Genomic DNA, 113,816 nt, shown 5'->3' on the forward strand with positions numbered 1-113,816 from the left:
GCCTTCACCAAGGACGCGAAAACTGCGACCAAGGTGTCCGACGGACTCGACCACGGAATGGTATCGATCAATCACTTTGGTATCGCTCTTCCGGAAACGCCATTCGGCGGCGTAAAAGATTCAGGTTACGGGCACGAGGGAGGTGTTGAGGGACTTAATGCTTACTTGAGAACAAAATTCGTGAGCCATCTCGGCTGAATTTGACAACTCGATTCTCACGACATCGTGGCCGCGAGTCGTCGTTCTGGATGCAGGTGTCGGGGGAAGTGTCGACGCGTCGACAGTTCCCTTTGTAGATTGCTTGTGACCACTCCTGACGCAAAGCGGGCACTGGATACCTAAAATGCTTACCGCAGATGCCCGAAGAGTGGGTCGTTGCCGACCTGAGCTTTTCGACGAGATGTCGCGCAGGTGCCGCGCGCACTAGCCCCTCGCAGCGGGTGCCGGCGGTACGGGCAGAATAATCTCAGAAGCGACCTTCCAGTCCTTCCCGACGCGAAGCCAATTAATGATCATCAGAAATGGCCTGGCTGTTCCATCCTGTCCCGCATATGAGACCGTGATGTTCATCGGCACATAGGACTCTGCTACGTCGCGCGTTAGGCCGACAATCTTGAGCTTCGAATAATCGGGCTCCAGCACGACCGGACCGGAGCTACCGATGTCATGCAGCTTTTGATCAATAGCTTCGTTGCCCCAAAAGCCGGCCCAGTTTCCCTCGGACGGGATCGCGCTCTTTGCCACCAACAAGGTCGAGGGCGATTGCCAGAACATCTCATGCAAAGCCTTGAAATCGTGCTTGTTCGCCAATTCCATGAGTCTGCCGAACTGCGATTTGATTGTGTTAAGGGTCGTGGCATCCAGCGGCTCAGCACTGACGGCGGGAGCAGCCGTGACAGCCAATGAAAAAGCCGTCGCGGTGAGGGCGGCAAGAAGTTTCTTGTACATGTTCGGAATTCTCTTCCTGGTTTAATGGCCATTCGTCTCGCTCGCGTCGTTCTCGCGCTGCGCGATTGCTGCTTTTGCGACGCTCACTTCCACCGACCGAAACATCACAGGACGTTTTAGCTTGCACATTCGCGCAGCAAGGTCGTGATTTTCGCATCGAGGTTGCGGGCGACGGCGAGTGCTTCTGCGCTGCCATATGGCAAGAGATAGCTCTCCATTCTGTCATAGGAGAGATGCACGCCATCGGAACGTTCATCAATGAGGATTGTAACTGGGGCGTAAGATCCAGCATCGGGTACGTGTTTGACCATTTCTTTCATGATGAGTGGATTTCCCACCAAAAACCGCATGCTGTTAGGCATTTTGGAACCGGTCTCACGACGCAGAACCGCGCCTAAGTCGAATTCAGCGAAAAGCATAAAACCCGTGCGGCCAAGCCCGCTATGCACAATGCGCTCCAATTCCAGGAAGGAATTTGCCGCCCTCGACGACTTAAAAAATTCGACTATGTCGGGCTGGCCGACAGCCGACTTGAGCGCGGCCACGACAGCATCGAATGGCTTTGAGCTCGTAAGGCTGAAACGTTCGACCTCGATTCTCATTTTGTCCTCCGAAATAACTCTCATGGATAAAGTGCGTATGATCGCATCGACCTCTCGCCGGGGATCATGCGGCTGCCGGTTACGCGTTCAGGAAAGTCCGGACGTGACTGACGAAGATCTCGTGGTGCTGAAACAGGGCGCCGTGGCCTGAATCGGGATAGAGGACCAGCTGCGCGTTGCTGAGTTCCTTGAACATTGCGTAGGCATTGTTCGCGGGAAGCATGGTGTCGTGGCTACCGCTGACCACAAGAGTGGGCTGGCGGATAGCGTGCAGAATGGCGTGCTCGGGATCAGGTGTGGCGCACCAAGTGATCAGCGCCTTAGCCTGCGGATCGGTGACCGCGCTGCCGTTATCGGTGTCCCTATCGTCCTTACGCACCTGCGTCCGCTTCAGGAACGCCAGGCCGGACGATTGGCTGGCGGGCGACGTCGTGAAGAACAGCGGCAGGCGGGGGTCGGGTGCATCGGTTTGGGAAAACGCCTCTTGGAGAACCGCTAACAGGTGTTCCTCTCCGCCTTTGGGCGCGGTGCCGACGAGGATGAGCTTGCGGACGAGCCGTCCGTGCTCGGCAGCGATCTGCTGGGCGACGCATCCGCCGAGAGAAAAGCCCAGCAGGTCGACTTCAGAGATGCCAAGCGCGTTGATGAAGGCGACCGCGTCGCGTGCCATCGCCGCGACATTGTCGGGCGTTTGGCCGGTCGAGCGACCGACCCCGGCGTTGTCGAAGGCGATCACAGGGCGATCGGCGGCGAGAGCGTTGACGACGGCGGGATCCCACGCATCGATGTTGCCCGAGAAATGCTGCAGAAGCACCAGCGGCGTTCCGGTCGATGGGCCGAGGCGGCGATAGGCGAAGCGGATTCCGCGGCCTTCGATGTAGCGGGTGGGTGCCGCTTCAAGCGTGGCGTCCTCGCTCGTGATGTCGAGTGCAGTCATGTCATCCTCCGGATGCTGGGCACGAAGTAATCAAGTGAGGGACCAGTGCAGCGCTCCCGGCACGCGTGTGCCGGGAGCGGTCTTGTCACTTCACCAGCGCGGCCTTTTCAATCGCCGCCGCGACTTCCTTCGCATGAACAACGAGCGAAGCATGGCTGCCGGCGACTTCCGTCGTCTGAGCCTTCATCCTGCCGGCGAAAAACTTCTGGGCCTCGGGTGCGATCACCTTGTCCTTCGTGCTGATGACATAGAATGTCGGCTTGTCGCGCCAGGCTGCAATGTCGACGGGCGCCTCGAATGCAACGTGATTCAATGGAAGCTGCGAGTTAGCCAGGTGCGCGGCGATCTCCGGAGGAAGGTCGGCCGCAACGGCCGACGGAAATACCTTGGGATCGATGTAGAGGTTGCCCTTGTCGTCCGGATGAATCGCCGCACCACCTTCGGTCGCGGGACCGCTCTTGGCGAGGTCCGCCAGAGATTGTCCCACGTCAGGCGCGAAAGCGGAGATGTAGACGAGCGCCGAGATCTTGGGGTCGTTGCCGGCTTCCGTGATGACCACGCCGCCCCAGGAATGGCCAACGAGAACGGTCTTGCCGTTCTGCTTCGCCAAGGCCTGTTTGGTGGCATCGACGTCAGCGGCAAGGGAGGTGAGCGGATTTTCGACGAGCGTGACGTTGTAGCCCTTCTTGGTGAGGATGTCGGCAACAGGCTGCCAACTCGTCTGGTCGACGAAAGCGCCATGGACGAGCACGATGTTGTGAGCGGCCCCCTTGGGCAGTTCGGCCGACTGGGCGGAGGCGGCAAATGCCGCTCCGGCCAGGAGGACGGCGGCGGTTGAAAGCAGAAGATTTCGCATGAATGGCTCCTGTTGGATGACGAACGACGCGAGGTCGGGGATGGCAGGCGATTCAGCAAAGTCGCGGATCATCCATCTGCCCTTCGGCAGATGGATGACTGCACGATGCGTCCGCGCGCTTCGGCAGGACCTAATATGAAGATGTTTCGGACGGTAGAGCCCAATCGTCCAAGTATTGCGTCGGATCGTCCGCGAGATTAGCATCGCCGCCATGGACATCCTCGCCGAAGTACTCGACCGCGTGCGCCTCGGGGGGACTTTGCTGTTCCACTTCGAGCTCGGCCATCCCTGGAATCTGGCGTTGCCACAACGCCCGTACGCCATGTTTCATTATATCAGTCGTGGCTCAGCGACCCTCGCGCTCGAACAGGGATCAGAACTCCGCATGAACGCGGGCGACTGTGTTGTCATCTCGCGGGGCGAGCCCCATGTGATTTATTCGGATCGCCGAACGACGCCATTTTCGGTTCTCGACTTCGATCGATCGGCCGCGGATCGTGGCGTCGTTCGTCACGGCGGCAACGCGCAGCCGCATGCGACGATGATCTGCGGCAAGTTCACCGTGGCGCGGCCCTCACGCGGCAGCGTGCTGGACTTACTCCCGCCCGTGCTTCTCCTGAAGCCCACGGAGGATGGCGCGTGGCTCGAGGCGATTCTGCGACGCATGGTGAGCGAGTCGGCATGTGAGCGTCCCGGCCAGGGCGTCGCGTTGTCACGACTAACAGAAGTGCTCTTCGTCGAGGTTCTGCGAAACTGGATCAAGTCGCTTGGTCCCGGAGAAGGCGGGTGGCTGGGCGCGATGGCGGACCCGCACATCGGACCGGCACTTCGGTTGATCCACGAACGACCGGATCGGCCCTGGACTCTTGATGACCTCGGGCAGCGGGTTGGGCTAGGTCGCTCGGCGTTTTCAGCTCGCTTCACCAAGCTCGTCGGCCAGTCCATGTACAGTTACCTGATCGCGCGCCGGATGTCGGAGGCCGCGTTTTTACTCGAAGCAAGCGACGAGGCGATTGCACGGATTGCGACCTCTGTCGGCTATGAGACCACTGCCGCGTTTTCGAAGCTCTTCCATCGACATCACGGCCTATCGCCTGGTCGTTACCGAGCAACTCGACGCTCTGACGGCGGCCGAAGGCAAGGGGACGTCTTGGAAGCAGAAGTCGCTGATTGATCCGCGAGCTCGACAACAAGGTTCGCGCCCTGTTTGGCCGGCTTACAATGGGCACAAATTGGTCCATTGTTTCATCAGAATAAGACGTTGCTTCCAACCGGCTTTCAGTATCGACGAAAATGCTGCTTGCTTGAACTCAGGATAATTCGGCATTGAGCAGTGGACTGGCCTGGGTCAGACAAGGTCCGGTCCTGGCGCAAAGCGGACATTGATACGAGCCTGGGATGGATAGCTTGCTTACGGCGCATTATGAACGGACGGTTGAAGTCATTCTTCTCAAGATGAGCGGACATTCTCAGAGCTCACGGGAGTGGGCCAACGCAATCTTTGATAGTATCCGTTTGTAAAGGCGGATTGCAGGCGATGCGTGATCGCGAGGTAAAATCTTACGTCTTTTTCGCGATCATGAAGTCGAAATCGCAGCCTTCGTCGGCTTGGGTCACTGTCTGCTGAAACAGGCGAGCGTAGCCACGTTCAGGCAGGTTTGGATGAACCTTTGACTGTGCTGCGCGGCGCCCGTCGAGTTCGGATTCATCGACCAGAAGGCTGATGGACCGCGCATCAACGTCAAGCTTGATCTGATCACCGTTGCGAACTAGCCCGAGCGGACCGCCCACCGCGGATTCGGGCGTAATATGCAGCACGATGGTGCCAAATGCAGTGCCGCTCATGCGGGCATCTGAAATGCGCACCATGTCCTTCACACCTTGTCGGCCGAGCTTTTTTGGGATCGGCAAATAGCCCGCTTCCGGCATGCCCGGTGCGCCTTTGGGGCCGGTGTTCAGTAGCACCAGAACGTCTTCGGCCGTTACGTCCAGATCGGGATCGTCGATCCGTAGTGCCATGTCCTCGACAGAGGTAAACACCACGGCGCGGCCGGTGTGCTGCAGCAGTCGGGGCGTCGCAGCCGAGCGCTTGATGATCGCGCCGCCGGGCGCGAGGTTGCCGTACAGCACGGCCATGGAGCCTTCGGCCTTGATCGGATTGCTGCGCGGCCGGATGACGTCCTGACCGGGGACGATCTCAGCTTCGGCCGCAATCTCGCCCAGCGTCTTGCCTGCGATGGTGGGCGCACTACCATCGATAAGGTCGCCAAGTTCTGCAAGCAACTTGGGCACGCCGCCAGCGTGATGGAAATGCTCCATGTAGTGCGCACCTGACGGTTTCAGATCGATCAGCACGGGCGCAATGCGGCCGATCTCGTCGAGCATGTCGAGGTCGTAGCCATGCGGTGTCCGGTTGGCGATGGCGGTGAGATGGATGATGCCGTTGGTAGAGCCGCCGATCGCCTGCATGACAACGGTGGCGTTACGGAAAGCCGCAGGCGTCAGCAATTCCGAGGGACGTGGTCCGCCGCTTACCGCCATTTCGGCGGCGCGCTTGCCGCTTGCTTCGGCGAGACGGAAACGTTCGGCGTGCGGGGCAGGGATGGTCGCGCTCATCGGCAGCGACAGGCCCAGCACTTCCGTGACGCAGGCCATTGTGCTGGCGGTGCCCATCACCATGCAGGTGCCGACGGAGGGCGCGAGGCGCTCGTTGACTATCTCGATTTCCTCGGGGTCGATCTCGCCGGCGCGGTGCGCGCTCCAGAGGCGGCGACAATCCGTACAGGCGCCGAGCACCTCACCCTTGTGATGACCGACGACCATGGGTCCGACGGGGATCACAACCGTTGGCAGATTGACGGATGCCGCGGCCATGATCTGGGCCGGCAGCGTCTTGTCACAGCCGCCGATGACCACGATGGCGTCCATCGGCTGCGCGCGGATCATCTCCTCGGTGTCCATGGCCATCAGGTTGCGCAGGAACATCGAGGTGGGGTGCGCAAAACTTTCGTGGATCGAGATGGTCGGAAATACCATCGGCATCGCGCCGGCCAGCATCACGCCGCGCTTCACCGCCTCGATGATGGCAGGGACGTTACCGTGGCACGGATTGTAGTCGCTGTAGGTGTTGGTGATTCCAACGATCGGGCGCTCCAGCGCATCGTCGGAATAGCCCATCGCCTTGATGAACGCCTTACGCAGAAATAGCGCAAATCCCGCGTCGCCATAGTTTGTCAGCCCTTTGCGAAGCCCTTTGGACATGTCGTTTCCCCTGCGGCCACCAAAGCCGATTTTCTTCGTTACATCGCCGGCGTCGTTTGAATTGTCAATAATCTGATTGGGTACGGCGGATATAATCGCTAATACCACTCAATTGGATATTTATTATTGACAATATGACTGGACCTGTTCCAGGGTCCGGCCCAATAAAAAACAGACATCCGGAGGAGATCACCATGACGGCACGGAGAATTGGACTGGCTGCGGTTGTCGCGGCGGCTACCATCGCGAGCGCTGCTCCCGCTTTTGCGCAGGCCACGCAGATCACGATGTGGAGCAACTGGCCCGACGAGCCCGCCAAGAAGGATTGGGTGACGACGCGGGTGAAGGACTTCGAGGCTGCGAACAAGCAGTGCTCGGTCAAGCTCAGCTTTATCCCGAAGGCGGATCTCTACACCCAGGCCAAATCAGCGGTGCGGACCGGGCAGGCGCCCGACATTTTCTACATGGAACCGGATCAGCCGGAATTTCTCGCCGGAGGCTTCCTCGAACCGCTGGATAGCTATGTCGATCTGGCGCAGTACGAGGACTGGTCGAAACCGGCCTGGACATCGAAGGGCAAGGTCTACGGCCTGCCGGTCGAGGCCTATACGGTCGAGCTTTACTACAACAAGGACGCGGTCAAGAAGGTCGGCGTGGATGTGCCGGCGTCGTTCCAGCTAACGCAGGAGCAGTTCACCGATCTGGTGAAGAAGGGCGTTGCCGCCGGCATCACCCCGGTGTCGCAGGGCGTCGGCGATCGTCCGTTCCCGGGTGGCTTGCTTCTGTTCGAGTCGCTGCTGCGTAAGCTCGGTATCGAGGACTATGGCAAGCTGCTCAATGGTGGGCTGTCGTTCAAGGATCCGCGCGTCGTTGAAGTCATGACCTGGATGAAGGGGCTGGTCGATGCCGGTGCCTATCCGAAGAGTTTTTCCACGCTGAAGCTCGGTGAGTCCCACTTCTATTTCTACAACACGCCGGGCGCGCTGACCTTCCCGGATCCGAGCTGGTTCACGGGTCGCGCCTTTGCGCCACCGGAAGGTGGTGGCATGCCGGCCAATTTCCCGCTCGGCATCATGCAATTTCCGGCAATGGACAAGGGCGCTTGTCCGGACTGCAAGACGCTCGCCGTCGCCGGCAGCTTCGTGATGTATTCAAAGAGCAAGAACAAGGATTGCGCCGGTCCGCTGATGAAATCCATGGCCACCGTCGAGAATGGCACCAAGTGGATGGAGCAGGTCTCGCTGCAGACCGGTCTGAAATCCGACCCGGCCAAGATCAACAGCCCGCGCAAGGACTACTTTGCGGAGCTCAACGCACGCAACAAGAACGTCAAATACTTCTTCGGCACGCCTCTGCTGTATTACCGCGCCAAGTGTGCGGAGACCTACACCCAGGTCATGAACAACGCTTTTCCGGCTGGCCTTCTGAGCGTTCAGGAAGCCGCGGAGAAGATGGACAGCGCCTGCTTCAAGAGCTGAGTACTAACAATGACATCGATCAGCATTCCATCCGCTGCCGAGGAGGGGGCTCAGCACGCAGCCCCCTCGCTGGCCGATCCGCGCCGGGCGAGCTGGTGGGTGCTGGCCGTCTTTCTGGCGCCGGCTTTGGCGGTGTATATCGGACTGACCGCCTATCCGGCGTTTCGAACCTTCTATGACAGCTTCTTCACCATTGAAGGTCTCGATGCGACCTTCGTCGGCCTGGATAACTATCGCGCGCTGATGTCCGACGAGACGTTCTGGGTGTCGGTGCGGAACACATTCATCTGGTCGTTCATCGCGCCCGTGCTCGATGTTGTGACAGGCCTGCTGCTCGCACTGGCGCTATATGCGGGCGTTCCTGCCGCGCGCTTCCTGCGGGTCGCGTGGTTCACTCCGGTCCTTCTATCCTACGTCGTCGTCGCGATCCTCTGGATGTGGATATTCAACTACGACTGGGGAATCCTCAACGCCATGCTGCGCGCCGTCGGGCTTGGGGCACTGGCGTCGTCCTGGCTCGGTGATCCAAATTTAGCGCTCGGCGCACTCATCGTGACCCATGCCTGGAAATGGGCAGGCTTCAACATGGTGGTCTGTCTCGCGGCGATTCATTCGTTGCCGCGCGAGGTACTAGAAGCCTCCGAACTCGACAATTGCGGCTGGGGCGCCAAGCTGCGCTACGTCATTGTGCCGATGCTGCGGTCGACCTTGCTGAACCTTTATATTCTTGCCTTCATCGGCAAGATGAAGATCTTCGATCTGGTCTGGATCATGACCCAGGGCGGCCCGCTATGGGCGACCGAAACCGTATCCACCTACGTCTACAAGCGTGCTTTCAACTGGAACACCTTTGATCTCGGATATCCTTCCGCCATCGCGTCGGTGTGGTTCGTGGTGGTCTGCGCCGCTGTCATCATCCTCAATCGCCTTCTGGCGACCCGCGAACGTCTGGAGTACTGATCGTGGCTGCCATGCTTGCGGAACGCGCACCTTTGCCGCGTTTCTTCAGCCGCGGAGCGCTCGCTCTCGTGCTGGGCCTCTACACTATCTACACGCTGGGACCGTTCCTGTGGCTCGCCACGATGTCGGTGCGCACCACCGCCGAAATCAGCGCCGACCACTATGCGTGGCCCAAAGTGTTCCACTGGGAGCAGTTCCGGATCGCCTGGGTCGATTCCGATTTTGCGACCTATTTCTGGAATTCCACGATTGTCGTGGTGGGCGCCGTCGCCGTCGTGACGCTGCTTGGCGCCGCAGCAGCGCATGCGTTGGCGCGCTATCGTTTCCGCGGCAATCGGCTGGTCTACGGCATCCTGTTCTCGTCGATCATTTTCCCGCCGCAGATTACGTTGATCTCGCTGTATCAGATCCTGGTCGACTACAATCTTTACAACAGCCTGCTCGGGCTGACGCTGGTCTATGTGTCGCTGCAGCTGCCGCTGACAATCTATCTGCTGGAAGGGTTCTTTGCGCGCATTCCGCAGGATCTGTTCGACGCCGCCAAGATCGATGGCTACGGCGATCTCGAAATTTTCCGGCGCATCGTGCTGCCCATCGGCATGCCGGCGATTGCCACTACGCTGATCCTGAACTTTATCCAGCTCTGGAACGAATTTCTGTTTGCCGTCGTGCTGATCACCGATCCTGACAAGCGCACGCTGCCGGTCGGCATTCGCGCCTTCATGGGCGATCATTTCCAGGACATCGGCATGATCGCCACCGGCGTCATGATCTCCGTCATTCCGGTGATCATCGTCTACGTTTTCTTCTCAGAGAAACTCATTCGCGGCATGACTGCCGGCGCAATCAAATAAGAGGCAGCCATGGCCGTTGTCACCCTCGACAAACTCTCCAAACAATATGGGCCGACAGGTCCGGTGGTCGTTGACAAGGTCGATCTTCATATCGGCGACGGCGAATTCATGGTTCTGCTCGGGCCCTCAGGCTGCGGCAAGTCGACGACACTGCGCATGATCGCGGGCCTGGAAGAGATCAGCTCCGGCAAGCTCTCGATTGGCGATCGCGTAGTCAATCAGGTGCCGGCCAAGGATCGCGACATCGCGATGGTGTTTCAGTCCTATGCGCTCTATCCGCATATGAGCGTTGCGGACAATCTCGCCTTCGGCCTGCGCCGGCGCAATTTCGCCGCTGCCGAGATCGAACGCCGGGTGCAGGATGCGGCGAATATTCTTGGTCTGACGCCGCTGCTGACGCGCAAGCCCAGCGCGCTGTCCGGCGGCCAGCGCCAGCGTGTCGCACTCGGGCGCGCCATGGTGCGCGAGCCGATGGTGTTCCTATTCGACGAACCGCTGTCCAACCTCGACGCCGCGCTACGCGTCAACACCCGCAGCGAGATCATCAAGCAGCACAAGCGGCTGGGATCGACGATGATCTATGTGACCCACGACCAGGTCGAGGCCATGACCATGGGAACGCGGATCTGCGTCATGAATGCCGGTCGCGTTGCTCAGATCGGCGCGCCGCTCGACGTCTATTGGGAGCCGGCGGACACGTTCGTCGCCCGATTCCTGGGATCGCCACCGATGAATCTGGCGACGGCGGTTGTCGCTTCGGCCAATGAAAGCTCTGTGGCACGAAGCCAGAGCCTTGAGACGGCGCTGACGCGCTGGTCGCCTCAGTTATTGGGAAAGCTGGTAGACCAAAAAGTGACAATCGGCGTGCGCGCCGAGGATTTGCATATCAACAAGGCGGCGTTAGGCAGCGAGCCTGCGGGCCATGTGCGGGGGCGTACGATCGCGGTGGAGCCGTTGGGCGCGGAAACCTTGCTGTTGGTCGAAATCGAACCCGGCGTGGAGTGGACGGCGCGATTGCCGCGTCATGTGCCTGTCGCCATCGACGAGACCGTCGATCTGTATTTCCCGGTCAATGCGGTCTTCGTGTTTGACGCAACGACGGGCCGGGCCGTCATCGGCGAGAAGCGTCGGGATATCGGGCAATGAGCAAGCCGTTGCGGATCGGATTGATTGGTGCGGGGTGGGTCACGCAATATCATCTGCTGGCATGGCAGAAGCTCGCGGGGCGTGCCGTGGTCGTCGCGATCGCCGATCCCTCGTCGGAGAATGCTGCTGCGCGCGCCCGGCAGTTCGGTATCGCGCAATGCTTTTCGCGCGCGGAAGACATGCTGGCGGCATGTGAACTCGATGCGGTCGATATTGCTGCGCCGCGTGCCTTCCATGCGCCTTTGGTACGCCTCGTCGCCGATCGTGGTCTGCCGGTGCTTTGCCAGAAGCCGCTCGCCCCGACACTCGCAGAAGCCGAGGCGTTGGCTCGTGATGTCGAGGGTCGCATCCGGTTGATGGTGCATGAGAACTGGCGCTTTCGTGCATACTATCGCGATGCCGCATCCTGGATCAGGGACGGTCGTATCGGGGCGGTGACAGCTGCCCGTCTGACGCTGCTGACATCGGGCACGATTCCCGATGCAAACGGCCAATATCCTGCGATCGAGCGCCAGCCGTTCATGCGCGGCGAGTCCCGCATGCTGGTGGCTGAAGTGCTAATTCACCATCTCGATACTTTGCGCATGCTGCTAGGCCCGCTGGATGTGATCGCGGCGGCGCTGACCCAAACATGTCCGGATATTGCGGGTGAAGACGGTGCCGTGATCCAGATGCGATCCCGCGGCGGCGCCGGTGTGTCGTTGTTCGCGAGCTTTGCAGCTCATGGCGCGCCGATATCGCAGGCCGATCAACTCGAAATCCTTGGCACGATTGGCTCAATTCGGCTCGAAGGTACGCAGCTGAAGCTGACGGGCGCGCAAAGCGAGATCCGCGCCTACGATCTAGCTGCGACCTATCAGGGTTCCTACGATGCGACCATCGCGCATTTCATCGATGCGCTGCAAAGCAGAGCGCCTTTCGAGACCTCTCCCGCGGACAATCTGCAAACCCTACGCCTTGTCGAGGATTGCTACCGGTTGTCAGGGCGCGAAGCATCTCGAGGCAATGCCAGATGACCGTCACCAAAATTGCGTCGCGCGCCGATGAACAGGCCGAGATCATCCGACGTGTCGAAGAGGATATCATCTTTGGCCGATTACCGCCCGGCGCGCGGCTGATCGAAGACAACCTGATGGAACGCTATGGCGCCTCGCGGCACTTCGTGCGCCAGGCGCTGGTGCATCTCGAGCATACCGGCATCGTCCAGAGGGAGAAGAATGTGGGCGCGACGGTGCGTTCCTATTCGACGGCCGAGGTGAAGCAGATCTATGAAGTGCGCGAGATGCTCACGCGCCAGGCCGCACTGATGATCCCGTTGCCAGCCAAGGCGTCGCTGATCATGGAGCTCGAAGCCATTCAAGCAGAATATGTGCGGTATGCCGAGCGCGGCGATTTGCGCGGCATTCACGACACCAATGACGCGTTCCACATCGCTCTGTTTGCGGCGTGCGGAAACCCGTATCTGGTGCGATCGCTGCAGGATTACATGGGCCTGACACTGCCCATGCGTGCCAAGAACCTTGCCGATCACAACGGGCTGCAGGTGTCGATCCAGCAGCACGATATGATGATTTCACTGCTGCGTGGCAACGACAATTGGGCGCTATCGCAGCTCTGCGTCGAGCACATGCACTCCAGCAAGGCCGATTACCTGCAACGCGTGGCCGTGCCCGGCCCAAATCTAGGGCCGGACTGACAGGCCAACACGCATATCGATTCAGCATTTCGACAAAGGACAGGACATGGATCTCGGACTTCAGGGCAAGGTCGCGCTGGTGCTTGGCGCCGGTGGCGGCCTTGGAAGCGCTATCGCGAAGACGCTGGCGAGTGAAGGCGCGCGTGTCGCGCTTGCGGACATCGACGCGGCCGCGCTCGATCGTGTCGTCGCGGAGATCAAGCAGGATGGAGGCGACGCGATGGCCGCCGCTTTCGATCTGGCCGATCGTGCCGCGATGGATGCGCGCGTCAGTGCCATCGAGGCAGCGTTCGGCCCCATCGACATCCTTGTCCACAATACCGGTGGGCCGCCGCCGACGCCTGCTGCCGGGCAGGACCCGGAACTGTGGAGCAGGAGCTTCGAGCAGATGGTGCTGTCGGTCATCACGCTGACCGATCGCGTATTGCCCGGCATGCGCGCCCGCAAATGGGGACGTATCGTGACATCGACATCGTCTGGCGTGGTGTCGCCGATTCCCAATCTCGGCATTTCGAATGCACTGCGATTGTCACTCGTGGGCTGGTCGAAGACGCTGGCCCGCGAAGTTGGACGTGACGGCATCACAGCCAATATCGTGCTTCCAGGCCGGGTTGCCACCAGTCGCATCCGTTTCCTGGACGAGCAGAAGGCAAAGCGTGAAAGCCGCTCCGTCGAGGACGTGTCTGCGGAGAGCACCGCCAGTATTCCTGCCGGCCGTTATGGTGAGCCACAAGAATATGCTGATGTGGTCGCCTTTCTCGCCAGCACCCGCGCATCTTACGTCAACGGCTCGGTCATCCGCGTCGATGGTGGTCTCATTACTAGCATCTGAAGGATCAAATCATGGCTCTCGACGCAACCGCCTCTGGCGTCTTCCCAATCGCCCCCACCCCGTTTCATCCCGATGGTCGTCTTGATGAGGCCTCGCTCGGCACATTGATCGACGGATACCTCAAGGCTGGCTCAACCGGCGTCACGGTGCTTGGCATCATGGGTGAGGCGCCGAAGCTCGAGCCCGAGGAATCGATCGCGATTGCTAAGCATTTCGTGAAGGGCTTCGGAAAACTGCCGGTGATCGTCGGCGTTTCGGCACCCGGATTCGCCGCGATGCGTGCGCTGTCGCGGACTGTGATGGAGAACGGTGCGGCGGGTGTGATGATTGCTCCGGTGCCGAGCCTGCGCACGGACGATCAGATCATAGGCTATTATCGTCAGGCTATTGAGGCAATCGGCGCCGACATTCCGTTCGTGATCCAGGACTATCCTTTGACACTGTCGGTGCAGATGACGCCGAAAGTCATCCGCCAGATCGTCCAGGAGAACCCGTCCTGCGTCATGCTCAAGCATGAAGATTGGCCGGGTCTTGAAAAGATATCGACGCTGCGTGCGTTCCAGGCTGAAGGGTCGTTGCGGCCGATCTCGATTCTGACCGGGAATGGCGGACTGTTCCTCGATTTTGAAATGGAGCGCGGCGCAGACGGCGCGATGACCGGCTACGCGTTCCCTGACATGCTCGTCGAGCTGGTCAAGCTGCAGAAGGCCGGCAAGCGCGACGAGGCGCATGATCTGTTCGATGCGCACTTGCCGCTCTTGCGATACGAGCAGCAGCAGGGCGTTGGCCTTGCCGTGCGGAAGTATGTGATGATGAAGCGCGGGTTTCTGGCGTCGGACGCCCAACGCAAGCCCGGTTCCGCACTGTCAGCGAAGGCGCGCGAGGAGATCGATTACATGCTGCATCGCCTACAGCGCGCGGTAGCGTAAGCGCCCACGAGCGAACGTCAGCTCCCGGCGCAAAGCGGACATCGTTGACCCACGAAATCTCCCTCGTGGCATCGTTGCCGCTCGGATGGCCGCACAGCATCAACACGTTGGTTTCAACTAGCGATAGCCTGCCGTGCGATTAATTCTTGGCGATTGTAAGCTGGACCCATACTTCATTGCTCGCGACGTCGGTCGCGGCTCTGGTGTAGGTCTACATCGTCGCACATCCTCGGTATCAGCGTCGAACTCGCGGTGGTGTACAGTTAGATGTGGAAGAGCGGTGAACAGGTGAACGAAAAGTGGTCGGCGTCAAATGACGTAGTGCACGCCGTGCCAGTTATGAGCGTCGTCGAGTTTTGCGGTCTCGACGTGAATATACGTGCAGATCTTGCATAGGTAGACTCTCACCTCGACCCCGTCGTCGTATTTGCAGTGTCGATCTAAAGACATCTGGTAACGGCATCTCAGGCAACGCGTATTGTCTGCCATCTGCGCTCACCGAAACACCGCTGGACGCTTCTCGACGAACGCTCTGACGGCTTCGCGATGCTCCTCGGTCTGCGCGGAGCGGACCAGCCGCTCGGCCTCCTTGTCTAGCGATGCGGCAAAGCCGACGTTTTGCACCTCGTCCAGGTTGTCTTTCATGGCGCTGTAGGCCTTTGTGGGTCCATTCGCCAATTTCAACGCGATCATGAACGCCTCCTCGGCAAGCCTGTCGGCGGCCACGATCCGATTGAATAATCCCATAGTTTCGCAGCGTTGTGCATCGACTCTGTCGGGCAACAACATCAGTTCTCTTGCGCGGGCGGCTCCCACCGTTCGCGTGAGTAGCCAGGCGATGCCGTAGTCGCCGCTCAGCCCGAGTCTGGCATAGGCCGTACTGACGAATGCTTGCTCAGCTGCGATGCGGATATCGCAGGCCAATGCGAGCGAGAGGCCTGCGCCTGCAGCCGCACCGGGAAGGGCCGCGACCGTCGGCTTCCGCATCTCGAACAGCGCGCCGGTCAAAGTGCGTTGACGTTCGATCAGGCGCGTTACTTTCTGACCAAAGGTTAGTTCGTCTGTGCTGCTGCGGTCGCCCATGCCTTTCACATCGCCACCCGCGCAGAAAGCCTCGCCGGCGCCGGTGATCAGCACCGCGCGTATGCCATTGTCGGTCGAGCAGTATGCGATCATCCGGCGCAGGGCGGGTGTGAGTTTGTCCGACAGCGCATTGCGGGCCGCCGGGCGATTGAGCGTGATCACGGCGACCCGACGGTCGATATGACAAAGCAATTCGTCCGTTCCCGTTTCGACCGAAACCGGCGTCAAGATCGTCATGAAGAGTCCCCCCGTCGTGCACTGTTCGAAAATTGACAGTTCTAAAATAGAACTATAATCTTCGGGCAAGAGGCTGCAAGGCAGGATCGTCTCCGCTTGAGCCGATTGTCAAAGACGGTCAGCTGAATGACCGTCGGGAGGAAATAGATGCGCGGTCTGTCCGCGAAGTCCGATGGACTTCCGACGGAGCGATGTTGTGCCCGGTCGCGTGGAAACAGCATCCTCATCTCGAGCCATCCAGGCGTTGCGGTTGCCGAGCGAGTTGTGCATCGACGCGCAGGGGAGACAGTCGCATGAGCAATGTATCCGAGAATGGAGAATTCATCAGGATCGTCGGCGGTCGCGTGCTGTCTAACACCGTCGTCCGCACGCCCGTAATCCGGATTGAAAGCTTCCGCAGGGACGTGTCGAAGCAGGTTCAATGGCATTTCAAGCAGCCAGAACTAGCGCTCTTCTTCTATAGGAGGGGTGCGCGGAAGCTGCGCGGCAAGATGGATGGTCAGTCGTTCGACCAGCAACTTGCCGGCAACTTGGCCGTCTATCCGGCTGGCTTGGAGATCGACGGCGAATTCACCGTCACATCGGCAAAGTCGGATTATACAGTCGTGTTCTTCGACCAGACGTTCATATCGGAACGACTTCCAAGCTTTGCGGCAGCGCCGAGACTGGGGTTCGATAACCCCGCAATCGCCTTCGGACTGGAAGAACTGTGCAGCGAGCCGCATCATGACGACGATGTCTATGCGATGATGGCAGAGGGGTGGGCAATCCAGACACTCGCTGTTCTAAAGCGGTTGAGCGGCACCAAGACGCCGCTTGGCAACCGAGGTGGTCTCACCCAGTGCAATCTTAAAAGGATCTCCGAGTTCGTCGAGGAAAACCTCGGTCGGTCGATCGGATTGATGGAGATGGCTTCGCTGGTCGGATTGAGCACTCGACATTTCATTAGGGCATTTTCCGAAAGTACCGGCGATACCCCGCATCAGTATGTCATCGGTCGGCGCATTGAGCGCGCCAAATACCTTCTTATTAGTGAGAAGTGTTCGCTGACGGAAATTGGCCTTGCAGTTGGCTTCAGCCATTCGCAACATTTCACGACGAAATTCAAACAGCACACTGGTCTTTGTCCGTCGGGCTTTCGCGCCGCGGTGCGGCATTAGCAAAGTCGGAAAGCAATGTCGCTTTCACGTAGATCCGGCACTATCTGGCAAGCCTGGTCGCCCGCGTTCTTCTAACAGATCCACTCAACGGTGCGTCGTGCGCCGAATGCAGTGGGAATGGAACGCATGCCAGGGCCTCTTTTGGGAGTTCGCGTACTTGATCTGACCAGCGTCGTGTCGGGTCCATTTGCAACCATGTTCTTGGCGGACCAGGGCGCTGAGGTCATCAAGATCGAGCCGCTGGGCGGTGACATCACGCGCCGCAGCCGGGCCGCCATCGACAAGGCCGGGCAGTTCTCGGCGCTGTTCATCTCGTCGAACCGAGGCAAGCGCTCGATCTCGCTCGATATCAAAAGCGAAGCCGGTGCGCGGATTGTCAAGAAGCTCATCGCCCAGTCCGATGTCCTCGTGCAGAACTTTCGCCCGGGTACGATGGAGCGTCTCGGGTTGGGAGCCAACGAACTCCGGGCGCAATATCCGCGCCTCATCTACGTTTCGATCAGCGGGGTTGGTGAAACCGGGCCGTACGCCAAGAAACGCGTCTACGATCCGATCGTTCAGGGGCTATCGGGTTTCGCCGACATCCAGTCGCAGGCCGGCACCAACCGACCTCAGATGATACGGACCATCGTCGCGGACAAGACGACGGCAGTGCTGACGGCACAGGCCGTGTCCTCGGCGCTCTATGCGCGCGAGAAGACTGGACGCGGCGATCACATTCGGGTCGCGATGCTGGACGCCATGCTGTCGTTCCTGTGGCCTGAAGGCATGATGCAACACACCGTCGTCGGCGCGGAGGCCTCGTCGCCGGATCCTAATGATCGCCCCGATCTGATCTTCAAGACCGCGGACGGCTATATCACCGCAGGCACGATCTCGGATTCCGAGTGGCAGGGCTTCTGCCGCGCCACCGACGACCCTGAGCTCGTCAAGGACGAGAGGTTCGCGACGCCTGCGGGGCGCTCGGTCAATGCCACCGCGCGCATCAACAAGATGCAGGAATACATCGCCACCCGGACCACGGCCGAATGGCTTGCCAGGCTGGACGCCGCGGACGTGCCATGTGCACCGGTGCTGCGCCGTAGCGAGATCGTCGCCAACGAGCAGGTGGTGGCGCGCGGCATCATCCAAGAGTTGGAGCAGCCGTCCGTCGGCCGCGTCCGTCAGCCGAAACCGGCGGCCCGGTTCGAAGAGCGCCCGGCGGCCATCGGCGGGCCGGCACCACGCATTGGCGAGCATAGTCGGGAGATCCTGCGAGATCTTGGCTTCGACGATGCGGCAATCACCGAGATGACCCTGTCGAAGGTCGTCCGAATTGAAGGCGAGGGACGTTGACATGACTGACAAGAAGCAGGTGGCGCTCCTGGTGGGAGCGGGGGATGCAATTGGTGCGGCCGTCGCACGGCGATTTGCACAGGGGGGATACGCGATCTGTATCGCGCGGCGCGATGCTGAAAAGTCTGCGGGCCTGGTCGAGGAGCTGCGCGCGCAGGGCCACGATGTCCACGCCAGATCGATCGACGCCCGAAACGAGGAGGAGGTGCAGCGGCTGTTCCAGACGGTGGAAGATGAGATGGGCCCCATCGCGGTGTGCCTGTTCAATGCCGGATCCAATGTGCAGAAGCCACTGCTCGAAACGACCGGGAAGCTGTTCTTCAAGGCCTGGGAACTAGCCTGCTATGCCGGCTTCCTGGTGGGACGTGAGGCAGCGAAGCATATGGTGCCGCGCGGCGCCGGCACGATGCTGTTCACCGGCGCGACGGCCAGCATGCGCGGCGGCAGCGGCTTTGCCGCTTTCTCGGCAGCGAAATTCGGTCTGCGGGCCGTTGCGCAGGCCATGGCGCGAGAGCTCGGACCGAAGAACATCCACGTCGTGCACCTGCTGATCGATGCCGGCGTCGACAGTGAGGCGATCCATGAGCGGATGAGGAGCCGTGGCCTGGATCCTGCCGCCCGTCAGCCCGACAGCCTCACCACGACGGCGTCGATTGCGGAAGCCTATTGGTTCGCCCATGCGCAGAAGCGAGACGGATGGACGCATGAGCTCGATCTTCGGCCGGCTGCGGAGAAATGGTGATGAACCCGGAACTCGTGTTGTGGGGCGTTGGCACCAGCCGGACCATCCGACCTCACTGGGCGCTTCATGAATTGAAGCTTCCCTATACCCGAAAGCCGATCCTGCCGCGGACGGGGGAGACCGAAACGCCGGAATATACGGCCCTCAATCCCCGGCAAAAGGTGCCGCTGTTGCAGGACCACACGCTCGTCATCGGCGAGAGCGCTGCGATCATCGCCTATCTAGCCAAGACCTATCCCGACCAGGCCGCCTCCCTCATTCCGAAAGACTCCGAGACTTACGCGAAGTGGCTCGAATGGTGTTTCTTCATCGTCACCGAGCTGGATTCCACGAGCCTGTACGTCATGAGGCGGCATGGGCAGATCAAGGGACTGTCTCACATCTATGGTGATGCACCGGGCGTTGTCGCCCAGGCTGCGGAGTATTTCAGGAAGCAGTTGAAGCACGTCGATGCGGCGCTGTCCGACGGGCGGGAATATCTCCTGGGTGAACAGTTCACCACCGCAGACATCCTGCTGACCACGTGTCTGACCTGGGCCATCGATTATCAGGTAGCGATCTGCGACAGCGCGACGCCCTATCTCGACCGTGTGCTGAATCGCTCCGCCTATCGGGATGCCTCGGCGGCCAACAAGCCGGGCTGATCGCTCCAACAAGACCGGGCGGCGTTGCAGCCGTAACACCGGCGACGCTGGCCGCGCGTAAGCGAAATTGCGCCGGTCTCAAGACGACGATCCGCAGCCGAACAGGCCTCAATGACGCGGACGGAAAAATGACGACGCCTATCAGAGGGAGGATGAAGAATGAAAATAACGCGCCGGTCTTTCTTGGCCGCAACGGCGTCCACCGTTGCAGTCCCGTCGATCGCACGATCGGCGGCGGACACCTGGCCGCAGCGACCGATCAGGATCGTCGTCGGCTTCGCCCCGGGCGGACAGACCGACGTCTATGCGCGGATGTATGCCGAGTTCATCGGAAGCCAGACCGGCGTGCCAGTGATCGTCGAGAACAAGACCGGCGCGCTCGGTTCGATTGCCGGGGCCGAGGTCAAGCGGGCAGTGCCGGACGGCTATACCATCCTGTTCAATACGTCTGGCGCGATGACCGTGAACCGCGTGCTGGTCAAAGATCTTGCCTACGACACGGATAAGGATTTTCAGCTGGTTTCGGCGATGCCGACGGGTGGACTGCCGCTCATCATGCGCAAGCAGCTGGGCATCACCGACCTCGACGGCGTCGTTCGTCATGCACGCGCGACGGGGCGCATGACGCTCGGAACGTTCGGGGTCGGCTCACCTCCGCACCTCACGATCCTCGCGCTCAACAAGCAATATGGCCTGAACATCGAGCCGATCCACTACCGTGGTGAGGCACCGATGTTCACCGATATGCTGGCACAGACGGTCGACGGCGGTGTCGGTACGATCGTCGGCGCGCAGCCGGTCCTGCAGAGCGGGTCGGGTGCAGTCGTCGCTGTGCCGCGCAAGCGGCTCACGACCTTTCCGGAAGTCAGGACGTTTGCCGAGCAGGGGGCGGATTCGCCGCTGTTCGGTCTGCTGACCTATCAATGCTGCGCGGTGCCCACCGGTACGCCAACGGCCATTGTCGAACGCCTGTCGGATCTCATCATGCGGGCGGCGCAGACCGAAAAGGTCAGGACGATGTTCCAGACGTTTGGAATCGATGAAGGACCGATGTCGATGCAGGCGACGCGCGAGCTCTATGCGCGGGAAGCGCCAGTCTGGATCGAGCTTGCAAGGCAAGCGATTGCAGATCGAAAAACCTAGCGGCGACGTCGCGTCAGCTCGCCACTTGCGCGGCGGTCATTTTGCGATTGACAAGTTCTTTAAAAGAACTGACCTTGATCACCAAGGTCGCTGACCAATAATTGCGATCAAATGATTGCATGCCGCCGCGATCATTGCGGCGAGCCAGGGGAGGATATGATGCGCCGGATCACGACAGCGTTGATGGTTTGCGATCCCAACGGCGGTGCATGCCGCGCGCGGCACCACGTGGCGCGGTGATCGGTGCCGGTGGAATCGCGCGTCATCGGCCCATCGATCGATAGCCAAACTCATTTCGAGGGCTGCCGGGTTTGAACGACGCAGCAGCGCCGGGCTTGGCCGGTCTCTGCCCTGACGAGCCACGGCACCTCGGGGATGGCCGATCCGGGCGCTTGTCGCTGTCACCGATGGGCATGTGCAGGGCTGTTTCGCTCGGCGACGTTGGCGAGAGCTCTTCATTCGAGAATTTTAAATGGCAGGCAGTCAAGCTTGCGGCACTGGAGGGAGCGGACAATGATGAGAAGAATGTTTGTTGGCGTTGCAATGGCAGCGACACTGTTCGGACTGCAGGCGCGAGCCGAGACAGTCGGCGTCACGGATACCGAAATCAAAATCGGTGCGACCTTTCCGTTCAGCGGACCTGCGTCGCCCTTGAGCAATACCGGCAAGGGGCTCATTGCCTATGTCAACTCGATCAACGATCGCGGCGGCATCGGCGGCAAAAAGATCAATCTCATTACCTATGACGACGCCTATAGCCCGCCGAAAACGGTCGAACAAACGCGCAAGCTGGTTGAGAGCGACGAGGTTGCGTTCCTGTTCGGCCCGCAGGGCACGCCTGGAATTGGAGCGACGATCAAATACGTCAACGCGAAGAAGGTCCCGCACCTGTTCGTGGTGAGCGGCGTCAACAAGTTCACGAACTTCAAAGAATTCCCGATGACGACGACGGGCCTGCCCAGCTACGACACCGAGGGAAAGATCTACGCCAAATATATCTCGAAGGTGCTGCCGGATGCGAAGATCGCGCTATTGTATCAGAACGACGATCTCGGCAAGGACTTCCTCGCGGCGTTTAAGGCGTATTTCAAGGACGCTTTCGACAAGAAGGTCGTGGCATCCGCATATGAACTGAGTGAGCCCACCATCGACTCCCATGTGGTGAATCTGAAAGCCTCGGGCGCGGCAGCGTTCCTGGTTGCCGGCACGCCGAAATTCGCCGCGCAGGCGATCAAGAAAGCGTCCGAAATAGGCTGGAAGCCGCTGTTCCTGATCAACTACGTCTCAAGCTCGGTCTCGTCGACAATCGTGCCTGCAGGACCCGACAAGGCGATCGGTATCGTCGCGGCGACCATCGCAAAGGATCCGAGCGACAGCAAATGGGCGGATGATCCCGGGGTCCAGTGGTACAAAGCCCACTTCGCGAAATATCTGCCCGGTGCCGACATTGGCGATGCGAACTATGTGTATGGCACGGAGCAGGGCCAGATACTGGAGCAGGTTCTGAAACAATGCGCTGGCGATTATTCCCGCGAGAATATCGTGAAGCAGGCACGCAATATTCGGGGCCTGTCCCTGCCGACGTTGATGCCGGGAATTACTATCAATACCGGACCGCAGAACAGCATGGCCTATACCCAGCTTCAGCTGCAGCGCTGGAACGGGAATTCCTGGGACCAGTTCGGCGGTCTTCTGGACGCGAGCTCGGAGTAACGCAGTCGTCGCCAAGTCCGGCTTGTTCTTCGTCCGGACTTGGCCTCAGGCGCGTTTTGCCCTGGAAGCGGTGGCTTTCGGCGCCTGCACTTTAACCTGTGTCTTGGCAATCTGCGTCCTCGGCATTGCCGTTTCGCGAGCGCCAGGCCCCGGATGGACGTGGACTTCCTTCGCAAGCACCGGCTCGCCGCATTCCGAGCAGATCATGAGCGGATCGAAGTGCTTGCCGCATGACTTGTGCTCGTGAAGCATCGGTCGCCCCCGCGAGTCGACCATGTGGATGTTACCCCAATGAACGACCGACATGATGATCGGGTAAAGGTCCAGTCCCTTCTGGGTCAAAATATACTCGTATCGCTTGGGTGCATCCATATAGGGAATGCGCCGGAGCACACCGAATCGAACCAGCTTCTTGAGGCGGTCGGCGAGCAGGTGCCGTGTAATTCCCAGCGATGTCTGGAAGGCGTCGAAGCGACGCTTGCGCAGGAAGCATTCGCGCAAAATCATAAGCGTCCAGCGGTCGCCAATCACCGCGACGGTGCGGGCCAGCGAACACGGCTCTTCCTCAAGCGAATCCCATTTCATCCCACGTCTCCGGCATTCCCCATTCCGCGCATTCTATTTTGGCATGGACCTCAAAACAATACCGTTGTCGCCGTTCCAGTTTCAAAGCAGGTTTCGCCGTTGACAGTTCTAAAATAGAACTCTAGCGTTCGGTCGGGGCGGACATTTGATCGTGCCCATCAAGATAAAAGGGGAGGCGCCGTTGACCGATCGATCACAGCCGGAATTCCATTTCGATTTCGGCAGCCCGAACGCCTATCTCGCCGAAGCCGCACTCCCGGGTATCGAGCAACGCACCAAGGTCAAATTTCAATATATTCCGGTCCTGCTGGGCGGGATTTACAAAGCTACCGGTAATATGTCGCCTGCGGAGTCGTTGCGCGGCATCAAGAACAAGCCTGAATATCAGAGGCTGGAGTCCGAGCGCTTCATCCGGCGCCACGGTATCACCAAGTTCAACAGCAATCCGTTCTTTCCGGTCAACACGCTTATGCTCATGCGCGGCGCTGTCGCGGCTAAGTTCGAAGGTGTGTTCGATCCGTATTTTAGGGCGGCCTATCACCATATGTGGGAAGAGCCGAAGAAGATGGACGACCCCGAAGTCTTCGCCGCGGCCTTCAAATCCTCCGGCATCGACATCGACAGGTTGATCGCGCGAGCGCAGCAGGACGACGTCAAGCAGAAACTCATCAAGGACACGAATGACGCGGTTGCTCGCGGGTCGTTCGGGTCGCCGACGTTCTTCGTCGGCAACGAGATATTCTTCGGCAAGGACAGTCTCAGGGATGTGGAAGAGGCGATCGTTCAGCAGGCTTCTGTCCTGAAAACGAGGACGGCCTAGGTTACCTGACCATACAATCCAGAAGCTGCGACCAAGCGGCTCTTTTCCCGGGAGGACGAAGATGTTGAAGACGGTCGACACCGATCAGGCGGCGCGCATACTCTCCGCGTTGCCGCGCCGCATCGATCACGTCATAGACCGACATGCCGCCGAGACGCCCGATCGCATAGCGCTGATCGAGGACAGTGGCAGCCTGTCCTATGGTGAGTTGCGCGAGGCCGTCGGCACCGTTGCTCGGGATCTCACCAAGCTCGGCATGAGGCCGGGCGACCGCCTGATGATCGTCAGCGAAAACAGCATTCCACTCGCTGTACTTCTGCTCGCGGCAAGTCGCCTCGATGTCTGGGCGATCGTCGTCAATCCGCGGCTGTCCGCTCGGGAATTGGATCAGATCAGGGATCACAGCGGGGCGCGCCGCGTTCTTCTGACAACCGGCGTGTCCAAGGAAGCGGCGAGTCATGCCGCGCGGTATGAAGCCCAAGCGCATCTGATCGGCCCGCTATCCGAGGTGGCCGTGACCGCCCTCAATGAGGGTACGTCACCTGAGCCCGTCGAGGACAGTCCGAAGGATCAGATCGCCGTTCTCATCTATACGTCCGGTACGACCGGCACGCCGAAGGGCGTGATGCTGACGCACGAAAACCTGCTCTTCAGCGCCAAGACCACAGCGGACATCCGCCGCATGACTCCTGCCGACAAGCAGTACATCGTGCTGCCGATTTCGCATATCGTTGGCATTTCGTTGTTGGTGATGACGTTGATGACGGGCGCGTCCGTCCGATTGGCAAGCAAGTATGATCCGGCTGCGTTGGCCAAGGCGATCTCTGACGAAGGCATCACGATTCTGAACGGCGTGCCGGCGACCTATCAGCGATTGCTGGAATACAAATCGATCGCCGGCTTGAGCAAGCTCGATCCGGGCTCTTTGCGCCTCATTGCGGTCGCAGGTGCGCCGCTCGATCTGGATTTGAAGTCGCGCGTGGAGCGGGAACTCGGGCTCTCACTATTGAATGGCTATGGCATCACTGAATGTTCGCCCGGGCTATCTGGCGTACGCATTGATGCGCCGCGCGATGATCAGGCGGTTGGCCCTCTGCTCCCAGGTATCGAGGCGAAGATTCTGAGTCTCGACGGGGCGTTCAAGCCTCCCGGCGAGGTCGGTGAGCTTCATGTCCGAGGCCGGAATGTGATGCGCGGCTATTACCGGGCGCCGGATCTCACCGCGAAAGCGATTGATCCGGACGGCTGGTTCAATACCGGAGATCTGGCACGCTTCGAGGGCGATTGTCTCTTCATTGTCGGCCGTACCAAGGAAATGATCATCCGGTCGGGATTCAACGTTTACCCCGCCGAGATCGAAGCGGTGTTGAGTACGCATGCCTCGGTTGTGCAGTGCGCGGTGGTGGGGCGCCCGGTGGACGGTAACGAAGAGGTCGTCGCCTTTGTGCAGCTTCTTCAGGGGACCGAGACAACGGCCTCCGATCTGATGGCGCATGTCGGGCCTCAGCTCACATCCTACAAGCGCCCATCGGAAATCATCGTTCTGCCGGCGCTGCCGGCCACATCCACGGGCAAGATTCTCAAGCACAAGCTGGCGGAATCGCTGCGCAGCCAGGCAGATTGAGGCGACATTCGTCGCGACGTACTCGTATCCAGGAGAATCTAGGTGAAAAAGCGCAATGCAACGGTCGCCGTCGTCGGCGCAGGTGACTTCATCGGCGGCGAGATCGCTAAGAAATTCGCTGCCGAAGGCTTCACGGTGTTCGTGGGCCGGCGCCAGGGTGAGAAGCTGGGGCCGCTGATCAAGGAGATTGAGGCTGCCGGTGGGACCGTGTTCGGACGGGCTCTCGATGCGCGCAAGGAAGACGAGATGGTGAAATTCATCTCCGATGCCGACGCTCATGCCCCTTTGGAGGTGTGCGTTTTCAATATCGGCGCAAACGTCAATTTTCCGATCGTCGAGACCACGGAGCGCGTGTTTCGCAAAGTCTGGGAGATGGCGTGCTATTCGGGATTCCTCGCTGGACGCGAGGCAGCGCGGGCAATGCTGGCACGCGGCAAGGGGAACATCTTCTTCACCGGAGCGACGGCAAGCCTGCGCGGCGGCAACGGTTTCGCAGCCTTCGCGAGCGCCAAATTCGGTCTCCGAGCCGTCGCGCAATCAATGGCCCGGGAACTCGGGCCAAAGAACATTCATGTCGCGCACCTGATCATCGACTCCAGCGTGGACACGGAATGGGTGCGGCAGCTGATCACCAGCCGCGAAGGGCCGCAGGCAATGGAAAACCTCGATCCGAACCGGCTCATGCGGCCGGCGGCGGTCGCCGAGGCATACTGGTCCCTCTACCAGCAACCGCGCGACGCATGGACCTTCGAGCATGAGATTCGTCCATTCGGCGAGAAGTGGTAGCTCGCCATGGAGCTCAACCTTTCGGCCGAAGATGCGGCATTCCGTAACGAGGCTCGGTCCTTCATAGCGGAAAACTACCCGAAGGAAATGCGTGTCGCGAATCCCGAGACGGATCTCACAAAAGAGCAATCGCTCCTTTGGCACAGGATCCTCCATCAGAAGGGCTGGATCGCGCCGCTTTGGCCGAAGGAATATGGCGGCCCCGGTTGGTCGCTGACCCAGCGCTTCATCTGGGAGCAGGAGACCTCGCGTGCGGGAACGCTTCCGCCGCTCGCCTTCAGCGTGACCATGGTCGGCCCGGTCATCTACACCTTCGGGACGGAGGCGCAGAAGGCGAGGTTCCTGCCGCGCATATTGTCGGGCGAGGACTGGTGGTGCCAGGGTTACTCGGAGCCGGGGTCGGGGTCGGATCTAGCTTCCGTCAGGACCAAGGCGGTTCGCGACGGCGATCACTACGTCGTCAACGGGCACAAGACATGGACTACTCTCGCGCAGCACGCGGACTGGATCTTCTGTCTCGTCCGCACCGATCCGTCCGCAAAGCCCCAGGCGGGCATCTCCTTCCTGTTGATCGACATGAAGACGCCCGGCGTCACCGTGCGCCCGATCATCACCATCGACGGCTCGCACGAGGTCAACGACGTCTTCCTTGAGGACGTGCGGGTGCCGATCGAGAATCTGATCGGCGAGGAGAACAAGGGCTGGACCTACGCAAAATTCCTCCTCGGCAACGAACGCACCAGTATGGCTGGTATCGGTCGTTCGACCCGGTACCTGCGGCGACTCAAGGACATCGTCAGGGCTGAAATTCCCGAGGACGATCCGAGTTTCGCGGAGTTCATCCGTGAGATCGCCCGTGTCGAATTGGATGTGCTGGCCCTCGAAGCGACGGAATTGAGGGTCGTCGCGCAGATGTCGCGCGGTATCGATCCCGGCCCGGCCGCATCGCTCTTCAAGATCAGAGGCACCGAGATATTCCAGCGCATTACCGACCTCACGCACCGCGCGACGGGCAACTATGGCGTCGCTCTTCGGGAGCATCCCGTCAGCGGTAACCGTTTCATGCCCGGGCCTGACTATGGGCATACGTCGGCGGAAAAATACCTCAACTCGCGCAAGCTCAGCATCTACGGCGGATCCAACGAGATTCAACGCAACATCATCGCGAAAGCCGTGCTCGGTCTTTGACCCGCACCAGGAGAGGCGCCCATGGACATCGAACTGACCGAAGACCAGGAATTGCTCCGCAACAGCATGCAACGTTTCCTGAAGGATGAATACGGCTTCGATGACCGAGCGAAGATCGTCGCGGGCGAAGATGGTTGGAGTCGCGCGGTGTGGGCAAAGTTCGCCGACCTCGGTCTTCTGGCGGCACCGTTCGCGGAGGAATATGGCGGCCTCGGGAACGGCCCGCTGACGACCATGATCGTTATGCAGGAGTTCGGCCGCAGCCTCGTCGTCGAGCCATATTTCGAGACGGTCGTGCTGGCGGGAGGGCTAATCGAGGCATTGGGGACCGACGACCAACGCGGGGAATTGCTCGCCGAGATCGCAGCGGGCGAGGCGACGTGGGCGTTGGCCTGGGCCGAACCGGGATCTCGATACAACCTCAACAAGGTATCGGTGTCTGCGGACCGAAGTGGTGATGACTACGTCCTGTCGGGAACGAAAGCCGCCGTGATCGGAGCCCCGTGGGCAGACCGATTGATCGTCTCCGCAAGGACGTCCGGCCGGGACGGCGATCGCGATGGCGTGTCCCTCTTCATCGTCGACAGTCGAGCGGCCGGTCTGCACATGCAAGGCTACCGGACGATCGACGGCAGGCGGGCCGCCGAGATCATGCTGAAGGATGTCCGAGTCCCGGCGAGCAACCTGCTCGGACGCGAAGGCCTGGGTGTTGCTGCACTCGAAAACTGCCGCGACCGGGCCATAGGCGGATTGTGTGCCGAGGCCATAGGCGCGATGACCGAATTGAACGGGGCGACACTCGACTACAGCAAGACCCGCAAGCAGTTCGGGGTGACGCTCGGATCATTTCAGGTGCTGCAGCACCGGATGGTCGATATGTTCATCGCACTGCAGGAAGCCGTCTCACTCATGCAGCATCTGACCCTGACGCTGGCGTCCAACGACGCCCATGTCACGAAGCTCGCCTCCGGTGCGAAGACAAAGGTCGGATATGCTGCGCGCTTCATCGGCGAACAGGCGATCCAGCTGCACGGTGGCATGGGCATGAGCGACGAGCTCAAGGTCGGTCACTATTTCAAGCGTATCGGCGCCATCGACATCCAGTTCGGCGACCCCGCTTTCCATCTGATGCGATTCGCCCGCGCCGCATGACGCGCGGTCACGCCCGTCCCATCCAGCCAAGGAAATAATAAATGACCGAAGCCGTAATCGTATCGACCGCCCGCACCCCGATCGGAAAGGCCTACAAGGGCGCGCTCAACAATACCGAAGGTGCGACCATGATGGGACACGCCATTTCGGCGGCGCTCACCCGCGCGAACATCATAGGCGGAGAGGTCGAGGACGTGGTGATGGGGTGCGCCATGCAGCAGGGCACGACGGGATCGAACATCGCCCGCAAGGCTCTGCTTCGCGCCGGTCTTCCTGTCACGGTCGCCGGCACCACCATCGACAGACAGTGTGCGTCGGGGCTTCAGGCGATCGCGCTTGCCGCCCGGTCGGTGATCTTCGACGGCGTAGAGGTCGCGGTCGGCGGAGGCGGTGAATCCATTAGCCTCGTCCAGAACGAACATATGAACCAGTGGCACGCGGTTGACCCAGAGCTGCTGGCGATCAAAGGCGACGCTTACATCGCAATGCTGGATACGGCCGAAAACGTCGCAAAACGCTACAACATCTCTCGGGACGCGCAGGACGAATACAGTCTCGAAAGTCAGCGCCGCACCGCAGCCGCGCAGCAGGCCGGCCGCTTCAATGACGAACTGGCGCCGATCAAGACGACGATGGTCGTGACTAACAAGGAGACCGGCGCCATCTCCTACAACGAGATCACGCTCTCGGCGGACGAGGGCCCGCGTCCTGACACGACCGCCGAGGGACTGGCCAAAGTCAAGCCGGCGAAAGGGCCGGGCTACTCCATCACTGGCGGCAACGCGAGCCAGCTATCGGACGGTGCCAGCGCCACCGTTATCATGAGCGACAAGCTCGCCGCCCAAAAGGGCCTAAAGCCGCTTGGCATCTTCCGCGGCTTTGTGTCGGCGGGCTGCGAGCCCGACGAGATGGGAATCGGCCCGATCTTCGCAGTGCCTCGCCTTCTCAAGCGCCATGGTCTCACGATCGACGACATCGACCTTTGGGAATTGAACGAGGCATTCGCGGTCCAGGTTATCTACTGCCGCGACAAGCTCGGCATTGATCCCGAGAAGCTCAACGTCAACGGCGGCTCCATCGCGGTCGGTCACCCCTATGGCATGACCGGCGCGCGACTGACGGGGCATGCGTTGATCGAGGGGCGTCGTCGCAAGGCGAAGTACGCGGTGGTCACGATGTGCGTCGGTGGCGGGATGGGCGCAGCGGGTTTGCTCGAAATCGTTCACTGATAATAAGAAACCTAAACAGCGAGAGTCGGAGACGATCATGAGAACTGCGATCACAGACCTGTTCGGGATCGAACATCCCATCATTCAGGGCGGCATGCACTATGTAGGCTTTGCCGAACTCGCCGCGGCCGTCTCGAATGCCGGTGGCCTGGGCATCATCACCGGATTGACGCAGAGAACGCCCGAGAACCTCGCGAAGGAAATCGCGCGCTGTCACGACATGACCGACAAACCGTTCGGCGTGAACCTGACATTTCTTCCGACGTTCGACGCGCCGCCCTATCCAGAATACATCGCCGCCATTAAGGAAGGCGGCATCAAGGCGGTGGAGACCGCAGGTCGAAGCCCTGAGCAATATATGCCAGCCCTGAAAGAGGCGGGGATCAAGGTCATCCACAAGTGCACTTCCGTTCGCCATTCGTTGAAGGCGGAGAAGATCGGTTGCGATGCCGTCAGCGTCGACGGCTTCGAATGCGGCGGCCATCCCGGCGAAGACGACATGCCAAACATGATTCTGCTGCCGCGCGCTGCCGAAGAGCTGAAGATCCCGTTCGTTGCATCGGGAGGGATGGCCGACGCGCGTAGTCTGGTTGCGGTGCTCGCGATGGGCGCTGCGGGCATGAACATGGGCACCCGGTTCGTGGCGACCAAAGAGGCGCCCGTTCATCAGAACGTCAAGGATGCGATTGTGAAGGCGTCAGAACTCGACACCCGTCTGGTGATGCGCTCGCTCAGGAATACCGAGCGCGTTCTCAATAACGCCGGAGTCGAGCGGCTGCTCGCAACCGAACGAGCTAAGGGTGACTCATTGGTCATCGGCGACATCATCAATGAAGTGGCGGGCGTGTATCCGAAAGTCATGGTCGACGGTGACATGGACGCCGGCGCCTGGAGCTGCGGCATGGTTGCGGGCCTCATCAACGACATCCCGACCGTCAAGGAACTGATCGATCGCATCATGGCGGACGCCGAAAGCATCATCCGCCAGCGCTTGACCGGTTTTCTCGACGCCTCTGCCCGCGAACCCCTGCGCGCCGCAAGCTGAGGACGATGGCATGACGGATCATTTGAAGACGGATGTCGTCGATGGCGTGATGACGCTCACGATCTCGCGTCCCGAAAAGAAGAACGCGCTGACTGGCGCGATGTACGACGCGATGTCGGAAGGCCTCGAACGCGCCGAAAGGGATCCTGCCGTCAAGGTCGTTCTGTTTCAGGGCGACGGCGACAGCTTCACCTCCGGCAACGACTTGGCGGACTTTGCCGCCCCGTCCACGGCAAACGAAACCACTGACAGTCCCGCGTTTCGCTTTATCGGCAATTTAGCAAGGGCGACCAAGCCGCTCGTCGCGGCCGTCCAGGGAAACGCCGTTGGTGTCGGAACCACGATGCTCCTGCATTGCGATCTGGTCTACCTGGCGGAGAATGCGCGCCTGATCACGCCTTTCGTCAACCTGGCGCTGGTGCCCGAAGCCGCGTCGAGTTGGTTGCTCCCTTCGCGGATCGGGCACGTGAGGGCGTATGCCATGTTCGCGTTGGGAGAGCCGATGGATGCGGTAACCGCACTTCAATGCGGACTTGCCAATGCCGTTGTCCCTATCGGCGATGTTCGTGCGAGGGCGGCGACCGCCGCCCTGACTTTGACGCAGCGTCCGACAGGCGCACTTCGCCATACAAAGCTTTTGATGCGGGAGCAGCAGGAAATGGTTGAAAGGATCGCTGAAGAGAGCGCTCTTTTCAAAGAGCGGCTTCAGAGCGCGGAAGCTCGCGAGGCCTTCTCTGCCTTTGCAGAGAAGCGAAAGCCCGATTTCACGAAAGTCTAACTTGGCGGCTAGAGAGCTGCGCCGGCCAATCCATGACGATGATCAAGCGCCGAAACGAGTGTGCCCCTGCTGTGCCCCAGCTTTTCCGGGGCACACTTCGAGGGAATAAGGCCGCTAAGTACTTGAATATACTGGAATAATGGTGGGCGCACAAGGGATCGAACCTTGGACCTCTCCCGTGTGAAGGGAACGCTCTCCCGCTGAGCTATGCGCCCGGGATGCCGTACAGACCAAAAGGCCGGGCGGTAATGGCCCGGCGGGGACTGACGTCAGTGGCGCGATTTAGGGAATAGGGGGCGGGGGTGTCAAGCGAACCCTGCCGCAAGTCAGCACAATAAGTCTCCCCATCCGGCCATGCGGGCGATCCGGGTTCCTGGCCCGCGATTTAGCCCGGCTGCGGAGCGCGGGAGGCGTGGGACTGCAGCGCCCGGATCCGGTCGGCGAGGGTGCTGTTGGGGGCGAAACCGGCGTCATTAGCCGGGCGCGGCTGGGCCGCGGGCGCTGGTTCGGCAGCCAAAATTGCCTCGATGGGCGAATTCGGCCCTTCCAGTGTCATGGCCATCTTGGCCACTTCGGCGGCGATGTCGTTGATGCGCTCGCGCAGCAGCGCGTTTTCCATGCGCTCGGTGGCCCATGCGCTCTCGGCCTGCTGATGGACGCCGTTGAGGTCGCGCTGCAGCTTGGCGCGCTCCTCGCGGGCGGCGGCGAGCTCGGTCTCCACGGCGGCCTTCTCGGCGCGCAGCTTCTCGAGAACAGGCGATCCCTTGGCGCCGTTCATGGCGGCGAGCTCGACGCGCAGGTCGCGCGCGATCTGTTCGGCGGCTTCATTGGCTTGGCGCAACTGGCTGTTCTCGAAATCGCGCTCGGCGAGGATCTTGGTCTGGGTCGAGAGCTGGCTCTCGAGATCAGTGACGCGGGCGCCGAGCTGTTCGGCTTCGCGCACCTGGATGGTGAGCTGCTGATCGAGATCAGTCACGCGCTGGCTGAGATTCTCGACGCGCGCGCGCGCCTCAGTGAGTTCGCGTGTTGCGGTGTCGGATTCGCCGCGCTGCAGCTCCAGCCGGTGCTGCGTATTGGCGAATTCCTTTTCGGCATCGCCGACACGGCCCTTCAATTCCTCGACCTGCGCACGCACGGCGATGAGCTCGACCTGGCGGGTGTCGGCCACCATGGAGCGGTCCGAGAGGTCGTGGTTCAGCCTGGCGAGTTCGGCCTGCTTGTTGCTCAATGCCTGTTCGGCGGCGCGCAACGCTTCCGTCTTGCTGGTGAAGTCGGCCTCGGTGAGGCCGAGCTTTTCCTTCACGGCGGCTTCACGGGCTTCCAGCGCGAAGATCGTGGCGTTCTTCTCGCCGAGCTCAAGCTTCATGCGGTTGATGGCGTCGGACTTCTTGCCGAGTTCGGCGAGCTGGCTGGTGGTCTTGTTCTTGAGCTGGTCGACGCTCATTTCCAGCCGGCGTGCTGCCATCGCGAATTCTGCGCGCAGCTGGTCCTTGTCAGCCTGGATTTCTGCCATCGACAGCGGCGTCGCGGCTTCGAGCCGGCGGGTGGTGAGGCGGACGGCGCGGTTATGCACCAGCGGCATGATCATCAGGCCGCAGAGCATCGAGATCAGAAAACCGATCGCCAGATACATGATCGGTTCAACCATGACGAATGCTCCCACGCTCTCAAAATGCAGCGGTTACCATGCCATGGCACCGCCGGCAAAGACAGCGTAACGCCTCGTTAACCTTTATTCAGCCGTTCAGAAGCGCTTGATCGCAGGACCGCGCGATCGAGGGCTTAGAACGGGTTCCAGGTCGCGCTGGGGGTATATTTGAGATAGCCGATATTGGCGCCGAGCCGCAGGCCGAGACCCGAACGGATCGGCACCAGGACGACGTTGTTGGCAGTCAGTGCCGTCATGCCGAAGCCGCCGATGATGTAGGCGGAGCCGTCGATACCGGCGAAGCGCTGATAGATCGCCTGGGTGGCCGGCAGGTTATAGACCAGCGTCATGGTGCGGGCGCCGTCGCCGCCCCAGTCGAAGCCGACCGAGGGACCCTGCCAGTAGACGCGCAGATCGCCGGCATTCTTCGTATAGAGCGTACCTTCGCCGTAACGCAGGCCCGCCACGATCGCGCCGCTGCCTTCCTCGCCCAGAATATAACCGTTCGGCAGCCCCCACTGGCTGACAGCCTTCTCGATCACCGAGGCGAGGCCGCGCGAGACATTGCCGAAAAACCGGTGTCCGGCCGTCATGAGTTCTTCGGACCGGTAGGTGTCCGGTGCGGCCTGGCCGCGCGGTGGTTGCTGCGCAGAAGCCGGCGAGAAGGCGAGCGTGAACGTGGCTAGCGCGACCGCTGCCAGGCGTGATGCGAAGGTCATGAAAAGAACCCCTGGTATTTCAAATTTGCGACCGCGGCTTTAACCGGATGCTGAGAAGCACGGTTTAACTCTGCAGTCATTGTCCCCGACTCCCTATACTATCGGTATCAACTATGACGGCACAACGGCGGGAATTGTCAGGCTGGAGCCGTGGAATTGCCTTGATTCTGCTGCTGGCGGCCGCTCTCGTCCCGGCGGGCGCGCAGGCTGCGACCAGCGAGCGCGTGGTCACTGACCGATATACGGGTCTCGCAATCAGCGGTTTCGATCCGGTGGCCTATTTCACCGAAGGCCGCCCGACGCTGGGGCAGCCGGACTTCGAAATGTCGGAGGAGGGCACGGTCTGGCGCTTCCGCAATGAGGGCAACCGCGCCTCTTTCGCCGCGCATCCGGACATCTACGGTCCGCAATTCGGTGGCTATGATCCCGTCGATGTCGCCCGCGGGGTCGCCTTCGCCGGCAATCCGCGTTTGTGGCTCATTACGGGCGAACGCCTTTACCTGTTCGGCCGGGAGGAAACCCGCGACGCCTTTGCTGCGGCACCGGCCAAATATCTGCCCGGCGCGCGCAAGCGCTGGCCGGGCGTGCAGGATATCCTGGCGAAATAATGCGGGTTCAGCCGCGCGCGCTCGCGGTGCTGTCACCCCAGGCGATGAATTCCGGCACGATGAAGTCTTCCCGGTTACCGCCGAAGCGAACCGCCTTGCCAAAGGTGTCGGTCACCTTGCCGCCTGCAGCCACCACCACGGCATGGCCGGCGGCCACATCCCACTCACAAGTCGGCGCCAGCCGTGGATAGATGTCGGCCTGGCCCTCGGCCACGCGACAGAATTTCAGCGCCGAGCCGAACTCCTGTCTGACAGCACCGGGGCGGCTGGCGATGAAAGCTTCGGTTCGCTGGTCGCCATGGGAGCGGCTGACCGCTGCGGTCCATGCCGCGCCCGGAGCAGGCGCAGCGCGGGTCTGGATCGGTGTGACCTTGCGGATGGACAGGTCTGGTGCGAGTTCGACACGCTCGGCGCCGCGTCCAACCAGCCCGCGCCAGATCAGCCCGAGGGCAGGGGCACCGACAATACCCAGCAGCGGAGTGCCATCGACGATCAATGCAATATTGACGGTGAACTCCTGACGGCCGGCGACGAATTCCTTGGTGCCGTCGAGCGGGTCGATCAGGAACAGTGTGCCGGCATAGGGGGGTGTGGCGAGGTGGAGGCGCTCTTCGGACAGCGACGGGATGCCCGGAAACAGCCGCGCCAGTCCTTCGCCGATGACATGGTCGGCCGCGAGATCGGCTTCGGTCACAGGCGAGCCGTCGGCCTTGCCATCCACGGTCATGACATTGCGGTTGACCTTGAGGATGGCGGCGCCGGCCTGTGCGGCGAGCTCGGTCAGCGGCTCCATCAGGGTGGCAGCCCGCGCGGCATCCATGCGAGGTCGCGAATCATCCGTCATCGACTAGCCTTCATCCCCTGCATGTCATCCCCGTTCATTTCTACACGCGCCTGTTGCACCGGTGGACTGTGCCAGCCTTGTTGTGGTCGCGCCACCATCTGCGGTGTATCTAACCGTAAAGCAAATGCTTGATTCGCCGTTCATTCTGTGTGGCCCCAGGAGCGCATTTCATGTCCGACACTCCCACGCCAGGTCCGGCCCCCGATGCCCTTGAACTCGCGGCATTGCTCTGCTCGCGGGTCTGCCACGACCTGATCAGCCCCGTGGGCGCCATCGTTAACGGGCTCGAAGTGCTCGATGACAATCCCAAGCCGGAAGACAAGGAATTCGCGCTCGATCTGATCCGGAAGAGCGCCAAGACCGCATCGGCCCGCTTGCAGTTCTGCCGGCTCGCCTTCGGAGCCGCCGGCTCGGCGGGCGCGCAGATCGATCTCGGCGACGCGCAGACCATGTCGCGCGGTCATCTTGAAGACGCCAAGACCAAGATCGAATGGAATCTGCCGCGGCTTCTGCTGCCGAAGAACAAGGTCAAGCTGCTGCTCAACATGCTGGTAATCGCGCAGCAGACGATTCCGCGCGGCGGCGTGCTCAAGATCGATGGCATCGGCGAAGGTGAGCCGCAGGGTTTCAAGATCACGGCCGCAGGCCTCAACGCGCGCCTGCCGCAGGCCATCGTCGATATGCTGGCCTCGGAACAAGTTGGCAGCATCGATGCCCATGCCGTGCAGCCTTACTACACGCGGCTCCTGGCGCAGGCTTGCGGCCTCAAGGTGACCTTAGTGCCCGAAGGCGACGCCATCGTCGTCACCGCGATCTGATCGCAAACTCATTCAACTCTTAATGAACTCTTTACGAGTCCGCCGTTTGGCGGGCTCGTACGTGTGCGAGCATATAGCTAAATGTCGCATTCATTGTTTTTGGGAATGCTCAACTAATATTAAACGCTTTGCGGGGAAAGTAGCCAGACTTCGAAAGGCGTAGCGAAAGTCGCGAGCCTGGAGTGTGAAGGCCTATTTTCATGGATGATCTTCTCCGCGAGTTTTTGACGGAAACCAACGAGAGCCTGGATACGGTTGACAATCAGCTGGTCCGCTTCGAACAGGACCCGAATAACGCGAAAATTCTCGATAATATTTTTCGCCTGGTTCACACCATCAAGGGCACGTGCGGATTTCTCGGACTGCCCCGTCTCGAAGCCCTGGCCCACGCCGCCGAGACATTGATGGGCAAATTCCGCGATGGGATGCCGGTTACCGGAGAGGCGGTTACGCTCATCCTGACCACGATCGATCGCATCAAGGAAATTCTCAGTCAGCTCGAAGCCACGGAAGTGGAGCCGGAAGGCGTCGACGAAGATCTGATTGGCGAACTGCATCACATGGTCGAAAAAGGCATGGAATCGATGACTGAGTCCGCACCTCCGATCGCACCGGAAGCGCCTGTCGCGGCCGAGTCGGCCCCGTTGGTCGTTCCGACCTTGGAGCGTGAATTGCGCCCAGGCGAAGTCTCGCTCGAAGAGCTTGAGCGCGCCTTCCAGGAAACCGCCATCGAAGTGGCACCGCCCGTAGCAGCTGCTGCGCCAGCGCCTGCAGCGCCTGTCGCGCCGCCGACTCCGGTTGCTGAAAAGCCCGCCGCGCCGAAGGCTGCTACTCCGAAGCCTGCCGCCAAGAAGACCGCTGTCGAGGTCGACCAGCCAGAAGCCGACAAGGTCGCGAACCAGTCAATCCGCGTGAATGTCGACACGCTCGAACATCTGATGACCATGGTCTCGGAGCTGGTGCTGACCCGCAACCAGCTGCTGGAAATCAGCCGTCGTCATGAAGACACCGAATTCAAGGTGCCGCTGCAGCGCCTGTCCACCGTGACCGCCGAACTGCAGGACGGTGTCATGAAGACGCGCATGCAGCCGATCGGCAATGCCTGGCAGAAGCTGCCGCGTATCGTGCGCGATCTGGCCGGCGAACTCGGCAAGCAGATCGAACTCGAGATGCACGGCGCCGATACCGAACTCGATCGCCAGGTGCTCGATCTTATCAAGGATCCGCTCACCCACATGGTGCGCAACTCGGCGGATCACGGCCTCGAAACGCCGGCTGAGCGCGCTGCCGAAGGCAAGCCGGAGCAGGGCACCATCCGTCTGTCCGCCTATCACGAGGGCGGCCACATCCTGATCTGCATCGCCGACAACGGCCGCGGTCTCAACACCGAGCGGATCAAGGCGAAGGCGATCTCGAACGGTCTGGCCACCGAAGCCGATATCGAGAAGATGTCGGAAGCCCAGATTCACAAGTTCATCTTCGCACCGGGCTTCTCCACTGCGGCTGCCGTCACCAGCGTCTCCGGCCGCGGCGTCGGCATGGACGTGGTGCGCACCAATATCGATCAGATCGGCGGCACCATCGACATCAAGTCGGTCGCCGGCGAGGGCTCCAGCGTCACCATCAAGATCCCGCTCACGCTGGCCATCGTGTCCGCGCTGATCGTCGAAGCCGGTGGTGATCGCTTCGCGATCCCGCAGCTCGCGGTCGTCGAACTGGTGCGTGCGCGCGCCAACTCCGAACATCGCATCGAGCGCATCAAGGACACCCCGGTGCTGCGCCTGCGCAACAAGTTGCTGCCGCTGATGCATCTGAAGAAGCTGCTGCAGATCGATGACGGCTCGTCGGCCGATCCGGAGAACGGCTTCATCGTCGTGACCCAGGTGGGCAACCAGACCTTCGGCATCGTCGTCGATGGCGTCTTCCACACCGAAGAAATCGTCGTCAAGCCGATGTCCACCAAGCTCCGTCACATTGGCATGTTCTCCGGCAACACCATCCTGGGCGATGGCGCGGTGATCATGATTGTCGATCCGAACGGCATCGCGCAGGAGCTTGGTGCTCTGGCATCCAACGCTCACGAGATTGCCGACGAGAACGCCGCAATGCGCGCGATGAATGCAGAACAGCTGACGTCGCTGCTGGTGTTCCGCGCCGGCTCCGCACAGCCCAAGGCAGTGCCGCTCGGTCTCGTCACGCGCCTCGAAGAAGTGGGCGTTGACAAGGTCGAGCTGTCGAACGGCCGCTACATGGTCCAGTACCGCGATCAGCTGATGCCGCTGGTGCAGATGGAAGGCGTGACCGTCCGTACGTCGGGCACCCAGCCAATCCTCGTCTTCGCAGACGACGGTCGCTCGATGGGTCTCGTCGTCGACGAAATCGTCGATATCGTCGAAGAGCGCCTGCATATCGAAGTGGCCAGCGGTCGCGAGGGGATCTTGGGCTCCGCTGTCATCAAGGGTCTCGCGACCGAAGTGATCGACGTCGGTCACTTCCTGCCGATGGCTTTTGCCGATTGGTTCTCGCGTAAGGAAATGCGTGTCTCGGCAACCGCTCAATCGGTGCTGCTGGTCGACGACTCCGCGTTCTTCCGCAACATGCTCTCGCCCGTGCTCAAGGCTGCCGGCTACAAGGTACGCGTCGCCACCAACGCCCAGGAAGGTTTGTCATTCCTGCGCTCGGGTCAGGAGGTCGACGTAATCCTCACCGACATCGAAATGCCGGATATGAACGGCTTCGAATTCGCCGAGACCATCCGTGCGGATCAGAAACTCAGCCACACGCCGATCATTGCTCTCTCGGCGATGATCTCCCCGGCTGCCATCGAGCGCGGTCGCCTCGCAGGTTTCCATGACTACGTCGCCAAGTTCGATCGCCCCGGCCTGATTGCGGCGCTCAAAGAACAGACCACTGAAGTTCGCCAGGCTGCGTGAGGGAAATCGCAATGACCACCACCACTACGACCACCACCACCACCAAGGCTCCGAGCGCTGACGGCGCGATCACCGAATACGTGACCACCATGATCGGTGGACAGCTGTTCGGCATGCCGATCTCGCGCGTGCAGGACGTGTTCATGCCCGAGCGTCTGACCCGCGTGCCGCTGTCCTCCAGCGACGTCGCCGGCGTGCTCAATTTGCGCGGTCGAATTGTGACCGCGATCGACATGCGTTCGCGCCTTGGCCTGCCGAAGAACGATGACGGCAAGCCGCCGATGGCTGTGGGCGTCGATCTCCGCGGTGAATCTTATGGCCTGCTGATCGATTCGATCGGTGAAGTCCTGAAGCTCGCCGATGAGAGCCGTGAGGTGAATCCGGTCAATCTGGATCCGCGCATGGCCAAGATGGCCGATGGCGTCCATCGTCTCGATGGGCAACTGATGGTCGTACTCGACGTTGATCGCATCCTTGAAATCTCGCCTGACAAGCTGGCCGCCTAAGACCAGCACTTGGACAATTTTGTCCGCGGTGAAAATGAGGCTCACATGAAGACATGTCTGGTTGTCGATGACTCCAGTGTCATCCGTAAGGTCGCCCGTCGGATTCTCGAAGGTCTCGATTTCGAGATTACCGAAGCTGAAGACGGCGAGAAAGCGCTCGAAATCTGCAAGCAGAACCTGCCGGACGCTGTTCTGCTTGATTGGAACATGCCGGTGATGGATGGCTACGAGTTCCTCCGTAACCTGCGCCGCATGCCTGGCGGTGACGTTCCAAAGGTCGTGTTCTGCACGACCGAAAACGATGTGGCCCACATCGCGCGCGCTCTGCATGCCGGCGCGAACGAATACATCATGAAACCGTTCGACAAGGAAATCGTGTCGGCGAAGTTTCAGGAAGTCGGCCTGATCTAAGTTCTACGCCGGAATTGCGTATTCCACTTCCGGCGCCCGCCTTTTTGTTTGTGCATTTGTTTTGTCAGTGCATTTGTCGCGTTGTGTTGCGTCCGGTGAGTTCATGAGTGTTGATGTGATAAGTCCTGCTGTTGTCGATTCGCGGTATGAGCCACTGCGAGTCATGGTGGTGGACGACTCCGTCGTCATTCGCGGCCTGATCTCGCGCTGGATCGAGGCCGAGCCTGACATGGCCGTCGCGGCGTCGCTTCGCACTGGTCTCGATGCCGTCAACCAGATCGAGCGCATCAATCCCGACGTTGCGATTCTCGATATTGAAATGCCGGAGCTCGATGGCATTTCGGCGCTGCCGCAGCTGCTGGCGAAGAAGCGGAATCTCATTATCATCATGGCGTCGACGCTGACCCGCCGCAACGCGGAGATCAGCTTCAGGGCGATGTCGCTCGGCGCCGCCGACTACATTCCGAAACCGGAGAGCACCCGGGAGATTTCCGCAGCCGACATCTTCAAGCACGACCTGTTGCAGAAGATCCGTCATCTTGGCGCGAAGGTTCGCCGCCTGAAGTCGGCGACGACGCCGTCGATCGTGCCGGCTCCCGCGGCGCGTGAGACTGCACCGTCTTTCAAGTCCGTGACATCAGTCGCCGCGCAGGCGCAGCTCGTGAAGCGTCCTTTCAGCGCCACGATGCCACGCGCGCTGCTGATCGGTTCGTCCACTGGTGGTCCGCAGGCCCTGATGACGCTGGTTGCCGAAATCGGCGCCGTGATCGACAAGGTGCCTGTTCTGATCACGCAGCATATGCCGCCGACCTTTACGACCATTCTTGCCGAACATCTCGCCCGGGCCAGCAAGCGTCCGGCTCGCGAAGGTGTCGATGGCGAAATCGTCAAGGCCGGTCAGATCTATCTCGCGCCGGGCGGCAAGCATATGCGCGCCGTCAAGCAGGGTGCCAACATCGCCATCGCGCTCGATGACGGTCCGCCGGTGAATTTCTGCAAGCCTGCTGTCGATCCGCTGTTCACGTCTGCCATCGACGTCTGGCACGGCGCCATTCTCGCCGTCGTGTTGACAGGCATGGGTTCGGACGGCATGCGCGGCGGCAAGGATATCGTCGCGGCTGGCGGCAATGTCATCGCGCAGGACGAAGCATCGAGCGTGGTGTGGGGTATGCCCGGCGCTGCCGCCAATGCGGGCATCTGCTCGGCTATCCTGCCGCTCAATCAAATCGGTTCGAAAGTGGTTCGTCTTTTTTCGGGAGATCGGTCATGACACCGGCAGACTACGATTTCCTGCGCAAGTTCCTGAAGGAACGTTCGGGTCTCGATCTGTCTGCTGACAAGCAGTATCTGGTCGAAAGCCGGCTGATGCCGCTCGCGCGCAAGGCCAACCTGTCGGGCATTGAAGAGCTGGTCCAGAAGATCAAGAACGGCTCGTCCACGGTTGCGTCCGACGTGGTCGAGGCGATGACCACCAACGAAACCTTCTTCTTCCGCGACAAGCTTCCATTCGACCATCTGCGCGACGTCGTGCTGCCGGAGATGATCCAGGCACGTGCCGCCCGCAAGAGCCTGCGGATCTGGTGTGCGGCTGCGTCTACCGGTCAGGAGCCGTATTCGATCGCGATGACCATCAAGGAAATGAGCGCCCAGCTTGCCGGATGGCGGATCGAGATCATCGGCACAGATATCTCGCAGCAGGTGCTCGAGAAGTCGAAGTCGGGCATCTACACCCAGTTCGAAGTGCAGCGCGGATTGCCGATCCAGCTGCTGGTCAAATACTTCAAGCAGACCGGCGAGATGTGGCAGATCAATCCGGAGATCCGGTCGATGATCCAGTACAAGCCGCTCAATCTGCTGCAGGACTTCTCCAGCATGGGCAAGTTCGACATCATCTTCTGCCGCAATGTGCTGATCTATTTCGATCAGGACATGAAGACGCAGATCTTTGGCCGCCTTGCCAAGTGCACGGAGCCCGATGGCTTCCTGGCGCTGGGCGCCGCAGAGACCGTTGTCGGTCTGACCGACGCGTTCAAGCCGCATGCCGACAAGCGTGGCCTGTACCGTCCGAACGTCGTCCGTGCCGCACCGTCGATCGTGCCGAGCATGACGCCTGTGGGTCTCAAGGCCGCTGCTTCGCCGGCACGCTGAGCGCCGTCACAGGATCGCGTGCGGAATGAAGCGTGACATGTTGCCGGTGATCGGATTCTCATCCTCGCGGATCGAGAGCCCGCATGGCGCCTCATCGACCAGCCAGCTGCCCAGCACCGGATACTGATCCGCAAAGTTCGGCAGCGGCATCAGCATCTGCCGAATGAAACCTTCTTCGCCATAGGGACCGGGCTGCGCATCGATGGCGCTGCCGCCGCTCACCAGCGTGACATTGGCGCCTTCGCGCGAATAGAGCGGCTTGCGCACATAGGATGTGCCGAGCTCAGCGGCTGCAGCATCATCGTCGAAATAGGCCGGCAGCAGGTTCGGGTGGTTCGGAAACATCGCCCATAGCAGCGGCAGGATGCCCTTGTTGGACAGAATGGCTTTCCACGGTGGCTCGATCCAGCGCGTCGATGCGCCTTTCAGACGGCCACCGAATGCCTCGCGGAACATCCACTCCCATGGATAAAGCTTGAACATCAGGTCGATCGGCTGGTCCTTGAGATCGACGAAGTGCCCGCTGTCGGCATAACCGATGTCCTTGATGTCGATCAGCGCCGGTGTGAGCCCGCCTTGCTGCGCGACATCGGCGAGATATTGAACTGTGCCGCGGTCCTCGGCATTGTCCATGGCGGCTGCGAGATGAATGGCTTTGTCGGTGCCGATCTTGCGCCAGGCCTCGATGAGCCGCTCATGCAGCGAGTTGTATTGATCGGCCCGCTTCGGGATGATCTGGCGCTCGATCGCCTGTTCGAGCCAGGTCCATTGAAACACCGCGGCCTCGAACAGTGAGGTTGGCGTGTCCGCATTGTATTCGAGCAGCTTTGCCGGACCTTTGCCGTCGAACTGGAAATCGAAGCGGCCGTAGAGGCTGGGATCGCTCCGTTGCCAGCTTGCGGCGATGAAGGTCCAGTAGGCCTGCGGGATCTTCAGCAGCCGCAGATAGCGCTCATCCTTGACCGCACGGCTCACCAGCTCGCGGCACATCGCGTTGAGTTCGGCAGTCGGAGCCTCGATCTGACGCTCGATCTCATCCAGCGTGAAGGCGTAGTAGGCGCGCTCGTCCCAATAGCGGTCGCCTGCCTCGGTATGAAATACGAAGCCCGTCGCGGCCGCGGTGGCCTGCCAATCGTCACGCTCGGAACATGCGATGCGCTGCATGAGAGACTAGCCGCCGCCGGAGAAATGCGAGGCGAAGGAGCCGAAGCCACCATGGGTGACGTGGCTGCTGCTGGATGACGAGCTGTCATATCCGCCGCTGGATGATGATCCGGTGCTGGCGAAGTTGCTGCGTCCCGAAGAACTGCTGCTGCCCCCTGAATAGCCATGGCCGCCGGAGGATGACGATGAACTGCGCTGCTGACACTCCTGCTGCTGGCCGGCGATGGCCGCGCGGTTCGGGTCGCAATGTTCGCTCGGCATCAGCGCATAAGCGCCGCCGCCCAAGGCCATGGTGCCCATGAGCAAGAGCGCCACGTGGTTGGAGCGTTTGCGCGACGGGGCTTCCTCATGCATTGGCTGCACGGGTTGGCGCTTGCCGAAGTTCTTCGCGGGCTCGCCGGTCATGGCGAATACACCATGGAGGCCGCGTTCAGCACGCCGGCGGCAAGAGAGGCGAGGCCGAGCCAGAGGGCCGGGGCCATCTCGCCATTGGCTATGCGATCCGGCAATTGCGGCACCGGAATGCGGAGAATGAAATAGACGGCGATCTGCACGATCAGTGCGATGATCGCCCAGATCAGACAATCGATGACATTGGCGGAGTGGACGATCGCGCTGGCCACCGGCAGCACGAAGCCGAGCAGGCTGAGCCCGAGTGCGATCGCAGCCGGCGCGCAATCCTTGCGGATCAGTGCGAACTCGTCATGTGCGGTTACGCGCAGATAGACGAACAGGTAGAGCATCACGGCGACAATGCCGGTGCAGAAATAGACCAGAAAGGCCGGCAGCCCGACCAGAGATTGCAGAACCATTCCGCCCCCGAAATGTGCGCCAAACATGATCGCTTGGTATTCGCCTATGGCATTCGTCGCTGTAAGCAAAGGGTGGGTTCATCCACGCAAACAAAAACCCCGCCTTTCGGCGGGGTTTCGTGAGAACTTTCGGGGAGTGACGCTTAAGCCGGCTTGAAACTCAGGCCGGGATGCGGATCTCTTCTTCGTGCGGCTCGCGGAGCACATAGCCACGGCCCCAGACGGTTTCGATGAAGTTGCGGCCTTCGGAAGCATTCGCCAGCTTCTTGCGCAGCTTGCAGATGAAAACGTCGATGATCTTCAGTTCGGGCTCGTCCATGCCACCATAGAGGTGGTTGAGGAACATTTCCTTGGTGAGGGTCGTGCCCTTGCGGAGCGAGAGCAGCTCCAGCATCTGGTATTCCTTGCCCGTCAGATGGACGCGCTGACCGCCGACTTCCACCGTCTTGGTATCGAGATTGACCACCAAGTCGCCGGTCTGGATGACCGACTGGGCGTGGCCCTTGGAGCGGCGCACGATCGCATGAATGCGGGCAACCAGCTCGTCCTTGTGGAAGGGCTTGGTCATGTAGTCGTCGGCGCCGACGCCGAGACCCTTGACCTTGTCCTCGATGCCGGCGAGGCCCGAGAGAATGAGGATCGGGGTCTTGATCTTGGACACCCGCAGCTGCTTGAGCACATCGTAACCGGACATGTCCGGCAGATTGAGATCGAGCAGGATAATATCGTAGTCGTAGAGCTTGCCGAGATCGACGCCCTCTTCTCCGAGATCCGTCGTATAGACGTTGAAACTCTCGGATTTGAGCATCAGCTCAATCGACTGCGCAACGGCGCTATCATCTTCAATTAGCAAAACGCGCATGCCAGTCCCCTTTAGTCGCCGCTCCGGGCGTCAGGTCGGCCGCCATACTTGCGGCACCAAAAAACGCCTACGAACAACTGATTCGGATCCTGACTGGATATGGTTAACAAAACCTGATTCTTCAGCGCAAGCTCTAATCGTGCAATTTTTGTCGAATCGCCATAAGATGTTGCAGCAAAGACTCTTTTTGTACCCGTACCCGCTCAAGCTCCACATTAAGAGCCGGACCTAACCGACTCCATCGACTCGCCCCTTCATTCTGATGGCGCGAATGCTCTCAGTCATTCAAGACAGTGACGTAATGATTAACGATGCGGGTAAACACGGGGTTAAGGCCGAGCCGGCAATGAAGCGAAACTTAAGGGTTTTGCAATGAAAGCCCTTGCGGAACAGATTACTGACCTCGATGGCGTCAATATTTACGGCCGGGTGGTCGGTGTTCGCGGGTTAATGGTTGAGGTGGCCGGGCCGATCCACGCGATGTCGGTCGGTGCCCGCATTACCATCGAGACCGGCACAAGCCGTTCCATCCCCGCCGAGGTGATCGGTTTCAGTGGCGACAACGCCGTGGTGATGCCCTTCGCCGGACTGGAAGGTGTACGCCGCGGCTGCCGGGCGGTGATCGCCAATGCTGCCAGCCAGGTGCGGCCCTCGATCGCCTGGCTCGGCCGCGTCGTGAACGCCATGGGCGAGCCGATCGACGGCAAGGGGCCGTTGCTGCAGGGCCCGGCACCGATGCCATATCGCGCGTCTCCGCCGCCGGCGCATTCTCGCAAACGCGTCGGCGCGCCGCTCGATCTCGGGGTGCGCTCGCTCAATACCTTCCTGACCTGCTGCCGCGGCCAGCGTATGGGCATCTTTGCGGGCTCCGGCGTCGGCAAGTCGGTCTTGCTGTCGATGCTGGCACGCAATGTCGATGCCGACGTGTCGGTCATCGGCCTGATCGGCGAACGTGGCCGTGAAGTGCAGGAGTTCTTGCAGGAGGACTTGGGCGAAGAAGGTCTCGCACGCGCTGTCGTGGTCGTGGCGACTTCGGACGAGCCGGCACTGATGCGGCGCCAGGCGGCCTATCTGACGCTGTCGATCTCGGAATTCTTCCGCGACGAGGGCAAGGACGTCATGTGCATGATGGACTCGGTCACGCGTTTCGCCATGGCGCAGCGTGAGATCGGTCTGTCCGTCGGCGAGCCGCCGACCGCGAAAGGCTATACGCCGACGGTGTTCACCGAACTGCCGAAACTGCTGGAGCGGGCAGGGCCGGGCACCGATGAAGGCTCGATCACCGGTATCTTCACGGTGCTGGTCGACGGCGACGATCACAACGAACCCGTTGCGGACGCCGTGCGCGGCATTCTCGATGGCCATATCGTGATGCAACGCGGTATCGCCGAGCGCGGTCGCTATCCTGCTATCAATATCCTGAAGTCGGTGTCGCGAACCATGCCGCGGTCCTGCGATCCAGCCTATTTGCCGACGATCACGCGAGCCCGGCAGATCATGGCGACCTATTCGGATATGGAGGAACTGATCAGGCTGGGCGCCTATCGCGCCGGTTCCAGTCCGGAAGTGGACGAGGCGATCCGGCTCCATGAGCCGCTTGAGGCATTCCTGCGGCAACGGAAGGACGAAGTCTGCGGACTGGCCCAAGGCTATCAGCAACTGCAACAAATCGTTGGTGGTTTGGAAACGGAACGCTAACTTTGTCAGGCCATCATGACCCTCAGAGAAGAATTTCGGCCGGTCAGCCCCTTGCGGTTGTCCGGTTGTGTCCCGCGTTGAGACTGGGACTTCTGGGGAGTATGAGTCGATGAAGTCACGTGACACCCTGATCCGCCTGAAGAAGTTCCAGGTCGATGAGAAGCGCCGCCGGGTCAATCAGATCGAAGGCATGATCGCGGATTTCCAGCGCATGTCGGTCGATCTCGAGCGCGAGATCCAGACCGAACAGGATCGCGCCGGTATTCAGGATCCCACTCACTTTGCCTATCCCACCTATGCGAAGGCTGCGATTCAACGTCGCGAGAACCTGACACGTTCGGCCGATGAGCTGCGCGTGCAGCTCGAAGACGCGAAGGCATTGCTGAGTGAAGCTTTCGAAGAACTCAAGAAGGTCGAACTGCTCGATGAGCGCGACCAGGCCCGTGCACGCGACGAAGAGAACGCACGCGAACAGGCCGACCTCGACAGCATTGGCCTGATGCGTGCCCGCATCGGCGCAGTGGCCTGATCCGCAGAAGCGGCGAGCCAACGAGCCTCAAAGATTGAAGTCATCAAGCCCGGGCCGTGAGGTCCGGGTTTGCTGTTTGTGGTCTATCCACAGCATAAACAGCGACATGGCCCGCTTGCTATAATCTATGTTACGACAGGTAATACCGCCGGGCGGCACCTCCGTAAGGCGAAAGGTATATTGAGGTTGGGGAGACGTAATGCTGACGCCGGCTGAACTGGTCTGGCTTCTTGCCGCAGTTGCCAAAGGGGATGAAGCCGCCTTCGAGCGACTCTATGCAGCGACGCGCGCGAAACTCTTTGGCGTCGTGATCCGTATCTTGCGCAGACAGGATCTCGCCGAGGAAGTCATCCAGGAGGCTTATGTCAAGATCTGGAACAGCGCCGGGCAATTCAATCCCGGTGTTGCCTCGCCGATCACGTGGATGGCGTCGATCGCTCGTAACCGGGCTATTGATGTCGTTCGCAAGAGAAGCGAAACGTCTATCGAGGAAGAGCCGGCTGCAATGGAAGTGGCAGCCGATACACCTGACCCGCTCGCGCGACAGGAAATGACCGAAGAATTGAAGCGCTTGTTGGAGTGCGTGGGCCGGCTTGAGCCGGACCGGCAGAAACTGGTGCTGCTTGCTTACTACAATGGTTGGAGCCGCGAACAACTCGCGACGAAGTTCGAAGCGCCGGTCAATACAGTGAAGACGTGGCTGCGCCGCAGTATGATGGACATCCGGGAGTGTCTGGGACTGACATGATGGCCTATAGCGAAGACCATATCGCGCTTGCCGCGGAATATGCGCTTGGCACGCTCAGTGCCGAAGAGCGCGTGCAGGTCGAGACCATGATGTCCGTTGACAAGGATTTTGCCGCTGTGGTCGAGGCGTGGGAGCGCAAGCTCGGCGTTTTGAATCAGATGGTCGGCCTTGTCGAGCCGCGTCCTGAAGTCTGGGAGAAAATCCGCGTTGCGATCGGTCTGGCCGGTACGCAAGAAGCGATCGTGCATCCGGAAGCGCCGCAGCCGGTCACTGCAGCGGCGGTCGTTGCTGAGCAGCCTGCGATCGATCGCCCGACGCTCGATCGTTCGAACGTGATTGATTTCTCGGTCCAGGCAAAACGCTGGCGCGGTGTGGCCACCGGCATGACCGCGATTGCCGCCATGCTTGTTGCGCTGATTGCCGTACAGGCCTATCGCCCCGAATTGCTGCCGGCGGGTTTACGCCCGAAGGCAGCGCAACAGGTGGTGCAGGCGCCAGCGCCGGTCGCGCCGCCCGCAGCAGCTCAGTCGCAATACGTCGCCTTGCTGCAGACCGACGCTGCGTCACCCGCATTCATCCTCACTGTCGATGCGGCGACCAAAAACTTTACAGTGCGCAAGGTTGGCGCCGAACCGCAGGCCGGCAAAAGCTACGAGCTCTGGATTGTGTCCGACAAGCTGCAGCGTCCGCGTTCGCTCGGCGTGATCGGCAGCAACGACTTCACATCGCGCGCTGCACTCGCTGCCTATGATCCCGATGTCGTCAATCAGGCCACCTATGCCGTGACCGTCGAGCCGGAAGGCGGTTCGCCGACCGGTGCTGCCACGGGCCCGATCGTTTTCACCGGCAAGCTGATCGAAACGGTGCCGCCGGCACGGTGATCGTTAGGCTCTCTCGTCATCCGGCATTGGTCCCACAGTCGTCATTCCGGGGCGCATGAAAGCGGCGCAGTCGCTGTAATGCAAACCTCTCAATTGTCATTCCGGGACGCGCTCTTGCGCGGGCCCGGAATCCATAAACTCCACGTCAGCCGGAAAGCACCGGGTACAAATCCATCCAGTTTGGATTTTGCTCTTCGATCAATCGGATCTTCCAGTCGCGGCGCCATTTCTTGAGTTCTTTCTCACGCGCAATGGCCGACAGGACGTCATCGTAGACCTCAAACCAAACGAGCTTGTCGACGTCATAACGTCGCGTGAAGCCGTCAACCACCTTGCTACGATGCTCGTAGACTCGCCGTATAAGGTCGTTCGTCACGCCAATGTATAGCGTGCCGTATTTTCGGCTGGCCAGCAGATAGACGTAATACGTCATTGCGATCACCGTGATTATCGGTGTTGGACTTCGGTGAGGAAAGTGTAGTTCGCGCAAAGCTAGGTGCAACGCGATTTTGAGCTCACTGGCTGTCATTCCGGGACGCGCCCGACAGGCGTAGCCGGCTGGGGGTAGGTCCGGAATCCATACGCGCGATCGTGGTTATGGATTCCGGGCTCGCGCAAGAGCGCGCCCCGGAATGACAATCGATAGAATAGGGCTTAAACATTTTTTCCTATTGTTCTTGACAATATCCCCAACAGGATTATTCTCCTCTCATCCGGTTCGCGAGGGGCGCTTCATGAGGCGTCTTGAAGTGGAACAGGGATGCGGCGCCTGCGGGTGTGGGGTGACGTACCCCGCGCACTCGGGAGGCCCTGGGTCACCGTCCGGCCCCACTACGGGGGTCTGCCACTCATGCTGGCTGGACGTGGCATTGGTGAACGGCGGGAAACCGTCGGGATCAGCGGAGTGCGGAGCTCTGCGCCTTTGCCCGGAAGAACGGTCCCGGGGACAGAAATCGCCGCGGTGGCGCGCCGTGAGGCGTTGCGCGGTTGCAGCTTGCCGGCGTTCCGGTGGAGCGGACCGCGATAAAAAACCACCCTTTGCGCCTCACGGCGCGCTGCCACCCCTCATCTATCTGAGGGGGACTGCTCACACCTCGGACGCGCAAGCGCCGCGAGACTGCGAGAGCGTGGCTGTTTGAAATTTGAATCTGTGATGTGGCGCGCTGGCGCGCAGAGTATCCCTCCCACCGCGCAGCTGCGCTGCTTGAGGGAGGGAGAAGCAAGAAAGCACCCCACAAAAGAAAAACGCCCGTGGGGAGCGGGCGTTTTCCATTCAGAAGTCCACTCGGGGGGAAGTGGAGCTTCTATGTATTCACCTGACGACCTTGGGGGACATCGCCACGCGAATTCCTGAATTTCTTAGCGGACCATGCTGGCGTTCGAAGTGGTGACAGCAACCGGCTGGCCTGCTTTGATCACACGAGCGCTGGCGGTCTGGCTGTAGCCTTCGTCAGCATTCATGCGGGCCGAGATTCCGAAGCCTGCCACGAAGATACCGGCGACCAGAGCAACGATCACCACCTTGAGGTGGGTCTTGCGATCCGCGCTGTAAATCGAGTGGTTCATTGGAAACGCTCCCTGCCGTCTTACTCTGCCTACGACCGTTTGTGTCGTGTCCGCGTCGGCAGGTTCAACTCATCACGCATAGGAAACGTGGTGTTGGGTCGTTCCGTTCCAAATAGTCGATCACAAGGCAGTGATAAGACGTGATCCGGCGCGATTGAAGCACCCGGCTTGGCCCTGAAATTCATAAATTATTATTTATTATCAGAGCGTTGAGAGTGATTCGTGCCGTCGCCCCGAAATGGCCTCGGGATGCGACATTCTGGCAAATCTCTTGTCTGTGACGAATTTACATCGGTTTCGGGCAAGGTTGCTAGCCTCTTGCCGCCGAATCAGACGCTTCCGACGGTCTTCAGGCGCGCACGGGGGTGGATTTCCGCCTGGGACAGCACGGTGGTTTGTGCGCGGAACCGTTCCACCAGCGAGCGCACGAACGGCCGGATCGAGGCCGAGGTGACCAGCACCGGCGCTTCGCCTTCGCGCGCAGCCTGTTCGAAACGATCGCGCACGGTGGTCATGAACTCCGACAGCTTCGACGGCTGCATCGCGAGACTGCGTTCTTCGCCGGTGCCGATGATCGATTCCGCGAAGGCCTGCTCCCACTGCGCCGACAGTGCGATGAGCGGCAGGTAGCCGTTGTAGGACGTGTTCTGCGCGCAGATCTGTCGCGCGAGGCGCGCACGTACATGCTCGACGATGGTCGACGGGTTGCGCGAGAAGGCGAGGGCGTCGGCAATGCCTTCGAGGATGGTCGAGAGATCGCGCACCGAAATACGTTCGGTGAGCAGCAATTGCAGCACGCGCTGGATGCCCGACACGGTGATGAGCGACGGGACGATATCCTTGACCAGTTCGCCTTGTTCCTTCGGCAGGTCCTTCAGTAGCTTCTGCACTTCGCCGTAGGACAAGAGGTCCGACATATTGCCCTTCAGCAGCTCTGTCAGATGCGTCGACAAGACCGTGGCGGCGTCGACCACGGTGTAGCCCTTGAGCGAAGCTTCTTCCTTCAGGCCGGCATCGACCCAGGTCGCGGGCAGGCCGAAGGTCGGCTCGGTGGTGTGAATGCCCGGGACATTGACCTGATTGCCGCCGGGATCCATGACCATGAACTGGTTCGGCCAGATGCGGCCGGTGCCGGCGTCCACTTCCTTGATCTTGATGATGTAGGTGTTGGCTTCGAGCTGCACGTTGTCCAGGATTCTGACCGACGGCATCACGAAACCCATTTCGACAGCGAGCGACTTGCGCAGCGCCTTGATCTGTTCGGTGAGGCGATCGGTGCCGTCCGGCCCGTTGACCAGTGGCAGCAGCGCGTAGCCGAGTTCGATCTTGAGATCGTCGATCTTCAGCGATGCGGAGATCGGCTCGTCCGCGGCGGCAGCTTGTGCTGCTGCTGCGGCGGCGGGCGCTGCAGCCTGATGCGCGACTTCGGCACGCGCAACCTTGTTGCGCTTGTTGGCGGTGACGGCGAGATAGGCTGCGCCGCCGCCGAGCGCGAGGAACGGCAGCATCGGAATGCCCGGCAGCAGCGCCAGCGTCAGCATGACGCCGGCCGACATGCCCAGCGCCTGCGGATAGCCGGAGAATTGCTTGATCAGCGTCTTGTCGGCGGCGCCGGTAATGCCCGCCTTCGAGACGAGCAGGCCCGCGGCGGTCGAGACAATCAGCGCCGGAACCTGGGTGACCAGGCCGTCACCGACGGTCAGCAGCGTATAGGTGCGGCCGGCTTCCGAGAACGACAGGCCCTGCTGCGCGACGCCGATGATGATCCCGCCGATGACGTTGATGGCGGTGATGAGCAGGCCGGCAATGGCATCGCCGCGGACGAACTTGGAAGCACCGTCCATGGCGCCGAAGAAGCCGCTTTCGTCTTCAAGGTCCTTGCGGCGCGCCTTGGCGGTGGCCTCGTCGATCAGGCCAGCCGACAGATCGGCGTCGATCGCCATCTGCTTGCCGGGCATCGAGTCGAGTTGGAAGCGCGCTGCGACTTCGGCGATACGGCCCGAACCCTTGGTGATGACGATGAAGTTCACGATCACCAGGATCGCGAACACGACGATGCCGATGACGAAATTGCCACCCATCACGAAATTGCCGAACGCCTCGATGACGTGGCCGGCCGCGGCGGTGCCTTCGTGGCCATGCGACAGGATCAGGCGGGTCGAGGCCAGGTTCAGCGACAGCCGCAACATGGTCGAGATCAGCAGCACGGTCGGGAACGACGAGAATTCCAGCGGCGTCTGGGTAAACAGCGCCGTCATCAGGATCAACACCGACATGGTGATCGAGATCGCGAGGAACAGATCCATCACGATGGCTGGCAGCGGCATGATCAGGACGACAAGGATGATCAGAACGCCAAAGGCCAGGCCGATATCGCCGCGCAAGACGTTCGTCCTGATGCTGGCGAAGTCGAAACCGCCGCTCTTGGGTGCGCCCAGACCCTGACCCGCGATCAAATCCGTCATCGATGCCGCTTCCCCGCGCGAATGTCGTTCGCGACTGCCGAACGTCTGCGCGGCGGCCGAAGGGCCGCCGATCCGCAAGTGAGGCACCGCACTGGCATCCACGGGCATTCCCCCGGTCAGCTGACGAGACGCGACTCCACTCGGCAATTTTTGCCGTGTGTATGGTTAGCAAAGGGTTAACGAGGCGTTACTGAGCGGCTTTGCCACAAGCCCGGAGCCAGTTTTGGCCGAAACGGTCTGTTGCACTGTTTCTGCATGCCTAATCCTTCGGCATATCGCTTGACCCGTGGGCACACGCCGAGGATGTTGCCGCCGTGACCATCGCGACCCCCACTTCAGATTCGATGCCGTTCCTGCCTGACTCCCGTCAGGCCTGGATCCGGCTGTCGCTTGCCCTGATCATCGGCTCGCTGGGCAGCGTTGGCATGTGGTCGGTGGTGGTGGCGCTCCCGGCCGTGCAGGCCGACTTCGCGGCCAGCCGCGGCGCGGCGTCGCTGGCCTTTACCCTGACCATGGTCGGCTTCGGCCTCGGCGGCGTGGTGGCCGGCAGGCTCACGGACCGGTTCGGCATCGTGGCCACGATTGCGCTTGCGACGGTGCTGATGGGGGCCGGTTATCTTCTCGCGTCGCAGTCCACGGCGCTCTGGCAGTTCAATCTTATTCACGTGGCGATCGGGGCAGGGTCGTCGGCAACCTTCGGACCGCTGATGGCGGAGGCGTCGCACTGGTTCGAACGCCGGCGCGGCATCGCGGTGACCGTCGCCGCGACCGGCAGCTATATCGGCGGCACGCTCTGGCCGCCCATTGTCAGCTGGGGCATTCTGACTTTTGGTTGGCGTTCGACGCATATCAGTGTCGGGGTCGTTACAACCGTCCTGATGCTCCTGATGCTCGCGGTTCTGCGTGCGCAGATGGGCACTGTCACACGACGTAGTCACGTCAATGCGCCGCCGCCCAAGGTCGATCTCCAGCTCAGCAACAACACGCTGACGACGCTTCTCTTTGTGGCCGGCATCGGTTGCTGTGTCGCCATGGCGATGCCGCAGGTGCATATCGTCGCTTATTGCGGAGATCTCGGCTACGGCGTGACGCGCGGCGCCGAGATGTTGTCGCTGATGCTGGCCTGCGGGATTGTCAGCCGTGTTGGCTCGGGTTTTCTGGCCGATCGTATTGGTGGCATTCGCACACTGCTGATTGGCTCATTGCTGCAGGGATTCGCACTGCTGTTCTATTTGTTCTTCGACAGCCTGGCCTCGCTTTACATCATCTCGGCGATGTTCGGCCTGTTCCAGGGCGGTCTGGTGCCGGCCTATGCCATCATCATCCGCGAGGCGATGCCCGCATCGCAGGCGGCTACGCGTGTCGGCATTGTCATATTGGGCACGGTAGGAGGCATGTCACTTGGCGGTTGGATGTCGGGCGTCATCTTCGACGCTACGGGCTCCTACGCGGCAGCGTTCATGAACGGCCTCGCTTGGAATGCACTCAACGTCACCATCATCACGGCGCTGATGCTGCGGGCGCGCCGCAGGTTGATTTTCTCCTCGGGCGCATCGGTCGCCTAAGGCGTCAGATCCTGCACCGGTGGCATCGCCGGAAATCCATCGATCGGTACGTTTTCGAGCGCGCGTTTGGCCGGGCCGCTACCGAACATGCAATCCAGCGTCGGCTCGGCAATCGCCGTCATGGTCCGCGGGATCAAGCTTCGTTTGTCCGGCGGCAGCCAGTTCTCGTTCAGCGTGGGGACGCCGCGCTCGGTGACCCCGTAGAGGATAGCGTCGAGAATATCGCGATCGCCGATCTCGCCGATCAGCGCGGTGCGGACGCAGTCGCAGATCGCTTCGGGATGCGCATAGCGCGACACCATGAAGGGCGCGCAAAGCCGGATGAACTCGCCGCGCGGATCGGGCATCAGGGATAGGCGACGCGTGTCTGCCATCGCGATGGTCGACACCCCGCACGCCAACAGGCTGCCCAGGACAATGGGAGACAGTGTGCTGAGGGACAGGTACCGCAACAAATTCACCCGGGAAGCAACCGTAGGACGAGAGACGTGCAGGACCTATTATAGATGATGTGAGGTGCGAATGTGAATGCCGCTGTGAGGTGTCACACAGCCTGGCCGACTTTCAGCAGCATGCAGCCGCTGATCTTTAGGGTGCCATCCGGCTGCGGCTCCAGCGTATAGAGCGCATCCCACGGCACACCATCGGCATCGACGATATGGACCTTCTGCTCGATGGTGCCACCGGACGTATTGCTCTCGGTGAATTCGAAGCTGCGATGGCGATAGATGGGGGCATAGGCGTTGCGCACCATGTCCATGAAGCTGTCGGGATCGGTGAAAATGCTCTGGATGCCGGGGGCCGCGAATCCATAGGCAGTCACAGCGTCGTCGCGCGCCAGCGCATCGGCTTGGGAGCTGATGATCTTCTGCGCCGCCGCTACATCCTCCGCAGCACGGACAGGCGATGCGAGGCCGATCATTATGACGACAAGAAAGAGGAGGCTGCGCATAGGCTCACTTGCTCAAAGTGTTCTTGTAGATGACGCCGTCTTTCATGATGATTTTGAAGTTATTCGCGGGATCGGCAATCAGGTTGATGTTGTCCAGCGGATTGCCGTCGACAAGCAATAAATCCGCGAGCGCGCCCTGTTCCACGACGCCGAGCTTGCCGGGATAGGGATTGCGCTTGCCGGACAGCGCCAGCAGTTCGGCGTTTGTCGATGTCGCCATGACCAGCGCTTCGGCGGGGGTGTACCAGCGCGTGAGCGAGGCCAGAATTGCGCCCTGTTGCTGCGCGAGCGCGCGCGAGAACAGCACGTCGGTGCCCCACGCCGTCTTGATCTTGTACTTCCTTGCAAACTCGTAGGACCTGGCTATGCCGGGCCAGACCTCATCCGCCTTGGCTCGCTGGACGGACCCCTCCGGAAAGCCAAGCCTCAAGCCCTCGGGGAGGGGCTGCAAGCTCAACCAGATGTCCTTCTCGGCAAGTAGCCTGGCGGTTGCCTCGTCCATCAGCATGCCGTGTTCGATGCACTTCACGCCAGCGGCAACGGCTCTCTGGATCGCAGCCGGAGTGAAGGCATGCGCGGCGACATATGTGCCCCAGTTCTCGGCCGCTTCAACGGCGGCGCGTAGTTCGGCCTCGGTGAAAGTGGTCACGTCGACCGGACTGAAGGGTGACGACACTCCGCCGCCCGCCGTCAACTTGACCTGGGAGGCGCCCTGCATGAGTTGTTCGCGCGCGCGCAGACGCACCTCGTCAGGGCTGTCCGCAACTATAGCGCCACCGACCTGCTCCATGCGGGTGAGCATGCCGCCGATCGTGCGTGGTAGATCGGTCAGCTGCCGGAAATCCCCATGCCCGCTCGTGATAGTGATCATGGCGCCGGACGGATAGATGCGTGGGCCCTTGACGATGCCCTCGTCGATGGCACGCTTGAGGCCGAACACCGGCCCGCCAACATCGCGAACGGTCGTGAAGCCGCGCATCAGAGTGTCAGTCGCTTCGTTGCCGGCCAGTAGATTGTTGTAGCCGACGTCACCGAAAGCCTGGGCCGGCGTCACCCGTATCAACATCGCATGCCAATGATTGTCGATCAGGCCAGGCATCAGCGTATGCCCGTTTCCTGCAACACGCTGAGCGTCTGCGGCTGCTATCGGTGCCGTGGAAATACGCTCGATGAGGTTGCCCTTGATCAGCACATTCGACGGAGCGGAAAGAGTGGCGCTTCTCCCGTCGAAGATTCGAACATTTTCGAAGAGCACATCGCCGGCGCTCGCGCTGGTGCAAAATGTCAGCGCGAGAATTGCTGCGAGCCATCGACTACCGACAGGGAACAACATGAGCGTTCTCCGAGCAGTGAAGCCTGAACTATGACAGATACCGGCGTCCACTTGAAGGTGGTGCCGCTACCGGTGGACCCCGGCTGATGTTACGGGGAATCCGCTCGGCCAGACGTGAATATATCTGGTTGCTCAAGCTCGTCTGGCATCGCCCATCCTTCAGCCATCAGAGCGACATGGAGCGCGGTTCGAACCTCGTGCGGCTCAATTTTCCCGACGGTTGCCTCATCAAGAACAGCGATCAGCTTCGTCCACCGCGGCGTTGTCTTGGCTTCGGTGTCAACGTAACGCTGGACCCATCTAACCGCCGCCAGGAGAGAAAAGATCGTGCGGTTCCTCGCCGGGGTTTGCCCGGGCGCCTCAGGCATCAATCGAATTGGTTCAAAGATCATTTGTACACAAACCGACTGCTGAAATTCGCTTCATCGTGCCACAGAGCCGGCAATACGCAATGGGTGCCGGCATGCCCCGAAGGCTGCCGATAGATCACTACGAAGTTGACGGGTGCAGCACGTTGCGCCGGCCTGCTTGAAAATCTTGCTTCCGGCAGAGAAAAACCGCCGGCATTTTCGCACGGCGGCTACCGGAGTTCTTCCAAATTGATTGGTACTAAAACTTCCTCCTCCGGCGCACTAGGCCATGTACTCATAAAATCGAGATTAATCAGCACGTTCTGAACGATGCCCGCTATCCGACGCTTTGCGGACTTAAACCGGACATCTGCTCAGGTCCAAAAAGTGCCAAATTCCTGCCGCGGAGGCAGATTGAATGCCGGAGCGAGAATCTTCGAACGCGAGGGACAAATCGGCCGCAGCATTCCCCACGCCCGAAGCGAGCTTGTGGAACGCGGCGTCCTTCTCCGCCATAGAATTGGCCTGCTGTGCGTAGAAGCGCAGACATTCGTAACGGTTTCTATGAATCCCAGTCCTGCGCTGCCGCTCCGAGAACCTCGCTAAAGCTCTCAATCTCGCGGAGAGCACCGGAGAAGTCGTGTTTTCCATTAAAGGCATGGCGAACTGCAACGCAGTGACAACCGGCGGCTTTCGCCGCCTTCATGCCCGCGGAAGAATCCTCGAAGACGAGGGTATCCTTCGCGCTCACCCGCAATCGGGAAAGCGCTAACAGATAGGCTTCCGGATCGGGCTTATGACGCGCCACATCTTCCTGAGTGATGACCAGGTCGAAGGAGTTTTGTAGATCGAGCTTCGCCAGCACCTTCTCAACCATCCAGGTGGCAGCCGAACTGACCACTCCGATTGTTGTCCCGCTGCTCCGCGTTTCAAGAACGAATTGGCGGGCTCCCTGCGTTTCAGAGACTTCCGCCTCGATCAGATCGAGATAGAAGCCGCGGAAGCGATCATTGAACTCATCAAATGGCGGTCTTAGATCGTATCGTTTGAGAAAATGCCCGGTGACCGTGGGCCAGTCTTCGCCCATCACGTCAGCATAGATCAGGTGGTTGGCTTTCGCTCCATAGGACGCGCAGGCCTGAGCTAGTGCTCGTGCTTTCAAAGCCTCGCTGGCTGCAAGAGTGCTGTCCAAGTCAAATAGGTAGGCTTTCATCTTCGATCCGTATGAGGTCCGATGCCAGATAGTACTTGATGCGTTATGTAGGCAAAGGACCATTCACCGCTGCTCGCGACAAGTACGAAATTCTTGATATGCTCGCCAATACAGGAGCGACGATGAGTCCGGGTCGGGTCATTCACGTCTCTTTTGACATATCTGCAGCATGTCCGCTATCCGGCCCATCTCGGACCTGCAAATCGGCGTTGCGAACACCGAGATAGGCGTGATTCAAGCTCCCGAACGGGGAGCTCGAATCATGAGATACGAACTCACGGACTTTGAGTGGTCTGCCATCAGGCCGTTCCTTCCGAACAAGCCGCGCGGCGTACCGAGGGTCAACGACCGACGTGTCCTCAACGGCATCTTCTGGATATTGCGGTCAGGCGCACCATGGTGCGATCTGCCGGAGAGCTTTGGGCCTTACACGACCTGCTACAACCGTTTCGTTCGTTGGCGAATGGCTGGCATCTGGGACTTGATCATGAAGTCGCTCGCCGAATCCCATGACGGCTCCGTCCAGATGATAGACACCTCCATTGTCCGCGTTCATCAGCACGGCGGTTGCGCGGGCGGGGGCGAAACACGGCTGATGGGCCGATCGAGAGGTGGGCTAGGCCAAACCCGGCTTTCCGGTTCACAAACCAACCGAGTAAAAACATCGAGGCTGCCCCAAGAGAGCCGCTGCCAAAAAGGCGAGCCTTCGGTCTTCAATGAACAGGCCTATGCTAGCGATATTCGGTCGGCCGAAGAACCTTTTGAAAAAGAACTCGAAGAGCCAAAAATCGCGGCACCGAAGCACGCTAAGAACATCGGGTCCGATACATTTGCCTTGATCCAGGTCATCGTGCGCTCCCTTTCGCGCACTCTAACGTTGCGACGGGAGAGAGAAAGCGCCGGCTCACGCTGGGGTTAAAGTTGCGTGTATTTGAGCAGAACGCAGTTCAACAGCGTTTGAAGCGCTTTGCGCTTTCTCTTACACGGACAGGCCGTCGTCTGCGTTTGCGGGCATCTGAATTCGCGTACCCGCCGGAGGACCCCCGAATGATCTACCTCTACGTCGTCACGGGCTGCCGCGCATTGGAGGACGGCGTGGTCAACGTTCGAAGCGGCTTCGGCACAGTGATGGCAAACAGCCGCGACGAAGCGCTCGGGAAGGCCATTCAAATTTGGCATAAGGATCATCCTTGCCACAAAATGGTGTGCTTCAACGCAACCGCGCGGCCTGATTTGCGAGTTGTGAATTCGAAAAAGGCCCGGCGTCCGTATTTGATGCGCTGGTGAACGAAGGGACCTTTCATGCGCCAATGGATAGCGATCATCGCAATTGCCGCGCTTCCGACCACTGCGGAAGCATGCACCGTGTTTTCGTCGGCCCCTGAACGCGTGGCCAGGGCATACAGCACAAACGTTGTTCGCGCGGTCGTTCTCGTTCGGGTCGATCAGGCATCTTATGTTGGCTTACACCCCGGCCACGCTCGTCCTTGGCGCGCACTAGCGACAGCAAGCCGCGTTTTGCGAGGTGATCACTCCGACAGTCAGTTTGCTTTTGGAGGCGGCGGGGGCTCATCGGCCTGCGATCTCGGCTACACGTTGCCGACGCCCGGCGACGAATGGGTCGTGTACGTGTACGCTGGCGATGGCCGCGTGTTGCACGCGTTCCCGGCCGATTTGGCGCAGGAAGTCGATCCAAATCTTCGGCAGTGATACGCGCAATTGCGCGAACAATAACCTCCGCAACAACCCCGGTCCTGACAACAACTCCCCTCCGCAGAGAGGGGTTGTTGTTAGGTTATTGTCAAGCCGAAAACAAAAACCTCCTGCTGTGATATCAGATACTTAGGTGGGTTATAGGTTATTGTTCAATATATACACTTAACCCCTATATCAGAGGGACTTCACGGGAGAACGTGTATACGCGCGCGAAAACCCAACAACACGACCGGATGTCCTCAAACGATTCCTCAAAGTGTAGTCGAATTTTTCTGTGAAGATGGAAAGTGGTTTGACAAAGTTGCGAGCCTGCGGCCGTTTCGGTAAATGGTTCGCACATTCGGCGCGGCACAAAGTGTAGTTCAATCTCTGGGTTAAGAACCTGCGCGACTCATCCGAACGCGAAAAGCTCAAGGGCCGGAAAGTTGTCACCGAGAGGCGGCCTCTACGCCATCTTGCCCGTTTCATCTTGATTGGCCTCTATACGGGTACCCGTGCCGCAGCTATTGCCAGCGCTGCGCCTTGCCGAGCAGAAGGCAAGTCATTCGTCGATCTCGAAAATGGCATCTTCTACAGGCTGGCCATCGGCAAGAAAGCCAGTGCAAAGCGCCAGACACCCGTTCCGTTGCCCAATCGGTTATTGGCTCACATGCGAAGATGGGCGTGGACCGGTACAGCCGACAGGCACTTTGTTGAATGGAATGGGAAGCCGGTGGCGTCGGTGAAGACGGGCTTCGCAACCGGAGTGCGTCTGGCCGGGCTAGACCTAGCCGTAGGCAACGTTACGCCTCACACGCTACGGCACACCGCAGCGACTTGGTTGATGCAGCGGGTGGCCCCGATGTGGCAGGCAGCGGGCTTCCTTGGCATGAGCGAAAAAACGCTTCGCGACACATACGGCCATCACCATCCCGAATTCCTGCGGGAAGCTGCGGAAGCTATCGCCTCACGTCCAGCGCCCAAGAAAAAAGTAGCGTTGGTTGTTTCGTTGGTTGAAGAAAAAGCAAAGCGGTCGGAGATAGTCCAACCCTTTGAAATCACTGGTGGGCCCGGCAGGACTCGAACCTGCAACCAGACCGTTATGAGCGGTCGGCTCTAACCATTGAGCTACAGGCCCCGCCGGCGTCCAGCGGGCGTGAGGACCGGGGACGGCGGTGCAGGCACTCCTTATATCGGCCATCGCCTGTCGGCAATGCCGCGTTCCCGGGGGCGGAACTTTGGCCGGGCGGTGGCGTTGGCCCGCGCAATTTCAACGTAGGGAGGCGCGGGTGTTTCGCTGGGCTGTCATCTGTCTGATCATTTCCCTGATTGCCGGCGGCCTCGGCCTCACCAACATCTCGGCTTTCGCCAAGAAGCTCTCGATCATCCTCTTTGCGCTGTTCTTCCTCGGCTTCCTGGCTTTGCTGGGCTTCGCCTATCTGGTCGCCGGGGCGGTCAGCAGTTCTGAGCTGCTGCCCGCCATGGTCGCGTTGAGCGTCTAGCTCAGTCGCCCCCGGATCAATCGCCCCTGGCTCAGTCGACCGAGACGCCGGCGAATTCCACCACCTTGCGCCATTTCTCGGTTTCGGCGGCAACCAGTTTGCCGAATTCCTCGGGCGTCATGGGCTTCGGCACGCCGCCGGTCTCGGCGAGCCGTGCGATCAGCTTCGGATCCTTCAGCGCTTCGCCCACAGCCTTGTTGAGGGTGGTGATGACCTCCGGCGGCGTGCCCTTCGGCGCGGAGATGCCGTAGAAGCCGATGGACTCGAAGCCTGGCACCGTCTCGGCAATGGCCGGGACGTCCGGCACGATGGGCCAGCGTTGCGGCGAGGTGACGCCGAGTGCGCGGACGGTGCCGCCCCGCGACTGTTCGAGCGCCGTGGGCAGGTTGTCGAAGATCAACTGCACCTTGTTGGAGATGATGTCAGGAAACGCGATCGCCGAGCCGCGATAGGGCACGTGGATCATGTCGCATTTGGTCATCGCCTTGAACAATTCGGCTGACATATGCACCGAGGTGCCATTGCCCGACGACGCATAGGAGATCTTGCCGGGATTGGCCTTGCAGTAGTCGATGAACTCCTGGACCGTTTTCACAGGCATGCCATTCGATACCACCAGCATATTGGTGAGCTGCATGATGCTGGCGACCGGCACGGTGTCGCGGATGAAATCGTAAGGCAGCTTCTTGTAGAGCGAGGCCGAGATTGCGTTGTTCGGTGCGACGAACAGCAGCGTATAGCCATCCGGCGCCGAGGTCACGGCCGCGGCGGCGGCGAGATTGCCGCCCGATCCAGCGCGGTTTTCCACGACGAATTGCTGGCCGAAATGATCCGACAGCCACTGTGCCATGATGCGCGCCACGATATCGACGGGGCCGCCGGCAGCGAAGCCGATCAGCCAGCGCACGGGGCGATCCGGATAGCCGGCGGCGGAGGCGGGGAGGGTCGTCGTGGCGAGGCTGGCGAAGCCGACAAGACACAGCACAGCGGCACGCAGAAAAGCGATCATAGTTCCTCCCAGACATGAAAATCGCAGCGCTGATGCGCGACGTCGTTCGATCGGGCTTGCCGCCCGTTACCTCCATGCTTTCATAGAATTCGGATTTTGCCTACAAGCTTGGTCGAACGATGCAGGCTGATCGACGTCGAGGTGCCCCATGAAAATGATGCCGCTTGTTTGCGCAGCATTCCTGACTGTCACGACGGCCATTGCGCAGGAGGGAGCCAAGCCGATGTCGACCACCATGCCTCTCAGCTTGAGTCTCGGCACGGCGACGCCCGGCGGCGGCTTCCCGCTCTATGGCGACGCCTTTGCCGAGCTGATGAACAAGGCCGATCCGTCGCTGACGCTGGCCACGCGCAATACCAAAGGCTCGACCGAGAACATCCCGTTGCTCGAAGCCGGCCAACTCGATCTCGCTTTGGTAGCCGGCGAGCCCGCTTATGAAGCGTTCAAGGGCATCGGCCGGGCGCCGACGAAGCTGAAGATTATCACCGCGCTCTATTCCAATCCCGGCATGTTCGTGGTGCGCGCCGACAGTCCCTACAAGACGATCCGCGATCTTGTCGGCAAGCCGATCGCCTTCGGCGCGAAAGGCTCCGGCCTCGTGTTCCTGTCGCGCTATGTGCTGGACGGGATCGGCCTCGATCAGGACAAGGATTTTCAGGCGGTCTATCTCGACCGCGCCGGCGACGGTCCGGCGATGGTGCAGGACGGTCGCGTGGCAGCGCTGTGGGGCGCGGGACTGGGCTGGCCCGGCTTCAAGGCCATGAGCGAAAGCCCCGGCGGCGCGCGCTTCATTGCGCCCGATGCGGCGGAGATCGCGCAGATCCGTGCCAAGCACGCCTTCCTCAAGCCGATGCTGGTGGGCGCCAACAGCTATCCGAACCAGCCGATGCCGATCGCGTCGGTGGGCTCGTGGAGCTACATCCTCGCGCGCGAAACGCTGCCGGATGAGGTCGCCTATCGGCTGGCGAAGACACTGCACGGCGCCGAAGCCAAGCTCGGCGCGCGGCTGGCGCAGGCGAAGGAGACGACGGCATCGAACACAGTGGCGTCAGCGCCCGATGTGGCGCTGATCCATCCCGGGGTGCTGAAGTATTTCAGAGAGATTGGGGTGGTGAAGTAGCGTAGTGGATCGCTCTTGCTTCCCCTCTCCCCCAGGCGAAGCGCAGCTTCGCTAGGTGGGAGAGGGTGGATGCGCGCCGAAAGGCGCGCAGACGGGAGAGGGGGCGCCACGAACTCCGAGTTTTGTGCACCCCTCTCCCGTCCGCGCTTCGCGCGGCCACCCTCTCCCGCAAGGGGAGAGGGAAAGTGGAGCGCCGCCGATAGTTTTTGTCTACTACTTCTTCCCCAATGCACAAGCCGGGTCTGGCGGCCCGAATGCCTCCTCGCCGGAAATCTTTGCGAGGATCTTGTAGTAGTCCCACGGATACTTGGACTCTTCGGGTGACTTGACCTGCACCAGCATCAGGTCGTGGACCATTAACCCGTCCTCGCGCAGTTTGCCGTTGCGTGCGAAGAAATCCTCGATCGGCTTCTCGCGCATCTTGGCGGCGACCTTCAGCGGCTCGTCGGTGCCGGCTTCCTTGACGGCATTGAGATAAACCATGGTCGAGGAATAGACGCCGGCCTGCCACATGGTGGGCATCCGCTTGGTCTTCTCGAAGAAGCGCTTCGACCAGGCGCGGGTCTTGTCGTCCATGTCCCAGTAAAAGGCGGTGGTCAGCAGCAGGCCTTGCGCCGTCTGTAGCCCCAGCGAGTCGATGTCGGTGATCAGCGCCAGCAGCGCCGCCATCTGCTGGCCGCCCTTGAACACGCCGAATTCGCCGGCAGTCTTGATCTCGTTGATGTTGTTCGGCGGCCCACCGGCGATGCCGATGATCTTGGCCTTAGAGGCCTGCGCCTGCAGCACGAAGGACGACAGGTCCGATGCGCCGAATGGCGGCCGTACAGAGCCAATCACCTTGCCGCCAGTCTTGGTGACGACGGCAGATGCGTCGCGCTCCAGCGCATGGCCGAAAGCAAAGTCATCGGTGATGAAGAACCAGCTGTCGCCGCCGCGCTTCACCACTTCCTGCGCGGTGCCGACGGCGAGCGCGCGGGTGTCGAATACCCACTGCATCGTATAAGGCGAGCAGAACTTGCCGTGGAAGTCTGCAGCGCCGGTCGAATGGGTGATGAACAATCGCTTGCGATCGTTGGCGACGTTCTGAACGGCAAGGCCGACAGCAGACACCGGCACGTCGACGATGAGATCGACCTGATCGACATCGTACCAGCGCCGCGCCAGTGACGCGCCGACATCGGGCTTCAACTGATGATCGCCGATGATGATGCTGATCGGCTTGCCGAGCACGCTGCCGCCGAAATCGTCCACGGCCATTTGCGCGGCCGTCACCGAACCCTGGCCGGAGGGCGTCGAGGCCGGACCGTTCATGTCGGTGAGCACGCCGATCTTGACGACGTCGTCGGAAATCTGCGCCGAGGCGGTTGAGGCGAGGAGAGTAAGTGCAATGCTTGAGATCACGGACAAAGATGTGCCGCGCATGAAGGTCCTCCCATGTGTCGCGACACTTCGGCCGCGTGTTGGGAGAAGCTTAGGTCAGGCTTTGTCGTCGAGCAATGCAAGCCGCTCGGCTTCCGCAACGTCGTCCATCGTATTGGCGTTGAAGAACGGATCGACGGGATCGACCGGCCATTCCACGGTTGCGAGTCTGTAGCGGGACGTCCAGCGGCCGACCTTGCGGATGTCCTCGTTGACGAGCGCGTGCCGTAACTCATGGCGCAGGGAGATATCCCACAGGCCGACGACGGGGTGCGATTGCCCGGCCGATGACGCGACAGCAAGCTGCGCATTCTCCACGATGCGGGCCTGATGCAAGCGGGTGACGAGATCGCGCGGCAGGAACGGGCAGTCGCCGGCGACGCTGAGCATCCATGTGACATCCGGTCGGTTGGCGGCTGTCCATTCCAGACCTGCGAGAATGCCGGCGAGGGGGCCGGGAAAATCCGCGACGTCGTCGGCGATCACCGGCAGTCCGAAGGACGCAAATCGTGCGGGATCACCATTGGCGTTCAGCACCAGTCCGTCGCATTGCGGCGCGATGCGTGCGATCACGCGGGCCAGGATGCTGCGGCCACCAATCTCACGCATCGGCTTGTCGCCGCCGCCCATCCGGCGCGCGAGACCGCCCGCGAGAAGCACGCCCAGCGTGGCCGGATATGTGTTCGTCATCGCCATACCGCTGCATATGACATTTGACGCCAGCCCGATATAACGCAGTTGCACCAAGTGGAACCGCGCGATGCCCGTGACCAAGCTCGACCTGACCGGATTGAAATGCCCGTTGCCGGCGCTGATGACGCGCAAGGCGATGAAGGCACTGTCGGTCGGCGACCGCCTCGAAGTCCACTGCACGGACCCCCTCGCGGTGATCGACATCCCTGCGTTGATTCAGCAAAGCGGCGATCAGATCGAAGCCTCCGAACGCAGTGGCGATGTGATCGTTTTCTTCATCGAAAAACGAAATGCTGCGATTGCAAATCGCGATTGAATTGCTGCGATGCAGTGGAAATCATTGATAAATTTTCGCTCCTGATACCTTTGGACTATCGACTCCCGCAGTCGCTTCTGGCCCTGTTCTAAAGTGCGAGCGTGCGTAAATCTTTGTCCGCGCGCCGCAGGGGAATTGACGAAGCGACTTTTTCAAATCGCAGACCGGCTCAGAAGGGTCGGCTGCAGGGGAGAACTTTCATGACAAGTGTGGGCAACGCCGGAACACTGTCTGGCACCAAGCCAGGATTGCTGGAACGCGAACGCATCATTGCGACCGCCGGCTTCAACCGGTGGCTGGTTCCACCTGCTGCACTCTGTATTCATCTCTGTATCGGCATGGCCTACGGCTTCAGCGTGTTCTGGCTGCCGCTGTCGCAAGCAATCACGACACCTGCCTCGAAGGAAGTGTGCGAGGGCATGAGCCTCGCCACCGAGCTGTTCACCACCACCTGTAACTGGAAGGTCGCCAGCCTCGGCTGGATGTACACGCTGTTCTTCGTGCTGCTCGGCGTCTCCGCCGCCATCTGGGGCGGCTGGCTCGAGCGCGTCGGGCCGCGCAAGGCGGGCTTCGTGTCGGCGATGTGCTGGTGCGGCGGTCTCGTGCTCGGTTCGATCGGCGTCTACACGCATCAGCTCTGGCTGCTGTGGATCGGCTCCGGCGTGATCGGCGGCATCGGTCTGGGTCTCGGCTACATCTCGCCGGTGTCGACGCTGGTGAAGTGGTTCCCGGATCGTCGCGGCATGGCGACGGGCATGGCGATCATGGGCTTCGGCGGCGGTGCGATGATCGGCTCGCCGCTCGCCAACCTGCTGATGAATTATTTCAAGACCCCGACCGATGTCGGCGTCTGGCAGACCTTTCTCGCCATGGGCGTGATCTATTTTGTGTTCATGACCATTGGCGCGTTCTCCTATCGCATCACGCCACCGAACTGGAAGCCGGAAGGCTGGACCCCGCCGGCTACGGCGAATGCGATGATCACCACCGGCCACGTGCATCTCGACAATGCGCACAAGACCAAGCAGTTCTGGCTGATCTGGGGCGTGCTCTGCCTGAACGTGTCGGCGGGCATCGGCGTCATCGGCATGGCCTCGCCGATGCTGCAGGAAATCTTCGCGGGCAAGCTGATCGGCGCGCCGGATCTCTCCTTCAGCCAGCTCTCAGCAGCGCAGAAGACTGCGATTGCCGGCATCGCAGCCGGATTCGCGGGTCTGATCTCGCTGTTCAACATCGGCGGCCGCTTCTTCTGGGCGTCTTTGTCGGACAAGCTCGGCCGCAAGAACACCTACTACACGTTCTTTATTCTCGGCATCGTGCTCTATGCACTGGTGCCGACCTTCGCGGCGATGGGCAGCAAGGTTCTGTTCGTGCTGGCCTTCGGCATCATCCTCTCGATGTATGGCGGCGGATTCGCGACCATCCCGGCCTATCTCGCCGATATCTTCGGCACCCAGTTCGTGGGTGCGATCCACGGCCGGCTGCTGACGGCCTGGGCGACTGCGGGCATCGTCGGTCCGGTGGTGGTGAACTACATCCGTGAATTCCAGATCGCCGCCGGCGTGCCGCGGGCGCAGGTCTATGACTTCACGATGTACATCCTCGCCGGCATGCTGGTGCTGGGACTGATCTGCAACATGCTGGTGAAGCCACTGGCGCCGCACTGGTTTATGAAGCCGGAGGAAGTCGCGAAGTTGCAGGCCAAGGGCGCCGAGGCGGCGTCGGCCGGTGGAGGCTCCTATGGCATTGGCAAGGGCGGTTTCGACGGCGCAGCCATTGCCTTCTGGGCCTTTGTCGGTGTCCCGCTGTGCTGGGGTGTCTGGCTGACGCTGCAGAGCGCCGCGCGCATCTTCCAGTAAAACCTGCGCGGGACCGGCAGCGAAAGCTTCCGGTCCCGTTTCACATCTGACGAACAATCTTCAAAACAAGCACATTCGGGGATAACGATGACACGCATCACTACGGGCCTCGTGGCCGCACTGTTCGTTGTGACTTCAATGGGCGTTGCTTCGGCACAGGCGCCTGCGACGCCGGCAACCCCTGCTGCGCCCGCCAAGATGAAGCTGAACAAGCAGAGTCTGAAGGACATGAAGGCGAAGTGGAGCGCCAACAAGGGCAAGCTCAAGGCCTGCCGCAAGGACGTCAAGGTCAAGGGTCTCGCCGGCGACGATCGCTGGTTCTACATCGAAGACTGCATGGCCAAGAGCTGAGCGAGCGCTGGTCTTTCCGGCAGTTCCAGCCTCCTGATCTTTATGCCGCGCCTATGAACAGGCGCGGCTGCCCGTCTCGATTTCATATGGCGATGTCCGCATCTTCTCACCATCCCGACGCGCTCATGCGCCAGGGATTTGAGAAGACGGACAACGACCATGACGATGTTCTACAATCGCGATACGCAGCTGCACGATTTCTCGGCCGACAGCGCCTATCGCAGCTACCTCATCAGCCGCAATCAGCCGGCGATCGTCCATCACTCGGGCGATATCCAATGGAAACGGCTCTGCGTAGCCGCCCGGCTGACGCGTAACCACATCAAGGGCTTCTTCGCCGTCATCCACATGGCCCTGGTGGCCGACAAGATGCGCCGCGCGCGGCGTGAACTCGCGCGCGTCCGTGTGCGCGCCGCTGATACGCCGGTGCTTCAGGATCGCCGGAGCGAACCATGAGTAAAGACCGTTCTGCTGCGCTGTTCGCGCGTATCGGCTCCTACGCGACCATCATGCCGGGCATCCTCGCCCGGCTATGGCGTTTTGTCATTGGACCTGCCGTCTATCGGCCGGCCGCGCATTATATGCGCGGACCCGGCCCGAAATGTCGTGAGAAGAACGAGCGTCCACAAGCCTAGCGGGCGGGGCGCAGGGGCGGCGCGTCGTCGGGCTGTGCCCAGATCGCTTCCATCGCGGTGTGTACCTGCTGCTGCTCGGCATCTGTAAGCTCGGTCAGCGGCAGGCGCACGGCGGCACTCCCCAGGCCCCGCAAGGTCAATGCATACTTCACTGCCGATGTAACCTGGTCCGGCGGCAGAGCTGCTGCGAGCGGCGCCAGCATGTCGGAGATGGTCGTCGCATAGCGCGGGCATCCCTGGCGGGCCGCGTAATACATGCCGCGGCAGAGCTGCGGCGCCACATTGGCCATCGCGGAGACAACGCCGTCGCCGCCGAGCAGCAGATAAGGCAGGGCTGCGGTGTCCTGTCCCGTCAGCATCCGGAAACCCGCTGGCAGCAGCGGCCGCAATCGCGCCAGCCGTCCGGCGTCGCCGGTGTCGTCGCGCAGGCCTATCAATCGCGGCGAGGCGGCGAGACCGATGAGCGTGTCGTCGGTCAGCGCACGGGCACAACGCGACGGTGCGTCATGCACAATGACCGGCAGCAATGTCGCCTCCAGAATCGCACGGAAATGCGCTGCGATGCCACTTGCCGTCGGGCGGTTGTAATACGGCACGACCGATATGACGGCATCGGCGCCGGCGGCCCATGCCAGCCGCGTCGATTCAATGGCGCGGCTGGTGCAGTTCGATCCCGCGCCGGCAATGACGTGGATGCGCCCGCGGGCGACGCCGGCGGCAGTCCGGATCAGCGTGGCGCGCTCGTTCGAGGTGAGCGTGTCGGCTTCGCCGGTGGTCGCGCCGACCACGATGGCACTGGCGCCGGCACAGACCTGACGTTCGCACAACCGCGCGAAAGTGACGAGATCGAGCGCGCCATGCGTGTCGAACGGCGTCGGCACATCGGCGATGATGCCGTGCAGCCAGTCGTTGGCGTGATGGGAGGCACGAGCTTGCGGGAGGGCACGAGCCCGAAGAGCAACTGTGGACATGGCGGGAGGCTCAGGCGACGCGCCGTTGTTGTAACCGTTCGATAGAGGTTGCTGCCGTGAAAGGCAGGGCATTCATATCGAGTTCGATGAGGCCCGCCGTCTCGATGATAGCTTCGGGGCGATGGCCGTTCTCGAATAGTGCATAACGCACGGCATTCGCGCGGCTGACAAACAATCCGCCGAATAGGCCGTTCTGCTCCTGCGCGACCCACTGGCCGCGGCCGTTCTTGCCGATGAAAACGAGGGATGAGCTACACGAGGGAGGTTCGATGGTGATCACTTGCAGTCTCCAGTTCATTCGCTTGAGCGAATGGCTGCAAGATGATCGGCTGCCCGTTTGAAAACGAGATGAGATGCGGTGCTGCGTTATAGGGATTTCATAAGTGCGTCCGTTCGCACATCACCCACGCGGAACCATCACCGATGATGACGATTGATCGTTTCGATCACAACGGGAGCATGGAATGGCGAAATATTCCAAGAAGGCCGCCGCAAAGGTCGCGCGGGCCATGAAGAAGCGCAAGGCCGGTACATTGCGAAGCGGCGGCTCGGGCAAGAAGGTCACCAGTAAGAAGCAGGCGATTGCTATCGGCCTGTCCGAGGCTCGCGCCGAGGGCAAGAAGGTGCCGAAGGCGCCGAAGAAAAAGACGGTGAAGAAAGCCAGCAAGAAGACGGCGGGGAAAGAGAAAGCGGCCAAAAAATCCCGGAAGTCGACGAAGGCCTGAGGCTGCGCCGATGTACGTTGATCGACGCATATGAACCAATCTTCGTCATGCCCGGGCTTGTCCCGGGCATCCACGTCTTGGGGAGAGAAAAACGTAGATGGCCGGGACAAGCCCGGCCATGACAGTTTCGACCGAAGCGTCATCGCCTCACTTCGTCTGTAAGGTCGCCTTCAGCAGGTGGTCCTTACATTCATCGTCCTTGCCCTCCGCCATTGCTTCGCTGGCCAGGCCGATCTCGTCGGAGGCGGTCTTCTTTTGCTTGCCATCGGCCATCTTGGCGATGGCTTCGGCGACGAAGGCGATATTCGAGGCGTTGCATTCCCGTGTCTGCAGTTGCTGCGCCTGCGCTGCCGCGGTCGACATCAACGCGATGCCTATGATCATTCCCAAAATCTTCATGCGCTCAGCTTGCCTTGCGATGTCGCGCCGATGACCGCGCAGCCTTCTTGGCCGGGCGCTTGCGCGCCACATGTGGTCGTGACGACGAAGCGCGTTTGGTCGACTTGCCCTTACCACCCTTGAGGCTCGCCTTCAGCGCATCCATCAGGTTGATGACGTTGTCCGGCTTCTCCTCCTTCTCGACGACCTTCACCGGCTTGCCCGCAGCCTTGCGCTTCACCAGCGTCTTCAGCGCGGTCTCATATTCATCCTTGAACTTGCTGGGATCGAAATGCGACGCCTTGCTGTCGAGGATATGCGCCGCAAGGTCGATCATGTCCTTGGAGATCCTCGGGCTCTTGATATCGTCGAAATAGTCCTCCTCGTCGCGCACTTCATAGGGGAAGCGCAGCGTGGTACCGAGCAGGCCCTTGCCGAGCGGCTCGATGGCGATGATATGCTCGCGATTGGTGAGCACGATGCGCGCTAGCGCCACGCGGTCCTTGTCCTTCATGGCATCGCGGATCACGGCGAACGCATCGGCGCCGGCCTTGCCGTCGGGCGCGATGTAATAGGGATTGTTCAGATAGCGCCGATCGATCTCGTCGCGCGGCACGAAGTTGTCGATGTCGATAGTGTGATTGCTCTCGATCTGCACGGCCTCGAGCTCTTCCTTCTCGATCTCGACATATTCGCCCTTGCTGATCTCGTAGCCGCGGCCCTTCTGCTCCTTCTCCACGACGTCGCCGGTCTCGACATCCACCATCTGCTGTCTCAGCCGGTTGCCGGTCTCACGGTTGATCATGTGGAATTTGGTTTTCTCGACCGAGGTCGCGGCCGGATACAGCACCACCGGGCAGGTGACGAGCGACAGCTTGAGAGAGCCTTTCCAATAAGCGCGGGGCGGGGCCATACTCGTTCTCCAACTCGATCTACAAATAAAGCGCGCAGGCCGCAAAGTATTGCGCTGGCGTGGATTTCCAGGAACTTCAACGGCAGTTGCCGGTTTTGGTTCCGGGCCGGATCATGCGCCCAATGCGGTGAGTGGGGGACGGTGTGGCCGACAAGCAGCTTCAGATCTACCGCCGGAAACGCGATTTCGCGCTCACCAAGGAGCCCTCCGGCCAGATCGTGGTCGCGCCGGCGAAGCGCCGCCGCTTCGTGATCCAGAAACACGATGCCACGCGGCTGCATTACGATCTGCGGCTGGAGATGGACGGGGTGTTCAAGTCGTGGGCCGTCACGCGCGGGCCATCGATGGACCCTGCCGACAAGCGCCTCGCTGTCGAGGTTGAGGACCATCCGCTCGACTATGGCGATTTCGAAGGCACGATTCCCCGGGGACAATACGGCGGCGGCACCGTGCAACTGTGGGACCGTGGCTATTGGGAGAGCGACGATCCGGACAAGGGCTTCAAGAAGGGCGACCTGAAATTCACGCTGGACGGCGAGAAGCTGCATGGCGGCTTCGTTCTGGTGCGCATGAAGCATGACCGCAATGGCGGCAAGCGGACCAACTGGTTGCTGATCAAGCATCGCGACGACTTCGTGAAGGAGGGCAAGGCCAACACCATCCTCGACGATGACAAGTCAGTGGCATCCGGCCGGACCATGAGCGCCATCGCCTCAGGAGAAGGGAAGGCGCCGAAGCCCTTCATGATCGCGAAGACGGCAAAGATCAAACCCGATGCTATCTGGGATTCCAGCGATGGCAGTGCTGCCGATGCGCGCACTAATAGGGGCGGCAAGACGAAGGCTGATGTAGGGGGGGCGAGGACTGAGAAAGCTGCAGGCAAAAATGCCGTGACAAGGAAGGCGGCCAAACCATCGGCGAAGCCGGTCAAGGTCGCAAGGATGCCGGGCTTCGTCGCGCCTCAGCTTTGCACCATCGTGGATCGGCCGCCCTCTGCGGATGGCTGGGCGCATGAGATTAAGTTCGACGGCTATCGGGTGCAGCTCCGCGTCGAAGACGGCGAGACCACGCTGAAGACACGCAAGGGGCTCGACTGGACCGACAAGTTTCAGGCTATCGCGACAGAGGCCACCGGCCTGCCGGATGCGATTATCGATGGCGAGATTGTCGGCCTTGACGCTCATGGCGCGCCGAATTTCGCGGCGCTGCAGGCGGCGCTGTCGGATGACGAGACCGATACGCTGATCTTCTTCGTGTTCGACCTGCTGTTTGCGGATGGCGAAGACCTGCGGAAGCTGCCGCTTGGCGAGCGCAAGGAGCGATTGAAGGCGCTACTCGACAAAGCCCGCGGCCGTCGCAAGGAAAGCCTGATCCGCTATGTCGATCATTTCGAGACTGGTGGTGACGCCATTCTGCAGTCGGCCTGCAAACTGTCACTGGAAGGCATCGTCTCCAAGAAGCTGTCGGAGCCCTATATGTCCGGCCGCTCGCAAAACTGGACCAAGGCCAAATGCCGGGCCGGCCATGAGGTCGTGATCGGCGGATGGAAGAGTAATGCCGGCAAGTTCCGGTCGCTGATGGTCGGCGTCAACAGAGGCGATCATCTGGCCTATGTCGGCATCGTCGGCACCGGCTTCGGCCAGGACAAGGTCACGCGCATCATGCCGGCGCTGAAGAAATCAGCGGCGAAGACGAGCCCGTTCGGCGGCAAGGAGACGCCGCCGGGTGGCCGGGACGTGCACTGGCTCAAGCCCGAACTGGTGGCCGAGATCGAATTCGCAGGCTTCACCGGCGCCGGCATGGTGCGTCAGGCGTCATTCAAGGGGCTGCGGCAGGACAAGCCGGCTGATGAGGTCGAGGCTGAGACGCCAAAGACAACCGAACTTGCCGAACCGAGACCCAAGCGCGGCGCGAAGAAGACTGCCAAGAACTCCACGAAAAAAGCCCCGCCTGCAAAAGCTGCGGCAGGCAATGCCGTTGTCATGGGCGTATCGATCTCCAAGCCTGACAAGGAGCTATGGCCGGATGCTGGCGATGGCGAGCCGGTTACCAAACGCGATCTCGCAGCGTATTTCGAAGCCGCCGGCGACTGGATGATGGACTATCTCAAGGGGCGCCCATGTTCGATCGTGCGCGCGCCCGATGGCATCGACGGGCAGCAGTTCTTCCAGCGCCACGCAATGCCGGGGACATCGAACCTGCTCGAACTCGTGAAAGTCTCTGGCGACCGCAAGCCTTACCTGCAGATCGATCGAGTCGAGGGTCTCGCGGCCGTCGCACAGATCGGCGGGCTCGAACTGCATCCCTGGAATTGCGCGCCGGATGCGCCGGATACACCGGGGCGTCTGGTGTTCGATCTCGATCCGGCGCCTGATGTGGAGTTCATTGCCGTCATGGATGCGGCACGCGAGATGCGCGAACGGCTCTCGAGCCTCGGCATGGAGAGTTTCTGCAAGACGACGGGCGGCAAGGGCCTGCATGTGGTGGCACCGCTGCTGCACAGCGCGAAGGACAAGGTTGACTGGAAGACGGCGAAGACGTTTGCGCAGGCCGTATGCCAGCAGATGGCCAGTGACGACCCTGAGCGCTATCTGCTCAACATGTCGAAGAAGCTGCGTGGTGGAAAGATTTTCCTCGATTATCTGCGCAACGACTGGATGTCGACCGCGGTCTCGGTGTTGTCGCCGCGGGCGCGAAAGGGTGCCACGGTGTCGATGCCACTGACATGGCCACAGTTGCGCAAAGATTTGGATCCGAAGAATTTCACTGTGCGCAGCGTCCCGGCGCTACTGGCGAAGAGCAAGGCGTGGACGGGTTACGAGGATGCTGCGTCGTCGATCAAGGCCGCGATTGGAAAAATGAAATGACTCTCACCGTCATTACTCGCTTTCGCGGGTGATGACGGTGAGAGCGTACGCGCATGGAAAAGCGCGCGATCCTTCCGGATCGCGCGCCTTGAAATCAATATCCGCTCTTACAGCTTACCAAGCAGCAGGAGTATCAGCAGGATCACCACGATGAGGCCGAGACCGCCGCCGCCGTAATAGCCGGTGCCGTAGAACGGACCGCCGCCGATACCGCTGAAACCACCAAGCAAGGCGATAATCAGGATGATCAGAATAATCGTACCAATGGACATGAATGTCTCCTCAGCCTGGCAGACGGACGAGCCGGCTGCCTTCATGCGGTAAAAACGCGCAGGCGCCCGCAAGGTTCCAGGGTTGAAACCTTCATTGCGACTACCGCTGGACGAATTCGCGCTTACATCCATATGAACTAACAAAGGATCCCTTGATGTCTGCACCGCTCGTTGTCTCTATCCCTCACAGCCTCGGCCGCGAGGAAGCTGCGCGCCGGCTCAAGACAGGACTGACACGCGCAGCAACTAATGTACCGATGTTGAAAGTTGACGAGGAGCGCTGGGACGGCGATCGCATGATCTTCCGCGTCCATGCCATGGGGCAGGCAGCGTCCGGTCATGTCGATGTGGCCGAGGATCATGTCACCGTCGAAGTTGTGCTGCCCTGGTTGCTGCAGCGCTTCGCGGAAGTGGCGCAGGCAGCGATTAAGTCGCGCGGAAATCTGCTGCTCACGAAAAAGGGTTGAACCGGCGATTGCGACGTGCAGAAAATCTCACGCATCTTTAATGCCTGCTGCTGTGCAGCATAAAAATGTCGTGCGATAGTGCGGCGCACGCGAGTTTGATCGTAAACCACTCGCAAACAATTTGATGAAAAGCTTTGAGCACGCGGAGGAAGGGAACCGACCTTTCTCGAGTCGGCACGACATCCGCCAGGCCGTCCGGCCGTTGATCCCGGGCGGCCTTGTCGTATGCTATCGCAAACGCGTCGAACGAATGCGTTTCGGCGCGGCATGTGCCTTCACGATCGCCATCGGAAGCTGCTTGAAGAGTTTGGCAACGGAGAGCTGGATCGCGCCGTTCTTCTGCGCAAAACCTTCAACGAGATAGCCGGGCGCGATCACTGTCGCGTCGAAGGCCGTCGCCTCCGGCCAATGCCGCCCGCCTTGCGTCGCTTCGAAAAAGGCGCGTGGGATCACGACGATCGCCGCGTCGCGCTGATGCCGCCGCGCAAAGGCGATGATGTGCGCGGCATGAGGTCCGGTCACTTCAAGTGGTTCGTAATCGCCATCGGTGAAGACGGCTGCCATCTCGGTGCGGTGTTTCAACAGCTCGCGCGTCCAGGCGAGTTTGATGTGGCCATCATCCCAGTGTTGCGCCAGCGCTGCCCAATCCGGCTGCTGCAGTGCCTTCAGCACTTTCGCGCGTTCGGCGAAATCCACCGGGCGGCGGTTATCGGGATCGACCAGCGAGAAATCCCAGAATTCGGTGCCCTGATAGAAGTCCGGCATGCCGGGAATGGTCGCTTTCAGCGTGATCTGGCTGAGTGAATTCAACGCGCCGATCAGCGATGTGCGTTTGGCAAAGGTCTCAAGCGCTGCAAGAAATTCCAGCGACTGGGCCGGGTCGAGAATGCGCTCCAGAAACGTGCGCAGACCCTTCTCATAGGTGTCGTTGGGGTTGAGCCAGCTCGTTTCCTGCTTGCCCTCGCGCGCCGCCTTCAGCGCATAGGCCTGCATCCGCTCGAGGAAGGAATTGTCCTGCCCGCCGAGCGGCCAGGCGCCGATAAGCGCCTGATAAAACATATACTCGAACGCTGCGGAGGGCGCGCGCATCTCGCCGTCAACAACCAGATGCGGCGCGTTCAGCAACTTCCAGCGGCTGACAGCACTGGCCCATTCACCGGGCATTTCGGCCAGCGCCAGCAAACGCGCGCGGGCATCCTCGCCGCGCTTGGTATCGTGGGTGGCGGTCGAAGTCATGCCATGCGGCCGCTCGAGCGCGCGTGTGATCATTATCTCGTGGAACGTAGCGACAGGTATCGCTTCCGCTGCTGGCTCGCCGCCAACTTCGTTGAACGCCAGCAGGCGATGATAGCGATAGAAGGCGGTGTCTTCGAGCGACTTCGCCATCGTCGGCCCGGTGAACTGCTGCACCTTCAATGCAAAGCGTCGCACCCGCGGCTTGCTATGTGCGGGGCGGCCAGGCTTCAGCAGGTCCAGCGTCAGAGCGTCGCGCAAGAAGTCGAACAAGCCTTCATCGGCGCCGAACCAGTCGGCGCGAGCTTTCTCGATGGTCGTGGCGATCAGTTGCCGGTCGAGGGCAGATGGACCGGCGGTGGAGAGATAGGTGCGATAGACCGGGAAATGCAGCACGTAAAGTTCGAAAGCCTGACGCAGCGTGTCGGCGGAGAAGTCGCGCGTCGAATAATGCCCGTTGGCGATCCGTGCCAGCAGACGCGTCAGCACGGTGAATTCGCTGAGCAGCAGCGTATCGAGCACGCGGCGCTTGGCTTCCACCAGTTGCGGTTCGAATTTCGGCGAGACGTTGCTCACCTGACGCCAGGTTTCGCCCAGTGGTTCCAGGCCTTTTTCTTCGACCAGTACCTGCGTGATCACATTGAGCCATTCATAGCCGGTGGTGCCATGCACGCCGGCGAAGGGCACCAGCTTCTCGTGCTCGCCGAGAATCTTCTCGACCACGACATAGAACGGTTTGGTGCTGTTGCCATGCGCCTCGCGGATCAGCCGGCGCAGCCGTTGGAAATATTGCGAGGGATCGTGAAGGCCGTCGATGTGGTCCAGCCGCAACCCCTGCAGCTTGTCTTCGGTAATCAGCCGTTTGACGAGCGAATGGATCGCCTCGAACGTATCGGCGTCCTCGATACGTAGACCAGCCAGCGTATTGACGTCGAAGAAGCGGCGGTAATTGATCTCGCTCGATGCCAGGCGCCACTGACCGAGCTTATAGTGCTGGCGCTCCAGCAGCATGTGCATGGCCTGAATCTGGGCGGGCCGATCCAGCCCGGCGCGATAGGCGTCGAGGCCGCGCGTGATAACCTCGGCAGCGCCGTCGATCGACGCCAGCTGCTGCTTGAAAGCCGGCGCTTCCCGCCGGTTGGGATGGCGGAGGCCCTTGTGCTTGGCCGCCAGTGTCAGGATTGCGCGGCCGGCTGGCGTGTTGCCGGCGTCGGCTTCCTTGACGATGGTGCGCAGCATCTCGCTGTAGCGCTCCGGCGCGATCGGAAGCCTATGCTCGAAATACCAGGCCGAGAAGCTGCCTTCCTCGGCGTCGTATTTCAGCTCGATCTCGCCGTTGTCCAGTGCCTGGCCATAAGAGCTACCGATGATCGGTAGCAGCAGGCCGCCGCGTGCGCGATAGGGCAGGGTGTCCCAGTCGATGTCGAAGGAGACGGCGTGCGGCGAGGCCTGTCCCCATTCCAGCACGTCGAGCCACCACGGATTGTCTGCGAAATGCACGCCCACATGATTGGGCACAAAGTCGAGGATCAGGCCGATATCGTTGGCCTTCAGCGCGGCACTCAGGCGCTCGAAACCTTCGTCGCCGCCCAGTTCTGGATTGAGCTTGGTGTGATCGACAATGTCATAGCCATGGGTCGAGCCGGCGCGCGATTTCATGAAGGGTGAGGCATAGAGATGGGTGATGCCAAGCGCCTTCAGATAGGGGACGATGCCCGCGGTGGCATCGAAATCGAAATCCTTGGTGAGTTGAATACGGTAGGTCGCGACGGGAATCGCAGGAGCCATTATCTATCTCCGATCCGCCAAACGACGGACCACGGCGTCCCCACGCCGGTGGTAGTGTTGCCCCAAATTGTTGTACCTGTGCTCGGCGATGCCGCGTTGACGGTCTTGTCGGAAAGATTGGCCGTGAGATGCAGCCTGCTGCCGTCACCCATTGTCCAGAAGGCCGTGAGCAAACCGTCGTCGCTCGCCTCAGCCTGGCCGAACCGTGCGCCAGCAAGGCGCGGCACGATGTGCTGATTGCGCAATGCGAGCAGCTCGCGAACCAGCGTCAGCCGCGTCTTGCCCGTGGTCGTTTCGCGATTGTCCCAATCGACGAAGGCCGAGCGGAACGAGCTCTCGTCCAACGGATCGGGAATCTCGTCGCCATACTTTTCGTAGGCGCTGGCGAATTCCTTCTTGCGGCCATTGCGTACGGCATTGGCGAGATCGCCTTCGAAATCGCAGAAAAACGGGAATGGCACCTTCGAGCCCCATTCCTCGCCCTGAAACAGCATCGGCACCATCGGCGCCAGCAATGTAATGGCCAGTGCAGCTTCGATGGCCTCGGGCTTGGCCAAGGTCTCCAGCCGATCGCCAAGCGCACGATTACCGATCTGGTCGTGGTTCTGCAGGAAATTCACGAAGGCGGCCGGTGCGAGTTCGCCTGATGGTTCGCCGCGCGGTGCGCCGTCGCGATGCGCCGACGACTGGCCCTGATAGGCGAAGCCCGAGCCCAGCGCCCGTACGATATGATCGAGCGGCTTCGGTGCGTAGTCGCTGTAATAGCCCTTGTCCTCGCCGGTGAGCAGCACGTGCCAGGCATGGTGATAGTCGTCGTTCCACTGCGCGCGATATTTGCCGCGCGGCGGGTTGGTGGCGGGATCGAGCAGAGTGGCGCGGTTGTCGTCGTTCTCGAGCACCAGATGGATCAGTCGGCCGGTGTCGGCGGCTAGCTTGCCGACCTCGCGGCTCAGCTCGTGCAGCATCGGGATCTCGCCCTGTTCGGGGATCGCATGCACGGCATCGAGCCTGAGCCCATCGAAGCGATAGTCGCGCAGCCACGCCACGGCATTCTCGATCGCGTAGGCCCGCACTTCCGGCAGGTGATAGTTGATCGCCGAGCCCCACGGCGTATGCGCATCGCCGAAGAAGGACGGCGCATATTGCCCGATGTAATTCCCTTCCGGGCCGAAGTGGTTATAGACGACGTCCAGAAACACTGTCAGCCCACGCAGATGCGCCTCGTCGATCAGCGCCTTCAGATCGTCCGGGCGGCCGAACATCGCGTCCGGCGCATACCACAGCACACCGTCATAACCCCAGTTGCGCTTGCCGGCGAAATCGGCCAACGGCATCAATTCGAGCGCGGTGATCCCCGTCGCCACAAGGTGATCGAGCTTGTCGATCATCGCGCGATAGGTGCCCTGCGGCGTAAAGGTACCGACATGGGTTTCAATCAGCACGGTCTCTTCCCACGGCCGCCCGCGCCAGTCGGTCGCGCGCCACGGATAGGCCTTGTGGTTGATCACTTCGGAAGGGCCGGCGATATCGTTCGGCTGAAAGCGTGAGCCGGGGTCGGGCACGTCGGTCTTGTCGTCGATCCTGAAGCGATAGGTGGCGCCGGCTTTCACGCCGGAAATCTCGGCGGCGAACCAGCCGTCATCGCCGGGCTTCAAGGGATAGGATTGATCGCCAAGTACCACGTCGACGCGTTGCGCCGCCGGCGCCCAGAGACGGAAGATCGCGCCTTTCTCCGTGAGCCGTGGTCCGAACGAATGCGCGCTCATGCTGGCGTCCCCGCAAAGGCAAGCACCGAGCGCGGTGGCGCATCGATGTCGCTACCGGGGGGGAGGATAGCGATGGAGAGCTTTTCGTCGGCGGTGTTCAGCACCTGCCTCCAGTTCTTGTATTCCAGCATCTTCGGCAGCTTGAACGGGATGCCCTCAGGCGCCGCATTCAGCACGATGAAAATCGGGTTGGTGTTGTCGCCGGAAGCGCTAAGCACATAGGAGAGAAAGCGCCCGTCGGGAAACGCCCAGTCCGTCTCGGTCATCTCGTCGGCCGAGGGCGTCAGCCATAGCACGCCATAGCTGCCATCGGCGCGGCGGCCGTCGAGCCAGCGTTGCGTGGTGATCTGCGGAAAGCGCTGTCGCAGCTGCGCCATATGGCCGATGAAGTCGGTGAGATCGTCGTCCTTGTCGCCGAGATTGTCCCAGCCGACCCAGCCGATCTCGTTGTCCTGGCAATAGGCGTTGTTGTTGCCGCCCTGCGTGTTGCCGACCTCGTCGCCGGCCAGCAGCAGCGGCACGCCCTGCGCGAGGAACAGACAGGCGAGCTGGTTCTTGCGGAGTTGCCTGCGGAGCGCCAGCAGCTCGGGATCGTCGGTCGGGCCCTCGACGCCGAAATTGTTGCTGAGGTTATCCGAGGAGCCGTCGCGATTGTCCTCGCCATTGGCTTCGTTGTGCTTCTCGTTATAGGCAAAGAGGTCGGCCAGCGGGAAACCGTCATGCACGGTGACATGGTTGATCCCGGCGCGCTGCTTGCGACCGTCATGATTGAACACGTCGGACGAACCGGTCATGCGGCTGGAGACTTCGCCGATCAGCGAGCCTTCGCCGCTCCAGTAGCGGCGCATGGCGCTGCGATATTTGTCGTTCCATTCCGACCACTGCGATGGAAACGCGCCGACCTGGTAGCCGCCCATGCCGAGATCCCAAGGCTCGGCGACCATTTTGACGTTTGCGAGGACAGGGTCCTGCCGGATGGCGGTGAGGAAACCGCTATTGCGATCGAAGCCATTCGGCCCGCGCGCCAGCGTGGTTGCAAGGTCGAAACGAAAGCCATCCACGTGACACACCTCGACCCAGTAGCGCAATGAATCCATCACCATCTGCAACACGCGCGGATGCGTAAGGTTCATCGAGCTGCCACAGCCCGTGAAGTCGTCATAGAATCGTGGATTGTCCGGCATCAGCCAGTAATAGGAGGCGTTGTCGATGCCGCGGTAGCTCAGTGTCGGGCCGAGATGATTGCCTTCGGCGGTGTGGTTATAGACCACATCGAGTATCACCTCGATGCCCGCGTCATGCAGCCGCGCCACCGTTGTGCGGAACGCATCGAGCGGATTGTCGGCGCCGTAGCGCGCTTCCGGTGCGAAGAAGGAGAGGGTGTTATAACCCCAGTAATTCACCAGCTTCATTTCCACCAGCCGGCGGTCATCGACAAAGCTGTGCACCGGCAGCAGCTCGATGGTGGTGACGCCAAGCCGTTTGAGATGCTCGATCATCGACGGCGACGACAGTCCGCGATAGGTGCCGCGCAGTCCTGGCGGCACGTCCTTGCGGGTCTGCGTCAGGCCCTTCACATGGGCCTCATAGATGATCGTATCTTCCCACGGCACGCTCGGGCGCGCTTCCTTGCGCCCCCAGTTGAAGGTCTCGTCGACCACCACGGCCTTCGGCATGCCGCGCGCATTGTCGCGGCGATCGAAGGACAGGTCCTCGCGCGACGAGCCGGTGCGATAGCCGAAATGTGCATCGCTCCAGACCAGGCGCCCGGCCAGCTTCTTGGCATAGGGGTCGAGCAGCAGCTTGTGCGCATTGAAGCGATGTCCATGCTCCGGTTCATAAGGCCCGTGCACGCGATAGCCATAGAGCTGGCCCGGCGAGACATCGTTGAGATAGCCGTGAAAGACGTGCTCGTTATATTCCGGCAATTCGATGCGCTCGAGCTCGCGCCGCCCCTGGCTGTCGAACAGACACAGTTCGACCCTGGTGGCGTTCGCAGAGAACAAGGCAAAGTTGGTCCCCCGTCCGTCCCAGCTTGCGCCGAGGCGGGAGGGCATGCCGGCGGATAGTCTCATGCTCTAGAATTCCGGTACGAGAAAGAGTGCGGCCAGCGGTGGAAGGGTCAGATTGAGTTCGGGGACAAGCCCCTTGGCAATGACTTCGCCCGAATTGCCGACATTGCTGCCGCCATAATGCGCGGCGTCGGAATTCAACACCTCGCGCCAGGCGCCGGTGAACGGCACGCGGACGCGGTAATCGTGATAGACGTTGGGCGAGAAGTTCACGACCACGAGGCATTGCGCGCGCGGATTGCCGCCCTTGCGCAGCCAAGCGAAGACGTTGTTGCCGGCATCATCAGTGATTATCCATTCGAAGCCGGCGGGATCGCAATCGAGTTCATGCAGTGCCGGCTGGTTGCGATACAGCTCGTTGAGATCGCGGATCAGCGAATGGATGCCGGCATGCTTGTCCTGCTCCAGCAGGTGCCAGTCCAGCGACGTGTCGTGATTCCATTCGCGCTCCTGGGCGAATTCGCAGCCCATGAACATCAGCTTCTTGCCGGGATGGCCGAACATGAAGGAATAATACGCGCGCAGATTGGCGAACCGCTGCCAGTCGTCGCCCGGCATGCGGCCCAGGATGGACCGCTTGCCGTGCACGACTTCGTCATGCGATAGCGGCAGCACGAAATTTTCCGAGAAGGCGTATTGCAGCCCGAACAGAATGTCGTTGTGCTGGTACTTGCGATAGATCGGATCCTTGCTGATGTAATTCAGCGTGTCATGCATCCAGCCCATGTTCCACTTGTAGCCGAATCCGAGCCCGCCGAATTCGACGGGGCGTGAGACCTGCGGCCAAGCAGTGGATTCCTCCGCCGCCGTGGTCGCATTCGGAAATTTGGCGAAGACCTCGGTGTTGAAGCGGCGCAGGAAGCTGACGGCCTCGATATTCTCGCGGCCACCATATTTGTTCGGTATCCAGGCGCCGGCTTCCCGGCTGTAATCGAGATACAGCATCGAGGCGACGGCATCGACGCGCAGCCCATCCACATTGTAACGCTCAAGCCAGAACAGCGCGTTGGATACGAGGAAGTTTACGACTTCGGTGCGGCCGTAATTGTAGATCAGCGTGCCCCAGTCCATGTGCCGGCCCTGCAGCGGGTTGGCATGTTCATAAAGGGCCGTGCCGTCGAAATTGCCGAGGCCATGCGGATCATCCGGGAAGTGCCCGGGCACCCAGTCGAGCAGCACGCCGAGCCCCTCGGCATGACAGGCGTCGATCAGCAGTGCGAATTCTGCCGGCGTACCGAAGCGGCTGGTCGGCGCATACATGCCGGTCGGCTGATAGCCCCAGGAGCCGTCAAACGGATGCTCGTTGACCGGCAGGAATTCCACATGGGTAAAACCAAGATCGCGGGCATAGCGCGGCAGCGTCTCCGCGAGGTCGCGATAGGTCAGCCACTCATTGTCGCCCTTGCGACGCCAGGAGCCCAGATGCACCTCGTAGATCGACATCGGCTTGTTCAGCGCATTGATGTGATCCGGGGCAGGGCGCGGATGCGGGATCCTGGTTTCGTCGAGCACGATGGACGCCGTGGAGGGCCGCAGTTCGGCGGCGAAGGCCATCGGGTCGGATTTTTGCGTCAACTGGCCATGCGGGCCAATGATGTCGAACTTGTAGTGATCGCGGGGCGTGGCTCCGGGAACGAACAGCTCCCAGTAGCCCGCACCGCGCACGCGCATGGGATGACGCCGCGCATCCCAGAAATTGAAATCACCGACAACGCTGACACGCTTCGCATTGGGCGCGAGCACCACAAATCCGACGCCGCTGACGCCTTCAAGCACCATCGGATGGGCGCCGAGCTTGTCATAGAGCCGCTGATGGGTACCTTCGCCGAGCAGATAGAGATCGAATTCAGTCAGGATCGGCGGAAAGCGATAAGGGTCGTCGAGATCGACGGATCTGTCGCCATAGCGCGCCCGCAGTTGATACTTGGTCGAGCCATTAGCCAGCGCGCCGACAAACAGGCCGGCGTCATGGACGCGTTCCAATGCGGTCGTCGCACCGTGATCGTCGATGGCATCGACCTTCACGGCTTCGGGCAGGAAAGCACGCACGACCGTCTTGTCGGCTTCCTTGTGGGGGCCGAGATAGTGAAATGGATCGGAGTGGCGGCCTTCGACGATTGCGTAAGCCTCGGCGGGCAAATTGGTCATACGGCTTCCTCAGAATACTGGTTCAGAATGCGCAGGATGCCAGTCAGTGGCACCCGCAGCCAATCTGGCCGATGCGCGAGTTCGTATTCGATTTCATAAAGCGCCTTCTCCAGAAGGAAGAAGTTCAGCATTTCCTTGGTGGCCCCCGCGTCTGCCGGCCACAGCCGCGCATCAGTCATGGTCTCGCGATAGGCGTCAACGAAAGCCGTGGTGGCACGTTCCCGCCAGGCGTCCAGTGCCGCAGCCAGCTTGCCGGTGTCGTCCGAAGTGACCTTGAGCGCGCGTTCCAGCGCTGCCGTTGCCGAATAATCGATCGAGCGAATGAGCCCGGCGATATCGCGCGCAGCGGGCGCCTTGCGGCGGCGCTCATCGATCGACCTACGCGGTTCACCCTCGAAGTCGATGATGAAGATATCATCCTTGACGATCAGCATCTGGCCGAGATGGAAATCTCCGTGATGGCGGATCTTCAGTCCGTCGATATTCTCCGGCAGCAGCTCGGTCAGCCACCCCCGCAAGCCGTGGCGCAGTTCCAGCACCTGATCGATCAGCGCGCGATCCGAATCCTTTGCAGAATTGCGACGTTGGGCAAGCGCACTGAATACCGGCTCCGCACGCGTGACAATTTCATTGATCCAGAGCCTGATATCGTCAGGCGACGTCGGCTCCGGCTTGAAATCCGGGATGTCGTCGCGGCTGGCCAGCGCCATCTGCATCTCGGCGACGCGGCGGCCGGTCTGCGACATATAGAGCAGATACGGTACCTGTTCTTCACTGTGCGGGGCGTGGTCATCCACCGCCAGCAGACGCTGCTCATCGGCGAAACGGTCGAGATAGGCCGATGTCACCGTCCAGGCATCACCCTGATTCTGCACGAAGGCATGCACGATGGCGACGGCGGTGCGCTGATCACCCTCGACCAGCTCGACACTGCCTAGCAAAGCCGGCGTATTGGTGAAACCGGCGATATCCGTCAGGAAACGGCTGACCTCGATCTCCGGATTGATGCCGGCCTGCAGCTTGCGATAGATCTTCACGACATAGTCGTTGTCGACCAATGCAGTGCTGTTGGACTGTTCGGTTTCGACCGCACGGATGTTCTCCAGCGGCGCAGCCGGCTTTTCGGCGAGCTTGGTCGTTGGCCGGAATTCCAGACGGTTGCCCTCTTCTTCGACGGTCAGTGAAATGCGCAAATTGTGCAACAGCAGCGCAATGAAGATGTGGTCGGTGGCGACATCGAGCAAGGTGCCTTCGCGTGCGCCCTGGCGGACAGCGGCAAAGGCTTTCGGATTGTAGCGTTCGCGGTCGAAGCGGGTCCACTCGATCTGCATGGGCAGTAGATAGCGCGTCGCCACATTGCGCTGCGTGGTTTCGAAGAACACCAGCCATGGACGGTTGTCGCCGATCTCGCAGAACGGGATCGCGCCGGTCAGCACGGGCTGGATCGCCTTTGGCTGTCGCTCCGGATACCAGCGGCTGCGCGCCAGGAAGGAGGGCAGCACGTCGCGCTCGAACACACCGCGCGTACGGGCGAGAGTCATCCAGGTCGAGCCGAGCGGCACCACCAGCGTTTCGAATTCCGGCACCACCGGCGGCTGCGAATGTTCGGAGACATCGCGGAGCTGCAGCTGGAACCAGTAGAAGCCGTAAGGCGCCAGCGTGATCATGTAAGGCAGATCGCCGATCGGCGGAAATTTGGTGCGGCCGAGCATTTCCAGCGGCACGCGTTCCTTCCACGGCGACAGATCGAGTTCGGTGGCCTGCGCGGCGCGCGACAGGTTGGCGACGCAGAGGATCGCTTCGTCGCCGAGTTGGCGCACATAAGCGAGAACGGAGCGGTTGTCGGGGCGGATGAAGGTCATGGTGCCGCGACCGAAAGCGAGCGTCGATTTCCTGACAGCAATGAGCCGTTTGGTCGCCGACAGCAGTGACGATAGGCTGCGCGACTGCGCCTCCACGTTCACCGACTCATAACCGTAGATTGGATCCATGATCGGCGGTGCATAGAGCCGCGCAGGATCTGCGCGCGAGAAGCCGCCATTGCGGTCCGGTGCCCACTGCATCGGCGTGCGCACGCCGTTGCGGTCGCCGAGATAGATATTGTCGCCCATGCCGATCTCGTCGCCGTAATAAATGATCGGCGTGCCGGGGAACGACAGCAACAACGAGTCCAGCAGCTCGATCTTGCGCCGATCGTTGTCCATCAAAGGCGCCAGGCGACGGCGAATACCGACATTGATGCGCGCGCGCGGATCGTTCGCATAGGTGGACCACAGATAGTCGCGCTCGACGTCGGTGACCATTTCCAGCGTCAGCTCGTCGTGATTGCGCAGGAACATCGCCCACTGGCAGTCGCCGGGAATGTCCGGTGTCTGCCGCATGATATCGGTGATCGGGAATCGGTCTTCCTGCGCCAGTGCCATATAGATGCGTGGCATCAGCGGGAAGTGATAGGCCATGTGGCATTCATCACTGTTGCCAAAATATTCCTGCACGTCTTCGGGCCACTGATTGGCCTCGGCCAGCAACAGTTTGCCCGGCGCATAGGCATCGAGCTCGGCACGCAGATGTTTGATGACCTTGTGCGTTTCCGGCAGGTTCTCGTTATTGGTACCGTCGCGCTCGACAAGATAGGGGATCGCGTCCAGACGGAAGCCATCGACGCCGGCATCCAGCCAGCGTTTCATCACCTGCACCACGGCAGAGACGACGCGCGGATTGTCGAAATTCAAATCCGGCTGATGTGAGAAGAAGCGGTGCCAGTAATAGGCCTTGGCCTCCGGGTCCCAGGTCCAGTTCGACTTTTCGGTATCGGTGAAGATGATCCGGGTGCTCTGATATTTCTGGTCGGTGTCGCTCCAGACATACCAGTTGCGCGCACTGGAGCCGGCCGGGCTGCGGCGGGCGCGCTTGAACCAGTCATGCTGGTCCGACGTGTGATTGATGACGAGTTCGGTAATCACGCGCAGGCCACGGCGCTTGGCTTCGTGGATGAAGCGCTTGAAATCCTTCATCGTGCCGAAGTCGGGATGGATCGAACCATAGTCGGCGATGTCGTAGCCGTCGTCGCGGCCTGGCGACGGATAGAACGGCATCAGCCAGATGGTGGTGACGCCGAGATCCTGCAGGTAATCCAGCTTCTCGGTCAGGCCGATAAAGTCGCCGATGCCGTCATGGTTGCTGTCAGCGAATGTCTTCACATGCAGCTGATAGATGATGGCGTCCTTGTACCAGAGCTTGTCGATCTCCTCGGCGCGCTGTTTCGCTTTAACGTCGATATCGGTCATTACGTTCATGTCAACGCTTTCAGGCGAGGCAACGGAAGAAGATGGCGGGATCGCGCTGGGGATCGAGACGCAGGCGGATGCCGCCCCATTCGACGCCATGGCGCTCGCCGGTAATGATGTTCTCGACGGCGGCGACGTTGCGCTTCTCGCCATCGACCGTGACTTGCGTGTCGATCGGCAGCCAGAATTCGTAAGCGTCGCGTGACAGGGCGATGGCGCCGGCGACCGTATTGGTGCCATCCACCGACTCCTTCACGAAGCCGATGATGTTGTCGTTCTCCACCGGCATGAAGCGCAGGTTCGATGTCTGCTGCAGCGCCGGGTTGGCGCGGCGCGCGTGGTTCAGCGCGGTGATGTAGGGCTTGATATTCCCCGGCGCATTCCAGTCGCGGGTCCTGATCTCGTATTTCTCCGAGTTCAGATATTCCTCCTTGCCGGGAATCGCCTCGTGTTCGAGCAATTCGAAACCGTTATAGATGCCATAGGTCGACGACAGCGCGGCCGCCAGCGCCACCCGCGCCTTGAACATCCAGGCTTCGCCGGATTGCAGGTGATAGGGCAGGATGTCCGGCGTGTTGACGAAGAAGTTCGGGCGATAGAATTCACGCTCGGGATAGCCGCATAGTTCGTTGAGATATTGCTCGATCTCCCACTTCGCGGTGCGCCAGGTGAAATAGGTGTAGCTCTGCGAGAAGCCGAGCTTGGCAAGGCCCTTCATCAGCTTCGGGCGCGTGAAGGCCTCCGCCAGAAACAGCGCGTCCGGATGCCTGATCTGCACCTCATGGATCGCCCATTCCCAGAACCGCAACGGCTTGGTGTGCGGATTGTCGATGCGGAAGATCTTGACGCCCTGGTCGCACCAGAACAGCAGCATGTCGCGGAGCGCGTTCCACAGCGATCCCGCGTCCTCGCAGTCGAAGTCGGGATTGTGGATGTCTTCGTATTTTTTTGGCGGATTCTCCGCATATTTCATCGAACCGTCCGGCCGGCGCTTGAACCAGTCCGGATGGTCCTTGACCCACGGATGATCCGGCGAGCACTGCACGGCGACGTCGATCGCCACTTCCAGACCATGCTCTTTGCACGCAGCGATCAGCGCATGGAAATCCTCCATGGTGCCGAGCTGCGGATGCAATGCATCATGGCCGCCCTCGGCGCCGCCAATGGCATAGGGGCTGCCGACATCGCCGGGCTCGGAGGTCAGTGAATTGTTCTTGCCCTTGCGGTTGGTCTTGCCGATGGGGTGGATCGGCGTGAAATACAGCACGTCGAAGCCCATGGCCTGCACGTCGGGCAGGCGGGCAATACAGTCGCGGAACGTGCCATGCTGGCCGGGCACTGTGCTCTGGCTGCGCGGCACCATCTCGTACCACGCACCGTTGCGGGCACGCTCACGGTCGATCATCAGCGGCAGCAGCGGCGAGCGCGTCAGGTCAGGCCGCAACTGCGCTTCGGCCATGGCGGTGCGCAGCTCGGGTGACAGCAGCGGCTCGTTGTCGCCGGTCTGCAGGAAATTCTCGCATTGCTTGACGATGAGCGCCGAAGCCTCGGGCCCGCCATTCTGCGCCTTGGTCATCAGGCCGGCGCCTTCCAGCGCATCCAGCGTGACGTCCTGTCCGGCCTTCAGCTTCAGCTCGAAGCCGTGGCGCCAGGTCGCGAATTCGTCGGTCCAGGCCTCGATCGCATAGACATAGCGTCCGATGCCATCGGGGATGAATGAGCCGCCCCAGCGGTCGTTCACTTCCAGCGTCATCGGGACCCGATTCCACTCGCGGTCCTGTTCACGGCGCCAGACAATGGCAGCGGCGATGATCTCGTGACCATCGCGGTACAGGTCGGCATAGACAGCGACAGGTTCGCCCACGATGCGTTTGACCGGGAAGCGGCCAGCGTCGATGATCGGATAGATGTTTTCGATATGGAAAGCCCCGCCGATACCGGCGGTGTCCACGATTTGGGATGTTCTGTTCACGGTGATGCCATCATGAGGTGTCGTCCCTGTTCGATTTTTCAAAAAGAGACGGTGCGATCATATACAAAGCCCCGTGACAGGGGTTTGGTTCCCCATGGAACTCAGCTTAGATCGACGCGTTGAAATCGGCTATCCTCTTCCGCAAATTCAGAAATTTCCCAGCAACTTTCGATTGTTGCTCTGCAAACAGCGTGCCGAATGGACCTTTTCACCAAAGCTGCCGAACTCGGAATCCAGACCGGTTTTCACGACGGTCAGGGCCAGTGGCACACCACGGGCGAAGCTGCCCTGAAGCTCATTCTGGACGCCATGCCGGTGCGCACGCCGCATCGCTTCGTGGCGAGTCCGGTCGTGGTCCGGGCCGGCGAGGGTGCCCGTACGGTCCTCAATGAGGCTGCCACGTTTCCCCTGACCTGGAAAATTCTCGACGGGGTTAAGGTTATCGCCGAGGGAACGACGGAGGGGCGCGAGATCACCTGGCCGCGCGATCTGCCGGTCGGCGTGCACCGGCTCAGGCTGGTCGACGCCAAGAAATTCCCCGATGAGGTGCCGTTCATCGTCGCGCCGTCCAAGGCATTTCCCGGGACCTTCGATCGCTCCTGGATTCTCGCCGTACAGCTCTACGGCGTGCGCTCCGAGCGCAACTGGGGCATCGGCGACTTCACCGATCTGCAGGACCTGATCAGACTGGCCGCCTCGAGCGGCGCCGGCGGTGTCGGGCTTAATCCGCTGCATGCGCTGTTCGACGACCGGCCGGCCGAATGCAGCCCGTATTCGCCGAACAGCCGGCTGTTTCTCAATCCGCTTTATATCAACGTCGAGGCGCTGCCCGAATATGCGGCCAATGACAGCGGCGATATGCTGGCCACTATGCGCGCCAGCAAGTTCGTCGACTATGTCGATATCGCCGCGGTCAAGTCGACAGCGATGCGTGCCGCCTTTGAGACATTTTATGCCGATCCGACATCCGAGCGTCAGAAGGCCTTTGCCGCATTCCGCGCCGAGCGCGCGCCGCTGCTGACGCGCTTCGCCTGTTTCGAGGTGCTGCGGCATCAGCAGCAGACCGCGTGGTGGGACTGGCCGTCGGAATGGCTGCTGCCCGATGACGCGACCTGCGACGCCTTCCGCGCCGGACCGGACGGCAAGGACGTGGCTTACATCGAATACGTGCAGTGGAATGCCGACCTGCAGCTCAAGGCGTGTTTCGATCTGACGACGAAGCTCGGCATGCCCGTCGGCCTCTATCTCGACGTCGCCGTCGGCGTACAGTCCGGCGGCTTCGATGCCTGGAATGAGCAGATCGCGATTTCGCGTCATCTGTCCGTCGGCGCGCCGCCCGATGCGCTGCAGCCCGCCGGGCAGAACTGGGGTCTCGCCGGCTTCAATGCCGCAGGGCTGGAAGTGCAGGGCTTCGCGCCGTTCAAGGACATGTTGCGCGCCTCGATGCGCTATGCCGGTGCTGTCAGGCTCGATCACGTGCTCGGCCTTAATCGCCTTTACGTCGTGCCGCACGGCTACGACGCCGATAACGGCGCCTATGTAAAGATGCCGCTGGAAGCGCTGCTGGCGGTGACGGCGCAGGAGAGCGTCGCCAATCGCTGCGTGGTGATCGGTGAGGACCTCGGTACCGTGCCGGACGGCTTCCGCGATCATCTCGCATCCTGGGGCATCTGGTCGTATCTGGTGATGATGTTCGAGCGCGATGAACGCTATGCGTTCCGCGGCGTCGATTATTACGCGCCGAATGCACTGGTGACCTTCAATACCCACGATCTGCCGACCTATGCCGGTTGGCGCAGCCTGCACGATTTGCAGCTGAAGCGCTCGCTGGGCATCGATCCCGGCGAGAGCGACGATGCCCGCCGTTACGCGCTGCAGATGCTCGGCGAGGCGCTGCGAGCGCAGGGCATCAATACCGAAGACTTCTACGCCGTCGCTCACTTTCTCGCGCGCACGCGGACCCGTTTGCTGGCCGTCGCGTTGGAAGACCTGTTGGGTGTGATCGATCAACCGAATATTCCCGGCACCATCAATGAGCATCCGAACTGGCGGCAGCGGCTGCCGGCCACGGTGGAGACGATGGCCACGTCGATCGATCGTGACGCGCTGCACATTGCAACCGCGGACAGGAGTTTGTCCGCATTGACCTAAATTTTGTCAGGTGGCGGAAAGACTTTGTACAGCAATATCGAAGATTACGCGCTGATCGGCGATTGTGAGACCGCCGCTCTCGTCAACCGCAACGGATCGATCGACTGGCTGTGCTGGCCGGCCTTCGATTCCGACGCCTGCTTTACCGCGCTGCTCGGCACCAAGGATCACGGCCGCTGGCAAATCACGCCCGACGCTCCGATCACGGCATGCAAACGGCGCTATCGCGGCGACTCCCTCATTCTGGAAACCACGCTGGAGACGGATGACGGCGCCATCACGCTGATCGACTTCATGCCGCCGCGCGGCGCCGCCTCTGATGTGGTGCGCATCGTCCGCGGCGATCGCGGCACGGTGACGGTCCGGATGGAGCTGATCATCCGCTTCGGATTCGGCGCGGCCATCCCCTGGGTGAAGCGCGACAGGGACGGCGGAGTGCTGGCGATTTGCGGGCCCGACATGACCGTGCTGCACACGCCCGTCGAGACCCACGGCGAGAACCTCACGACCGTCGCGAAATTCGAAGTCAAACAGGGCGACAGCATCCCGTTCGTGCTGACCTATGGGCCTTCGCATCTCAAAGTGCCAGCGCCGATCAATGTCGACGAGGCGCTGAAGGACACGGAGGAATTCTGGAAGGAATGGAGCAGCCGCTGCACCTACAAAGGCGAGCACCGTGATCTCGTGATGCGCTCGCTGATCACGCTGAAGGCGCTGATCTATGCGCCATCCGGCGGTATCGTCGCGGCGCCGACCACGTCGCTGCCCGAAAAGCTCGGCGGCTCCAGAAATTGGGACTATCGCTTCTGCTGGCTGCGCGATGCGACATTCACGCTGCTGGTGCTGATGAACAGCGGCTACACTGATGAGGCGCGCGCCTGGTATCGCTGGCTGCTGCGCGCTGTCGCCGGCGCACCGGCCGAGATGCAGATCATGTATGGCATCATGGGCCAGCGCCGCTTGCTCGAATGGGAGGCCGATTGGTTGCCCGGCTATGGCGGCGCGCTGCCGGTGCGCGTCGGCAATGCCGCGCATGCGCAATTGCAGCTTGATGTCTATGGCGAGTTGATTGACGCCTTCCACCAGACTCGCGTTGCCAAACTCGATCTCGAGGATGGCACCTGGGCGGTGGAATGCGAGATCCTCGAACATCTCGCTTCTGTCTGGAATAAGCCCGATCACGGCATCTGGGAGCGCCGCGGCCCCGGCAAGCACTATGTGCTGTCGAAAGTCGGCTGCTGGGTTGCGTTCGACCGCGCCATCAAGAGCGCCGAGACCTTTAATCTCAAAGGCCCCGTCGACACGTGGAAGGCACTGCGCAAGGAGATTCATCGCGACGTCTGCGAGAAAGGGTTCGATCCCCGCGAAAACACCTTCGTGGAATCCTATGGCTCGGACGTGCTCGACGGCGCCATTCTGCTGCTGCCGGCTCTGGGGTTTCTTCCGGCCGACGATCCTCGCGTGAAGGGCACGATCGCAGCGGTCGAGAAATATCTGATACGTGACGGCTTCGTGCTGCGCCACGATCCACGCGAGGTCACTGGCGAGGTTCAACCCGCCGAGGGGGCGTTCCTCGCCTGCAGCCTGTGGCTGGCCGAGGCCTATATCAAGATGGGCGAGATCGCCAAGGCGGAAGAACTCTTCAATCGCGTCGTCGCGATCGCCAATGATGTCGGGCTGCTGGCGGAGGAATATGACAGCGGCGTCAAACGCCAGACCGGCAACTTCCCGCAGGCGCTGACCCATATCGCGTTGATCGCCGTGGCGCATAATCTGGCGAGCGCCAAGCGTCCGCAGGAGAAGAAGGTAGAGCGGGCGAAGTAGCTCTTTCTTATCCCTCCCTCAAGCGCAGAGAAGCTGCGCGCAGTGGGGAGGTGGATCGACCGCGCAGCGGTCGAGACGGGTGGGGTGCTTCCGCTCACTTTGTCGTCTGCTGGGACACCCCACCCCGGCCTATCGGCCGACTCATGACGGACGAATTCGTCCGCCAGACCCCACTGCGCGGCTACGCCGCTTGGGGGAGGGAAGCCACGGGTGCCAGAGCGCCTCAGCGCCCCGCATTCCTTTTCAAAATCATCTCCACCGCGCCCGCAAAGCCTTCCTCTTCGTTCGACGATGTCACATCCGTCGCCTGCGATTTCACGTCGTCACTCGCGTTGCCCATCGCGACCGACATGCCTGACACCTTGAACATCGGCAGATCGTTGCGCATGTCGCCGATGGTGGCGATGGCCTCAAGGGAGATGCCCAGCCGCTGCGCCATCGCCTGCACGAAAGTGCCCTTGTTCTGATTGGGCGGTGTGATGTCGAGATAATAGTTCTGCGAGCGCACCGCGACAGCCGTATCGCCCAGCGCCTTCTGCATCGCGCCCTCGCAGCGTTCCAGCAATGGAAAATCCTGGCTCGCACCGACGATCTTGCAGGCCCTGGCGAGGTAGGGCGAGAAGTCGTCGACCATCACGGCTTCATGCTGGATGGTGTCGCGCTCGTGCGGCACATATTTGCCGTCGTCGCGCTTGATCACCCATTCGTCATTGGTGAATATCCAGATATCGACGCCGTGGTCTTCCAACACTTCGATGGCGCGCTTGGTGGCAGCTTCCGGGATCAGGTGCTGCATGATCGGCTTGAGGTCGCCGTCCACCATGGAGCTGCCGTTGAATGGGCCGATCGGCAGCGTGATCCCCAGTGGCTTCACGAGGAAGCGCATGCCGACGGGCGGGCGGCTCGACGTGATCGTGAACCCGATGCCGGCGTCTTCCAGTTTCTTCACGGCCGCCTTGGCCGTGTCGGTGAGGCGTTTGTCGTGGGTGACGAGTGTGCCGTCGACATCGGACACCACGAGAGCGATTTTGGTCATGGTTTGATCCTTCAGGCCGGCAGTTGTTTGATGATGGCGGAGACGATGCCGTCGACATCGTCGTCGATGGATACTGTGATCGGGCGTTCGTCTGGGCCAGGGATTTCGAGCGTCTTGAACTGACTGTCGAGCAGCGTCGGCGGCATGAAATGATTCTTCCGCGCCGCCATGCGCTTGGCGATTAGCTCCCTGGAGCCGTCGAGATAGACGATGCGAATGTCGTCGCGGCCGTGCAATAGCAGATCGCGATAGGCGCGCTTGAGCGCAGAACAGGCGACGACAAGCTTATCGGCGGTGACGCGGTCGATCTCGTCGGCAATGGCCTGCAGCCAGGGCCAGCGATCGTCGTCGGTGAGTGGCTGGCCCGCGCGCTGCTTCTCGATATTTGCCTTCGGGTGAAAATCGTCGCCATCGGCGAAGCGCCAGCCGAGGCGTTCAGCAAGCGTCTTCGCGATCGTGCTCTTGCCTGAGCTGGAGACGCCCATCACCACCAGAGCCTTGGGTGCCAGGATCTTGGGTGCCAGAGTCTTGGGCGCGGTGTCAGCCACGCGCGTCGTCCGGCAGGGCGGCCTTGTCGCACAGCCACACGGTTTCGCCGTCCGACCGCGCGCGATTGGCTGGCAGATCCTCGCCCTTCAGCACCCGGGTCAGGATCGCGCGCTTGTCCTCGCCGCTCATCAGGAACAGCATCTCGCGGCATGAGGCGAGTGCCGGCAGCGTCAGGCTGACGCGCGGCACGAAAGGCTTCACATGGGCTTCGGGCACGCCGACAACCCAGCGGTCCTTGATCTCGATGGCTGGATAGCTGGGGAACAACGATGCCACGTGACCATCGGGGCCGACGCCGAGCAACACCAGATCGAACAGCGGTTTGGCTTTATCGAGCTTGTCGGCTCCGTAGAACAACTGCAGCTCGCGCGTATAGAGCGCAGCGGCTTCATCCGGATTCGCCGCATCGGTCTTGATCGGGTGCACATTCGCAAGCGGCGCGCATGTATCCAGAAACGCAGTTCGCGCCATACTCATGTTGTTGAGCGGATCGCCTGACGGCACGAAACGATCATCGCCGATGAACCAGTGTACGCGATCCCAGGGGATTTCGCTGCGATAGGGTTCGGTGGCGAGCAGTTCATAGAGGCGCTTCGGGCTCGATCCGCCGGTCATGCAGATTGCGATGCGGCCGGGATTGGCTTCGATGCGCTCGATCAGCCGGTCGGCTGCGGCCTCGGCGAGAGCCACCGCATCCTCGACCACGACGATATGGCGATTGGGCGCTGTCATGGCGTCAGCTCAGTACGCGCCAGCTACGACCATCGCGCTTGAGCAGGTCGTCGGCTTCCTCGGGACCTTCGCTGCCGGCGTTGTAGGTCTTTAGCCCGTCCTTGCCGGCCTTCTTCCAGGCATCGAGGAATGGCTGCACGGCACGCCAGCCGGCTTCCACGCTGTCGGCGCGCTGGAACAGGATGTTGTCGCCGATCATGCAGTCATAGATCAGCGTCTCATAGCCCGTCGCCGGTGCAGCCTGGAAGTAGTCCTTATAGCGGAACTTCATCTCGACGCCGTCGATCTCCACAGCGGGACCGGGCACCTTGGTATTGAACTTCAGCGAGATGCCTTCGTTCGGCTCCACCGCGATAACGAGAAAGTTCTCGGCGAGGCTTTCCACGGACATGTCGCGGAACATGGCGAAGGGTGCTTGCTTGAACTTGATCGCCACTTCGGTGCGCTTGATGCCGAGTGCCTTGCCGGTACGCAGATAAAAGGGAACGCCGGCCCAGCGCCAGTTGTCGATCGACAGCTTCATCGCTGCATAGGTCTCGGTGGTACTGCCTTCCTTGACGTCCTTGGTCTTCAGATAATCACCAATGTCGGTATCGCCGACATGGCCGGCGACATATTGCGCGCGAACCGAATTCTGCAGTGCTTCGGCCTCGGTCTGCGTGGTGACGGCGGCGAGCACTTCGGCCTTCTCGGAGCGCACCGCATTGGCCTCGAACCGCGCGGGCGGCTCCATGGCCACCAGCGACAGCAGCTGGAACAGATGGTTGGGCACCATGTCGCGCAGCGCGCCGGTGGCGTCATAGAACGAGCCGCGATGGCCGACGCCGAGTTTCTCGTCCACGGTGATCTGCACGTGATCGATATGGTTGCGATTCCAGATCGGCTCGAACATGCCATTGGCAAAGCGCAGCACCAGGATGTTCTGCACCGTCTCCTTGCCGAGATAGTGATCGATCCGGTAGATCTGCTGCTCGTTCATCAGGCCGAGCAGTTCATTGTTCAGCTTCTTCGCGGATTCAAGGTCGGTGCCGAACGGCTTCTCGACCACGAGGCGGCGCCACGAGCCGTTTTCCTTCAGCATGCCGGTGCGGCCGAGCTGACGCGCGATCGGCGCGAAGGCCGAAGGCGGCGTCGCCAGATAGAACAGGCGATTGCCGCCGGTGCCGCGCGCTTCCTCGAGTTTGTCGAGCTGGTCACGCATGCGATCGAAGGAATCCGGCTCGCCCGGATCGGCCTCGATGCAGGTGACACAATTGAGCAGCTTCTGTGCGATGGCGTCGTCGACCGGGCGCGTCGCATATTGCTTCAGGCCCTTCATCAGGTCGTCGCGGAGTTCCGCGCCGGTCATGTCCTTGCGGGCGATGCCGACGACGCAGAATTTCTCCGGCAGAAGATCGGCCGCCTGAAGGTTATAAAGCGCCGCGATGACCAGCCGGTGTGCGAGATCGCCGGTGACGCCGAAGATCACGAATGCGCAAGGGTCTGGCTTCTTCTTGGATTTGGCAGGGCCTGGAGCTTGTATCTCGGTCATGCGGGCTACGCCTTTGGTTTGATGATATCAGGCGCGTCCTGCCGTTTTGGATCCGGATGCTGATCGGGCTCTTTGTGGCCGCCGAAACCGGCGCGCATCGCGGATAGAATCTTTTCTGCAAATGTGTGCTCCTTGCGCGAGCGAAACCGCGCAAACAGCGCTGCCGTCAGAACCTCGGCGGGCACCGCTTCGTCGATGGCGGCATTCACCGTCCAGCGGCCTTCGCCGGAATCCTCGACGAAGCCTGAGTAAGTATCGAGCGTCTCGTTCTTGGCGAGCGCGGAGGAGGTGAGGTCGAGCAGCCAGGACGGGATCACGCTGCCACGGCGCCAGACTTCGGCTATATCGGGCAGGTTGAGGTCGAAGCGATGCGCTTCCGGCAGCGCCTCGATATTGGCGTTCTTCATGATGTCGAAGCCTTCGGCATAGGCCTGCATCAATCCGTATTCGATGCCGTTATGGACCATCTTGACGAAATGCCCGGCGCCGACGGGGCCTGCATGGATGTAGCCGTTCTCGATGCGCGGATCGCTGTTGTCGCGGCCCGGCGTACGCGGGATGTCGCCGATCCCAGGCGCCAGCGTCTTGAAGATCGGATCGAGCCGATCGACGACGCTCTTTTCACCGCCGATCATCATGCAATAGCCGCGATCGATGCCCCAGACGCCGCCGGACGTGCCGACGTCGATATAGAAGAGGCCCTTCTCCTTCAGCGCCTTGCCGCGGCGAACGTCGTCCTGCCAGAACGTGTTGCCGCCGTCGATGACGGTGTCGCCGGGCTCCAGCAGCCTAGTCAGCGCATCGATGGTGGTCTCGGTGATCTTGCCGGCGGGCAACATCACCCAGACGGCGCGCGGCTTGTCGAGCTTCTTGACGAAATCTTCGAGCGACGATCCGCCGATGGCACCTTCGGAGGCAAGGCCGCTGACGGCCTTGGCGTCCTTGTCATAGACAACCGCGGTGTGACCGTTCTTCATCAGGCGGCGGACAATATTTCCGCCCATTCGGCCGAGACCGATCATGCCGAGCTGCATTGTGTGATGTCCTTTATTGATTGCGCATGACCCGAAGCAATGTCCGGGCCATGCGGATCGTCGTTTAGTTCAATGCGGCAGTCATCGCCTTGTCGAGAACAGCAAGTCCGGCCTTGAGATCGCCCTTGAGATGGATGCGCAGCGCGCGGCGGTTGCGATCGGTCAGTACGCCGAAGTCACCACGCGCCTGTGCCGCCTTGATGACACCGAACGAGGCGCGGTAATCGGGAATGGCAAGATCCTTGGCATCGTCAGCCGTGATCTGCAGGAACACGCCGGTATCCGGCCCGCCTTTGTAGGCTTGGCCCGTCGAATGCAGGAAGCGCGGGCCGAATTCGGCGCAGGTGGCCACCTTCTTCTTGTCGCGCACCGCCATCCGCATCTGCTGCAGCGTGTCGATATGGGCGCTATCGCGTTCGACATAAGCGAGCAGGGCCACGTAATCGCCGGGGGTGACGCGGCGGAAATGCGCCTTCAGCCACGAGGTCAGATCGCCATTGGCGCCGGCCTTCTTCAGCAGTTCGGCATTGCTGTCGTCCGTATAGAGATCGGCCTCCTTGGAGGACACCACCGGCGTCTCCGGCGGCAGCGAACCGGTCTTCTCGAAGGCCTCCGTCAGCTCGCGCGTCTTGATCTTGGCGGCTTCCACATCTGGCTGGTTGAACGGGTTGATGCCCAGAATCGATCCCGCGACGGCTGTCGCGATTTCGAAGCGGAAGAATTCCTGGCCGAGATGATCGATGGACGGCATCACGATGCGCGCGACGGGATGGCCCGCCTTCTCCAGCGCAGCCAGCTTGTCGTCATGTCCCTTGTCGTCTTCGCCTGATGTGCGCAGATCGATAAAGAAGCGATCGGTGCCATAGACTGAGGGCTCGCCCAGCGTCTCGCCGTCGATGGGGATCAGGCCCTTGCCATCCTTGCCGGTGGATTCGGCGATGAGCTGTTCGGCCCATGCGCCGAAATCGGCGATTTTCTTCGAGGACAAGATCGTGACCTTGTCGCGGCCGTCGAGCCCGGCATTGCCCATGGCAAGGCCGAGCTGGACGCCGGGATTTTCAGCGGGTGGCACGTCCGGCCCACAGGAGCGGACCATCGACAGCGTGAGATCGAGCAGCTTGGTGAGATCGACGCCCGCTGCAGCCGCCGGCACGAGGCCGAACGGCGACAGCACCGAATAGCGCCCGCCGATGGTGGGATCACCATGGAAGATGCGCGCAAACTTTTGGGTCTTCGCGACCTTCTCCAAAGACGAGCCGGGATCGGTCACGGCGACGAAATGGCCGCCGGCCTTGTCGGCGCCGACCGCCTTGGTCACCTCGTCGAAGAAGTAGTTCTTCATCACATTCGGCTCGGTGGTGCCGCCGGATTTGCTGGAGACGATGAACAGCGTCGAGGCGATCTTCACGGCTTTGCCCATAGCCGCGACCTGCGCGGGATCGGTGGAATCCAGCACATGCAGTTTCGGGAAGCCCGCCACCTTGGCAAAGGTCTGCGCCAGCACTTCCGGCCCAAGGCTCGATCCGCCCATGCCGAGCACCACCGCATCAGTGAATCCCTGCGCCTTCACCCATTTGGCGAAGTCGTTGTAGTCGACGAGCTTGGCCTTCTCGTCAAAGGTGCTATTCAGCCAGCCCAGCCACTTGTCTTCGTCCGCGCCGGTCCAGACCGATTTGTCCTTGTGCCAGAGCCGGCGGATCTTCGCCGAACCACGCCACTCTTCGGTTGAGGTTGCGACCTTCTTCGTGATGCCGTCGCCCAGCGCCAGCTTCTGCGATCCGATCCCGTTACCCAGCGATGTTGCGCGCTTGTGCGCCACGGCGCCGTACAGCTTGTCGGCCGCGTCGGCGAACAGCTTGACGCCGTCCTCGACAAGATGCGTCGTGATTGCGTCGAGCGAGATGCCGGTCTTGGCGAGGTCGGCCAGCACCTTCTTGGCATCCTCGACATTCTCTTCGAGGCTGTCGCGCACCTCGCCGTGGTCGCGGAACGCGTCCAGCGTGGCGGGCGGCACGGTGTTGACGGTGTTCTTGCCGATCAGCTCTTCCACATAGAGCGTGTCACGATAGTCCTTGCTCTTCACGCCGGTGGAAGCCCAGAGCAGACGCTGCGGCTTGGCGCCCTTGGCGGCCAGTTTCTCCCAGCGCGGGCCGGCAAACAGTTCCAGATATTCCTGATAGGCGAGTTTCGCATTGGCGATGGCGACCTTGCCCTTGAGGTCCTTGAGCCGCGCCTTCTCGGATGGATCATTGGCCTTGGCGATCTTGTCGTCGAGCTGCTTGTCGACCTGCGCATCGATGCGGCTGACGAAGAACGAGGCGACGCTGGCCACATGCGAGGGATCGCCGCCGCCGGCAACATATTTTTCCAGACCATTCAGATAGGCCTCGGCGACCTCCACATAGGTCTTCTGCGCGAATAGCAGCGTCACATTGATGCTGATGCCTTCGCCGATCAGTTGCTGGATCGCGGGCAGCCCCTCCGGCGTTGCCGGCACCTTCACCATCAGGTTTGGGCGCTTGACGCTCGCCCACAGGCGCTCCGCCTCAGTGACCGTGCCCTTGGTGTCATTGGCGAGATAGGGCGAGACTTCGAGGCTGACGAAGCCGTCGTCGCCCTTCATCTTGTCGTAAACCGGTTTCAGCACGTCGGCGGCGTGCTGGATGTCCTCGACGGCAATGTGCTCGAACAGGTCGGCAGGCGATTTGTCGCCGGACTTCAGCGCCTCGGCAATCGGGGCATCATATTCGTCCGAACTTCCGATCGCCTTCTCGAAGATCGCCGGGTTCGACGTCACGCCCTTCACGGCGTCAGTGTCGATCAGCTTCTTGAGGTCGCCTTTGGCGACGAAGCCGCGGGCGAGGAAGTCCAGCCAAACGGCCTGACCATGGGATTCGAGTGCTTTGACGGGATTCATGATGCCTTGTTCTGCTTACAATTATCAAAAGGCCGATCGCCGCGCGAAACGTTCCGCGGCCCGGTTCCAATGATCGCCCCAAACCCATACGCATGGCAAGCCGAACGGTTCCATTCAGGGCGCGGGAGCCGGATCGCAATTCCGTGTTCGCCAGATTGGCCCGGCGGCATGACAATTGTGCAAATTTTGTGCGTCGGTTTTGTGGGTTGGGGAGCGCCTCCAGCCGCTCACGTCATTGCGAGGAGCGAAGCGACGCGGCAATCCAGAGGATCAAAAGCGAAGAAAGACTGGATTGCTTCGTCGCAAGGGCTCCTCGCAATGACGGCGAAGGGGGTCAGGGGCGAATATACAGATAGCCCTGCGCCTGCAGCTCCGCGATCCGGACCACGCCGCCGCGGTCGGCGATGGTGAAGCCCGGCAGCAGGCCGTCCAGCGTCACATCCTGCGCCTTCATGGTGTTGCCGCAGGCGGCCAGTTGCAGGCCGGACTTGGAGAATTTGGCGACCCGCGCGGTAATGTCGGGATTGGTGGAAGCCCGGGCAAATGACTTCAGCGCCGGACCGAGCACGACCAGTGCGATGGTAACGTTGTCGGGGCCGTCGACGCCGTCGAAGTGGTTCTGGATATTGCCGAGCGCGAAATTCACCCGGTCGGCATCGGCGAGGTGATAGACCACCTTGAGCTTGGCAGACGGCTTTGCGTCAGTCGCTGCCGCACTGGCCTGCGAGGCGACCAGTCCCGCGCCGATCGACGACAGAGCGGTCCACAATAGGCTGCGTCGATTCATAGCTCGCTCCGATTTGACGTCAATCACGCTCACTTGCTGCGCATCGCCGCGAGTTCCTTGCGGTCTGTGATCAACGATTCACATTCCTTCAGACTCGTGCGGTCGAGCCGGAAAATCTTGTCGTCCTCGCCGCCGGTCAGCGCGTCAGCGCCGGGTTCTTCATCGGGCTTGCTGTTCTGCCAGATGCGGACCCGCTCGACGCGAACCAGCGTTGCGTCGATGTCTTTGGCCAGGCCGATCGCGATGCCGCCGCCATCGCAATCGACGCTGCATGCGAACTTCACCTCCTGGCCCTTGTCGGTATCCTGGATCTGGCCGCAGGAGCCGCTGGAATCCCAGTCGCCTTTGCGATGGCGATATTTGAATCCGAGCCGGAACGAGTAGGGCGTATAGCTTTCCTCGGGCGGATGCCCGGCGACGACCAGCAGCTTCATGGTGCTGACCTTCTGCTGGGATGCCGCGCCAGATGCTCGGCGTCATAGCGCCGGACGAAGCAGGCATAGGTCAGCTTCGGACCCAGCGGACCGGCAAACATGCGCTTGTTGAATTCGGCTGCCTTCACCGCATCGACCTTGACCGGCTCGTCCTCGGCGCGCGCCAGCGGGCCGCCGATGGTCAGAGCGGAGGTGAGAACCAGAAGGGACAACACACGGATGGTCATCGACGTCTCGCAAGGTGAGGCGGCCCGTTGCGGGCCAGTTCACCTTGGTCGCATCAGAAGCGGGATGCGTTCAATCGATGCTGGGCGCGGTCGATGCACTCCCTCGCCCCGCACTTGCGGGGAGAGGGTGGGGTGCGGGGCTTTTGCTGAGCTTCACCTCTAACTCCCCCTCACCCGGAGCCGTCGCTGCGCGCCGACTCCGACCTCTCCCCGCAAGCGGGGGGAGGTTCAGAAAGGCCGCGTCGACCGTGAATTCAAAGATCGCTCTTCGCCAGGTCCCACATCAGCCGGTAGGTCCCCTCGGAAATCAGCTCTGCCTTTGCCGCTGCAATGGCCGCAGTGAAGCGGCCCTTCATGGTCGCAGCGACGGCGTCGACATCCGTCCCGTCGATCATCACATACCAGTCGCGGGCGGCGGGATTGGGTGCGGCGGGATCGTCGGTGAGCGGCTTCGACAGCCGGGGATCGCTCTCCATCAGATGCATCGAAATGATGCCGTTGATATCGCCGGGATCGAGCTTCGCTTCGATGGCGCTGCGCAGTTTGTCAGCGCCTTCGGCGGGTGGCCGGATGCGCACCAGTCCAAGTGCCGCGCCGCGGCCCTGACCGCGGCTCACAGTGATCCGAGCCACCGAACGCAGCATGTTCTGGAAGCGGCGGATATTGGTCAGCGACCACTTGGTCTGGTTGGCCAGCGCCGTGCGATAGGCATCACTGTCCAGCACGTCGAATGTCGCGGTCGAATAGAGCCCGAGATATTTCGGCCTGGCGTTCACGGCCACGTAACGCCGGGCCTCGACGAAGCCCTCGATGGCGACGCGCTCGGCAAGATGCTCGCGGTCGTACCATTGGTTGAATTCCTGCTCATGGCTGGCGTCGATATCCATCGACGTCATCAACATTCCCGTGCCTCTGATCGGCATTCCAGAAGTCCTATTTCAGTTTCGACGCGACATCGGCGATGGCCTTCATGACCGCATCGCGCATGCCGGGGTCATAGAGGCTGTGACCGGCGCTTTCAACGATGCGCACCTCGGCATTCATCCAGCGCCTGGCCAGGGCGTGCGATGTCGCGGGCGGGCAGAGGAAGTCGTAACGGCCCTGAATTATGACGCCGGGAATGCCGGTGAGTTTGCCGGCGTCTTCCATGAGCTGCTGTGGCCGCATGAAGCAGTCGTGCTTGAAGTAATGTGCTTCCATTGCCGGTGTGGCCGGCATCGGCCGCGTGGTGTTGCCGAGTTCGGCGCGGTCGAGCCGCGTGCGCTTCGGCGCGATTTCCGACAGGATGGCTTCGGTGCCGCCCCAGGCGCGGATCGCGGGGACATGCACGGCCGGATCGGCATCGAGAATGCGGCGATAGAAGTTCGGCAGCGGATCGGCGCGCTCGGCTTCGGGAAGGGCGCTCAAAAAATCTCCATGCAGGCCCGGATAATGCCGCGGCAGCATAACGTTGAAGACATCGTGCAATTCTTCTCGCGTGCCGAGAAAGGTTGCGCGCAGCACGATGCCGGTCACGCGTTCGGGATGGGCCTGCGCATAGGCCAGCGCCAGCGTCGCTCCCCAGGAGCCGCCGACCACGAGCCATTTGTCGAAGCCGAATTGGGTGCGGATCGTTTCCATATCCGCGATCAGATGCGGCAGCGTATTCGCCTCGCGCTTGCCTTTCGGCTTGCTGCGGCCGGCGCCGCGCTGATCGAACAACACGGTGTGAAAACGCTGCGGATCGAACAGCCGGCGGTGATCGGGCTGGCAGCCGGAGCCGGGGCCGCCATGCAGATAGACTGCGGGAATGCCGTCGCTGCGGCCGACGCTCTCCACATGGATTGCGTGGCCGTCGCCGACATCCAGATGTTCCGAGGTCAGCGGCGCAAACAGGTCCGCATTCACCGGGGCGGGGACATCAGCGGCCATGGACGTCGTCCGCGTCCGGCTCCAGCGTGCCGCCTTTGAAGTTGCGATAGATGAAGCGGTCGCGGCCCTCGGTGGATTCCGTCTCGGCCAGTTTGAAGATTTCGGCGTGAACAGGCGACAGCGTGCAGGCGGGGTCGGTATTGCCGGCGTCGCCGGTCAGCGCGAAGGCCTGGCAGCGGCAGCCGCCGAAATCCACTTCCTTGAACGCGCAGCTCTGGCATGGCTCGGGCATCCAGCCGGTGCCGCGATAGCGGTTGAAGGCTTCGGAATTCTGCCAGATCCAGGCGATCGAATGATTGGAGCGCACGGATTCGAATTCCATCCCGGTGATGGTCTCGGCGGCATGGCACGGCAGGATCTTGCCTGATGGAGAGATGTTGAAGAACTGCCGGCCCCAGCCGCCCATGCACTTCTTCGGCCGCAGCGCGTAATAGTCCGGCACGACATAGTCGATATCGAGAATGCCTTTCAGGCGCAGCTGCGCATCCTCGACGATGCGGCTGGTCTCGTCGATCTGGTCGATGGTCGGCATCAAAGCGGCGCGGTTCTTCAACGCCCAGCCGTAATACTGCACATTGGCCACTTCCAGCCGGTCGGCATCGAGATCGACGGCCATCTGGATGATGTCAGCGAGCTGATGCAGGTTCTGCCGGTGCATCACCGCATTCACCGTCAGCGGCAGGTCGAGCTCGCGCGTCCATTTGGCCACTTCGAGCTTCTTCGCGTGGCCATTGCGATAGCCGCCGACGCGGTCGGCAACCACGGGCTCATTGCCCTGGAAGCTGATCTGCACATGGCATAGCCCGGCATCGGCGAGCGCGGAAAGCTTGTCGCGCGTCAGCAGCACCGCCGAGGTGATGAGGTTGGAATACAGGCCCACATCCGTCGCGTGCTGCACCAGCTCGACGATGTCCTTGCGCGCGGTCGGTTCGCCGCCGGAGAAGTGGATCTGCAGCACGCCGATTTCGGCGAGCTCGGACAGCACCTTCTTCCATTCGTCGGTGGTCAGCTCGGTGCTGCTGCGGTCGAGTTCCACGGGATTGGAGCAGTATGGACATTGCAGCGGGCAGCGATGGGTGAGTTCGGCCAGCACGGCGAGGGGAATGCCGAAGGTTTCCGCAGTCGAGCGCGTCCGCTCCATGATAGCGAGACTGTCGGCGGGATCGGTGAAGACGGGGCTGGCGTCGGTGAGGGTGGGGCTCATGATGTCTTCTCCCGCGCTTGCGTGAGAAAGCCCTTGTCGGCGAGATCCTGCAGCATCGCGAGAACATCGGTACCGATATCGTCTCGCGGCGCGGCGTATTTCGCCGCCAGCAGGTCGATGATATCGGCCACGCTGCGTGCGCCGTCACAGAGTTGCAGGATTTCCACGGCGATATCGTCCGGCGCCAGCACACGCTCCGGCGCCAGGATCACCCAGCGCTGGCGCGTCTCGTCGAACTTCAGCCGGGCGTGGCGCGGCAAGATCGGCTTGCTGGCCTCGCTGACACTGATCCGACGATTGCTGCGCAACTCCGTCATCGTTGCCTTCTTACTTGGCCGGGACGAACGCGCCCGGCGGCACATGGCCATCGACATAGGCATGATACAGCGCATCGAGCTGCACCCACAACACATTGGTCTTGAAGATCAGTGCATTGCAAACCGCGCGGCGCTCGGCCGGGGTGTTGGCGTGCTGCTTGACGTAATCCAGCGCAAAGCCGGCATCGCGCGGCGCCTGGGTCAGGCGGCGGCTGAAATAGCTCATGATGTCCGGATTGACGAAATCATAATGCTTCAGCATGCCAGAGATGCGCTCTTCATGCAGGTTGGGGGCGAACAGTTCCGTCAGCGACGAGGCGATGGCCTCGAGCGGCGTCTTGTCACGCACGAAATGCACATAGGCCTCCACGGCGAAACGCGTCGCCGGTAAAATGCCTTCGGTGGATTCCACATAGGCTGAGTCGAGACCGAGCCCTTCGGTCAGCTTCAGCCAGCGCTCGATGCCGCCTTCGGCGCCGGTATCACCGTCGTGATCCTCGATGCGGTGCCGCCATTCCACGCGTGTCGCCCGGTCGCGGAAGCGCGAGATCACCACGGCGTCCTTGATGGGGATCGTGCTCTGATAATAGTAGCGGTTCAGCGCCCAGGCCTGCACCTGGCCCTTGTTGAGCTTGCCGCCGTGCAACAATTTATGAAACGGATGTAGGCTGTGATAGCGCGTCGCGCCGATATGGCGCAGCGTCTCTTCGAGTTGCGCGGCATTGTCCAGCGGCACGCCTGGCGAAATCGAATAGGCGGAAATGGCGTTGGCGCCGATCATGTTTGCACTTGTCATGGTAGCACCTGGGGCGTTCACAGCGTGATCTCCATGCCATTGCCGGGGATTTGCCAGCCGGCGGTGGTCAATGCGGCGCGCTCGGTGGAATCATGCAGCAGCGCCGGGTTCGAATTGTTGATGTGCAGAAAGAACTTTCTGGCGATGCCGGCATCGGCCAGTTCGCTGATCGCGCCATCCGTGCCGGACATCGACAGATGCCCCATGCTCTGGCCGGTCTTATGGCCCAATCCTGCGGCGATCAATTCGTCGTCGCGCCACACGGTGCCGTCGAAGAACACCAGCGGGGCGCCGGAGATGCGCGTCTTCAGTTCGGGCGTCACCCGCGCGCAGGCCGCAATGAAATAGAAATACTTGCCGGTGGCCTTCTCGGCGATCCGCAGTCCCAGCGTATCGCCGTCGCCATCCTCACCGGCCGGATGTGCCTGGCCTTCCAGATACCACGCGCTCTTGCCGGGCACGACGAAAGGCAGCACCTCCAGGCCGGACGGCGCGCCATCCTGCAGCTTCGGTTCGAAAGACGTATCAATCTCGATGGCGTCGCGGCGCACGTTCTTGTCCGAGAGCACGTTGAAAATGCTGTTGGCTTTCAGGATCGCCAGCACACGTGTGTGCGCATAGATTGTAAATGGCGAACCTTCCCGCATCGACAAGAGCCCGGCCACCGCATCGACCTCGCCATTGGTGAGGATCACGCCCGCGATCGGCGAGTGTCTGACATGATCGGGGTGGGGGTGAAGCTGGGGCGTATCGGTGACCTGTTGTCGCAGGTCGGGCGAGGCATTGATCAGGAACCAGTTGGCATTGTCGGCCGACACCGCGATCGAGGCCTGACCGCTCCGCAAGTCTGGCCGCTCATCGCGCGCCGCACGACAAATCCGGCATCCGCAATTCCACTGCGGAACACCGCCGCCGGCCGCGGCTCCAAGAACGACAACACGCAACATGAGATCGCCCTGAATCCCGGCCAATTAGCGTCTCGTAAAAAGACGCGGGGCGCCTGTCGTCGACGAAGGCGCCCCCAAAACTTAGCTTGAGCTCAAGTCTTACTTGCGCGCCGCGCAGGCGTACATGTTGATTTCCATGCCGACTGCAACTTCGACGATCTTCGGTGCTTTCCAGGCCATATTTCTCTCCCGCTTATCTGCAGTCAGGTACTGCATAACCATAACTCTATTCCCTGCTCAAAGGTTCGCCAACAACTTCGTCATCACAATGTGAAGCGATAGGGGTACAATATGCGTGCAATGCACAATCGGTTGCGCTGCAACATTGCAATGGCGAGAACGTTCCATAGATAGCGAAGGCCTTTGGTTGAAAGGCATTGATTCGTACTCAGCCCGCCGCATCTTCCGGATATTCGCGTGGTCTGAGGTCTTCTGCGTCCGCGCCCAAGCCGAGTGCCAAGAGAATTGCCATGCCGCTTTATTTCTTCAACACACGCATCAACGACGAGCTGGTGGTCGATCCCGAAGGCGAGGAGCTGCGGGATCCCGATCATGCCTGGGATGTGGCGCGGTCGATGATCCTGCAATTGCTGCGCTCCGAGGGCACGCCGAGCGATCTGCTCAAAGCGGTGCTTGAGGTGACGGACAAGGACGGCGAGATCGTGCTTGAATTTCCGTTCACCGAAGCACTGCTCGATGCCACCGATGAGTCCGCAACGCGGCACTAGAGCGTTGTCGAGCGAAGTGGGCACTGGTTCGCGTCAAGAAAACGCGTCAATACACAACGCTAGAGCCTCGGTTCTAACTCTATCAGAACCGAAAAGGCTTTAGCCGATTGCGGGAATCCGCACAGGCTTGCTCGCGCGTGATGTTTTGATTGCGCAGCGACATAAAAATATCCAACAGTGCGATCCGGAAAGCCTCGGGGGCGGCGCATCTCATGCGCTGCGAGCAGAGAAGGCTTCCGTAAAAAGGGGAGAGATCCATGAGTGTCTACACGTCCGCGCGCCGGGCATTGCTTGCCGGTGCGTTCATCGGTGTCTTTACAAGCGGCGCTTTTGCCCAGCAGTCCGATACATCACCTGCAACACCGGCTCCTGCAGCCACGCCAAGTGCAGCTCCAAGTGCAGCGCCTGCTGCTCCCGCAGCGGCTCCTGCACCGGCACCAGCCGCCCCGCAGGCTGCCGCTCCGGCACCTGCAGCAGCGCCAGTCGCCGCCGCGGCGCCTGCGCTGCCGCCCGGCTCGCCGCTGATCGGCCGTCCCGATGGCGCTGCCGCAGCCAAGCTCGCGCCCGTCGCGCCGCCGCCGATTCCGTCCGCCGCCGACAAGCTGCCGACTGCGAAGCTGAAGGTGCCCGCGGGCTTCAATATCGAGGTTTACGCCGCCGGCATGGCCAATGCGCGCTCGATGCGCGAAGGCGACAAGGGCACGGTCTTTGTGGGGTCGCGCCTCGTCGACAAGGTCTACGCGGTCATCAACAATGACGGCAAGCGCCAGGTGAAGGTGCTGGCCTCCGGCCTCTATCGCCCGAACGGTCTCGCCTTCAAGGACGGCACGCTCTACATCGCCGAACTGTCGAAGATCTCGAAGATCGACAAGGTGGAAGACAATCTCGAAAATCCGCCGAAGCCGACCATGATCTACGACAACCTGCCGAAGGACGAAGCCCATGGCTGGAAGTTCATCGGCATCGGCCCGGACAACAAGCTCTATGTGCCGGTCGGCCAGCCCGGCAACAATGTGCTGCATGACGAGGCCCATGGCCAGATCCGCCGCATGAATCTCGATGGCACCGGCGCCGAGATCTATGTGAAGGGCGTCCGCAACACCGTCGGCTTCGACTGGAATCCGACCACCAAGCAGATGTACTTCACCGACAACGGCCGCGACTGGATGTCGGAAGCGGTGCCGGAAGATGAACTCAACCGTGTCACCAAGGCGGGTGAAGACTTCGGCGCGCCATATTGCCTGCAGGGCAATATCCTCGATCCGGAATTCGGCTGGGGCAAGTCCTGCGCCGACTACACCGCGCCGGTCGGCCTGCTCGGGTCGCATACGGCGGCATTGGGCATGCGGTTCTACACCGGCAAGATGTTCCCGGCCGCCTACAAGGATGCGATCTTCATCGCGCGCCATGGCTCCTGGAACAAGACTCAGAAGCTCGGCGGAGACGTCGTTGTCGCGAAGCTGAACAAGGACGGCACGGTGAAGTCCGTCGAGCCGTTCCTCACCGGCTTCATCGAGGACAACAAATATGTCGGCCGCCCCGTCGACGTGCTGCAGATGAAGGACGGATCGCTGCTGGTCTCCGACGACTGGAACGGCGCGATCTATCGCATCACCTATGGCAAGCAGAAGGTGGCGGACAAGAAGTGACGACGTTTTCTCACCTCTCCCCGCTTGCGGGGAGAGGTCGACTGCAACGCGCGAAGCGCGTGAAAGTCGGGTGAGGGGGACTCTCCACTTGCTCCGAGCGCGGTGAGAGTCCCCCTCATCCTCACCTTCTCCCCGCAAGCGGGGAGAAGGAATTCGCCACGCCGGAGTTTCAGTATTCAGAAAGTTCAAAGCCGATGCGCCCGTTTGCCGTCATCGTAGCTCTTTTTCTCTCGACGTCCCCACTCTTCGCCGCCGAACCCATCACCGAGCGCGCCGCGCCGTGCCTCGCCTGCCACGGCGAGAAGGGGACCTCCGAAACCGAGAACACGCCGTCGCTCGGCGCGCAGCAGCCGGCCTATTCGCTGATCCAGATCTACATGTTTCGCGAGAAGCTCCGCGTCGCGGAGCCGATGAACGACATGGTGAAGGATTTTACCGACGACGACCTGCGCAGTTTCTCTGACTATCTCGCGACGCTGCCGAAACCGACAGCGCTGGAGGCGGGCGATCCCCAGGGGATCGCTAGCGATCCCGCGCGGATGCAGGCCGCCAAGGCGCTGACATCGCAATTTCGCTGCGATAGCTGCCACAACGCTGATTTCTCGGGCCGCGACAATATCCCGCGCATTGCCAACCAGCGCGAGGACTACCTCGCCAAGACCATGCGCGAATACAAGGACAACTCCCGCCACGGTTACGATGCCACCATGGCCGATGTGATGCAGTCGATCTCCGAAGCGCAAATCGTGGAGCTGGCTTATTTTCTCGCAAGGGTGAAGTGACGTCGCGCGGGCTCACCCGCGCGACGTCATTCCGGGGCAGGCCGGGCTGCACAGCGGACCGGAATGAGCCCGGAATCCCGACATGTTCAGCTCCCACTGTCATTCCGGGGCGCGGCTGGCACTTGCCGGACGCGAACCTCAGCCATTCCACTTGGAATGGTGGGGAATCTCGGAGTGTTTTGCGCTGAACATGCTGGGATTCCGGGTTCGCGTCCGGCAAGAGCCGGCCACGCCCCGGAATGACGAGTGTGGGGCGGCGAGCCAGCACCTAACATTTTTTCCTATTTCTTATTGACAATATCCCGCCATGGATTATTTTCCCCTTCGTCCGGCCCCGATGAGAGGGGCGAGCGCGATCGTCACGTTCGCGGGGCTGGATGCGGTGGACGCCGGAGATGCGGCGTTACGCGGTTCACGGGTGACGTCTGTCTTCGGGCAGGACGGATCTGCGCCAGCACTGCCACTGGCAAGGAGACGGCCGATCTTGGGATGGAAAGACTCCCTGGACAGTGTGACGGACGACCAAGTCAAAACGCGTTCGGCTTACTCGCTTGAGGCTACCCTGTCCCTCCGCCCTGGGACATTAATTTTGGTGATGGGACCGTTCGCCATGGCAGATGTGCAGGCAACCGAAAAAACACCGTATGCGGAACGTCGGGCACTTGCTCGGCGCCTCCGAAAGTCCTGATGCACTCTCAATTGCGGAAGACCGCATTCGCATCAGGCCCAAGGGTGCAACGGGCACCCGGCGTTCCGCACGCCCTCTCGATTGAGGGTGGGAAGGAATGCTCATAGCTCGGACGCTTCGGCGCCGCGAGACTGCGAAATCGTGCCTGATTGGCAATCTCCGGCCGCCTGCGTTAACAAGCGACAAGCAATGGAGCACTGCATGAACGATCTCTGGCGCCTGTCGGCAACTGACCTCTCCGCACTCATTCGCGACCGCAAGGTGTCCGCCAAGGAGGCGACGGTGGCTGGCCTCGCACGGCTCGATGCTGTGAACCCTGCCATCAATGCCGTGGTCGACCATCGACCCAATGAGGCGCTGGCACGGGCGGATGCGGTCGATGCGGCGATTGCGCGCGGCGACGATGTCGGTCCGCTCGGCGGCGTGCCCATCACCGTCAAAGTGAATATCGACTACGCGACCTATCCGACATCGAATGGCGTAAAGATCCAGAACGAGATCATCGCTACGACCAACAGCCCGGTGATCGACAATCTGCTGAAGGCTGGCGCCGTCATCATCGGCCGCACCAATTGCCCGGCATTTTCCTATCGCTGGTTCACCACCAATCAGCTCTATGGCGATACCAAGAATCCGCGCGATCCGTCGCTGACGCCGGGCGGATCGTCAGGCGGCGCAGGCAGCGCGGTCGCCGCCGGCATCGGCCACATCGCCCATGGCACCGATATCGCCGGCTCGATCCGCTATCCCGCCTATGCCTGCGGCGTGCACGGTCTGCGTCCGACCGTCGGCCGCATCGCCGCCTATAATCAGGCGCTGCCCGAGCGTATCATTTCCGGCCAGATCACCGCGGTGTCCGGTCCCTTGGCACGCACCATCAATGATGTCCGTCTCGGGCTTGCGGCTATGTCGCAGCCCGATGCGCGCGATCCCTGGTGGGTGCCGGCGCCGCTGGAGGGACCCAAGCGCGAGAAGCGCGCCGCCATGTGCCTGCGGCCTGATGGTCTCGCCATCACCGCCGATGTCGAGGCCGCGGTGCGCGATGCCGGAAAGCGGCTGGAGCGGGCAGGGTGGGTCGTCGAGGAAGTCGAGAACACGCCGGCCCTGCGCGAGGCCGCCGCCTTGCAGACGCAGCTCTGGTTCGGCGATGGCTATCAGGGCATGCTGGACGCGGCGGTGCGCGAGGGTGATCCCGCAGCACTGGTCTGTCTGCGCGGACAGAAGGACAAGCTCAAGGACTTCGAGAATGGCGGCCTGTCACGGGCGCTGGTGCGCCGCTCCACCTTCGTGCGCGACTGGGAGCTGTTCCTGCAGACCTATACTGTGGTGCTGATGCCGATGTCCGGCGAATTGCCGTTCCCGGATCATCTGGATATGCAGGGCCAGGAATCGTTCGATCGCGTCTGGGCCGCCCAGATGCCGCAGATCGGGATTCCCTTCATGGGCCTGCCGGCGCTCAGCGTCGCCACGGGTCTTGTCGGCCGTGCGCCGACCGGCGTGCAACTCGTCGCCGGCCGTTACCGCGAGGATCTGTGTCTGCTGGCCGGCGAAGCCATCGAGGCCGGCGGTACCCCGCCG

The 113,816-nt window shown here is 61.2% G+C and carries 104 protein-coding genes, 2 tRNA genes and 2 pseudogenes (2 of these 108 cut by a window edge); 55 read left to right on the top strand and 53 right to left on the bottom strand.

Going from position 1 to position 113,816, the window contains the following annotated elements:
- A protein-coding gene (locus AB8B02_RS04255; RefSeq protein WP_439063214.1) for an NAD-dependent succinate-semialdehyde dehydrogenase crosses the window boundary here: on the top strand, positions 1 to 198 show its 3' end. Its footprint begins 1,245 nt before the window's first position; only the last 198 of its 1,443 coding nucleotides appear in the window; its start codon lies beyond the left edge, outside the window; the stop codon is at positions 196 to 198.
- Positions 199 to 423: 225 nt separating this feature from the next.
- On the opposite strand, the gene AB8B02_RS04260 is transcribed toward AB8B02_RS04255, so the two are convergent.
- The 4 genes from AB8B02_RS04260 to AB8B02_RS04275 form a co-directional block, all read right to left on the bottom strand.
- A complete protein-coding gene (locus AB8B02_RS04260; protein WP_439063215.1) occupies positions 424 to 948 on the bottom strand; it encodes a hypothetical protein in 525 nt (174 codons plus the stop codon).
- A gap of 116 nt (positions 949 to 1,064) precedes the next feature.
- On the bottom strand, positions 1,065 to 1,550 hold the full coding sequence (locus AB8B02_RS04265) for a DUF302 domain-containing protein (protein ID WP_439063216.1): 486 nt from the start codon (positions 1,548 to 1,550) through the stop codon (positions 1,065 to 1,067).
- A 79-nt stretch (positions 1,551 to 1,629) separates the two neighbouring features.
- A complete protein-coding gene (locus tag AB8B02_RS04270; protein WP_439063217.1) occupies positions 1,630 to 2,487 on the bottom strand; it encodes an alpha/beta fold hydrolase in 858 nt (285 codons plus the stop codon).
- Between the two features lie 85 nt (positions 2,488 to 2,572).
- Positions 2,573 to 3,343 (bottom strand): alpha/beta hydrolase, encoded by a 771-nt coding sequence (locus AB8B02_RS04275; RefSeq protein ID WP_439063218.1) that lies wholly within the window; start codon positions 3,341 to 3,343, stop codon positions 2,573 to 2,575.
- Positions 3,344 to 3,554: 211 nt separating this feature from the next.
- Here AB8B02_RS04275 and AB8B02_RS04280 point away from each other — a divergent pair, with 211 nt between their 5' ends.
- Positions 3,555 to 4,517 carry a cupin domain-containing protein gene (locus AB8B02_RS04280; protein ID WP_439063219.1) on the top strand — a complete coding sequence of 321 codons (963 nt, stop codon included), beginning with the start codon at positions 3,555 to 3,557 and terminating at the stop codon, positions 4,515 to 4,517.
- Positions 4,518 to 4,903: 386 nt separating this feature from the next.
- On the opposite strand, the gene AB8B02_RS04285 is transcribed toward AB8B02_RS04280, so the two are convergent.
- A complete protein-coding gene (locus AB8B02_RS04285; protein WP_439063220.1) occupies positions 4,904 to 6,604 on the bottom strand; it encodes an IlvD/Edd family dehydratase in 1,701 nt (566 codons plus the stop codon).
- Positions 6,605 to 6,798: 194 nt separating this feature from the next.
- Between AB8B02_RS04285 and AB8B02_RS04290 the strand changes: the two genes are divergently transcribed.
- The 8 genes from AB8B02_RS04290 to AB8B02_RS04325 are packed head-to-tail and all read left to right on the top strand — an operon-like array spanning position 6,799 to position 14,499.
- The gene (locus AB8B02_RS04290) at positions 6,799 to 8,082 is read left to right on the top strand and encodes an ABC transporter substrate-binding protein (protein WP_439063221.1); all 1,284 of its coding nucleotides are present in this window, start codon (positions 6,799 to 6,801) and stop codon (positions 8,080 to 8,082) included.
- A 9-nt stretch (positions 8,083 to 8,091) separates the two neighbouring features.
- Positions 8,092 to 9,042: a carbohydrate ABC transporter permease gene (locus tag AB8B02_RS04295; RefSeq protein WP_439063222.1), complete on the top strand. Its 951-nt coding sequence runs from the start codon at positions 8,092 to 8,094 to the stop codon at positions 9,040 to 9,042.
- An 11-nt stretch (positions 9,043 to 9,053) separates the two neighbouring features.
- Positions 9,054 to 9,896, top strand: coding sequence for a carbohydrate ABC transporter permease (locus AB8B02_RS04300; protein WP_175368247.1), 843 nt, complete (start codon positions 9,054 to 9,056; stop codon positions 9,894 to 9,896).
- A 9-nt stretch (positions 9,897 to 9,905) separates the two neighbouring features.
- Positions 9,906 to 11,042: an ABC transporter ATP-binding protein gene (locus AB8B02_RS04305; protein WP_439063223.1), complete on the top strand. Its 1,137-nt coding sequence runs from the start codon at positions 9,906 to 9,908 to the stop codon at positions 11,040 to 11,042.
- Positions 11,039 to 12,058 carry a Gfo/Idh/MocA family protein gene (locus tag AB8B02_RS04310; RefSeq protein ID WP_439063224.1) on the top strand — a complete coding sequence of 340 codons (1,020 nt, stop codon included), beginning with the start codon at positions 11,039 to 11,041 and terminating at the stop codon, positions 12,056 to 12,058. Before AB8B02_RS04305 ends, AB8B02_RS04310 begins: the two co-directional genes overlap by 4 nt.
- Positions 12,055 to 12,738, top strand: coding sequence for a GntR family transcriptional regulator (locus AB8B02_RS04315; RefSeq protein ID WP_093760894.1), 684 nt, complete (start codon positions 12,055 to 12,057; stop codon positions 12,736 to 12,738). Before AB8B02_RS04310 ends, AB8B02_RS04315 begins: the two co-directional genes overlap by 4 nt.
- A 46-nt stretch (positions 12,739 to 12,784) precedes the next feature.
- The gene (locus AB8B02_RS04320) at positions 12,785 to 13,570 is read left to right on the top strand and encodes an SDR family oxidoreductase (protein WP_439063225.1); all 786 of its coding nucleotides are present in this window, start codon (positions 12,785 to 12,787) and stop codon (positions 13,568 to 13,570) included.
- 11 nt (positions 13,571 to 13,581) lie between these two features.
- Positions 13,582 to 14,499 carry a dihydrodipicolinate synthase family protein gene (locus AB8B02_RS04325; protein ID WP_439063226.1) on the top strand — a complete coding sequence of 306 codons (918 nt, stop codon included), beginning with the start codon at positions 13,582 to 13,584 and terminating at the stop codon, positions 14,497 to 14,499.
- A 495-nt stretch (positions 14,500 to 14,994) separates the two neighbouring features.
- Here AB8B02_RS04325 and AB8B02_RS04330 read toward each other — a convergent pair whose 3' ends face one another.
- A complete protein-coding gene (locus tag AB8B02_RS04330) occupies positions 14,995 to 15,813 on the bottom strand; it encodes an enoyl-CoA hydratase-related protein (protein WP_439064584.1) in 819 nt (272 codons plus the stop codon).
- A 299-nt stretch (positions 15,814 to 16,112) separates the two neighbouring features.
- Between AB8B02_RS04330 and AB8B02_RS04335 the strand changes: the two genes are divergently transcribed.
- From AB8B02_RS04335 to AB8B02_RS04360, 6 genes are all read left to right on the top strand, one after another.
- Positions 16,113 to 16,979 (top strand): AraC family transcriptional regulator, encoded by an 867-nt coding sequence (locus AB8B02_RS04335; RefSeq protein ID WP_309946839.1) that lies wholly within the window; start codon positions 16,113 to 16,115, stop codon positions 16,977 to 16,979.
- A 126-nt stretch (positions 16,980 to 17,105) separates the two neighbouring features.
- Positions 17,106 to 18,314 (top strand): CaiB/BaiF CoA transferase family protein, encoded by a 1,209-nt coding sequence (locus AB8B02_RS04340; protein ID WP_439063227.1) that lies wholly within the window; start codon positions 17,106 to 17,108, stop codon positions 18,312 to 18,314.
- Position 18,315: 1 nt separating this feature from the next.
- On the top strand, positions 18,316 to 19,056 hold the full coding sequence (locus AB8B02_RS04345; protein WP_089267535.1) for an SDR family NAD(P)-dependent oxidoreductase: 741 nt from the start codon (positions 18,316 to 18,318) through the stop codon (positions 19,054 to 19,056).
- The gene (locus AB8B02_RS04350; protein WP_439063228.1) at positions 19,056 to 19,700 is read left to right on the top strand and encodes a glutathione S-transferase family protein; all 645 of its coding nucleotides are present in this window, start codon (positions 19,056 to 19,058) and stop codon (positions 19,698 to 19,700) included. The genes AB8B02_RS04345 and AB8B02_RS04350 overlap by 1 nt, the downstream gene beginning before the upstream one ends.
- A 159-nt stretch (positions 19,701 to 19,859) precedes the next feature.
- Complete coding sequence (locus tag AB8B02_RS04355; protein WP_089267534.1) at positions 19,860 to 20,843, top strand: Bug family tripartite tricarboxylate transporter substrate binding protein; 984 nt, start codon at positions 19,860 to 19,862, stop codon at positions 20,841 to 20,843.
- A 513-nt stretch (positions 20,844 to 21,356) separates the two neighbouring features.
- A complete protein-coding gene (locus AB8B02_RS04360) occupies positions 21,357 to 22,556 on the top strand; it encodes an ABC transporter substrate-binding protein (RefSeq protein WP_120288900.1) in 1,200 nt (399 codons plus the stop codon).
- A gap of 45 nt (positions 22,557 to 22,601) precedes the next feature.
- On the opposite strand, the gene AB8B02_RS04365 is transcribed toward AB8B02_RS04360, so the two are convergent.
- Complete coding sequence (locus tag AB8B02_RS04365; RefSeq protein WP_309946831.1) at positions 22,602 to 23,141, bottom strand: winged helix-turn-helix transcriptional regulator; 540 nt, start codon at positions 23,139 to 23,141, stop codon at positions 22,602 to 22,604.
- 181 nt (positions 23,142 to 23,322) lie between these two features.
- Here AB8B02_RS04365 and AB8B02_RS04370 point away from each other — a divergent pair, with 181 nt between their 5' ends.
- From AB8B02_RS04370 to AB8B02_RS04405, 8 genes are all read left to right on the top strand, one after another.
- A complete protein-coding gene (locus AB8B02_RS04370; RefSeq protein WP_439063229.1) occupies positions 23,323 to 23,961 on the top strand; it encodes a 2-hydroxychromene-2-carboxylate isomerase in 639 nt (212 codons plus the stop codon).
- A gap of 61 nt (positions 23,962 to 24,022) precedes the next feature.
- Positions 24,023 to 25,585 (top strand): class I adenylate-forming enzyme family protein, encoded by a 1,563-nt coding sequence (locus AB8B02_RS04375; protein WP_439063230.1) that lies wholly within the window; start codon positions 24,023 to 24,025, stop codon positions 25,583 to 25,585.
- A 42-nt stretch (positions 25,586 to 25,627) separates the two neighbouring features.
- Positions 25,628 to 26,371, top strand: coding sequence for an SDR family NAD(P)-dependent oxidoreductase (locus AB8B02_RS04380; protein ID WP_439063231.1), 744 nt, complete (start codon positions 25,628 to 25,630; stop codon positions 26,369 to 26,371).
- A 6-nt stretch (positions 26,372 to 26,377) separates the two neighbouring features.
- A complete protein-coding gene (locus AB8B02_RS04385; protein WP_439063232.1) occupies positions 26,378 to 27,559 on the top strand; it encodes an acyl-CoA dehydrogenase family protein in 1,182 nt (393 codons plus the stop codon).
- Positions 27,560 to 27,580: 21 nt separating this feature from the next.
- Positions 27,581 to 28,711, top strand: a complete 1,131-nt coding sequence (locus AB8B02_RS04390) for an acyl-CoA dehydrogenase family protein (RefSeq protein ID WP_439063233.1) — start codon at positions 27,581 to 27,583, stop codon at positions 28,709 to 28,711.
- Positions 28,712 to 28,752: 41 nt separating this feature from the next.
- Positions 28,753 to 29,940: an acetyl-CoA C-acyltransferase gene (locus AB8B02_RS04395; protein WP_439063234.1), complete on the top strand. Its 1,188-nt coding sequence runs from the start codon at positions 28,753 to 28,755 to the stop codon at positions 29,938 to 29,940.
- Positions 29,941 to 29,977: 37 nt separating this feature from the next.
- On the top strand, positions 29,978 to 30,985 hold the full coding sequence (locus AB8B02_RS04400) for an NAD(P)H-dependent flavin oxidoreductase (protein ID WP_231081176.1): 1,008 nt from the start codon (positions 29,978 to 29,980) through the stop codon (positions 30,983 to 30,985).
- Positions 30,986 to 30,995: 10 nt separating this feature from the next.
- Entirely contained in the window at positions 30,996 to 31,763 is a 768-nt protein-coding gene (locus AB8B02_RS04405; RefSeq protein WP_439063235.1) for an enoyl-CoA hydratase, read from the top strand.
- Between the two features lie 140 nt (positions 31,764 to 31,903).
- Here AB8B02_RS04405 and AB8B02_RS04410 read toward each other — a convergent pair.
- From AB8B02_RS04410 to AB8B02_RS04420, 3 genes are all read right to left on the bottom strand, one after another.
- Positions 31,904 to 31,978: transfer RNA gene (locus tag AB8B02_RS04410), tRNA-Val, on the bottom strand.
- A gap of 170 nt (positions 31,979 to 32,148) precedes the next feature.
- Positions 32,149 to 33,411 (bottom strand): hypothetical protein, encoded by a 1,263-nt coding sequence (locus tag AB8B02_RS04415; protein ID WP_439063236.1) that lies wholly within the window; start codon positions 33,409 to 33,411, stop codon positions 32,149 to 32,151.
- Positions 33,412 to 33,545: 134 nt separating this feature from the next.
- Positions 33,546 to 34,130: a DUF1134 domain-containing protein gene (locus tag AB8B02_RS04420; RefSeq protein ID WP_089267524.1), complete on the bottom strand. Its 585-nt coding sequence runs from the start codon at positions 34,128 to 34,130 to the stop codon at positions 33,546 to 33,548.
- A 113-nt stretch (positions 34,131 to 34,243) separates the two neighbouring features.
- On the opposite strand from AB8B02_RS04420, the gene AB8B02_RS04425 reads away from it, so the two are divergent.
- Positions 34,244 to 34,738 carry a YHS domain-containing (seleno)protein gene (locus AB8B02_RS04425; RefSeq protein WP_176454721.1) on the top strand — a complete coding sequence of 165 codons (495 nt, stop codon included), beginning with the start codon at positions 34,244 to 34,246 and terminating at the stop codon, positions 34,736 to 34,738.
- A 7-nt stretch (positions 34,739 to 34,745) separates the two neighbouring features.
- On the opposite strand, the gene cysQ is transcribed toward AB8B02_RS04425, so the two are convergent.
- Entirely contained in the window at positions 34,746 to 35,582 is an 837-nt protein-coding gene (gene cysQ / locus AB8B02_RS04430; protein ID WP_439063237.1) for a 3'(2'),5'-bisphosphate nucleotidase CysQ, read from the bottom strand.
- Between the two features lie 170 nt (positions 35,583 to 35,752).
- On the opposite strand from cysQ, the gene chpT reads away from it, so the two are divergent.
- The 6 genes from chpT (at position 35,753) to AB8B02_RS04460 (ending at position 42,398) form a co-directional block, all read left to right on the top strand.
- Positions 35,753 to 36,400: a histidine phosphotransferase ChpT gene (chpT, locus tag AB8B02_RS04435; protein ID WP_068737134.1), complete on the top strand. Its 648-nt coding sequence runs from the start codon at positions 35,753 to 35,755 to the stop codon at positions 36,398 to 36,400.
- A 200-nt stretch (positions 36,401 to 36,600) separates the two neighbouring features.
- The gene (locus AB8B02_RS04440; protein ID WP_439063238.1) at positions 36,601 to 39,333 is read left to right on the top strand and encodes a hybrid sensor histidine kinase/response regulator; all 2,733 of its coding nucleotides are present in this window, start codon (positions 36,601 to 36,603) and stop codon (positions 39,331 to 39,333) included.
- Positions 39,334 to 39,344: 11 nt separating this feature from the next.
- A complete protein-coding gene (locus AB8B02_RS04445; protein WP_093760982.1) occupies positions 39,345 to 39,839 on the top strand; it encodes a chemotaxis protein CheW in 495 nt (164 codons plus the stop codon).
- Between the two features lie 45 nt (positions 39,840 to 39,884).
- Complete coding sequence (locus tag AB8B02_RS04450) at positions 39,885 to 40,250, top strand: response regulator (RefSeq protein ID WP_068737128.1); 366 nt, start codon at positions 39,885 to 39,887, stop codon at positions 40,248 to 40,250.
- 163 nt (positions 40,251 to 40,413) lie between these two features.
- Positions 40,414 to 41,520 (top strand): protein-glutamate methylesterase/protein-glutamine glutaminase, encoded by a 1,107-nt coding sequence (locus AB8B02_RS04455; RefSeq protein WP_439063239.1) that lies wholly within the window; start codon positions 40,414 to 40,416, stop codon positions 41,518 to 41,520.
- Positions 41,517 to 42,398, top strand: coding sequence for a CheR family methyltransferase (locus tag AB8B02_RS04460; RefSeq protein ID WP_439063240.1), 882 nt, complete (start codon positions 41,517 to 41,519; stop codon positions 42,396 to 42,398). The genes AB8B02_RS04455 and AB8B02_RS04460 overlap by 4 nt, the downstream gene beginning before the upstream one ends.
- Positions 42,399 to 42,404: 6 nt before the next feature.
- On the opposite strand, the gene AB8B02_RS04465 is transcribed toward AB8B02_RS04460, so the two are convergent.
- The 4 genes from AB8B02_RS04465 to ctrA form a co-directional block, all read right to left on the bottom strand.
- Positions 42,405 to 43,562, bottom strand: a complete 1,158-nt coding sequence (locus AB8B02_RS04465) for a glutathionylspermidine synthase family protein (protein WP_320447347.1) — start codon at positions 43,560 to 43,562, stop codon at positions 42,405 to 42,407.
- A gap of 6 nt (positions 43,563 to 43,568) precedes the next feature.
- Positions 43,569 to 43,967: a hypothetical protein gene (locus AB8B02_RS04470; RefSeq protein ID WP_439063241.1), complete on the bottom strand. Its 399-nt coding sequence runs from the start codon at positions 43,965 to 43,967 to the stop codon at positions 43,569 to 43,571.
- Positions 43,964 to 44,374 carry a DUF350 domain-containing protein gene (locus AB8B02_RS04475; protein ID WP_439063242.1) on the bottom strand — a complete coding sequence of 137 codons (411 nt, stop codon included), beginning with the start codon at positions 44,372 to 44,374 and terminating at the stop codon, positions 43,964 to 43,966. The genes AB8B02_RS04470 and AB8B02_RS04475 overlap by 4 nt, the downstream gene beginning before the upstream one ends.
- 160 nt (positions 44,375 to 44,534) lie before the next feature.
- Positions 44,535 to 45,236, bottom strand: coding sequence for a response regulator transcription factor CtrA (gene ctrA / locus AB8B02_RS04480; RefSeq protein WP_068737116.1), 702 nt, complete (start codon positions 45,234 to 45,236; stop codon positions 44,535 to 44,537).
- Positions 45,237 to 45,608: 372 nt separating this feature from the next.
- Between ctrA and fliI the strand changes: the two genes are divergently transcribed.
- From fliI to AB8B02_RS04500, 4 genes are all read left to right on the top strand, one after another.
- Positions 45,609 to 46,934, top strand: a complete 1,326-nt coding sequence (gene fliI / locus AB8B02_RS04485; RefSeq protein WP_089267515.1) for a flagellar protein export ATPase FliI — start codon at positions 45,609 to 45,611, stop codon at positions 46,932 to 46,934.
- A 109-nt stretch (positions 46,935 to 47,043) separates the two neighbouring features.
- Entirely contained in the window at positions 47,044 to 47,463 is a 420-nt protein-coding gene (gene fliJ / locus AB8B02_RS04490; protein ID WP_068737112.1) for a flagellar export protein FliJ, read from the top strand.
- Between the two features lie 199 nt (positions 47,464 to 47,662).
- On the top strand, positions 47,663 to 48,211 hold the full coding sequence (locus tag AB8B02_RS04495; RefSeq protein WP_089267514.1) for a sigma-70 family RNA polymerase sigma factor: 549 nt from the start codon (positions 47,663 to 47,665) through the stop codon (positions 48,209 to 48,211).
- Positions 48,211 to 49,092 (top strand): anti-sigma factor, encoded by an 882-nt coding sequence (locus AB8B02_RS04500; RefSeq protein WP_439064585.1) that lies wholly within the window; start codon positions 48,211 to 48,213, stop codon positions 49,090 to 49,092. The genes AB8B02_RS04495 and AB8B02_RS04500 overlap by 1 nt, the downstream gene beginning before the upstream one ends.
- Positions 49,093 to 49,237: 145 nt before the next feature.
- Here the strand turns inward: AB8B02_RS04500 and AB8B02_RS04505 are convergent, their stop codons facing one another.
- The 3 genes from AB8B02_RS04505 to flhA all read right to left on the bottom strand — a co-directional run bounded on the left by AB8B02_RS04505 (position 49,238) and on the right by flhA (position 53,225).
- A complete protein-coding gene (locus AB8B02_RS04505; protein WP_068737108.1) occupies positions 49,238 to 49,525 on the bottom strand; it encodes a GIY-YIG nuclease family protein in 288 nt (95 codons plus the stop codon).
- A gap of 926 nt (positions 49,526 to 50,451) precedes the next feature.
- On the bottom strand, positions 50,452 to 50,658 hold the full coding sequence (locus AB8B02_RS04510; protein WP_439063243.1) for a hypothetical protein: 207 nt from the start codon (positions 50,656 to 50,658) through the stop codon (positions 50,452 to 50,454).
- Between the two features lie 329 nt (positions 50,659 to 50,987).
- On the bottom strand, positions 50,988 to 53,225 hold the full coding sequence (flhA, locus tag AB8B02_RS04515) for a flagellar biosynthesis protein FlhA (RefSeq protein WP_089267512.1): 2,238 nt from the start codon (positions 53,223 to 53,225) through the stop codon (positions 50,988 to 50,990).
- Positions 53,226 to 53,467: 242 nt separating this feature from the next.
- Here flhA and AB8B02_RS04520 point away from each other — a divergent pair, with 242 nt between their 5' ends.
- Complete coding sequence (locus AB8B02_RS04520) at positions 53,468 to 54,688, top strand: MFS transporter (protein ID WP_439064586.1); 1,221 nt, start codon at positions 53,468 to 53,470, stop codon at positions 54,686 to 54,688.
- On the opposite strand, the gene AB8B02_RS04525 is transcribed toward AB8B02_RS04520, so the two are convergent.
- The 4 genes from AB8B02_RS04525 to AB8B02_RS04540 form a co-directional block, all read right to left on the bottom strand.
- Entirely contained in the window at positions 54,685 to 55,062 is a 378-nt protein-coding gene (locus AB8B02_RS04525) for a hypothetical protein (RefSeq protein WP_175367293.1), read from the bottom strand. The genes AB8B02_RS04520 and AB8B02_RS04525 overlap by 4 nt on opposite strands.
- Positions 55,063 to 55,232: 170 nt before the next feature.
- On the bottom strand, positions 55,233 to 55,640 hold the full coding sequence (locus tag AB8B02_RS04530; protein ID WP_439063244.1) for a DUF4864 domain-containing protein: 408 nt from the start codon (positions 55,638 to 55,640) through the stop codon (positions 55,233 to 55,235).
- A gap of 4 nt (positions 55,641 to 55,644) precedes the next feature.
- Positions 55,645 to 56,973, bottom strand: a complete 1,329-nt coding sequence (locus tag AB8B02_RS04535) for an amidohydrolase family protein (RefSeq protein ID WP_439064587.1) — start codon at positions 56,971 to 56,973, stop codon at positions 55,645 to 55,647.
- Between the two features lie 912 nt (positions 56,974 to 57,885).
- On the bottom strand, positions 57,886 to 58,536 hold the full coding sequence (locus AB8B02_RS04540; RefSeq protein ID WP_439063245.1) for an HAD family hydrolase: 651 nt from the start codon (positions 58,534 to 58,536) through the stop codon (positions 57,886 to 57,888).
- Between the two features lie 262 nt (positions 58,537 to 58,798).
- Here AB8B02_RS04540 and AB8B02_RS04545 point away from each other — a divergent pair.
- From AB8B02_RS04545 to AB8B02_RS04555, 3 genes and pseudogenes are all read left to right on the top strand, one after another.
- Positions 58,799 to 59,155 (top strand): annotated as a pseudogene (locus tag AB8B02_RS04545) (IS5 family transposase); the annotation flags it as partial.
- Between the two features lie 428 nt (positions 59,156 to 59,583).
- Positions 59,584 to 59,823 (top strand): hypothetical protein, encoded by a 240-nt coding sequence (locus AB8B02_RS04550; RefSeq protein ID WP_439063246.1) that lies wholly within the window; start codon positions 59,584 to 59,586, stop codon positions 59,821 to 59,823.
- 898 nt (positions 59,824 to 60,721) lie between these two features.
- Positions 60,722 to 61,150 (top strand): annotated as a pseudogene (locus tag AB8B02_RS04555) (tyrosine-type recombinase/integrase); the annotation flags it as partial.
- Between the two features lie 143 nt (positions 61,151 to 61,293).
- Here AB8B02_RS04555 and AB8B02_RS04560 read toward each other — a convergent pair.
- Positions 61,294 to 61,369, bottom strand: a tRNA-Ile gene (locus AB8B02_RS04560).
- A 151-nt stretch (positions 61,370 to 61,520) separates the two neighbouring features.
- On the opposite strand from AB8B02_RS04560, the gene AB8B02_RS04565 reads away from it, so the two are divergent.
- Positions 61,521 to 61,733 carry a DUF1328 domain-containing protein gene (locus AB8B02_RS04565; protein WP_439063247.1) on the top strand — a complete coding sequence of 71 codons (213 nt, stop codon included), beginning with the start codon at positions 61,521 to 61,523 and terminating at the stop codon, positions 61,731 to 61,733.
- Positions 61,734 to 61,764: 31 nt separating this feature from the next.
- Here AB8B02_RS04565 and AB8B02_RS04570 read toward each other — a convergent pair whose 3' ends face one another.
- Positions 61,765 to 62,742: a Bug family tripartite tricarboxylate transporter substrate binding protein gene (locus AB8B02_RS04570; protein ID WP_439063248.1), complete on the bottom strand. Its 978-nt coding sequence runs from the start codon at positions 62,740 to 62,742 to the stop codon at positions 61,765 to 61,767.
- 148 nt (positions 62,743 to 62,890) lie between these two features.
- Here AB8B02_RS04570 and AB8B02_RS04575 point away from each other — a divergent pair, with 148 nt between their 5' ends.
- On the top strand, positions 62,891 to 63,862 hold the full coding sequence (locus AB8B02_RS04575; RefSeq protein WP_439063249.1) for a TAXI family TRAP transporter solute-binding subunit: 972 nt from the start codon (positions 62,891 to 62,893) through the stop codon (positions 63,860 to 63,862).
- A gap of 213 nt (positions 63,863 to 64,075) precedes the next feature.
- Here AB8B02_RS04575 and AB8B02_RS04580 read toward each other — a convergent pair whose 3' ends face one another.
- Together AB8B02_RS04580 and mobA are read right to left on the bottom strand one after the other, a co-directional pair.
- On the bottom strand, positions 64,076 to 65,284 hold the full coding sequence (locus tag AB8B02_RS04580; RefSeq protein WP_439063250.1) for an ABC transporter substrate-binding protein: 1,209 nt from the start codon (positions 65,282 to 65,284) through the stop codon (positions 64,076 to 64,078).
- A gap of 54 nt (positions 65,285 to 65,338) precedes the next feature.
- The gene (gene mobA, locus AB8B02_RS04585) at positions 65,339 to 65,971 is read right to left on the bottom strand and encodes a molybdenum cofactor guanylyltransferase MobA (protein ID WP_439063251.1); all 633 of its coding nucleotides are present in this window, start codon (positions 65,969 to 65,971) and stop codon (positions 65,339 to 65,341) included.
- Between the two features lie 70 nt (positions 65,972 to 66,041).
- On the opposite strand from mobA, the gene AB8B02_RS04590 reads away from it, so the two are divergent.
- The 5 genes from AB8B02_RS04590 (at position 66,042) to AB8B02_RS04610 (ending at position 69,135) form a co-directional block, all read left to right on the top strand.
- Positions 66,042 to 66,290, top strand: coding sequence for a sulfurtransferase TusA family protein (locus AB8B02_RS04590; protein ID WP_093760742.1), 249 nt, complete (start codon positions 66,042 to 66,044; stop codon positions 66,288 to 66,290).
- A gap of 200 nt (positions 66,291 to 66,490) precedes the next feature.
- Positions 66,491 to 68,149, top strand: coding sequence for an OFA family MFS transporter (locus AB8B02_RS04595; RefSeq protein ID WP_439063252.1), 1,659 nt, complete (start codon positions 66,491 to 66,493; stop codon positions 68,147 to 68,149).
- 87 nt (positions 68,150 to 68,236) lie between these two features.
- Positions 68,237 to 68,500 (top strand): hypothetical protein, encoded by a 264-nt coding sequence (locus AB8B02_RS04600; protein WP_068737016.1) that lies wholly within the window; start codon positions 68,237 to 68,239, stop codon positions 68,498 to 68,500.
- Positions 68,501 to 68,659: 159 nt separating this feature from the next.
- The gene (locus AB8B02_RS04605) at positions 68,660 to 68,956 is read left to right on the top strand and encodes a hypothetical protein (RefSeq protein WP_439063253.1); all 297 of its coding nucleotides are present in this window, start codon (positions 68,660 to 68,662) and stop codon (positions 68,954 to 68,956) included.
- A complete protein-coding gene (locus AB8B02_RS04610) occupies positions 68,953 to 69,135 on the top strand; it encodes a hypothetical protein (protein ID WP_439063254.1) in 183 nt (60 codons plus the stop codon). Before AB8B02_RS04605 ends, AB8B02_RS04610 begins: the two co-directional genes overlap by 4 nt.
- Here AB8B02_RS04610 and dapA read toward each other — a convergent pair.
- A complete protein-coding gene (gene dapA, locus AB8B02_RS04615) occupies positions 69,132 to 70,106 on the bottom strand; it encodes a 4-hydroxy-tetrahydrodipicolinate synthase (protein ID WP_439063255.1) in 975 nt (324 codons plus the stop codon). The genes AB8B02_RS04610 and dapA overlap by 4 nt on opposite strands.
- Before the next feature lie 10 nt (positions 70,107 to 70,116).
- Entirely contained in the window at positions 70,117 to 70,386 is a 270-nt protein-coding gene (locus AB8B02_RS04620) for a hypothetical protein (protein ID WP_439063256.1), read from the bottom strand.
- A 184-nt stretch (positions 70,387 to 70,570) separates the two neighbouring features.
- Between AB8B02_RS04620 and AB8B02_RS04625 the strand changes: the two genes are divergently transcribed.
- Entirely contained in the window at positions 70,571 to 70,831 is a 261-nt protein-coding gene (locus tag AB8B02_RS04625; RefSeq protein WP_439063257.1) for a DUF6496 domain-containing protein, read from the top strand.
- Between the two features lie 147 nt (positions 70,832 to 70,978).
- Here the strand turns inward: AB8B02_RS04625 and AB8B02_RS04630 are convergent, their stop codons facing one another.
- Together AB8B02_RS04630 and AB8B02_RS04635 are read right to left on the bottom strand one after the other, a co-directional pair.
- Positions 70,979 to 71,215 (bottom strand): hypothetical protein, encoded by a 237-nt coding sequence (locus AB8B02_RS04630; protein WP_175367280.1) that lies wholly within the window; start codon positions 71,213 to 71,215, stop codon positions 70,979 to 70,981.
- A gap of 19 nt (positions 71,216 to 71,234) precedes the next feature.
- Entirely contained in the window at positions 71,235 to 72,122 is an 888-nt protein-coding gene (locus AB8B02_RS04635) for a Ku protein (RefSeq protein ID WP_439063258.1), read from the bottom strand.
- A gap of 143 nt (positions 72,123 to 72,265) precedes the next feature.
- Here AB8B02_RS04635 and ligD point away from each other — a divergent pair, with 143 nt between their 5' ends.
- Positions 72,266 to 74,989, top strand: a complete 2,724-nt coding sequence (gene ligD, locus AB8B02_RS04640; protein ID WP_439063259.1) for a DNA ligase D — start codon at positions 72,266 to 72,268, stop codon at positions 74,987 to 74,989.
- Between the two features lie 107 nt (positions 74,990 to 75,096).
- Here ligD and AB8B02_RS04645 read toward each other — a convergent pair whose 3' ends face one another.
- The gene (locus AB8B02_RS04645; protein ID WP_081422059.1) at positions 75,097 to 75,261 is read right to left on the bottom strand and encodes a DUF3309 family protein; all 165 of its coding nucleotides are present in this window, start codon (positions 75,259 to 75,261) and stop codon (positions 75,097 to 75,099) included.
- Positions 75,262 to 75,416: 155 nt separating this feature from the next.
- Here AB8B02_RS04645 and AB8B02_RS04650 point away from each other — a divergent pair, with 155 nt between their 5' ends.
- Positions 75,417 to 75,728: a polyhydroxyalkanoic acid system family protein gene (locus tag AB8B02_RS04650; RefSeq protein WP_439063260.1), complete on the top strand. Its 312-nt coding sequence runs from the start codon at positions 75,417 to 75,419 to the stop codon at positions 75,726 to 75,728.
- Between the two features lie 228 nt (positions 75,729 to 75,956).
- Here the strand turns inward: AB8B02_RS04650 and treY are convergent, their stop codons facing one another.
- From treY to AB8B02_RS04680, 6 genes are read right to left on the bottom strand one after another with little or no spacing between them, the layout of a single operon-like run.
- Positions 75,957 to 78,749 carry a malto-oligosyltrehalose synthase gene (gene treY, locus AB8B02_RS04655; RefSeq protein WP_439063261.1) on the bottom strand — a complete coding sequence of 931 codons (2,793 nt, stop codon included), beginning with the start codon at positions 78,747 to 78,749 and terminating at the stop codon, positions 75,957 to 75,959.
- Entirely contained in the window at positions 78,749 to 80,515 is a 1,767-nt protein-coding gene (treZ, locus tag AB8B02_RS04660; protein ID WP_439063262.1) for a malto-oligosyltrehalose trehalohydrolase, read from the bottom strand. Before treZ ends, treY begins: the two co-directional genes overlap by 1 nt.
- The gene (glgX, locus tag AB8B02_RS04665; protein WP_439063263.1) at positions 80,512 to 82,590 is read right to left on the bottom strand and encodes a glycogen debranching protein GlgX; all 2,079 of its coding nucleotides are present in this window, start codon (positions 82,588 to 82,590) and stop codon (positions 80,512 to 80,514) included. The genes treZ and glgX overlap by 4 nt, the downstream gene beginning before the upstream one ends.
- Before the next feature lie 3 nt (positions 82,591 to 82,593).
- Positions 82,594 to 84,735, bottom strand: coding sequence for a 1,4-alpha-glucan branching protein GlgB (glgB, locus tag AB8B02_RS04670; protein WP_439063264.1), 2,142 nt, complete (start codon positions 84,733 to 84,735; stop codon positions 82,594 to 82,596).
- The gene (treS, locus tag AB8B02_RS04675) at positions 84,732 to 88,031 is read right to left on the bottom strand and encodes a maltose alpha-D-glucosyltransferase (RefSeq protein WP_439063265.1); all 3,300 of its coding nucleotides are present in this window, start codon (positions 88,029 to 88,031) and stop codon (positions 84,732 to 84,734) included. The genes glgB and treS overlap by 4 nt, the downstream gene beginning before the upstream one ends.
- 10 nt (positions 88,032 to 88,041) lie before the next feature.
- Entirely contained in the window at positions 88,042 to 89,994 is a 1,953-nt protein-coding gene (locus AB8B02_RS04680) for an alpha-1,4-glucan--maltose-1-phosphate maltosyltransferase (protein WP_439063266.1), read from the bottom strand.
- A 198-nt stretch (positions 89,995 to 90,192) separates the two neighbouring features.
- On the opposite strand from AB8B02_RS04680, the gene malQ reads away from it, so the two are divergent.
- Together malQ and AB8B02_RS04690 are read left to right on the top strand one after the other, a co-directional pair.
- Positions 90,193 to 92,145, top strand: a complete 1,953-nt coding sequence (gene malQ / locus AB8B02_RS04685) for a 4-alpha-glucanotransferase (RefSeq protein ID WP_439063267.1) — start codon at positions 90,193 to 90,195, stop codon at positions 92,143 to 92,145.
- Positions 92,146 to 92,169: 24 nt separating this feature from the next.
- Positions 92,170 to 93,969, top strand: coding sequence for a glycoside hydrolase family 15 protein (locus AB8B02_RS04690; protein WP_439063268.1), 1,800 nt, complete (start codon positions 92,170 to 92,172; stop codon positions 93,967 to 93,969).
- A 223-nt stretch (positions 93,970 to 94,192) separates the two neighbouring features.
- On the opposite strand, the gene AB8B02_RS04695 is transcribed toward AB8B02_RS04690, so the two are convergent.
- From AB8B02_RS04695 to pqqA, 16 genes are all read right to left on the bottom strand, one after another.
- On the bottom strand, positions 94,193 to 95,005 hold the full coding sequence (locus tag AB8B02_RS04695; RefSeq protein ID WP_439063269.1) for a Cof-type HAD-IIB family hydrolase: 813 nt from the start codon (positions 95,003 to 95,005) through the stop codon (positions 94,193 to 94,195).
- Positions 95,006 to 95,016: 11 nt separating this feature from the next.
- Positions 95,017 to 95,490, bottom strand: a complete 474-nt coding sequence (locus AB8B02_RS04700) for a gluconokinase (protein ID WP_439064588.1) — start codon at positions 95,488 to 95,490, stop codon at positions 95,017 to 95,019.
- Positions 95,491 to 95,545: 55 nt separating this feature from the next.
- Positions 95,546 to 96,286, bottom strand: coding sequence for a 6-phosphogluconolactonase (gene pgl / locus AB8B02_RS04705; protein ID WP_439063270.1), 741 nt, complete (start codon positions 96,284 to 96,286; stop codon positions 95,546 to 95,548).
- Positions 96,287 to 96,290: 4 nt separating this feature from the next.
- Complete coding sequence (gene zwf / locus AB8B02_RS04710) at positions 96,291 to 97,817, bottom strand: glucose-6-phosphate dehydrogenase (protein ID WP_439063271.1); 1,527 nt, start codon at positions 97,815 to 97,817, stop codon at positions 96,291 to 96,293.
- A gap of 5 nt (positions 97,818 to 97,822) precedes the next feature.
- Complete coding sequence (gene gnd, locus AB8B02_RS04715; RefSeq protein WP_439063272.1) at positions 97,823 to 98,851, bottom strand: phosphogluconate dehydrogenase (NAD(+)-dependent, decarboxylating); 1,029 nt, start codon at positions 98,849 to 98,851, stop codon at positions 97,823 to 97,825.
- A 64-nt stretch (positions 98,852 to 98,915) separates the two neighbouring features.
- Positions 98,916 to 101,768: a bifunctional transaldolase/phosoglucose isomerase gene (locus AB8B02_RS04720; RefSeq protein ID WP_439063273.1), complete on the bottom strand. Its 2,853-nt coding sequence runs from the start codon at positions 101,766 to 101,768 to the stop codon at positions 98,916 to 98,918.
- A gap of 334 nt (positions 101,769 to 102,102) precedes the next feature.
- Positions 102,103 to 102,555: a DsrE family protein gene (locus AB8B02_RS04725; RefSeq protein WP_439063274.1), complete on the bottom strand. Its 453-nt coding sequence runs from the start codon at positions 102,553 to 102,555 to the stop codon at positions 102,103 to 102,105.
- Positions 102,556 to 102,584: 29 nt separating this feature from the next.
- Complete coding sequence (locus AB8B02_RS04730) at positions 102,585 to 102,989, bottom strand: hypothetical protein (RefSeq protein ID WP_439063275.1); 405 nt, start codon at positions 102,987 to 102,989, stop codon at positions 102,585 to 102,587.
- The gene (locus tag AB8B02_RS04735) at positions 102,986 to 103,216 is read right to left on the bottom strand and encodes a hypothetical protein (RefSeq protein WP_439063276.1); all 231 of its coding nucleotides are present in this window, start codon (positions 103,214 to 103,216) and stop codon (positions 102,986 to 102,988) included. Before AB8B02_RS04735 ends, AB8B02_RS04730 begins: the two co-directional genes overlap by 4 nt.
- 254 nt (positions 103,217 to 103,470) lie before the next feature.
- Positions 103,471 to 104,139 (bottom strand): hypothetical protein, encoded by a 669-nt coding sequence (locus AB8B02_RS04740; protein ID WP_439063277.1) that lies wholly within the window; start codon positions 104,137 to 104,139, stop codon positions 103,471 to 103,473.
- A 10-nt stretch (positions 104,140 to 104,149) separates the two neighbouring features.
- Positions 104,150 to 105,127, bottom strand: coding sequence for a prolyl aminopeptidase (pip, locus tag AB8B02_RS04745; RefSeq protein WP_439063278.1), 978 nt, complete (start codon positions 105,125 to 105,127; stop codon positions 104,150 to 104,152).
- Complete coding sequence (gene pqqE, locus AB8B02_RS04750) at positions 105,117 to 106,331, bottom strand: pyrroloquinoline quinone biosynthesis protein PqqE (RefSeq protein WP_439063279.1); 1,215 nt, start codon at positions 106,329 to 106,331, stop codon at positions 105,117 to 105,119. The genes pip and pqqE overlap by 11 nt, the downstream gene beginning before the upstream one ends.
- Positions 106,328 to 106,648 (bottom strand): pyrroloquinoline quinone biosynthesis peptide chaperone PqqD, encoded by a 321-nt coding sequence (gene pqqD / locus AB8B02_RS04755; RefSeq protein ID WP_439063280.1) that lies wholly within the window; start codon positions 106,646 to 106,648, stop codon positions 106,328 to 106,330. Before pqqD ends, pqqE begins: the two co-directional genes overlap by 4 nt.
- Before the next feature lie 10 nt (positions 106,649 to 106,658).
- Positions 106,659 to 107,429: a pyrroloquinoline-quinone synthase PqqC gene (gene pqqC / locus AB8B02_RS04760; protein WP_420878663.1), complete on the bottom strand. Its 771-nt coding sequence runs from the start codon at positions 107,427 to 107,429 to the stop codon at positions 106,659 to 106,661.
- Positions 107,430 to 107,461: 32 nt separating this feature from the next.
- Positions 107,462 to 108,391 carry a pyrroloquinoline quinone biosynthesis protein PqqB gene (pqqB, locus tag AB8B02_RS04765; protein WP_439064589.1) on the bottom strand — a complete coding sequence of 310 codons (930 nt, stop codon included), beginning with the start codon at positions 108,389 to 108,391 and terminating at the stop codon, positions 107,462 to 107,464.
- A gap of 99 nt (positions 108,392 to 108,490) precedes the next feature.
- Entirely contained in the window at positions 108,491 to 108,571 is an 81-nt protein-coding gene (gene pqqA / locus AB8B02_RS04770) for a pyrroloquinoline quinone precursor peptide PqqA (protein WP_089267584.1), read from the bottom strand.
- Between the two features lie 290 nt (positions 108,572 to 108,861).
- Here pqqA and AB8B02_RS04775 point away from each other — a divergent pair, with 290 nt between their 5' ends.
- The 4 genes from AB8B02_RS04775 to AB8B02_RS04790 all read left to right on the top strand — a co-directional run.
- Positions 108,862 to 109,119, top strand: coding sequence for a DUF6894 family protein (locus AB8B02_RS04775; protein WP_089267437.1), 258 nt, complete (start codon positions 108,862 to 108,864; stop codon positions 109,117 to 109,119).
- A 257-nt stretch (positions 109,120 to 109,376) separates the two neighbouring features.
- Positions 109,377 to 110,768: a PQQ-dependent sugar dehydrogenase gene (locus tag AB8B02_RS04780; protein WP_439063281.1), complete on the top strand. Its 1,392-nt coding sequence runs from the start codon at positions 109,377 to 109,379 to the stop codon at positions 110,766 to 110,768.
- A 194-nt stretch (positions 110,769 to 110,962) separates the two neighbouring features.
- Complete coding sequence (locus AB8B02_RS04785; protein ID WP_439063282.1) at positions 110,963 to 111,550, top strand: c-type cytochrome; 588 nt, start codon at positions 110,963 to 110,965, stop codon at positions 111,548 to 111,550.
- Between the two features lie 889 nt (positions 111,551 to 112,439).
- Positions 112,440 to 113,816: the 5' portion of an amidase family protein gene (locus AB8B02_RS04790; RefSeq protein WP_439063283.1), read on the top strand. It continues 27 nt past the right edge of the window; 1,377 of the gene's 1,404 nt are visible here — the first part of the coding sequence; its start codon is at positions 112,440 to 112,442; its stop codon lies beyond the right edge, outside the window.

Source organism: Tardiphaga sp. 862_B3_N4_1, from assembly GCF_051811085.1.
GTDB lineage: Bacteria > Pseudomonadota > Alphaproteobacteria > Rhizobiales > Xanthobacteraceae > Tardiphaga > Tardiphaga robiniae.

Coding starts and splice junctions, on each gene's coding strand:
- AB8B02_RS04260 (WP_439063215.1), bottom strand. CDS start 948: ATGTACAAGAAACTTCTTGCCGCCCTCACCGCGACGGCTTTTTCATTG.
- AB8B02_RS04265 (WP_439063216.1), bottom strand. CDS start 1,550: ATGAGAATCGAGGTCGAACGTTTCAGCCTTACGAGCTCAAAGCCATTC.
- AB8B02_RS04270 (WP_439063217.1), bottom strand. CDS start 2,487: ATGACTGCACTCGACATCACGAGCGAGGACGCCACGCTTGAAGCGGCA.
- AB8B02_RS04275 (WP_439063218.1), bottom strand. CDS start 3,343: ATGCGAAATCTTCTGCTTTCAACCGCCGCCGTCCTCCTGGCCGGAGCG.
- AB8B02_RS04280 (WP_439063219.1), top strand. CDS start 3,555: ATGGACATCCTCGCCGAAGTACTCGACCGCGTGCGCCTCGGGGGGACT.
- AB8B02_RS04285 (WP_439063220.1), bottom strand. CDS start 6,604: ATGTCCAAAGGGCTTCGCAAAGGGCTGACAAACTATGGCGACGCGGGA.
- AB8B02_RS04290 (WP_439063221.1), top strand. CDS start 6,799: ATGACGGCACGGAGAATTGGACTGGCTGCGGTTGTCGCGGCGGCTACC.
- AB8B02_RS04295 (WP_439063222.1), top strand. CDS start 8,092: ATGACATCGATCAGCATTCCATCCGCTGCCGAGGAGGGGGCTCAGCAC.
- AB8B02_RS04300 (WP_175368247.1), top strand. CDS start 9,054: ATGCTTGCGGAACGCGCACCTTTGCCGCGTTTCTTCAGCCGCGGAGCG.
- AB8B02_RS04305 (WP_439063223.1), top strand. CDS start 9,906: ATGGCCGTTGTCACCCTCGACAAACTCTCCAAACAATATGGGCCGACA.
- AB8B02_RS04310 (WP_439063224.1), top strand. CDS start 11,039: ATGAGCAAGCCGTTGCGGATCGGATTGATTGGTGCGGGGTGGGTCACG.
- AB8B02_RS04315 (WP_093760894.1), top strand. CDS start 12,055: ATGACCGTCACCAAAATTGCGTCGCGCGCCGATGAACAGGCCGAGATC.
- AB8B02_RS04320 (WP_439063225.1), top strand. CDS start 12,785: ATGGATCTCGGACTTCAGGGCAAGGTCGCGCTGGTGCTTGGCGCCGGT.
- AB8B02_RS04325 (WP_439063226.1), top strand. CDS start 13,582: ATGGCTCTCGACGCAACCGCCTCTGGCGTCTTCCCAATCGCCCCCACC.
- AB8B02_RS04335 (WP_309946839.1), top strand. CDS start 16,113: ATGAGCAATGTATCCGAGAATGGAGAATTCATCAGGATCGTCGGCGGT.
- AB8B02_RS04340 (WP_439063227.1), top strand. CDS start 17,106: ATGCCAGGGCCTCTTTTGGGAGTTCGCGTACTTGATCTGACCAGCGTC.
- AB8B02_RS04345 (WP_089267535.1), top strand. CDS start 18,316: ATGACTGACAAGAAGCAGGTGGCGCTCCTGGTGGGAGCGGGGGATGCA.
- AB8B02_RS04350 (WP_439063228.1), top strand. CDS start 19,056: ATGAACCCGGAACTCGTGTTGTGGGGCGTTGGCACCAGCCGGACCATC.
- AB8B02_RS04355 (WP_089267534.1), top strand. CDS start 19,860: ATGAAAATAACGCGCCGGTCTTTCTTGGCCGCAACGGCGTCCACCGTT.
- AB8B02_RS04360 (WP_120288900.1), top strand. CDS start 21,357: ATGATGAGAAGAATGTTTGTTGGCGTTGCAATGGCAGCGACACTGTTC.
- AB8B02_RS04365 (WP_309946831.1), bottom strand. CDS start 23,141: ATGAAATGGGATTCGCTTGAGGAAGAGCCGTGTTCGCTGGCCCGCACC.
- AB8B02_RS04375 (WP_439063230.1), top strand. CDS start 24,023: ATGTTGAAGACGGTCGACACCGATCAGGCGGCGCGCATACTCTCCGCG.
- AB8B02_RS04385 (WP_439063232.1), top strand. CDS start 26,378: ATGGAGCTCAACCTTTCGGCCGAAGATGCGGCATTCCGTAACGAGGCT.
- AB8B02_RS04390 (WP_439063233.1), top strand. CDS start 27,581: ATGGACATCGAACTGACCGAAGACCAGGAATTGCTCCGCAACAGCATG.
- AB8B02_RS04395 (WP_439063234.1), top strand. CDS start 28,753: ATGACCGAAGCCGTAATCGTATCGACCGCCCGCACCCCGATCGGAAAG.
- AB8B02_RS04400 (WP_231081176.1), top strand. CDS start 29,978: ATGAGAACTGCGATCACAGACCTGTTCGGGATCGAACATCCCATCATT.
- AB8B02_RS04405 (WP_439063235.1), top strand. CDS start 30,996: ATGACGGATCATTTGAAGACGGATGTCGTCGATGGCGTGATGACGCTC.
- AB8B02_RS04415 (WP_439063236.1), bottom strand. CDS start 33,411: ATGGTTGAACCGATCATGTATCTGGCGATCGGTTTTCTGATCTCGATG.
- AB8B02_RS04420 (WP_089267524.1), bottom strand. CDS start 34,130: ATGACCTTCGCATCACGCCTGGCAGCGGTCGCGCTAGCCACGTTCACG.
- AB8B02_RS04425 (WP_176454721.1), top strand. CDS start 34,244: ATGACGGCACAACGGCGGGAATTGTCAGGCTGGAGCCGTGGAATTGCC.
- cysQ (WP_439063237.1), bottom strand. CDS start 35,582: ATGACGGATGATTCGCGACCTCGCATGGATGCCGCGCGGGCTGCCACC.
- chpT (WP_068737134.1), top strand. CDS start 35,753: ATGTCCGACACTCCCACGCCAGGTCCGGCCCCCGATGCCCTTGAACTC.
- AB8B02_RS04440 (WP_439063238.1), top strand. CDS start 36,601: ATGGATGATCTTCTCCGCGAGTTTTTGACGGAAACCAACGAGAGCCTG.
- AB8B02_RS04445 (WP_093760982.1), top strand. CDS start 39,345: ATGACCACCACCACTACGACCACCACCACCACCAAGGCTCCGAGCGCT.
- AB8B02_RS04450 (WP_068737128.1), top strand. CDS start 39,885: ATGAAGACATGTCTGGTTGTCGATGACTCCAGTGTCATCCGTAAGGTC.
- AB8B02_RS04455 (WP_439063239.1), top strand. CDS start 40,414: ATGGTGGTGGACGACTCCGTCGTCATTCGCGGCCTGATCTCGCGCTGG.
- AB8B02_RS04460 (WP_439063240.1), top strand. CDS start 41,517: ATGACACCGGCAGACTACGATTTCCTGCGCAAGTTCCTGAAGGAACGT.
- AB8B02_RS04465 (WP_320447347.1), bottom strand. CDS start 43,562: ATGCAGCGCATCGCATGTTCCGAGCGTGACGATTGGCAGGCCACCGCG.
- AB8B02_RS04470 (WP_439063241.1), bottom strand. CDS start 43,967: ATGACCGGCGAGCCCGCGAAGAACTTCGGCAAGCGCCAACCCGTGCAG.
- AB8B02_RS04475 (WP_439063242.1), bottom strand. CDS start 44,374: ATGGTTCTGCAATCTCTGGTCGGGCTGCCGGCCTTTCTGGTCTATTTC.
- ctrA (WP_068737116.1), bottom strand. CDS start 45,236: ATGCGCGTTTTGCTAATTGAAGATGATAGCGCCGTTGCGCAGTCGATT.
- fliI (WP_089267515.1), top strand. CDS start 45,609: ATGAAAGCCCTTGCGGAACAGATTACTGACCTCGATGGCGTCAATATT.
- fliJ (WP_068737112.1), top strand. CDS start 47,044: ATGAAGTCACGTGACACCCTGATCCGCCTGAAGAAGTTCCAGGTCGAT.
- AB8B02_RS04495 (WP_089267514.1), top strand. CDS start 47,663: ATGCTGACGCCGGCTGAACTGGTCTGGCTTCTTGCCGCAGTTGCCAAA.
- AB8B02_RS04500 (WP_439064585.1), top strand. CDS start 48,211: ATGGCCTATAGCGAAGACCATATCGCGCTTGCCGCGGAATATGCGCTT.
- AB8B02_RS04505 (WP_068737108.1), bottom strand. CDS start 49,525: ATGACGTATTACGTCTATCTGCTGGCCAGCCGAAAATACGGCACGCTA.
- AB8B02_RS04510 (WP_439063243.1), bottom strand. CDS start 50,658: ATGAACCACTCGATTTACAGCGCGGATCGCAAGACCCACCTCAAGGTG.
- AB8B02_RS04520 (WP_439064586.1), top strand. CDS start 53,468: ATGCCGTTCCTGCCTGACTCCCGTCAGGCCTGGATCCGGCTGTCGCTT.
- AB8B02_RS04525 (WP_175367293.1), bottom strand. CDS start 55,062: ATGGCAGACACGCGTCGCCTATCCCTGATGCCCGATCCGCGCGGCGAG.
- AB8B02_RS04530 (WP_439063244.1), bottom strand. CDS start 55,640: ATGCGCAGCCTCCTCTTTCTTGTCGTCATAATGATCGGCCTCGCATCG.
- AB8B02_RS04535 (WP_439064587.1), bottom strand. CDS start 56,973: ATGTTGTTCCCTGTCGGTAGTCGATGGCTCGCAGCAATTCTCGCGCTG.
- AB8B02_RS04540 (WP_439063245.1), bottom strand. CDS start 58,536: ATGAAAGCCTACCTATTTGACTTGGACAGCACTCTTGCAGCCAGCGAG.
- AB8B02_RS04550 (WP_439063246.1), top strand. CDS start 59,584: ATGATCTACCTCTACGTCGTCACGGGCTGCCGCGCATTGGAGGACGGC.
- AB8B02_RS04570 (WP_439063248.1), bottom strand. CDS start 62,742: ATGATCGCTTTTCTGCGTGCCGCTGTGCTGTGTCTTGTCGGCTTCGCC.
- AB8B02_RS04575 (WP_439063249.1), top strand. CDS start 62,891: ATGAAAATGATGCCGCTTGTTTGCGCAGCATTCCTGACTGTCACGACG.
- AB8B02_RS04580 (WP_439063250.1), bottom strand. CDS start 65,284: ATGCGCGGCACATCTTTGTCCGTGATCTCAAGCATTGCACTTACTCTC.
- mobA (WP_439063251.1), bottom strand. CDS start 65,971: ATGACGAACACATATCCGGCCACGCTGGGCGTGCTTCTCGCGGGCGGT.
- AB8B02_RS04590 (WP_093760742.1), top strand. CDS start 66,042: ATGCCCGTGACCAAGCTCGACCTGACCGGATTGAAATGCCCGTTGCCG.
- AB8B02_RS04595 (WP_439063252.1), top strand. CDS start 66,491: ATGACAAGTGTGGGCAACGCCGGAACACTGTCTGGCACCAAGCCAGGA.
- AB8B02_RS04600 (WP_068737016.1), top strand. CDS start 68,237: ATGACACGCATCACTACGGGCCTCGTGGCCGCACTGTTCGTTGTGACT.
- AB8B02_RS04605 (WP_439063253.1), top strand. CDS start 68,660: ATGACGATGTTCTACAATCGCGATACGCAGCTGCACGATTTCTCGGCC.
- AB8B02_RS04610 (WP_439063254.1), top strand. CDS start 68,953: ATGAGTAAAGACCGTTCTGCTGCGCTGTTCGCGCGTATCGGCTCCTAC.
- dapA (WP_439063255.1), bottom strand. CDS start 70,106: ATGTCCACAGTTGCTCTTCGGGCTCGTGCCCTCCCGCAAGCTCGTGCC.
- AB8B02_RS04625 (WP_439063257.1), top strand. CDS start 70,571: ATGGCGAAATATTCCAAGAAGGCCGCCGCAAAGGTCGCGCGGGCCATG.
- AB8B02_RS04630 (WP_175367280.1), bottom strand. CDS start 71,215: ATGATCATAGGCATCGCGTTGATGTCGACCGCGGCAGCGCAGGCGCAG.
- AB8B02_RS04635 (WP_439063258.1), bottom strand. CDS start 72,122: ATGGCCCCGCCCCGCGCTTATTGGAAAGGCTCTCTCAAGCTGTCGCTC.
- AB8B02_RS04645 (WP_081422059.1), bottom strand. CDS start 75,261: ATGTCCATTGGTACGATTATTCTGATCATCCTGATTATCGCCTTGCTT.
- AB8B02_RS04650 (WP_439063260.1), top strand. CDS start 75,417: ATGTCTGCACCGCTCGTTGTCTCTATCCCTCACAGCCTCGGCCGCGAG.
- treY (WP_439063261.1), bottom strand. CDS start 78,749: ATGGCTCCTGCGATTCCCGTCGCGACCTACCGTATTCAACTCACCAAG.
- treZ (WP_439063262.1), bottom strand. CDS start 80,515: ATGAGCGCGCATTCGTTCGGACCACGGCTCACGGAGAAAGGCGCGATC.
- glgX (WP_439063263.1), bottom strand. CDS start 82,590: ATGAGACTATCCGCCGGCATGCCCTCCCGCCTCGGCGCAAGCTGGGAC.
- glgB (WP_439063264.1), bottom strand. CDS start 84,735: ATGACCAATTTGCCCGCCGAGGCTTACGCAATCGTCGAAGGCCGCCAC.
- treS (WP_439063265.1), bottom strand. CDS start 88,031: ATGAACGTAATGACCGATATCGACGTTAAAGCGAAACAGCGCGCCGAG.
- malQ (WP_439063267.1), top strand. CDS start 90,193: ATGGACCTTTTCACCAAAGCTGCCGAACTCGGAATCCAGACCGGTTTT.
- AB8B02_RS04695 (WP_439063269.1), bottom strand. CDS start 95,005: ATGACCAAAATCGCTCTCGTGGTGTCCGATGTCGACGGCACACTCGTC.
- AB8B02_RS04700 (WP_439064588.1), bottom strand. CDS start 95,490: ATGGGCGTCTCCAGCTCAGGCAAGAGCACGATCGCGAAGACGCTTGCT.
- pgl (WP_439063270.1), bottom strand. CDS start 96,286: ATGACAGCGCCCAATCGCCATATCGTCGTGGTCGAGGATGCGGTGGCT.
- zwf (WP_439063271.1), bottom strand. CDS start 97,817: ATGACCGAGATACAAGCTCCAGGCCCTGCCAAATCCAAGAAGAAGCCA.
- gnd (WP_439063272.1), bottom strand. CDS start 98,851: ATGCAGCTCGGCATGATCGGTCTCGGCCGAATGGGCGGAAATATTGTC.
- AB8B02_RS04720 (WP_439063273.1), bottom strand. CDS start 101,768: ATGAATCCCGTCAAAGCACTCGAATCCCATGGTCAGGCCGTTTGGCTG.
- AB8B02_RS04725 (WP_439063274.1), bottom strand. CDS start 102,555: ATGAATCGACGCAGCCTATTGTGGACCGCTCTGTCGTCGATCGGCGCG.
- AB8B02_RS04730 (WP_439063275.1), bottom strand. CDS start 102,989: ATGAAGCTGCTGGTCGTCGCCGGGCATCCGCCCGAGGAAAGCTATACG.
- AB8B02_RS04735 (WP_439063276.1), bottom strand. CDS start 103,216: ATGACCATCCGTGTGTTGTCCCTTCTGGTTCTCACCTCCGCTCTGACC.
- AB8B02_RS04740 (WP_439063277.1), bottom strand. CDS start 104,139: ATGCCGATCAGAGGCACGGGAATGTTGATGACGTCGATGGATATCGAC.
- pip (WP_439063278.1), bottom strand. CDS start 105,127: ATGGCCGCTGATGTCCCCGCCCCGGTGAATGCGGACCTGTTTGCGCCG.
- pqqE (WP_439063279.1), bottom strand. CDS start 106,331: ATGAGCCCCACCCTCACCGACGCCAGCCCCGTCTTCACCGATCCCGCC.
- pqqD (WP_439063280.1), bottom strand. CDS start 106,648: ATGACGGAGTTGCGCAGCAATCGTCGGATCAGTGTCAGCGAGGCCAGC.
- pqqC (WP_420878663.1), bottom strand. CDS start 107,429: ATGATCGGCGCCAACGCCATTTCCGCCTATTCGATTTCGCCAGGCGTG.
- pqqB (WP_439064589.1), bottom strand. CDS start 108,391: ATGTTGCGTGTTGTCGTTCTTGGAGCCGCGGCCGGCGGCGGTGTTCCG.
- pqqA (WP_089267584.1), bottom strand. CDS start 108,571: ATGGCCTGGAAAGCACCGAAGATCGTCGAAGTTGCAGTCGGCATGGAA.
- AB8B02_RS04775 (WP_089267437.1), top strand. CDS start 108,862: ATGCCGCTTTATTTCTTCAACACACGCATCAACGACGAGCTGGTGGTC.
- AB8B02_RS04780 (WP_439063281.1), top strand. CDS start 109,377: ATGAGTGTCTACACGTCCGCGCGCCGGGCATTGCTTGCCGGTGCGTTC.
- AB8B02_RS04785 (WP_439063282.1), top strand. CDS start 110,963: ATGCGCCCGTTTGCCGTCATCGTAGCTCTTTTTCTCTCGACGTCCCCA.